Origin of the sequence: Kineosphaera limosa NBRC 100340 (assembly GCF_000298215.1) — a bacterium.
Classification (GTDB): Bacteria; Actinomycetota; Actinomycetes; order Actinomycetales; family Dermatophilaceae; genus Kineosphaera; species Kineosphaera limosa.
Genome location: NZ_BAHD01000019.1, coordinates 1 through 99,049 on the forward strand (window position 1 = coordinate 1; position 99,049 = coordinate 99,049).

Here is a 99,049-nt window from a genome sequence, read left to right on the forward strand (position 1 = left end):
GACGCCCAGATCGTCCCCGCCGTGCTCGGGACCCGCGGAGAGCTCCTCGACCTGGGGCACGCGCACCGGCTCGCCAAGCCCGGGCTGGTCACCGCCCTCGAGCTCCGCGACAAAACCTGCACCTACCCAGGCTGCCGAATACCGGCCGCCTGGACCGACAAACACCACCTCATCCACTGGGCCAACGGCGGACCGACCACCGAGTGGAACATGGCCTGCGTCTGCCGGCACCACCACACCGTCATCCACCGGCACGGTCACATCGGAAAGGTCACCCCCAACGGGGTCGAATGGACGCGCGCCGACGGCACCCCCATCGGCAACCACCCACGCCACAACGACACCTCACCAACCACGACACAGTGGACGACGACTGCCATGACGACGGCGACAACAGCAGCGACACCGACCACAGCAGCCGGGACAACCACAGCGGCGACGTCGACCAGAGCAGCGACAGTGCCAGCGACGACCACGGCAACGGCTGCGACGACAACGGCTGCGACGACAACGACGGACGGGCCGTCGCTCCTGCTTGGGGGCGAAGCCCGCACCCAGGCCCAGCCGCCCGAACTCAAGACACTGAACAGCGCCCGACCCACCATCACCACCAAGTAGCGAGCGCGGCGAACACCCAGGGCGCCCCGCGCCTCGCGAGCGCCTGCCGACGCCACCTCCTCAGCGACATCCCTCAGCGACGTCACTCAGCGGCGCCCCCTGGCCGAATCCTCATCGCGGCCGGCCCCACTTGCCAAGACTCCGGCAAGCATGAACCCGAGCCGTCGAAGGCGGCGTACCCGGTCAAGGAGACACGTACTAGCCAGGTGGGCTGCCGCGTCAGTCGTGGTGGTTGTGGTGGGGGTGCTCGCACTCCTCGCGGGAGTGGCCCTCCGGTCCGTGGTCGTGCTCCTCGAACGGGTGGTGCTTCTCGTCTTCTTCGTGGCGTCGGGCGTCTTGGGACTCGCCGTGCTGGTCGCTCATGTCGTCCTCCACTGTTCTCGCGTCACTGCGTGATCCTCCGATCCTCACCCATCCGCGGGTCCGCAGGCCCCGCAAGCGCGACAAGGAATGCGGCAGAGCATCCGGAGCACGCTCAGCCGGTGATCGTGAAGGGCGCCGCCAGCAGCGCCTCGTCCCGCGACGACGGACCGATGAGCAGCTCGAACCGGCCCGGCTCGACGACCCGCCGCCCGGCCGCGTCGACGATGCTGCACTCGGCCGCCGGCAACGACAGCTCCACGACGCGTCGCTCACCGGGGGCGAGCGCGACCTGCCGGAAAGCCTTGAGCTCCTTGTCGGCCCAGCTCACCGAGGTGACGTCGTCGCGCACGTACACCTGCACGGTCTCGACCGCGGGCCGTTCGCCGGTGTTGCGAACCGTCAGCTCCGCCCGAACCTCGCCCTCGGCTCCCACCGTCGGGGTCAGCACTCGCGCATCCGCGTACTCCACGCTCGTGTACGACAGGCCCTCGCCGAACGCGAACGCCGGCCGCTGCGTGAGGTCGGCGTAGCGGTCGCCGTGCTGGCCGCGGATCTGGTTGTAGTACGTCGGCTGCTGCCCGACGTGCACCGCGAAGGAGATGGGGAGCCGGCCGACCGGCTCGATGTCACCGAGGATCAGCTCGGCGATCGCCCGACCGCCTTCCATGCCGGGGTTGGCCACCCAGACGATCGCGGCCGCATCCCGCGCGGAGGCGGGGAGCACGAGCGGCTTGGAGGCCAGCAGCACGACGACCATCGGCGTCCCCGTGGCGGCCAGCGCGTCGAGCAGCGCGACCTGGCCGCCGACCAGTTCGAGGGTCGCCGTCGAACTGGCCTCGCCGACCAGCTCGATCCGGTCGCCGACGACCGCCACCACGACATCCGCGGACTGCGCCGCAGCGACCGCCTCGGCGATGAGCTCGGCATCCGGCGGCGCGGGCACGACGATCGGAGACCGAGGCTGGCCGTCGGGGAAGAACGCACCCGCGGGGTCCGGCTCGACCGTGAGGATGTCGGCGCCGCGCGCCGACGTGACGGCCCACTGCTCGGGCACCGCGTCGCGCAATCCGTCGAGCACCGTCGTGATCATCGACCGCGGGTGGCCATCGGGCAGCCAGTCGGCCTGCCCGGAGTTGCCCGCCCAGTCACCGAGCTGGGTCTGCGCGTCGTCGGCCAACGGCCCCACGACGGCCACCGTCCGCGCCCCCGACTCCCGCGACAACGGCAACGTGCCGTCGTTCGCCAGCAGCACCAACGACTTTCGCGCCGCCTCGAGGTTGAGCTCGCGGTGCGCGGCGTTGCCGACGACCAGCTCGATCCGCTCCCGCGAGGGGCGCCGCGGGTCCTCGAAGAGCCCCAGCTCGAACTTCAGCGTGAGGATGCGGGCGACCGCGGCGTCGAAGTCGGTCGGCGCCAACAGCCCGGTCTCGACGGCCTCCAGGGCCCCCTCGAAGAAGCGGGGCGTCGTCATGATCATGTCGTTGCCGGCCTTGACCGCGGCGGCGGCGGCGTGGGCGTAGTCGGGCTGGATCCGCTGCTCCCACACCATCCGGCCGACGTTGTCCCAGTCGGTGACGAGCGTGCCGGTGTAGCCCCATTCGCCGCGGAGCACCTCGTTGAGCAGCCAGTCGTTCGTCGTGATCGGCACGCCGTCGGTGCTCTGGTAACCGAGCATGAAGGTGCGGCAGCCCTCCTTGGCGACCCGCTCGAACGGCGGCAGGAACCACGAGCGCAGCTTGCGCCGCGAGATGTCCGCCTCGCTGGCATCCCGGCCGCCCTGGGTCTCGGAGTAGCCCGCAAAGTGCTTGGCCGTCGCCAGGATCGCCGTCGGGTCGCTCAGTCCCTCGCCCTGATAGCCGCGGACCATCGCCGCGGACAGCTCCCCGATGAGGTGCGGGTCCTCGCCGAACGTCTCGTCGACCCGGCCCCAGCGCAGGTCGCGGGCGATGCACAGCACGGGCGAGAAGGTCCAGTGCACCCCGGTCGCCGCGACCTCCACCGCCGTGGCCCGGGCGACCCGTTCGAGCAGGTCGGCGTCCCAGGAGGCCGCCATGCCGAGTTGGGTCGGAAAGATCGTGGCGCCCTCGAAGAAGGAGTGGCCGTGGATGCAGTCCTCACCGATGAGCAGCGGGATCTGCAGCCGGGTCTGCTCGCGCAGGTCGTGCGCGCGCAGCACCCGCTCCGGGGAGGTGTGCAGCACCGATCCGACGTGCTTTCGCAGGATCTGATCTTCGAGATCTTCGCGGGCGTCGAGCTGCATCATCTGCCCGACCTTCTCCGCCACGGTCATGCGGGCGAGCAGGTCGGCGACGCGCTGCGCGACGGTGCGGTGGGTGTCGGTCAGGGGCAGCACAGCGCTCACGGCGGGTCTCCTGCGGTGATGGGGGTGATGGAGTCGGCTCGGGTGAGCGGGGCTCAGGAGGCGCCGGGGCGCCGGACGGCGGTGACGCCCTGGTTGGCCTTGACGCCGCGTTTGCGCAGCTGCCGGGCGCGTTCGCCGGCGGAACGCAGCCGCGGGTTGACGTACTCGTCGATGCCGAAGTTGATGAGCGAGAGCGCCATGCCCAGGAGGGCGATGCACAGGCCAGCGGGGATGTACCACCACCAGAAGTCGGGGAAGGCGCCGTTCTGCTGGGCCCAGAAGAGGATCGTGCCCCAGTTGAGGTTGGTGATCGGGATGACCCCGATGAACGCCAGGGTGGTCAGGCCGAGGATCGCGGCGGTCACGGTGCCGACGAAGCTGGAGGCGATGATCGCGAGCAGGTTCGGCAGCATCTCGCGGGTGATGATGCGGTGGATCGGCTCGCCGTTGGCGCGCGCGGCCTGCACGAAGTCGCGGTTGCGCAGCGACATCGTCTGAGCGCGCAGCACGCGCGCGCCCCACGCCCAGCCGGTGATCGCCAGGACCGCGGAGATGAGGAAGAGGCTGGGGTTGTCGTACTGCGAGGCGATGATGATCATGAGCGGCAGCCCGGGCAGCACGAGGAAGACGTTCGTCAGCGCCGACAGCGACTCGCTGCGCCAGCCGGTGACGTAGCCGGCACAGACGCCGACGATCACCGCGATGACGGTGGCGATGATGCCGGAGAGGAAGCCGACGAGCAGCACGCCGCGGGTGCCGTAGATGAGCTGGCTCAGTACGTCCTCTCCCATGTGGGTCGTGCCGAGCAGGTGCGCGGCCGACGGCGCCTGGCGCAGGGCGCTGAAGTCCTTGTCGAGCGGTCCGTAGGGCGCGAGGACGTCGGCGAAGAGCCCGACGAGCACAAAGAAGCCGAGGATCGCCAGGCCGGTCAGCGACTTGCCGTTGCGGAACATCGCGAACGACGCGGCGAGCCCGGAGGTGCTCGCAGACCTGCCCGCCGCCTTCTGAGGCGGGGTCGACTCGAGCGCGGCGTCCGTCTCGGCGGCCGCGAGCTCGCTGGTCGTGGGGGTGCTCATGGCTCAGGCCTCCATCTGGCGAGCGCGCGGGTCGAGGGCGGCGTAGGCGAGGTCGGCGAGGATATTGGCGACCAGCACGGTGAGGGTGATGACGAGGAAGAGCCCCTGCATGAGCGGGTAGTCCTTGGCGTTCGTCGCGTCGAGCAGCAGCTTGCCGACGCCGGGGTAGGAGAAGACGAGCTACATGACGAGCGTCCCCGAGACGATGAAGCCGAGGGAGAGCGCGAAGCTCGACAACTGCGGCAGGAGCGCGTTGCGGGCCGCGTAGTGCCACAGCACGCGCCGGGGGGTGAGGCCCTTGGCCTGCGCGACGGTGATGTAGTCCTCGTCGAGCACGGTGAGCATCATGTTGCGCATCCCCAGGATCCAGCCGCCGAGGGAGGCGACGACGATCGTCAGGGCCGGCAGGGCGCCGTGCTTGATGACCTGCCCGATGAAGTCGAGGCTGAGGTTCGGGACGGTGCCTTTGCCGTACGCGTGCGAGGCGGGGAACCAGCCGAGGGTGGTCGAGAGCACCGCGATCGCGATGAGCCCCATCCAGAAGTACGGGACGGTCGAGAAGAACGTCGCGACGGGCACCGCGAAGTCGGCCTTGCTGCCGCGGCGCCACCCGATGAGGGCGCCGAGCGAGGTGCCGATGAGGAACGACATGACGGTCGCCAGGCCGACGAGACCGATGGTCCACGGCAGCGCCGAGTCGATGACCTCGGTGACGGGCGCGAGCCCGCGGGAGAACGAGCGGCCGAGGTCGCCGCTGAACAGCAGCGCCCAGTAATCGAGGTACTGCTGGAGGATCGTCTTGCTGCTGTCCAGGCCGAAGAGCGTCTTGAGCGACTCGGCCGCCTCCGGGCTGATGCGACCCTGGTTCTTCAGCAGGTACGCGCTGACCGGGTCGCCCTTCATCATCCGGGGCAGGAGGAAGTTGATGGTGATGGCGGCCCAGGCGGTGAAGAGATAGAACACCGAACGCCGCAGGAAGAACTTCACGACCGCGCTCCTTCCGTGCTCGTCGAGGGGGTGGATGCGGGCGCGCCGAGCGCCGCGAAGTGTTTGTCCGGGTCGGGAGAGGCGTCGCGCAGGGTCCGCGTGTACTCGTGCTGCGGATCGAGGATGACGTCGTCCGCGGGACCTCGTTCGACGACGACGCCGTGGTGCAGCACCATGAGTTCGTCGCTGAAGTGGCGGGCCGTGGCGAGGTCGTGGGTGATGTAAAGGACGCCGAGGTTCGACTCGCGCTGCAGGTCGGCCAGCAGGTTGAGCACCCCGAGCCGGATCGAGACGTCGAGCATCGAGACGGGCTCGTCGGCGATGAGCAGCGCGGGCCGGGAGGCGAGCGCCCGGGCGATGGCGACGCGCTGCCGCTGCCCGCCGGACAGCTCGTGCGGGCGGCGGTCGATGACCGCGTCGGCGTCGAGACGCACCCGCTCGAGCAGCCGGCGCACCTCGGTCTCCACCTCGTCGCGCGGCACGACCTTGTCGAGGCGCAGCGGCCGCTCGACGTGATAGCGGATCGTGTGGGCCGGGTTGAGCGAGGCGAACGGGTCCTGGAACACCATCCGCACCGCCTGGCGATAGCGGCGCAGGGCCCGACCGGAGCGCGGGATCGGCACCCCGTCGAGCAGGATCTGCCCGCTGGTCGGGGTCTCGAGCTGGGTGAGGATCTTGGCGATCGTCGACTTGCCGCTGCCGCTCTGGCCGACGAGGGCGATCGTCTGCCCGGAGCGCAGGGTGAAGCTCACGTCGTTCAGGGCGAGAAACTCACCGGAGCCGCGCACGTGGTAGCGCTTGGTGACATTGCGGAACTCCAGAACACTCATCGCTGCGCTCCTGCGGGCGTGGGCTCGCCGTGGCCGCGGACGAAGTCGCCGCGCTCGCCGGTGAGGCTGGGGAAGGAGGCGAGCAGCTGCCGGGTGTAGGGGTGCTGAGCGCCGCGGTAGAGGTTGGCCGCTGTGTCGAGTTCGACGATCCGGCCCGCGCGCATGACGGCGATGCGGTCGGAGATCTCCAGCAGCAGCGGCAGGTCGTGGGTGATGAAGATGACCGAGAAGCCGAACTCGGTGCGCAGGTCAGAGATCTGCTGGAGGATCTCGCGCTGCATCAGCACGTCGAGCGCCGTGGTCGGCTCGTCCATGATCATCAGCTGCGGCCGCAGGGCCAGGGCCATCGCGATCATGACCCGCTGGCGCATGCCGCCGGACAGTTCGTGGGGAAAGGAGCGAAACCGGTCGCGGCCGACGCCGACCATGTCGAGCAGCTGCCCGCACTCCTCGCGGCGCTGGGCCCGCGACAACTTCGGGCGGTGCGTCGTGTAGACGTCCTCGAGCTGCCGACCGACGGCGACGACGGGGTTGAGGGCGTTCATCGCACCTTGGAAGACCATCGACACCTTGTCCCAGCGGAACCGGCGCATCGCGCGCTCGTCGAGGCCAAAGAGGTCGACATCCGTGCCGTCGGCATCGTGGAAGCTCGCCGAGCCGCCGGTGATGACCGCCGGGTCCTTGAGGAGGCGCTGCACGCCGTACGCGAGCGTCGTCTTGCCGCAGCCGGATTCACCGGCGAGGCCGAGGATCTCGCCGCGCCGCAGCTCGAGGCGGACGTCGGTGACGGCCTCGACCGGCGGGTCGACGTCGTAGACGACGCTGAAGTCGCTAACGGTCAGCAGGTTGTCGTGCGGCATGGGGTTCCTCTTCGAACTCGGGGCGCAACTAGGGGATGTTCTCCCGCCCGGCGGCAGGCTGGCAGCGCCTGCCGCCGACGGCGGGAGCGGCGGCTCAGCTGGCGGGCTTGAGCTTGGTGAGGATCAGGACGGCGCTCGGCTGGGTCGGGTCGGCCGGAGCGTACGGGTCCTGCTCGCCGGGCCAGCCGACGTAGTTGCGCGTGTTGTACGAGCCGATGAACGGGCGGGTGCCGACGGGCATCGCGGGGACCTGCTCGACGAAGACCTTCTGGACCGTGTCGAGCGCGGTCTTGCGGGCGTCGTCACTCGTGGCGTTGGCGTAGGCGTTCAGCGCGGCCGTCGCCTCCGGGCTATCGAAGCGGCCGAAGTTGAAGTCGGCCTCCTTGCCGGCGGGCTTGAGGAAGCGGCCGTCCATGATGTCGCTGTACAGGTCGTAGGGGGTGGCGCCGGTGTCGGTCCAGTGCAGGATCGCCTGGAAGTCGCCCTTGCCCTTGGCCGCCCACCACGTGTCGGCGTCCGGGGTCTTGACGGCCGCCTCGACGCCGAGGGCCTTGACCTCGTCGGCGATGAGGCTGATGCCGGTGACGTAGTCGTTCCAGCCCTGCGGCACCTGCAGCGTGAAGGTGACGGGCGCTCCCTCCTTGTCCAGTAGCTTGTCGCCGCTGTAGGTGTACCCGGCGTCGGTCAGCACCTTCTTGGCGCCCTCGACATCCACGGAGTAGTTCTGGCCCTGGTAGGCCGAGGCGATGTAGGAGTCACCGACGGGCGTGGGCAAGCCGGTCACGGAGGTGAGCGCGGGAACGCCACCCTCACGGGCGATCGCCATGTGCTTCTCGCGGTCAACCACCATGTTGATGGCCTTGCGGAAGGCGACGTCGTTGAAGGGCTTGGTCGTCGTGTTGACGAACATCGCGTCGATGCCCAGCCCGTTGGCGGCCCAGTAGACGTTGTGCTCGGCGTCCTTGTCGACGTAGGCCGACTTGACGTTGGGGATGAACGCCTGGGCCCAGTCGGCGTCGCCGTTGGCCAGCGCGGTCGTCAGCGCGGTGTTGTCGTTGTAGGAGACGTAGTAGAGCTTCGGCACGGCGGGCGTGCCGCCCCAGTAGTCGTTGCGCGCGGTGAGTTCGACGCTCTGGGTGCTGAACTGGCTCAGCGTGTACGGGCCGGTGCCGACCGGCTTGAGGTTGACCTCCTTGGCCGGGTCGGCCACCTTCTCCCAGACGTGCTTGGGCACGATCTGCTTGTGCAGGACCTTGTCCTGCTTGACGTACATCGAGTTCGCGAACGTGAGGGTGACCTTGTTGCCCTCGACCTTGACCGCCTTCAGGCCCAGGGCCGCGGTGTCGAGCTCCTTGTGCTTCATGAACAGGTCGAAGGTGAAGCCGATGTCGGCGGCGGAGAACGCCTGACCGTCGTTCCACTTCACCCCGTCACGGGCGGTCAGGACGACGGACTTGTAGTCGTCGGCCCACGCAATGTCGGAGGCGAGCCAGGGCTGCGTCGGCTTCGTCGGGTCGATGAGGTTGACGACGCCCAGCGGCTCGAGGATCGCGTTGATGTAGCCGAGCTTGAGGCCCGAGGAGTCACCCACCCAGGGGTTGTTCGACTCGGTGGCCAGGGCGCCGTCCGGTTTGGCGATCGTCAGGGCGGCCGTGCCCTGCGTCGCCGCGGCAGCGTCGCCGGTCGGAGTGGAGGCGGTGTTCGAGTCGCCCGATCCGCAGCCGGCCAACATCACGGCGCCGACGACGGCACCGGCGACGAGCGAGGTCTTGAGCCTCATTGCTTCTCCTTCTCGTGGTGGAACCACCGGGCCCAGCGGCACGCAGCGGACGAAACGACTCCGGCCGATCCAAGGACGTCGGCGTCTCGAGAAAAGGTTACCCACTTGTCAGTAAGTGGCGCAAGAGGGTGGTTACTAACCAGAAAGTCAGCTACCTTCGCCGTATGACCACCCCCAAGCGCCGCCCGCGATCGCGCCCCGAGACCCTGCGCAAGCGCGCGGAGATCCTGCGGGCCGCCGTCGAGATCTTCGGCAGCAAGGGGTACGCCAACGGCACGCTCGCCGAGATCGCCGAGCACGTGGGCCTGACCCACGCGGGGGTGCTGCATCACTTCGGCTCGAAGGACCAGCTGCTGCTGGAGGTGCTGCAGTACCGGGACGAGAGCGACGTCGCCGAGCTCGACACCAAGCACATCCCCGACGGCCCGGAGTTCTTCGCCCACCTCGTGGCCACCGCGTTCCTCAACGCCCAGCGGGCCGGCCTCGTGCAGGCCTACACCGTGCTGTCCAGCGAGTCGGTGACCGACGACCACCCGGCGCGGGACTACTTCGTCGAGCGTTACCGCGCACTGCGTTCGGAGGCGGAGCACGCCTTCGAGGTCATGTGCGCGCAGCGGGGCGTGACGTCACCCGAGGCGATCACGCAGGGTTCGGCGGGCGTCCTCGCCGTCATGGACGGCCTGCAGGTGCAGTGGCTGCTGGATCCGCGCAATGTCGACCTCGGCAAGGCGAGTGAGTTCGCCATCGAGGCCATCGTCGCCGCCGTACTCGGGGCCGGCGACGGAGCCGGCCGAGTCGACTAACTCCTCTGGCCGGTCGCCGACGTGGCGCCGGGGGCGCCCGCGCTCAGCAGCGCGTCGAGGAGGTCGTGGCCGAGGGCGGTGCCGGTGCGCCCTTCGTCGGGCAGACCGTGGGCCGAATACCAGTCGTGCGGCGCCTCCGGGTGTGGCCCGCAGACTCCCACCCAGCCGCGCCCGAACGGGCAGACCAGGGCCGCGATGTCACCGGTGGCGGCGTACCGCGCCACGACGCTCGTTCCGGGGGGGACCGCAGCGGGTAGCCGGAACAAGGGTCCGTCCTGAAAGAAGATGCGGGACGGAGTCGGTGAGCCGCGGTGGGTGATTGCGACGAGCGTGTCGGCGCGGGTCGTCACGTCCGCCCCCGGAGCGCCGACGTAGGGGTCGGCCTCGGCTCCCGGCGGCAAGAGGGCGAACCCCCGCCAGCTGTCCGCCAGGTACCCGCCCATGCAGATGCCGAGGTAGCGCCCGCCGCTGCGAACGAACTCCCGGATCAGCGGACCATGGCCCTTGACTGCCCGGTAGGCACGCTCCAAGCTCCGGCCGCCGCCCGGCTGCACGTACAGCGCCGCCCCGGCCAGCGTCGCGCGGCCGAACCCTTCGCGCTCACCGACGAAGCGCACCTCGAAACCGACGTCCGCGCTGGTCAGCAGTTCGGCTGCCGCTTGCGGACATTCGGCGCAGGCGGCCGCGCCGCGGTAGATCAGCGCGATCGGGCGGACTCGCGTCATACCGCCATCCTCTCCGGGCCGTCGCGGCATTAACACGCGGGGCTGAGTTAACGCAAAGACCAAGCTGTGAAAACTCTCAGACAAGCGCTACGGTTTGTCCCGGCGAAACAGTTGGACGGTCGACTTGGACAGTCGCCCGATCCGCCGAAGCATCAGAGATCACAGGGGATTTCCATGGCCAGTGTCACGACGATCGGCGTGCCCACGCAACGCCGCAACGGACACCGCAGCGAGACCAACGTCACGGAGCTGGACGGCACGGAGCTGAGCAGCGCAGAGCTGCCGGGCATCGAACTGAACGGCACCGCACTGAACGGCACCGCACTGAACGGCACCGAGCGCGCCGCACCGCGGTCGCCCGCCTACAACTACGCGTTCACCGAGTTGGTGGAGCCCGACTGGCGGCGCCTGCCCGGATGGCGCGACGTCAACTCCGCCGACTGGCGTTCGGCGCAGTGGCAGCGGGCGCACTGCGTGAAGAACGCCGCCCAGTTGCGCGCGGTCATGGGGGACCTGCTGCCCGAGTTCGTCTACGCCGATCTGGCCCGCGACCAGGCGCAGTACTCCTCGATGCAGATGCTGCTCACGCCGCAGATCGTCAACACGATGGTGCCGCACGAGGCGCCCGACGCCGACTCGTTCTACGCCGACCCGGTGCGCCGCTACATGCTGCCGCTCGCCTCCGATCGGGCCGCGCAGTGGTCGAGCCACCCGCTGGCCTCCCGCGATTCGCTGCACGAGCACGAGATGTGGCAGGTGGAGGGGCTGACCCACCGCTATCCGACGAAGGTGCTCGCCGAGTTGACCTCGACGTGCCCGCAATACTGCGGGCACTGCACCCGCATGGACCTCGTCGGCACGTGGACGCCGCAGGTCACCAAGCTGAGGTTCATCGGCAAGCCCGTCGACCGGTACGCCGCGATGATGGAGTACCTGCAGGCCACCCCGGGGGTGCGCGATGTCGTGGTGTCCGGTGGCGACGTGGCCAACGTGCCGTGGCCCACCCTGGAGCACTTCGTCGACCGGCTGCTGACCATCGACTCGATCCGCGACATCCGGCTGGCCAGCAAGGGGCTGGTCGGGCTACCCCAGCATTGGCTGCAGCCGGCCGTCGTGGCCGGCATGGAGCGCCTGGCCCGCACGGCCCGGGAGCGTGGGGTGCAGATCGCGATCCACACCCACACGAACTCGGCACAGTCCGTGACGCCGCTCGTGGCGGAGGCGGCGCGCACGATGCTGCACACCGGCATCCGCGACGTGCGCAACCAGGGGGTGTTGCTCGCCGGCGTCAACGACACCCAGGAGCAGCTGCTCGACCTGTGCTTCGCGCTCCTGGACGGCGCCGGGATCATGCCCTACTACTTCTACCTGTGCGACATGATCCCGCACGCCGAGCACTGGCGGCTGCCGGTGTCGAAGGCGCAGGATCTGCAGTTGTCGATCATGGGCTTCCTGCCCGGCTTCGCGACGCCGCGGATCGTCTGCGACGTGCCGTACCTGGGCAAACAGTGGGTGCACCAGCTCGTTGACTACGACCGCGAGCGCGGCATCACCTCGTGGCAGAAGCGCTACCTGACGAGCATCGAGGCCGACAACGGCGCCGAGCGCACGTACCGCTACTTCGACCCGGTGCAGTCGCTGCCCGAGTCGGGCCAGGGGTGGTGGCGCACTCAGTCCGCCGACCCCACCGGCGCAGTGTTGGAGTCCCTGACGTCGTGAACAGCGTGCAGCACCTCCTCGCGGGCAGCCCCGCAACCGCAACCGATGAGCTCGGGGCTCCGGCGCTCACGCTGTCGGAGTTGTTCGCGGCCCAGGTGGCGGCGACCCCCGACCAGGTCGCCCTCGCGTGCGGTGAACGACGTTGGACCTATCGCGAAGTCGACGAGCTCAGCGCCCGACTGGCGGAGCGCTTGCGCGCCGCCGGAGCCACGCCCGGCACCTTCGTGGCGCTGCACTTCGAGCGCTCCGAGCGGCCGATCATCGCGATCCTGGCGTGCCTGAAGGCCGGGGCGGCCTATGTGCCGATCGATCCCAGCTACCCGGGCGAGCGCATCGAACACATCGTCACCGAGCTGACTCCGGTCGCGCGGCTCACCGAGTCGAGTCTCATCGAGCGGGCGGGCGGCGCCTACGGGCAGACACCGACGATCCTGCTCGACGACGGCTGGGAGCGGGACGGGACCCTCTGCCCACCGGGCCAGGCCGGGACGAACGAGGGGCCGGCCCCCGACGACTTGGCCTACGTCATCTACACCTCGGGCACGACGGGCCGACCCAAGGGCGTCATGGCCGAGCACGCGCACGTCAGCCGCTACGTGGCGGCCTTCAACGAGGCGTGCGGCACGGGGCCCGACGACCGTGTGTACCAAGGGTTCTCGCTGAGCTTCGACGGCTCGGTCGAGGAGATCTGGATGGCGTTCTCCAACGGCTCGACGCTGGTCGTGCCGACCGCCGACGCCCCCCGGTTCGGCGCCGATCTGGGCACCTACCTCACCGAGTTGGGCGTCACGTACTTCTCGACGGTGCCGACGATGCTGGCCACCATCGACGCGGTGCCGAGCCTGCGCACGATCGTGCTGTCGGGAGAGGTGTGCCCGCCCGAACTCGTCAAACGGTGGGCGCGCGACGACCTGGCACTGCTCAACGTGTACGGCCCGACGGAGGCGACGGTCAACACGACGATCGCCCGGTGCCGGCCCGACCGGCCGGTGACGATCGGGCGCCCGCTGCGCGGCTACGACCTGCACATCGTCGACGAGAACTTGCGCATCGTGCCGCCCGGCACCAAGGGCGAATTGCTGGTCAGCGGCCCCACCCTGGCTCGCGGCTATCTCAACCAACCGGAGTTGACCGCCAAGCAGTTCGTCGACGACCCGCCGATCGAGGGGGTGGCCCGCGCCTACCGCACGGGCGACCTCGTGCGCCTCGGCGAGGACGGCGACCTGGAGTTCTTCGGGCGCATCGACACGCAGGTCAAGATCCGCGGCTACCGTGTCGAGCTCGCCGAGATCGAGTCGGTGCTGCGCGAGGATCCGCAGGTCAAGGAGGCCGTGGTCCGCCTCGTCGGGCGCGACGGGCTGCAGCAGTTGGCCGCCTGCGTGACCCTGGTCGACGCGCTGACCGATGGGTCGCTGGACCGCGACCGGGTGCTGTCGCTGCTCGAGGGCCGCATGCCCGCCTACATGATTCCGGCCTACCTCGACGTGATCGAGGTGCTGCCGCGCACGACGAGCGGCAAGGTCGACCGCAACGCCCTGCCGACGCCGCAGCACCCGCTCGTGCGGGTCGACCGCGAGGTCGTGGCCCCGCGCACCGCGTTGGAACAGCAGGTCGCCGGCGTGTGGCGCGAGGTGCTCGGAGTGCCCGACGTGTCGGTCACCGACGACTTCTTCCTCGACCTCGGCGGCCACTCGCTGCTGGCGGCACGCGTGGCCACGGCGCTGCGCCCGCTCGTCGGTCGCGCGGTGGCGGTCCGCGACGTCTACGAGTCGCCCACCCTGGAGGCGCTTGCCGAGCGCATCGAGAAGATGCCGCCGGTCGACACCGCGGCCGACACGGCCTCCGGTCTGGGGTCGCCCCCGCGCCGGTTCACGCGGATCGCCTGGCCCCGACGAGCGCTGACGTACGTGTTGCAGGGCCTGTCGATGTACCTGCTCGCCGCGATGACCGTCACGCCGCTGGCCATCATCATCGTTGTATTGCGTGACTGGTACATCGGGGTCAACTCGCCGCTGCGGGCCGTGCTGCTCGTGCTGGCGGTGCTGCTGCTGACGTGGCCGGTCAACCTGACGATCGCGCTGAGCGCGAAGTGGCTGCTGATCGGCCGGTACAAACCGGGCGACTATCCGCTGTGGGGCTTCTTCTACTGGCGGTGGTGGCTCGTCAACCGGTTGCAGGCGTTCAGCGGCCTGAACGGCCTGACCGGCACCCCGCTGCAGGGCTTCGTCTTTCGACTCATGGGCGCCAAGGTCGGGCGCAACTGCACGATCGACACCGCCCAGTGCTCGGCGTGGGACCTGCTGCGGATCGGCGACGAGGTGAGCATCGGTGCCGACAGCCAGTTTCTCTGCTACCGCATCGAGGACGGCATGCTGCGCCTGGGCACCGTCGAGATCGGCGACCGGTGCTTCGTCGGGCTGCACTCCGCCCTCGGCCTCGGGGTGCGGATGGAGGACGACGCCCGGCTGGAGGACCAGTCGTTGCTGCCCGACGGCGCAGTCGTGCCCGCCGGTCAGGGGTGGGCCGGTTCGCCTGCGGCACCGGCGTCGGTGCCCCTGCCCGCGATCATCGGTGGACGGCACCGCATGGCGCCGCGCCGCACGCGCAGCGGGCGTCCCCGTCGCACCGCGCGTCGCCTCTGGTTCGCACTGGTGCATCTGGTCGCCGCCTCGCTGCTGGCGAGCGTCACGGGGCTGCCCGGGCTGGGCTTCCTCGCGGCGCTGGTCATCGCGGCGATCCTGGGCGGCTGGGGCGGGCTGGGCGTCGCGCTGGTGCTGTCGGTGCCGCTCAGCGTGATCGTCTCGTGCCTGGTCGTGGCGGCCGCGCGCCGGCTCGTGCTGTGGCACATCGAGCCGGGCCGGTACCCGGTCGAGAGCTGGATCTACGTGCGCAAGTGGCTTTCCGACGGCATCATGGCGGCGAGCCGCGCGATGCTCCTACCGGTGTATACGACGCTCTACCTGCCGCCGTGGCTGCGGCTCATGGGCGCCAAGATCGGCCCCCGGGCCGAACTGTCGACGGTCTGGAAGTTCGCGCCCGAGCTCATCGAGGTCGGCGCGGAGAGCTTCTTCGCCGACGGGTCGATCGTCGGCGGTCGCCGCGTGAACCGGGGCACGTTCCAGGTGTCGCGCAACCGCATCGGAGCCCGCAGCTTCGTCGGCAACGGCGCGGTGCTCCCCGTCGGCTCCAGCCTCGGTGACAACAGTTTGCTGGGGGTGCAGTCGATCCCGCCGCGCGAGCCCGCCACCACACCGGACGGCTCGGACTGGCTCGGCGCACCCTCGTTCCGGCTCACGCACCGGCCCAAGGTCGGCAACTTCGACGACTCGGTGATGTTCCGCCCGACCCGGGGGCTCTACGCGCAGCGGGCCTTCATCGACGCCCTGCGCATCCTCATCCCGGGCTACATCGGGCTCACCTCGTTCGTCGCGTGGGTGGCGCTGATGTACCTGTCGTTCACGCGGCTGGGCATGTGGACGACGTTCGCGCTGGCGCCGGTCATCTCGCTCGCCCTCTCGCTCTGCGCGATCTTCGTCGTCGCGCTGCTCAAGCTCGTGGTGATGCGCACGTTCCGGCCGGTCATCAAGCCGCTGTGGTGCCGGTACGTGTGGCTCAACGAGATGGTCAACGGCGCGTTCGAGTCGGTCGTGGCGCCGGCGCTGACGCCGTTCTTCGGCACGCCGTTCGTGGCGCCGCTGCTGCGGCTCATGGGCTGCCGGATCGGGCGCCGCGCCTACATCGCCACCGCGCTGTTCTCGGAGTGGGACCTCGTGCGGCTCGGCGACGACGTGGCCCTCAACCACGGCGTCGTCGTGCAGAACCACCTCTTCGAGGATCGGGTGTTCAAGAGTTCGTACCTGGAGGTCGGGTCGCGGGTCTCCGTGGGCAACATGACGGTGCTGCTCTACGACTCGGTGATCGAGGACGACGTGAGCGTCGGGCCGCTGTCCCTGGTGATGAAGGGGGAGACGCTGGCCGCCGGCACCCGCTGGCACGGCATCCCCATCGCGCGCGACGACACCCCGGTGAGCGTGAGCGTGGACCGCCGTTGAGCAGTTCGCGCATCGCGGCCCTCGACCTGGCCCGGGGGCTGGCGCTGATCGGCATGCTGGCGGTGCATGTCTTTCCGACGTTCGACGCCGACGGGTCGGCCTCGCTGGCGACGCAGGTCGCCGCGGGCCGCTCGTCGGCGACGTTCGCGATGATGGCGGGCGTCGGGCTGGCGCTGGTCACGGGCGGCTCGACCCCGGTGCGTGGTGCGGAGTTGGCGCGGTCGTGGGCGTCAATCCTCGTGCGGGCGGCGCTGATCGCCCTGATCGGCCTGATGCTGGGGTACGTGACGGCCTGGGGTGGGCTGGAGGTCTACGTCATCCTGCCGTTCTACGCGGTGATGTTCGTGCTGGTGCTGCCCTGGCTGCGGGTGCCGCCGGCGGGGCTCTTCGTGGCCGCGGGGGTCGTGGCGTTAACATCCACGTTCGCCATCGAATGGGTGACCGGCGGGGTGCCGCTGCTCGATCCGGCTCCGGACCCGGACCCCACGCTCGGTGACGCCCTCGCGCACCCGATCGGGCTGCCGCTCTACCTGCTGACCGGAGGGTCGTATCCGGCGTTGGTGTGGGTGTGTTTCCTGCTCGCCGGCCTGGGTCTGGGGCGCCTGGACCTGCGCTCGCCGCGGCTGGCCGCGTGGTGCGTCGGGGTCGGGAGCGTCGTGGCGGTCGGCGCCTGGACGATCTCGCAGATTCTGCTCTACCCGCTCGGGGGGCTGCGGCACCTGCGCCGTGCGGCCCCGGAGGACTGGTCGGACGAGCGGCTGTTGTGGGCGCCCCATCCGGGGGAGTTCGACACCTGGTGGTGGTACGCGCTGCGGGCGCCACACTCGGACGCGCCGCTGGCGCTGTGCATCGCGATGGGTTCGGCGGTGGCGATCTTCGGTGTCACGCTGCTGGCCGCCCGGTCGGCGGCGGTGCTGCGGGTGCTCTCGCCCTTGTCGGCCGCAGGCAGCATGGTTCTCACGCTCTACTGCGCGCACATCGTCGTGCTCGCGACCGGCCTGTTCGACGACAGCCCCGGACTGCAGTTCGTCATGCTGCTCGCCGCGATGCTCGCGTTCGCGGCCTGGTGGCGCCCACGGCATCGTCGCGGTCCGCTGGAGGCGCTCATCGCCATCCCGGTCGCCGCGGTCCGCCGCCGGGGTACTCCCTGATTCACGGGCTGCCGACCCTGACTTTCACCCTCCTCGGGGCGATTGCGCCTGGTCGAGTCGTTCTACGCCGTAGAGTTCTCTACATCGTAGAGAGGAAAGACCATGGCCCGTCACTCAGACGCCGGCGAGCACCTCGCCCACCCGATCGGGACGCAGCACACCCCAGTCATCGAGCCGATCACGTACCGATACAACCGGCCGGTTGCCTTCTACACGCTGGCCACGGCGATCCCGTGGGCCTTGTGGTTGGGCGCCGCCTACCTGAGTCACCTCCCCGACCAGAGCACGGCGGTGCGCCTCGGGACGGTCGTACTGGGGTTGACGGGCCTGGCGGCGCCCGTGGGGGTCGTGTGGTGGTTGGTGCGCGACAAGCCGGAGCTGCGCGCGGACCTGCGGCGGCGGCTGTTTGTGCGCCGGGGGGTGCCGGGGTTCTATCTGCTCTGCGCGGTCGGTTTGTTGCCGGCGAGCCTGCTGGTGGCGCAGGCGATCTCGCTGCTGTTCGGGTACAGCCCGGAGCAGTTCGAGCTGCGTGGCGGCTTCAGCTTTACGTCCGGGCTGCTGCCGGTGTGGCTGATTCTGGTGCTGGCGCCGATCCTCGAAGAGATCGCCTGGCACGGCTACGGCACCGACTCGCTGGTGACGCGGATGCGGCTGATCACGGCGTCGCTGGTGTTCACGGTGATCTGGACCGTGTGGCACCTGCCGCTGGCCCTCATCGAGGGCTACTACCACAGCGAGGTCGTGCAGGAAGGGTGGCTGCACGCGCTGAACTTCCCGCTGAGCATGATCCCGTTCGTGCTGCTCATGAACTGGCTCTATTTCCGCACGGGGCGCAGCATCTCGGTGACGATCGTCTTTCACCTGGTCGCCAATTTCGTCAACGAGATCTTCTTGACCCATCCCGATTCCAAGCTCATCCAGACGGTCTTGCTGCTGGTGCTGACGGCGGTGATCGTGATGCGGGAGCGGGAGTTGTTCTTCACCCCACCGCCGCGCCGCGTCTCGACCCGGGCCGGAGCCGGGGCGGCGAGCGCGTGACACAGTGAGGCCATGACGACGGGGCGCGAGCGGCCGGTGTTGAGCCGGGAGCGGATCGTCGCGGCGGCGTTGGCGATGGTCGACGAGCAGGGCGTCGAGGCGCTGTCAATGCGCAAGCTGGGACAGCGGCTCGGGGTCGACCCGATGGCGGTCTACCACTACGTGCCGAACAAGGCGGCGCTGTTCGACGGCATCGTGGAGCACGTGTGGCAGGGTGTGCGGCTGCCGGCGCCGACCGAGGGCGAGACGTGGCAGGGCGTGCTGCAGGCGGTGTTCACCACGTTCCGCGCGCGCCTCTTGGAACATCCGCACGCGGTGGCCCTCATCGGCACTCGCCCGACGACGACCCCGGCGATGCTCACCCTCATCGACGCCAGCTTGGGCCGCCTGGCCGCCGCGGGACTGCCCGGGCAACGGGCGATGCCGCTCATCGACTGCCTGTCGGCCTTCACGATCGGCAAGGTGCTGGCCGAGGTCAGCGACCCCTCCACCTCCGGGGAGAGCGTGCCGCAGGCCGTCGAATCAGCCGTGGCCGGCATGACGCACCAGACCCACCCCCACCTGCTGGCCACCCTCATGGCGGGGTACGCCTTCACCCCCGAGGAGCAGTTCGAAACCGGCCTGCGCGCCCTCATCCAGGGCTGGCCCACCGCCTGACCTCGCCACCGGCGGCACCCGACCCCGATATCTCTCATACGGAATCGTTTGCTTCGTGACGCGCGCACCGTGAAACACGTCAGCGACACCGTCCTCGTCGAAGCCCTGGCACCGTACGCGCGACGCTACGGCGCACCTCCCGGCGATGGAGAGGCGCTCCTGTCGCGCCTCCTTCAGGAATCGGGAGTGCCCACCTCCGTGTCCCGGGCGGTAGCCCTCGCTGAACCCGGCTACCCGGTGCGTCAACCGCTTACCGACTGGCCAGCCAGCACCAGGAAGGCAGTGCGATGACGATCAACGCCTCGCCGGGGGCCGTGGCCGCGCGCCTGGTCCCCATCCTGTCCGGTGAGCGCGCCACCGGCAGGTGACATCCCGTCGAAGGCTGGCGCGACTGACCCCTTCGGCCCCCTTGGCACGCGCGGTAGCACGAGCCAGATCGCGTGACCAGCTAACCGTTCGAGGGTGGGGGGACTCAGGGGGCGACTTGGCCCACACGCGGGTAAGGCTAGCCTTACCCGTATGGCCAAGACTCGTCGTGTCCCGAAATCCGCCACCGTCGTGCGCACGGAGCAGGTGGCCCCCGACTACGTCCGGGTCATCCTGGGGGGCGAGGACATCGCGGCGATGGCGCCGCTGGAGTTCACCGATCACTACGTCAAGCTGCTGTTCGCTCCGGCCGGCGCGGACTATCGCTGGCCGTTCGACCCCGACGCGATCCAAGGGACGCACCCGCGGGAGGCATGGCCGGTAACGCGGACGTACACGATCCGCTGGCTCGACCGGGAGGCCGGTGAGCTGGCCCTCGACTTCGTCGTCCACGGCGATTCCGGGCTCGCTGCCCCGTGGGCGGCCACCGCCCAGCCCGGTGACACGATCGGCTTCTTCGGCCCCGGCGGCGCGTGGGCGCCCTCACCATCGGCCGACGTGCACCTCTTCGCCGGCGACGAGTCGGCCGCGCCGGCGATCGCGGCCTCCCTCGAGGCAATGCCGCCGGGCGCCCGGGCCATGGTCCTTGTCGAGACCGCGGACGCTGCCGGCCACATCCCGCTCCCGGAACGCGCCGGCATCGAGGTGACCTGGGTGCACCGCGACGAGGAGGGGCTCGGCTACGGGCACAGCCTCGCCCGCGTCGTGCGCGCCACCCCCTGGCCGCACGGGCGGGTCGAGGCGTTCGTTCACGGCAACGCCGACATGATCAAAGACCTGCGCCGCTACCTCTTCGTCGAGCGCGGCCTCCCGCGCAACCAGGTGTCGATCTCCGGCTACTGGCGCACGGACCACACCGAGGACCGGTGGCAGTCGAGCAAGGGCGAGTTCGTCGCCCAGATGGAGGCCGAGGAGAAGGCCCTCACCCGCAGGCGCCGCTGACGACGCCCGCATCAGGCCGGTGGGCTCCAGGGGCGCGCGTCCGTGCCGAGCACAGCCATGTAGTGCACGTCGACCCACCCGTCGTCGAAGCGCAGCGCCTGCCGCCCGATCCCTTCGTGGACGAAGCCGACCTTTTCATAGACGTGTCGGGCGCGAGGGTTGAAGTCGTACACCTCGAGGGTGATGCGGTGCAGTCCCATCGTGGTGAGTCCGTGCTCGACGATGAGACGGGTGGCTTCGGTGCCGAGGCCTCGCCCACGACCGGCCGCACCGAGAAGGGTGCGGAACCCGCACGCACGGTTGCCGTGGTCCCAGTCGTTGAGCACGACCTCGCCGACGAGGGTGCCGGATGAGTTGTCGATGACAGCCAGCACGAGCCGGTCGTCGGCGACGGCCCATTCGCCGTAGATCTGCCGGAGCCGTTCGATCGGAACCTCGTCGGGCTTCTCCGCGCTGGAATGGACCGACCCGGTCAGCCGGGCGATCTCGTCATCCGCACGAATGAGTGCGTCGATGGCGTCGGCGTCCGCAGCCTGAATCGGACGAAGGGTTACCAGGGTGCCGCACAGAGTCGGCTTCTCGCTGAACGGTGTCGATCCCACGCAGCCCAGCATGTGCTCAGTCCTTTCGGAAACGCACCTTTGGGGCTAACCAGTCTCCAACCTCCCCCGCGGCGTCGGCGCCGTCGTAGCCGTAGGTCACTAATTCATCACATCACGGCGACACGAGCTCGAATTGAATATTTGACTCGTTATCCGAGAGTACCACTTCGAACGGATATTTGTAGACATTCGCAGAGCAGTCGATGATGACCGATCCATACTTATCCTTAACAGGATCACTACAGCCACGCTGCCCTAGATCCAAGATCAGACTACTCCGCTTGGCCTCCGGCACAAAAGCGTAGACAACCAGACCACCTCCGCTATCACAATCGGATACGAAGTGCTGGCTCCGGATGTCCGTAAAGCTCCTAGTTAGCCAGTCCCCAAACTCCCCCGAATCCTCTAACGAGTATTGCGCACAACTGGCTCTTTCGGACCGTGAAGAGCAGCCAGACAAAGAGAACGTCATAACGACACACGCCAAACAGCTGACGACCATCAGCAATCGATGAATGTTCTCATCGCGATGCTCGATCCGTCGGCCCCCGGGGGGCCGACGGCTACAGCCGCACCCCACGTCGCCGCGCCTCCCGGGCCCCTTGAGCGCAGCACCGCTCCCATCGATGTGCCCCGCACACGGCGCCACACCCGCGTGGCGGCCAACCCTCGAGACAGCCTGCGGGCCAACGGCACCGCACTGCGAGGGGGTGCCTGTTCGGTGCTCACGGCTCCTACCTGCCGGGGCCGCGGCGCGCCATCGACCGCAGCAGCGGCCGGCGCGGTCGGCGGCGACGGTGGCGACGGCGGCGGCGGTGGCGGGACCCACGCCACGACCGGGCGATCAGTAGGCCGGTCGTTCCATTCATCAAGGTGATCCTCGAACGCCCCGCGCCACACGACCGCCCTCAACACACGCTCCTGGCGTGCGTCCGTACGCCCCGCCACCGAGGCCGCCCACAGCGAATCCACCAGCGCCGGGTCGAAAGCCGCCGCCCAGGCCTGACGATCGTGGATCAGACTGTTCACCGCGTCTCGGTCCGCCGCATCGCCCACCCGAATCACCCGAGGCGCCGCAGGACGAGCCGCAGCCGGCATACGCTCGTACTCGGCCGGATAGTACGGCGGATCAGCCCACTGCGGCACGAGCCGGCGCGTCAACTCACGATGCAGCACATTCGCAGACCGCTCCTGCGGCGTCAGACTCAAAGCCGCCCGCAAGAACCCCGGCGCCAGCAACGGAGAAATCACACCCGTCCGCTCACCCGTCGACCCCCACCGCCGGATCCGCTCCCGCAGATAGAAGACGTCCAGAACCGTGGCATCCCGATAACCGCGATCAGCGATGCTCCGCAACGTACCCAGAATCTGCTCCCGCACCAGTGCGCGAGCCTGCGGATCAGCGCCCGCGACCGGCGCGTACCGAGCGACAATGCTGTCTGCGAAGCGGCCCAGCATTTCCTCCAGCGGCAGGCGCTCCAATTCCTCCCGGGCAGCTGGGTAGAAATAGCCGTGAGCCACCTCACCCCCCGCTCCGCCGATCGCCAAAGGGTGGGCAACGTCGAGAGATCTCGGCGCCGGGTAATGCAGGTAACTGAACGGGCGCATCCCCTCAGCAAAGCGATGCCAGGCTCGCGCGTTGGCCATAGCCTCCCAGGGCGGCGGCTCGCCGGCCCCACCGGTGGCCACATGCTCCACACGATGCTCCGGAGGACTCGTGAGCAAGCCCACCAGCTCGCGCGCCACCTGCAAATCACCCGGAAGCGCATCGTGCGTATGCAGACACACGTCCGCATCAGCCGCCAGAAAAGCCGCTGCGACCAACCGAGAGTCCCGCCCACCCGTCAGATCCACCACCGGACGCTGATCGAACAAGCGGGCCACCGACGCCGCCACCCCAGCAAGATCCTGTGCAGCAGCCTCGATCAGCTCCCCAGAACGCGCTGCCCGATCCGGAACCGCCCACGAGGACACGGTGTCGACCGCCGACACGCTCAGCCGCCCCGCGCGCCCATCCCACTCCAGGCACGTCGCGGCATCAATGACGCGCACCCCCTCGTACGCGCTGACCTGACCGAACAGTTCGTCGGCCACCCCGATATGAGCCCACCCCACCTCATCCGCCCGCGCCGGCAGCCCCGCGAACGACAGCGCAGCCTCAGGCCGGTTACTCCACACCCAACCCCACGCAGTCCGCACCTCGAACAGTCGCCCGACCCCCACCGAATCCGTCAGCAGCGTGAGCCGATCCGCACCCTCGTCCAGACTCGCGCACACAAACGGCGGCGAGATGAGTTCCATCGCGCTCGGACGCCGCCGCAACGCCCGAGCCAGACGCAGCGGCGCCGACTCCAAGGGCTGCGCCTCAACCACCCGCTCGAAACCCAACGGCGCGTACAACGACGCCACAGTCTCAGCACCGTCACCCACCCAGGCCGGCCACCGCGACCCTGCCCCGCCCTGCCACAAGGCGATGGCACAGGAGGCTGACGACGCGGTGCGGCGCGCCGGCGCCTTCGCCCACCTGGAGGCATACCTGCGCTCGACGCGCTCGATCCCCTCCAGGAGCCGCCCCCGCGACTCGCTGCCGCTCCCCGCGCACGCCACGAAAATCTGCACCCAGCAACCCTTCCCACGCCGCAGCTAGCGATCACCGTGGGCGGGCAATGGCCTCGACTGGCGCAGGCTCGCCTCCCTCGGGGCGAGTACGCCATGGGCCCGGTGTTTCTGTGTCGCCACCGTTTCGGCTCCCCGAAACTCCCCGCGGGACATGATCCGGCCGCGCTACCCCTTCGTCTGCGTGACTCCCGTTTGATCACTGCTCTTGCCGGCTACGAGCTCGGCGGCGCTGACTCCAAGGGACGGACCCTAGCGCGGCGTCTAACGAGGTTCGGCGGGCGCGAAGTACCGCGCCCGCCGAAAAACCGCAGGTCAGCCCACGTCAGAGTTTGTGAGCTGAACCGGGCGAGTTTGTTGAACTCGCCGTGGTGCGCGAGGGGGGAGTTGAACCCCCACGCCCTTTCGGGCACACGGACCTGAACCGTGCGCGTCTGCCTATTCCGCCACTCGCGCGCGCCGTCCTAGCCTGCCAGAGGGGGGCGAGAACTCCAAACCGGGGCGTTGACGCAGGCTGGAAGCCCCTGCGGGGGGCGCCCGGAGTCGCGCCGCCGGTACGGTCCGAGCCTGCCGTCGGAGCCGCGCGCCGAGTTGTCACTTTCGCGCTCGAGGTGCCACTTCCACCCAGACGAGTCGTCACTTTCGCACCCGAGTCGTCAGAAAAGGCTGACAACTGGGCCCCAAAAGTGACGACCCGAGGCGGGCTGACCTGGGGGTCGACGAGTGAGGGCTACTGCGGGCGGCCCGCGAGGTGGGCGAAAAGCGCGAACGTCACGAGCCAGTGGGTCAACATGAAGTCGCCGTCGGTGACGACCGGGGCCACCGCCTCGAACAACGCCTCCGCCGCCGCCAGCACCGCAGCTCGGGCCGGCTCTGGCAGGTAGGGCGCGAGCTCACGCAACTGCCACGCCCGGGAGAGGGAGAGCCCCAGCAGGTGCGCGAGCTGGCCGTCGCTCGTGTCCTGCGTCAGCGGCGGCGTCAACAGGTGCCCGTGGGCCCCTTCGCCCAGGCCGGGCAGGTAGCCGGCCAGCCACCCCGACCGGCCGGCCTGTGGGAGCACCCGCATCATGAGCGCCGCCTGCGTCAGCGCGGGGGACAGGAAGTCGTGGCCGCTCGGCTCGGCCGAGGTATCCGCTGGGCCGTCCGCGCCGAACCAGTCAATAGCCCGCGCCCGCGCCAACTGCGTCAGCTCCGGGCGGTCCAGTGCGGCGACGGCCCGCAGCACCAAGGTCAACGCGAACGCCGAGTTGGAGTGCACCCCGTGGCGCACCGGCAGCGGCTGCGCCAACCACGCCGGCACCAACTCCACGATCTGCTCCGCCAACGGGGCCACCGGCCCCTCCCAGCGCGTGCCGCGGGCTTGCGCCGCGAGCATCAGCGCCCACCCCCAGCCGTACGGGCGCTCGAACGACGGGCGCCCCCGCAGGTACTCCACCTCCACCTCGATCGCCGCCCACGTCAGGCGCGCATCCAGCAGCTCCCGGCAACGTGCGGCCACCGGCTCGCTCAACGGTCCGTCCGCCAGCAACACCAGCAGGCTCGCCTGCATGTGCACGCTGCTGTGCCAATCCAGGCATCCCCAGAACGCCGGATGCAGCGTTTGCGGCCGCACGTCGACATCCTCCGGCCCCGTGACGACATGGCCGGGCGCGTAGGGGTACACCGTCGCCAGCGCCTCGCAGGCCACCCGCGCCCACGCATCGGCCGGATACGTCGGGCCGCCGGGGGAGCCGACACCACTCGTCGCAGTCATGCGCTCAGTGTGCCGGGCCCCCGGCACGGGCTCACCGCTACGAACAGCGCCGGCGCCGCTCAGGCGGCCTTGATCGCCGAGACCTCGAACTCCAGCGCGATCTTCTCGCTGACGAGCACGCCGCCGGTCTCCAGGGCCGCGTTCCAGGTGATGCCGAAGTCGCTGCGGTTGATGACGACCGAGCCCTCGAAGCCGATGCGCTCGTTGCCGAACGGGTCGACGGCCCCGCCCTCGAACTCGAACGGGACAGTGACCGACTTCGTCACGCCCTTGATCGTCAGGTCACCGGTGATCTCGAGCTGGGTGTCACCGGTCGCCTGCACCCGCGTCGAGGTGAAGGTGATCTGCGGGAAGTCGGGCGCGCCCAAGAAGTCGCCGCTGCGCAGGTGGTCGTCCCTTTGCGCGTTGCGCGTGTCGATGCTGGCGACCTCGATCGAGACCGCGACCTGCGCGTTGGCCAGGCCCGCCTCGGGCACGAGCACCTGACCGGTGAACTCGTTGAAGCTGCCGCGCACCTTGGTGACCATCGCGTGGCGGGCGATGAAGCCGATCCGCGTGTGGCTCGGGTCGAGGGTGTAGGTGCCCTGCAGCGCCGCGAGCGTGGTGGGGGCGGAGACGGTCGTGGTCATGACTGAACTTCCCTTCGTCGTTAACGATGCCAACACCACAAGTAGGTGATGCGTCATGTACATAGTGCGGCAGCATCGGTGATGTGTCAACTACATGCTCTCAGCTCACTCTCACAAGACCCCGGGTTGACCCGGAGTCAGGCCCCAGCGGCCACGTCCGGCCTGTATGTCAGTCCTGGCCGATACCCTGACGAGAAGACACCGCGGATCCACATCGGGGACCAAGCGAAGGGAGGGGATGCTCGTGGGGTTGTTCGACCGTCTGGAAGGCAAGCTCGACCGGGTGATCAACGGAGCCTTTGCGCGCGCCTTCCGGGCCGAGGTCCAGCCCGTAGAGATCGCCTCAGCGATGCGCCGCGCGATGGACGAACGGGCCGCCGTCGTCGGCAAGGGCCGCACGATGGTGCCCAACGCCTTCACCATCGAGCTCGACCCCAGCGACTACGAGCGCCTCACCATGTACGAAGACGTGCTGGTCGATGAGTTGCTGGCCGCCGTCGACGAGCACGTCGAGTCGCAGCGCTACCTCACCGAAGGACCCCTGCACGTCGACTTCGTGCAGCAGGACGACCTCAACACCGGGGTCTTTCGGGTGCGGCCCCGCGCGCAGCGCGAGGTCCCTGCGCAGCCGCGCCACTCCAGCCGCGCCCAACGGCGCTTCGAGGAGGAGCGCCGCGCCAAGCGCGCCAAGCAGCCCACCGAGCCCAAGCACAAGCCCCGCAATCTGCCCCACCCGCCGGAGGCGACCGCCGCCGCCGAGGGACCTGCCGGGCTCGCCGGCCACGCCGCCACCGCCGCTACTGGAGCAGCCGCCGGCACGGCCGCCGCCGGACGCTCCGGCTCCTACATCGCCCGGCACGAGTCCGCCGAAGAGCACGAGGCCCGGGAGGCCCAACGGCAACGGGACCGCGACGCCTGGGGCGACGACGAGAGCGAGCAGACGCCGGGTGATGAGCGACAGGGGGCGCCAGGGGCCCGCTCCCGCTCTCCGGAGCGCCCGCCCATGCGCATCTACGGCGACGAGCGGCGCGACGAAGGCTGGGACGAGCCCTGGCAGAGCGAGCCCGCTCCCGAGAGCCAAGGCTCCGCCGAGCGTGGCGACCGCGACCCGAGCCGTGACTCGAGTCCCGACTCCCGGCGCGACTCCCGCACCGGCGACGACCGCGACGAGCCGTACCGCCGCAGCGAGAGCTTCCAGCCCGTCGAGCGACCCGCCGCGCCGGCGCCGCGAGCTCCCGAGCCGGAGCCCACCGTGGCCCAGCAGGCCGCCCCACCACTGCCCGACCCGGCCCACCGCCCGTGGCTCGAGCTCGACGGCGACACCTACCCGCTGCTGGCGGCCATCACGATCCTGGGCCGCGACTCCGGCGCCGACATCACCCTCGACGACCCCGGCGTCAGCCGCCGCCACGCCGAGTTGCGCGTCACCCACGACGGCCCGCACCTCATCGTCGGGCTGCGCGACCTCGGGTCCACCAACGGCACCTACGTCAACGGCGAACGCATCACCTCACAACGACTCAACGACGGCGACCGGGTCACCGTCGGGCGGGTCTCCTTCAACGTGCGGACCCGGAGGCGCTGAAACCCATGGGCGAACTCACCCTCACCGTCGTCCGCCTCGGGCTGCTGGTCATGCTGTGGCTGTTCATCTTCAGCATCGTCGGGGTGCTTCGCTCCGACCTGTACGGCACCCGCATCGTCACCCGCGCCCCCGGCGGTGGCGGCCGCGGCCGGGTGCGGCCGACCGCCAGTACCCCGGCCCGTTCGAAGAAGTCGTTCACCAACCTGGCCGTCATGGAGGGCCCCATGCGGGGCACCACCGTGCCGCTCAAGGAGTCCGGTGTGCTGCTCGGCCGTAACCCCGAGTGCACCCTCGTGCTCGACGACGACTACGCCTCCGGGCGGCACGCCCGCGTCTACCTCGACGACAAGACCTGGTACGTCGAAGACCTCGGCTCCACCAACGGCACCCACGTCAACGGTGAGAAGATCACCGCGCCCACACCCTTGCAGGCGGGGAGCCAGTTGCGGATCGGCACCACCGTCCTGGAGCTGAGGCGATAGGGCATGAGTGTTGCCGTGCGCTTCGCGGCGCGCACCGACGTCGGTCTGGTGCGCTCGCGCAACGAGGATTCCGGATATGCGGGGCCACACCTGCTCGCCGTCGCCGACGGCATGGGCGGGCACGCGGGCGGCAACGTCGCCAGCTCCCTGGTCCTGGCGCGCCTGGCACCTCTGGACGGCGACAGCCACGGCTCCGACGACGCCCTCGAGGTGCTCGCCGACACCGTCGCCGAGGCCAACCGCTCCCTGGCCCGAGCCATGGCCGCCGATCAGGGCCTGCACGGCATGGGCACCACGCTGACCGCGTTGCTGCGCAGCGGCCCCAACGGCCTGGCCCTCGTGCACATCGGCGACTCCCGCGCCTACCTGCTGCGCAACGGCATCTTCAGCCAGATCACCCGCGACCACTCGTTCGTGCAGTCCCTCGTCGACGCCGGCCGCATCAGCGATGAGGAGGCCGAGCACCACCCGCAGCGCAGCCTCGTCACGCGCGTGCTGACCGGCGCCCCCGAGGACGAGCCCGACCTGTCCATGCGCCAGGCCCACATCGGCGACCGCTACCTCATCTGCTCCGACGGCCTGTCCGACTACGTCGGCCGCGCCACCATCGAAGAGGTCGTGCGCGCCGGCTACGACCCCAGCGAGACCGCGCGCCGACTCGTCGACCTCGCGATGCGCGCCGGCGCCCCCGACAACGTGACGTGCGTGGTCGGCGACATCGTCGACTCCGCCGACGGCGCCACCCAGCCGATCGTCGTCGGCGCCGTGGCCGAACGCCGCCAAGACACGACGCAGCCGCTGGTGCTCAACCCCGCGCAGAAGGCCGCCGCCCTGCGCCGCAGCGTCGTCGCCGACCTGGACGCCGACGCCGACCCCGCCGACGAGCCCCGCCGCCGCGGGCGCATCGCCCGCATTGTGGCGCTCGTGCTGATCGTCCTGTTCGCCCTCTTCGGCGGGCTGTACGGGGCCTACGCCTGGAGCCAGCAGCAACTGTTCGTCGGTGAGTCCGGGGGCAAGGTCGCGGTCTTCCAAGGGCTGCCGCAGACCCTGGGGCCCTTCACGCTGTCCTCCGTACGCACCACCAGCGACGTCGACGTCGCCGACCTGCCCGACTTCTACCGGGAGCGGGTCGAACGCACCATCCGCGCCACCGACGAGGCAGCCGCCGAAGCCCAGATCAACGAGTTGCGGGCCCAGGCGACCGCGTGCGTCCAGCGCCGCAACGCCGGGGTGCCCTGCGGATCGGGGCAGTCATGACCACCGTCTCCAACTTCGTGCCGCGCACCCGCCGCAACGTCGAACTCGCCCTGTTGCTGCTCGCCGTCGGCATCGTGATGCTGGCCTACGTCAACGTCGGCTTCGCCGTGCAGGGCCAGCTGCCGATCGACCTCATCACCCAAGGCGCGTGGCTGCTCGGCTTCGCCGTCGCCTTCCACCTCGTGCTGCGCTGGCGCGCCAGCTACGCCGACCCGCTGCTGCTGCCCATCGCGACCCTGCTCAACGGGCTGGGGATCGTCATGATCCATCGGCTCGACCTGGCCAACGACCGCATCGGCTCGACGGCCATGGCCCCGCGGCAGATCATGTGGAGCGCCCTGGCGATGATCATCGCAGCCGGCGTGCTGGTGGTGCTGCGCGACCACCGCCGGTTGCGCCGTTACATGTTCACGCTCATGGTCGCCGGCCTCGTGCTGCTGCTGCTGCCGATGCTGCCCGGGCTCGGGCAGACCATCAACGGCGCCCGCATCTGGATCGCCATCGGGCCGTTCTCGTTCCAGCCGGGCGAGGTCGCCAAGATCATCCTGACGATCTTCTTCGCCGCCTACCTCGTGCAGACCCGCGACGCCCTGTCCCTCTCCGGTCGACGCGTCCTGGGCTTCCCCCTGCCGCGCGGCCGCGACTTCGGCCCCATCCTCATGGTCTGGGTCGTCTCGCTGCTCGTCCTGGTCTTCCAGAGCGACCTGGGTAGCTCGCTGCTGTACTTCGGCCTGTTCGTCGCGATGCTGTACGTCGCCACCGAGCGGATCAGCTGGATCACGATCGGGCTGCTGATGTTCTGCGGCGGTGCCTTCGTGGCCTACCTGCTGTTCGGGCACGTGCAGCAGCGGGTGCTCTTCTGGCTCGACCCCTGGTCGGCCGAGGCGCTGGCCCAGAGCGACCAGCTCGTCCGCGGCCTCATGGGCATGGCCGCCGGCGGCCTGCTCGGCACCGGGCTGGGGCGCGGCCACCCGCAGCTGACCTACTTCGCCGAGTCCGACTTCATCATCCCCAGCTTCGGCGAGGAGTTGGGCCTCGTCGGGCTGTTCGCGATCCTCATGCTCTACGTGCTGCTCGTCGAGCGCGGCCTGCGTACGGCGCTGGGCACCCGCGACGGATTCGGCAAGCTCATCGCCGCCGGGCTGAGCTTCTCGGTGGCCCTGCAGATCTTCGTCGTCGTCGGTGGCGTCACGAGGGTCATCCCGCTCACCGGTCTGACCAGCCCGTTCCTGTCCGCCGGCGGCTCGTCCCTGCTGGCCAACTGGACGATCATCGCGTTGCTGCTGCGCATCAGCGACCACGCCAGGCGTCCCGTCGAAGACGAGGTCGTCGTGCCTCTGTCCGAAACCGTCGGCCGCGGGCGACGCAACGGCGGCGGAAAGGGGGAGCCGCGATGAACGCACCGATCCGCAAGCTCGCCCTCGTGGTCACCGCCATGTTCTGCGCCCTGTTCGTGGCCTCGACGTGGATCGTGTACGTGCAGGCCGACGAGCTGCGCGACAAGCCGGGCAACCGGCGCACGCTGCTGGCCTCCTACAGTCAAGAGCGCGGGGCCATCCTCGTCGCCGGCGAGGCCATCGCCCGCTCCGAAGAGACCAGCGACGAGCTGAAGTACCAACGCACCTACCCCAAGGGCAAGCTGAACAGCCACCTCACCGGCTACTTCTCCTTCATCTACGGCGCCGGCGGGGGCCTGGAGTCCGCCGAGAACGGGCTCCTCGCCGGCGACGCCGACCAGCTCTTCTACCGCCGCCTCGGCGACCTGCTGACCGGCCGGCAACCCAGCGGCGTCAGCCTCGAACTGACCATCGACCCGCGCGCCCAAGAGGCAGCCCAGAACGCCCTGGGCAACCAGAAGGGCTCCGTCGTGGCCCTCGACCCCAAGACCGGGGCCATCCTCGCGCTGATCAGCCACCCGCAGTACGACCCCAACACGCTGTCCAGCCACAACCTGGACAGCGTGCAGCAGGCGTGGGCCGCCCTCAACGAAGACAGCGAGCGCCCGCTGGTCAACCGGGCCATCGGCGGCGACCTGTACCCGCCCGGGTCGGTCTTCAAAATCATCACCGCCGCCGCCGCGCTCTCCTCCGGCCGCTTCGACACCAACAGCCAGCTGCCCGGCCCCGCGGTGCTCGACCTGCCGCAGACCACCGCCGGCCTCGTCAACGACTGGCGCGGCCAATGCGGCGACGGCACCGTCAACCTGCTGCAGGCCATGGAGGACTCGTGCAACACGGCCTTCGGCTGGCTCGGCATGCAGCTGGGCGGCCAGGCCCTGCGCGACGAAGCCGCCAAGTTCGGCTTCGGCCAGCAGATCGGCATCCCCATGAGCGTGACTCCCAGCACGATGCCCGAACAGATGAACGCACCGCAGGAGGCGCAGTCGGCCATCGGCCAGTACGACGTGCGCGTCACTCCGCTGCAGGTCGCGATGATGTCCGCCGCCGTCGCCAACCAGGGGACCCTCATGCAGCCGTTCCTCGTCAAGCAGACCCGCGGCTCCGACCTCGAGGTCATCGACCAGACCGCGCCGCGGGAGCTGAGCAAGGCCACCACCCCCGAGGTGGCCGGCCAGCTCACGCAGATGATGGAGGCCGTCGTCACGTCGGGCACCGGAACTCGCGCCCGCATCTCGGGCGTTCGTGTCGCCGGTAAGACCGGTACGGCCCAACACGGGGAGGGTTTGGCGCCGCACGCGTGGTTCACCGGGTTCGCCCCGGCGGACGATCCCGCGATCGCCGTGGCGGTCGTGGTCGAAGACGGCGGGGATGCAGGTATGTCAGCGGGTGGGGGCAGCGTCGCCGCCCCGATCGCCCGTCAGGTCATGGAGGCAGTGATTTCGCGATGAAGTTCCACAAGGGCTCCGTCTTCGGCAACCGCTACACCCTCGGCGATCGCATCGCCGTCGGTGGCATGGGTGAGGTGTGGCGCGCGACCGACGGCGTGCTCGGGCGCACCGTCGCGATGAAACTGCTCTCGCCCTCGTTGGCCGAGCAACCCGGCTTCATCCGGCGCTTCCGGGAAGAGGCGCGCAACACCGCCATGCTGCAGCACCCCAATATCGCCGCGGTCTACGACTACGGCGAAGACGCCGGCGCCTCCTGGCTGGTCATGGAACTCGTCGAAGGCGAACCGCTGTCGACGATCATCCGCGAGGAGGGGCCCATCGAGCCCCGCCGCGCCGCCTCGATCGTCGCCCAGGCGGCCTCCGCACTGCAGGCCGCGCACGACGCCGGAGTCATCCACCGCGACGTCAAGCCCGCGAACATCCTCGTGCGCCCCGACGGGCAGGTGAAGCTCACCGACTTCGGCATCGCCCGCGCCGTCGACGCCGCCCCCATCACCCGCACCGGCGAGGTGATGGGCACCGCCCAGTACATCTCCCCGGAGCAGGCCACCGGCAAGCCCGCCGGCCCCGCCAGCGACATCTACAGCCTGGGCGTCGTCGCGCACGAGATGCTCAGCGGCACCAGGCCCTTCGACGAGGGCTCACCGGTGGCCACCGCCATGGCGCACATCCACAACGACCCGCCGCCGCTGCCCGATGGCGTCGGCCAGCCGCTGGCCGGGGTCGTCATGGCCTCCCTGGCCAAGGACCCCGGTAACCGGCCACCGAGCGCCGCCGTCGTCGCCTCCGCGCTGCGCGGTGGGCCCGAGGCCGCCGCCTTCGACTCCACCGAGGTCTTTCCGTCGGACGCCGGCCCCACCCAGGCGATGCACGGCCCGGCCCCCACGATGGTCCAGCCCCCGGCCCCAACCGGGCGAACCGGCTATCCCCCTCCGGGGTACCCCCCGCAGGGCGGCTACCCCGGCCAGTACGGCCAGGGCTACCCCGGGTACCCCACCGGGCCGATGCCGGAGCAGAAGAAGAAGTCCAACCCGTGGGTGTGGATCGTCCCGGTCCTACTGCTGCTCGTGCTCGGCGGCTTCTTCCTGGCGCAGTCCGGGCTACTCTCCGGCGGCACCAGCCAGGAGACGACACCCCCGGTCACCCCGACGACCGAGGTGACCACCCCGACGCCGACGACACCGACCACGCAAGACAGCGTGCGCCTCGACAACTCCCGCTTCGCGGGGATGACCGTCGAGCAGGCACAAAGCGAGTTGCGCTCCCTCGGTTTCTCCCAGACGACGATCAATCAGCAGTCGAACAACGACGTCGCCGCCGAACGCGTCATCTCCATCAACCCCTCCGGCGACGTCTCGCCGGGAGCGATCATCACCCTCAACGTCTCCACCGGTCCCGAGCAGACCACGCCCCCGCCCGCCGAGTCGCCCGAGACCACGCCGCCGCCGGACGAGGAGGAGGAGTCCCCGCCCACCGACGAGCAGTCGCCGGGCACGCAGGGGGCCGCCGACCCGGGCGAGCAGTCCGGCGCCGGCGACGCGCAGGCCGAGGGTGGCGCCAGGGGGTCGGACGCGGGCGGTGTCGCCGGCGCGAACGCGGGCGCAAACCCTGGTGGCGGCTCCGGGGACGACACCGGCCTATCCTCGAATCAGTCTCAAGGACAGGGCAATTCAGCCGATCAGAAGGCAGTGGACCGAGAAGCCGAAGGGCGGTGAGTCAGGAGTGACGGAGGCGATCCGACTGCTCGCCGGCCGCTACGAGGTCGGTGAGCTCATCGGCCGCGGCGGAATGGCGGAGGTGCACGGCGGCTACGACGCCCGCCTCGGCCGCGACGTCGCCGTCAAGATCCTGCGCTCCGAACTGGCCCGTGACTCGACCTTCCTCCTGCGGTTCCGCCGCGAGGCCAAGGCCGCGGCCAGCCTCAACCACCCCTCGATCGTCGCCGTCTTCGACTCCGGCGAAGACGTGATGCACGAGGCCGGCGGTGCCGAGATGCCCGTGCCGTTCATCGTCATGGAGTACGTGCGTGGCCGCACCCTGCGCGAGATCCTGCACGAGGACGGACCCGTGGAGCCGATGCGGGCCACCCGCATCATGGCGCAGGTGCTGCAGGCGCTGAACTACAGCCACCAGCACGGCATCATCCACCGCGACATCAAACCCGCGAACGTCATGCTCGATTCCGCGGACCGGGCCAAGGTCATGGACTTCGGCATCGCCCGCGCCATCGCCGACACCGCGGCGACCATGACCAACACCAGCATCGTCGTCGGCACCGCCCAGTACCTGTCCCCGGAGCAGGCCCAGGGCCGCGACATCGACGCCCGCTCCGACCTCTACTCCGCCGGCTGCCTGCTCTACGAGCTCGTCACGGGCCGCCCCCCGTTTGTCGGGGATTCTCCGGTGGCCATCGCCTACCAGCACGTCGGCGAGCCGCCGCAACCGCCGTCGGTGCACAACTCCGAGGTGCCGGCCAACCTCGACGTCGTCATCCTGCACGCCCTCAACAAGGACCCGGACCGGCGCTACCAGTCCGGAGACGAGTTCGCCGCCGACCTGGAGTCGGTGCTGCGTCGCGAGCCGACCATCGCCGCCGCGGCCGCGGTCGACGCCGGAGAGTTGGCGCCCGCACCGCTGCCGGAGAAGGTCTCGGCGCCCGTGGCCCCCGCGACCACGTCGATCACCACCCGACGCGCCGACCACGACAAGAGCCAGCGCAACCGCGCGCTGCCCTGGGTGGTCGGCGTGCTGGCCGCGCTGGCCGTCACCCTGGGGTTGTGGCTGGGCCGCGACCACCTCGGCGGCGATCCCGCGCCCGTGGCCGTCCCTTACGTCATCGGGCAGCCCGAGGCCAACGCCAATCAGCAGATCACCGATGCGGGCCTCATGCCGGTCTCCCAACCTGTGGCCAACGCCGCGGCGCCCGGCACGGTCGTCGAACAAGACCCGCGCGAGGGCGAACGCCCGCCGAACAGCACGATCCAGTTGCGGGTCTCCACCGGGCCGGGGCAGGTCGTCGTGCCCAACCTGCGCAACTTCCAGCAGGACACCGCCATCCAGAAGCTCTCGGACCTGGGCCTGGAGGTGCAGGGCATCGACCAGGTCGACAGCTACGAGGTGGCCCAGGGCAGCGTCGTGGCCACCGAGCCCAAGGCCGAAGAGAACGTGGCCGCCGGCAGCGCCGTGACGCTGAAGATCAGCAACGGGCAGACGGTCGTGCCCGAGGTCGTCGGCATGAGCGAAGCCAAGGCGCAGGAGGCGTTGAGCAAGGTGGGTCTGCGCTACCGCCGGGAGGATGTGACGAGCACCCGGTCCGTCGGCAGCGTCATCGCGCAGTCGTATCAGGCCAAGACGCGGGTACCCGTCGGCACGGAGGTCGTGCTCGACGTCGTGCGCTCCCGGCCGCAAACGCAGACGGTCACCCGCACCGAGACCGTCACCCCCACCGCCCCGGCACCGCCCGCGACGCCCACCGACCCCGACTCGCCGTCGCCGACACCCACCTCGACCGACGACCCGCCCGCCGACGGCGGTGGCCAGCAGTAGCGGCTCGCGCCGCGCGGCCGCGCCAGGGGTAGAGCCGGCGTGGAGCGGCGGCGTAGAGCCGGCACGACCTCTCAGGCGGTAACGCTGACCAGCGGCCCCAGGCCGGCCGACCGCTCGACGGCGTCGGTGTGCCCGCACAGCACGAGCCAGTTGGCCAGCAGCCGATGGCCGCCTTCGGTGAGCACGCTCTCGGGGTGAAACTGCACGCCGTGCAGGGGCAGGTGGGCGTGCCGGGCGGCCATGATGACCCCGGACGGGGTGTGGCCGTTGACGACGAGCGCAGGCCCGACCGTGTCGGCCTCGATCGCCAGCGAGTGATAGCGGGTCGCGGTGAACGGGCTGGGCAGCCCGGCCAGCACCCCCGTGCCGTCGTGCTCGACCAACGACGTCTTGCCGTGCAGCAACTCGGCGGCGCGGCCCACGACGGCCCCGGTGACCACGGCCAGCGCCTGGTGCCCGAGGCACACTCCGAGCATCGGGACGCGCAACTCGCCGCAGCGCCGGATCACCTCGATCGACGCGCCCGCCTCGGCGGGGGTGCCCGGCCCGGGGGAGATCAGCACCCCGTCGTAGTCGCCGACGGCCTCGAGGTCGACCTCGTCGTTGCGCACCACGGTGCACTCCGCGCCGAGCTGCTGCAGGTAGCCGACGATCGTGTAGACGAAGCTGTCGTAGTTGTCGACGACGAGGATGGCGGTCACGAGGGGTCCTTCTGCGCTGTGGGGCCCGGTCGGGCGAGGCTGCCTCCCAGGGTACGGCCCAGCGGCCCGGAGCCGACCGGCCCAGCGGCCCGGAGCCGACCGGCTCAGCCGTCGGCGCGGGCGAAGCGGGGGCTGACGCCGGCGGTGAAGCCCGGCATCGACACGGTGCCCGGCTGCGTGACCCGATAACCGAGGCCGACGAGATCGACGTATCGGCGGTAGTTCGCCACGGTCGGATCGGCCTCCAGCCCCGCCAGCAGCCGCTGCGGATCGCCGATCGCGGTGATGACGTACGGCGGGGAGTAGACCCGGCCCTGCAGGATCAGCGTGTTGCCCACGCACCGCACCGCGCTCGTGGCGACGACCCGCTGGTCCTGGATGGTCATCGCCTCCGCACCGGCGGCCCACAACGCGTTGACGACCGCCTGCACGTCCTGCTGATGCACGACGACGTCGTCGACCGTGTACCCCGGCGGGATGCGCCCGCCGGTGTTCGCATCGGTCAGGGCCACCGTGACCGCCGGGCCGGAGACCGGCTCGGTACCGGCAGCGGCCCCCCACGTAGCGGCCCGAGCGGTCTGTTGGGCGATCTGCGGGTCCGCCGACGCCAACGCTGCAGTCTGCGCCTCCACGTCGGCGCGCAGCTGCTCGGTGCGTAGTGCCTTGGTCTCCACGAGCCGGGTCTGGGTGCGGATGACGTCGGGCAGATCCTCCACGCCACTGCCGCGCAGATCCGAGCCGCGGGCGGCGCCGGCGCTGGTCGCGAACATCAAACCGGCGATGGCCGCCACGATCGGCACCCCGATCGACCAGCCAGACCTGCGGTCAGCCATGCCCCTGCACCCTCCCGTATCTGCCCGCTGCACGCCCGATACCGCCTGTGCCGCGAGCCTTTTCGTGTCGCCTGCGCGCCGCCACCCGCGGCCGCCTGGACGATGCGCCCAGTATGCCCACGTAAACTGGGAGTTCAACGGGCCCCGGAGCATCCGTGGGCGCACCCCGAGATCGACGCAGGAGATCCACCGTGGCACGTCCCGACTCTTCGCCCAACGGCGAGACCCCCGATGTCGAGCTGACGGACGGGAAGGTCACCAACGACAGCACCGAACTGGCCGGCGCTGCGGCCACCGGGGCCGAGCCTGCCGGGCCGGAGAAGGTCGCGGCCGTGCCGCCGAAGGCCCGCAAACACAAGGAGAAGAAGAAGAGGGTGCCGCGGTCGCAGCGCGGCGGCCTGCACGACGACATCGCTCGGGCGCCGGCGCCGAACCCCACGTGGTTCGTCCCCGTGATGTGCGGCCTGATGATCATCGGCCTCTTCTGGGTCGTCATCTACTACCTGTCCGCCGGCCAGTGGCCCGTGCGGGCCATGGGCAACTGGAACCTGCTGGCCGGGTTCGCATTCATCATCAGCGGCTTCATGATGACGACCCGCTGGCGCTAGTCACGCTCACGAGCAACGAAGCGGTGGTCCCCGACCGGGGGCCACCGCTTCGTCGTTGGGGACAGTCGACGGGGGTTATCCACAGGCTTATCCACGACTGGGGATGAATAACACTCGTGTAATCACAGGTGTGGAATACTCTGTGGATAACTAGATCTGTGTCCGCTAAAAGCCGTGTGAGCTGCGGATTTACGAGAAGCGGATGACCGCGTCGGCGAAGCTCGTGTCCACGATGGCGTACTTGACCACAGCCAGGGCGACGACGACGAGCAGTACCCCGGCCAGCGCCGGCCACTGCAGCCGGGCACGCTGGCGACCGCGGGTCGCCAGCAGCACACCCGCCAGCGCCAGACCGGTGACGAAGCCACCGAGGTGGGCCTGCCAGGCGATCTCGCGGTAGATGAACGGCAGGGCCGCATTGATCGCCAGCAGCACCCACAGGCCGCGCACCGACGAGCCGCTGTGGCGCAGAAACAGCATCGTGGCCCCGAAGAGCCCGAACACCGCGCCGGAGGCCCCGACCATCGGCGTGACCCAGGCGCCGCCCATCTCCGCCCAGTTCTGGGGCGGGGACGCCAGCAGCAGGTACCCGACGGAGCCGCCGAGGGCACTGACGAGATAGAGGGTAAGGAAGCGCGCCCAGCCGAGCATCGGCTCCAACCACTGACCGATGGACCACAGGCACAGCATGTTGAACAGGATGTGCGCGAACATCGTCGGGGAGTGCAAGAACGCGGACGTCAGGAAGCGCCACGGCTGTTCGTCACCGGTCAGGGGGGAGAACTGACCCAACAGGATGATCGAGCGGTCGGCCTGCTGCAGGAAGAACACCGCAACGCAGATCGCGATGAGCGTGTATGTGGCGGTCGGACGTTGCTGGCCGCCGCGACCGCCGAACGCCGTGCGGGGCGTCGGGGTCGCGGCGGCATCGGCGCGACGACAGTCGACACAGTGGAAGCCGACCGGTGCCGGGTGCTGACACTCCGGGCACGTGGGCCGGCCACACCGTTGGCAGCGCAGATGCGAGACCCGATCCGGATGGCGGGGGCACGTCGGCGGACCCGGTGGCTGTGCCTGCGGATCAGGCGGCGACGGTGGCTGCGGAGGTGATGTCATGCGCGCCGAAGGATCATTCGCTGATCGTCACGCTCTCGATGACGACCGGCTCCACGGGCTTGTCGTTGCGGCCGGTGGCGACGCCCGCGATGGCGTCGACAACGTCGCGGCTCTTCTGGTCGGCGACCTCGCCGAAGATCGTGTGCTTGCCCTGCAGCCACGTCGTCGGGGCGACGGTGATGAAGAACTGCGACCCGTTGGTGCCGCGGCCCATGCGCTTGCCGGCGTTGGCCATCGCCAGGATGTAGGGCTTGGTGAAGTCCTTGTCGGGGCTGATCTCGTCGTCGAACGTGAATCCCGGGCCCCCGATGCCCTCACCGAGCGGGCAGCCGCCCTGGATCATGAAGTTCGGGATGATGCGGTGAAAGCTCAGGCCGTCGAAGAACGGCTCCGGGTTGGTGCGCCCCGCGTCGTCGCGGTATTCCTTGGAGCCGGTGGCCAGTCCCGTGAAGTTCTCTACGGTCTTGGGAGCGTGCTCGGGGAAGAGCACGATCTCGATGTCGCCATGGTTGGTGTGCAGCGTGGCATTCATGGCCGCATCTTGTCATGACGACCTCAATCCTTCGCCGCCGACGGCACCGATAGCGCCACTCAACCGGGCGTCGGTTGGGCAGGGACGCATGCGGCAAGGCAGGATGGGGCAGGAGCGAAAGACATCCCCGTCTAGGAGGAGCACGTGTTCCAGCGCAAGACCAAGAAGGTCACCGTTCCCTCGGTGACCACCAAGCGGGTGAGCGTCCCGACGCTGGCCGGTCTGAAGAAGCAGGTGGCCGAGGTCGCCGCCGACGCCGCCAAGACCGTCGAGGTGGCCGCGCACAAGGCCGACGAACGGGCCCACGCCGCGGCCGATTCCGCCGCCAAGGAGGCCTCCGCCTCCGCCCAGGCCGTCCGCAAGGCGACCCACGACAAGGTCGACGAGACGGTCCCCAAGATCACCGACTCCGTCGAGCGGCTGCTGGCCGCCGGCAGCGCCGCGAGCCACGACGTGGCCGAGCGCGTCGCGAGCGAGGCCAGGAAGGGCCAGAAGCTCGTCGCGGACGAGGCCAAGAAGGGCAAGGAGATCGTCACCGGCGAGAAGAAGAAGAAGGAGCGCCGCAAGAAGGGCATTCTGCGGTCACTCTTCTCCGCCCTGGTCACCGCCGCCGCGGCCGCCGGTGTCGTCGCCTACCTGCGTAGCCGTCAGCAGGAGCCCAAGGACGACCCGTGGGCGCGCCCGCTGACCGACCCCTATATCGCCCCGGCGACCAAGACCGCCGACGTCTCCAGCGCTCCGGCCCCGTCGACGACCGCCAAGGGTGAGGAGGTCGCGCAGTCCGACCTTGCCGACACCCCGCCGGTCGACGCCGCCGAGGTCGAGGTCGTCGACCTCACCACCGAGCCGACGACCGCCGAAGGCGAGAGCCGCAACACCTGAGCGTTGCAGCCCGCACGCACCACGACGGCCCGCCCCGGACGATTCCGGAGGCGGGCCGTCGTGCGTCGGGTGCCTAGACCAGGCGGGTCGTGATGCTGCCCAGGCCCTTGATAGTGCTGACGATCGTTTCGCCGGGAGCCAGGTAGCGGCGCGGCTGCCGGACGGAGCCGACACCGGCCGGGGTACCGGTGAAGATGAGGTCACCGGGCAGCAGCCGCACCACCTGCGAGAGCCCCGAGACGACCGCGGCCACATCGAAGATGAAGTCCGCGGTTGTGCCGTCCTGCATGACCTCGCCGTCGATGGTGCAGCCGATCGCCAGCGCGTTCTTGTCGGGCAGCTCGTCGGCGGTGACGACGGCCGGCCCGGTGGGCCCGAAGCCCGGATAGGACTTGCCGAGGGAGAACTGCGGGGGTTTGACGGCGAACTGAACGCGCCGCTCCGAGAGGTCCTGGCCGATGGTCAGTCCGGCGACGTGCTCCCACGCCTGTTCCGGCGAGACCGCCAGGGCCTCGCGGCCGATGACGACAACGAGCTCGACCTCCCAGTCGACGCGATCGCTGGGCAGGCGGACCTGCGCGTCGGGACCCGTGAGGCAGGAGGGGAACTTGGTGAAGACCAGGAGCTCGGTGGGGATGTCGAGCCCCGCCTCCTGCGCATGGTCGCGGTAGTTCAGGCCGATGCCGAAGATCTGCCGCGGCGCGGGGACCGGCGGGCCGAGCCGGCTCACCTCGACCGGCGCGCCCTCGGGCAAGGTGGCCTGCGCGCCCCACTGCACGAACGCCTGCCACTGCTCGTACACCGCCTCGGGGTCTGGCCCGAACCGGCCGTCGCTGACCTCGGCGAGGTCGACGGCGTGGTCAGCGTGCTCTCCCACCAGGAGCACGGCCCGGCCGGCGGACGTGGCGATACGCATGAATCGGTCCCTTCGTCGCGAGCGTCTGTGGCCCCCACCTTAGGAGGCCGAACACTCGCGCGCCCTCAGGCCCGGTCGGAGAGGGTGGTCCGAATCTCCGCGGCGATCCAGCTGGGCTCGAGGTAGAGGCAGTGCGGCCCTCCCGCTCGTCGGGCGATACGCAGGGCCGGTCGGCCGGCGGCCAACTCGTGCAGGCCATCCCCGCCGGAGCCGTTGCGGCCTTCGCTGAGGGTCACCACGGTCACGGGCGCGTCGATGGCGGCGAGCAACTCCCGACCCGGCCGAAAGCGCGCGGCCTCCGGTTGCCTGGTCAGCGCGCGCAGGGTGTCGGGAGTGGGCCGGTAGACCCACGAGCCGTCCGGCGCGACGACGATGCAGCGGCGCAGCAGGGCGCGGATGCTGGCCGCGTCGGGGGCGGCGGCCAACCAGTCCTGCGCCGCCGGGCCGCTCTGTTCGTCGAGGAAGGTCTCCAGGGAGTCCTCGTCGGCGCCGGTGGCCCCGAGCCGGAACCGTTGGGTGAGCATGTCGACGATGACGTCGGCGCCGACGGCCTGCACCATCTCCAGCACGTCGGCCTGGCTCTCGACGACGGATGAGTCGATGACGACGACCCCGCCCACCAGCTCCGGATGTTCGGCCGCCACCGCGGCCGCGAAACCGCCGGCGACGTCGTGCCCGACCAGCACGGGACGCCCCAGCCCTAGCTCACCGATGAGGCTGACGATGTCGTCGGGAATCTGGTCGACGGACTGCGCCTCGGCGCTGCTCTGGCCGTGCCCCCGAAGGTCGAACGCCACGACATGGGCGCTCGGCGTCAGAGCGGCGGCGACCTGCTCCCAGACGACGCTGGCGTGCGACACGGAGTGGATGAGCAGCACGTCCGGCCCGTCGCCCCCGAAGTCCACGACCGCCAGATCCCCACCCGGCACCGCGACCCGCTGCTCCCGAACGTTCACAACAGAACCCTTTGCACCAGTTAAGTATGCGTGCCGGTTTCCAGCCGCCCGACCACATCCGAGGGAACGTTATTAACACAGGTCAGGCGTTTGCACGTCGCACTTGCGCGCTCACCGGGATGTCGCGGGTGGTGGACCTCCGTAGAGAGTTTGAGAACCCCTGCCCACACCTGAAAACCCTGTCTTTGCGCAGGTCACGGGGCTTCTACAACCACGACCAGCGCTCCTCCGAGCCTACCGTTTCCGACTCCAGGGGGCGAGTGGTGCGATCACTTGGGATGGCTCAAACCCTCCTTCGCCCGGAGCAGGTCGACGATCTGGTGGCGCAGTACCGCGAGGGCGCGACGCCCGTCGAGCTGGCGTCCCATCTTCGGAGTGAACCGCCGCACGGTGGCCACACACCTCACCCGCCGGGAGGTCACCATCCGCCGTGGACGGTTCGACTCTGCCCGCATCCATGAAGCAGCCGGCCGCTACCTCAGCGGACTATGCCGCGCCAGTGCAGCGACTGCGACGACCGTCGCAGCGGCCACGGCCGCCCCCGCACCCACCACCGGGGAGGACGGCGCGCCGGCCAAGCGGCCGGCAGCGATCCAGCCCAGCCCCCAGGCCATCGCGGCCGCCACGCCCCAGGGCGCCCGCAGGACCCGGGCGAACACGACCCCGAGCAGGGTTGCCACGACCAGCACTGCGACCGCAGCGGCCTGGTTCCCGGTCGCGCCCAGGTCGACGCCCTGCGCCACCGCGGCGGCGGTGATGTTCGCGCACGTCGCCACGGCAACCCAGCCGAGGTAGAGCCCGAACGTCCCATCGAGCATGATCGCCTCAGCGGGGCCGGACGCCGCCCGCCCGGCGAGCCGCTTCATCACCAGGCCCAGGACGACGGCGAGGAGGGCGATGTCGAGCACGCTCAGCCACAACCAGCCCGCCTGCGTGATGCCCAGCCAGGCGCCGTTGAGCAAGATGGACGCCGCGGGCAGCCACCCCAGCGAGCGTGCCCGCTCGGACGCCCCGCCGGCCGGCGTCCACAACCACACGACGTATGCCACCAGCAGCAGGTAGATCACCGACCAGATCGAGAAGGCGGGGGTGGCGGGGGCGAGCAGGGTCGCGTCGGCGGAAAAGGCGCCGCCCGCGGTCTGTTCGACGGGGTGCCCAGCAACCCGAATCCCCAGAGCGTGCCTAGACCCATGAGCAGGAGCGCGGCGGTGTCGAGGAGTCGCCTCATCCAGGTGTTCATGCGTTCGCCTTCCTTTCGATTCCTGGTGTCAGGGTGTGCCGCGGACGGGCGAGCGCGAGGGCCGACAGCGCGCCGGCCACGGCGACGGAAGCGAGCGCGGCGCCGACCAGGGCGGACCGTCGTCCCCACCGCTTCGGATCCGCGCCCGCGAGTGCGCGACGGACGGCCTCGTCGTACCCGAGCAGGCCGCCGGCGGGGTCGCCGAGCAGGGCGGCGGCGTCCGTCTCGCGCCGGACGGCGTCGTGGATCAGGCTCCCCACCAAGGGTTTGGCGATCGCGGCGGGCACGGGGGTGATCAGGCCGACCCAGTGGGAAGCCAGCCACGGCGTGAGCACCGGCACCGTCGCCACCAGGCGGGGCCGCAGGCCCGTGACCCGTGCGTAACGCCGCATCATGTCCGCGTAGGTGAGCACCTCGTCCATCCCGATGTCGATCGTGCGGTTCACCTCCGGTGGCAGGTCGGCTGCGCCCACGAGGTAGTGGACGACGTCGGCCAACGCGATCGGCTGACTGCGGTTGGTCAGCCACCGGGGCCCGATCATGACTGGGAGACGCTCGGTGAGGTGGCGCAGCATCGCGAACGACGCCGATCCCTCCCCCAGCACCACGCCCGCCTGCAGCACCGCGGTCGGGACGCCGGACGCCAGCAGGATGTCCCCCACCTCTACGCGGGAGGCCAAGTGCGGGGACAGGTCGCCGTCGGGGTGCAGCCCGCTGAGGTACACGATGCGCCTCGTTCCCGCCTCACCGGCCGCGTCGGCGAACCCCGTGGCCAGCGCCCGGTCACGCGCAACGAAGTCGCCTTCGTCGTCCATGGAGTGCAGGAGGTAGTACGCCACGTCGGCCCCGTGCAGCGCACGGCCCAGGACGGCGGCGTCGGCGGCATCCCCCTCGGCCACTTGGACGCGGTCGACCCAGGCGCGGTCCAGTGAGTCCGGGTGGCGGGTCAGCACGCGCACCTCCCAGCCGGCGTCGAGCAGGGCGGGCACCAAGGCTCCGCCGATGGTGCCGGTGGCGCCGGTCACGAGTGCTGTTCTGGCCATGATCAACCTCCCAGGGTGAGGACGGGGCCGAGCAGGAAGAGCATCCCGAGCGACCAGGTGAGGTGGGCGGCGATGGGTCCAGCGACGCCGCCGGTCACGCGGCGCTGCGCCGCGGTGAGCAGGCCAAGGCACGCCGCCGCGAACGTCAGCAGCGGCACCCCAGAGAACAGCGTGGACGCTGTGTAGAGCGCCGTGGAGCCCACCAGATCCCACCGCGGCCCGAACGCGGCGTAGACGGCGCCCCGGAAGAACAGCTCCTCGGCGATGCCGTTGACCACGGTGATCACGGCGACGACCCACACCGACCCCAACCGCGCGTGGTCCAGGATTTCGTCGACCGGAGCCCGCAGGACCGGGATCCGCGCGATGACGAACGCGCCCGCGAGGAACAGCGTCAACAGCATCGCGCCCAGGATCAACCCCTGTAGGACGCCCCGGCTCGCGGCTCCCGAACGGGTGCGCCCCCGACCCAGCCGCAGGGGTCCGGACGCCAGCGCCCCGGCCCCCCACAGCCCGGCGACGCCCGCGGCGGCCCCGTAGAACAGGGGGTCGCCCGGACGGATGGCCAGCGCCCCGCCCAGGGCGAGCGCCCCGACCAGGACAGTGAGGGCGACCACGACACGCCGGCGCAAACGCTGCCCGCAGGGCTCCGGCAAGGGAGAGCCCACCGGGCTGAGCAGGGACGCGCGGAAGAAGGCCCGCAGTTCGGCCACCGGACCGCGTCGGCCCACCGGCGCATCCGTCAGGTCAGGCACGCGACCCCACCGCCCCTCGCACCTCGGCGTAACGAGCCAGCGCCTCGCGGCGTTCGGCGCCGTGATCGACGATGCGCTCGGGGTAGCCGTGTGCGTAGCCCTCTTCAACCGCCCAGGGCTCGTGGGCGGTCGCCCCCGACAGGTGCGCCAACTCGGGGACCCAACGGCGGACGTAGTGACCATCAGGGTCGAAGCGCAGCCCCTGCAGGACGGGGTTGAACACCCGAAAATAGGGGGCGGCATCGGTGCCGGTGCCGGCGATCCACTGCCAGCCGTGGGTGTTCGAGGCGAGGTCGCCGTCGATGAGGTGGTCGAGGAACCACCGCGCACCGGCCGGCCACCACACGTGGAGGTCCTTGGTCAGGAAGCTGGCCGCGACCATGCGCACTCGGTTGTGCATCCAGCCGGTCGCCAGCAGCTGGCGCATGCCGGCGTCGACGAGCGGGAAGCCCGTGCGACCCTGCTGCCACGCCTCCACCAGGTCGGCGGAGTCCTCGTACCGGATGCCCGCCAGTGCGGGGCGCAGGTCGGCCTCCAGGCTCTCGGGGTGATGGTGCAGAACGTCGGCGTAGAACTCACGCCAGGCCAGTTCGGTGACGAAGCGCTCGGCGTCCGGCCCTCCGGACGCCTCGAGGTCGGCCAGCAGCGAGCGTGGGTGCAGGACGCCGAACTTGAGGTACGGGGAGAGCCGGGAGGTGGCGTCGAGGTCGGGGCGCTCGCGACGGGTCGCGTACCCCGCCAGACCGTCCGCGAGGAAGGCGCGCCACCGGTCTAGCGCCGCCCCCTCCCCTGCCGGGGGCAGGTCCGGGACGCCGGGGGCGTCCAACGCAGCCTCGAGGCGGGACCACGACTCGCCCGCAGGAGCGGCGGGAGCGAGGACGAGGCTGGGGGGCTCCTGTGCCGGGGCCCGCCAGCCGTGCTCGCGCCACGCCCTGGCGAACGGGGTGAAGACCTCGAACGGCTTGCCCTCCCGGGTGCGGACCCGTCCGGGCGTGACCATGTACGGACTGCCCGTCTCGACCCAGGCGACGCCGACCTCGGCGAGCGCGTCCCGGACGCGTGCGTCCCGGGCTGCGCCGGCGGGCTCTGTCTCGGTGGAGACATGGACCGACCCCGCCCCGCGCGCCCGGGCGAGAGCAGGCAGCACCTCGGCCGGCTCTCCCTGGAGCAGCGTGAGGTGTCCGTCATAGGCCTCCCGCAGCGCGAGCAGGGTCGCCGCCAGCCACGCTCGGCGGGCGGCCCCCGCAGTGTCGAAGAAGGCGGGGTCGAGGACGAAGCAGACCGTGACCTCGCCCCCGGCGGCGCGCTCGTGGGCTGCTGCCAGGGTGGGGAGATCAGCCCGACGCAGGTCGCGCCGGAGCCAGACGATCGCGCCCATGCAGCCAGCCTAGGGATTGGACAAACATTGCACAAGTGACCGATGCGCAAGCTAGGGTCGTGCTTGATTCACCGCGAAGGAGCCCCTGTGACCACGCCTGCACCCCGTCGCCGCTCGTCGCGGGCCGGCGAGCGCGAGGTCCCGCGGGTGGCCTTGGAGGACGGCCTATGGCGCATCCGATCTCTCCCGGTGGCCCGGCAGGTCTTGCGGGCGCGCCGGGAGACGACCCAGGCGGGGTTCACGGCCGAGTGGATCCCCAAGGGGTGGTTGCGGCACCACCCGATCCTGATCTCGGACGGCCCGCTGCATGATGCCCAACGCGTCAAGGTGGGCCGGTTCCTGGCCCCCGCGGTTGTCGCCGACCGTTACCTCAACTTGATGGAGCGCGGGGCTGACGCGCTGCTGGACGGCCAAGGCCGCGACGAGTTCGCCCTCGACGACCTCGCGCTGCTGTACTCGGTCGAGGTCACCGCTCACGTCGTGGGCCTGACCGAGTCACGGGTGCCGGCGATGGCCCGCCGGCTGGTCTCGTTCTTTCGGCAGCCACCGTTCGACCTGGCCAAGCCGCGCCTGGGTCGGACGCCCCGGCAGTGGGCCACGGCCGCGGCCAACGGGCTGTGGCCCCTCGTTCGGTTCCACCTGGCCGACGTGCGCCCGGCCATCCGGAAGCGGCGTCGGCTTCCGGCTGACGACATCATCAGCCACCTCATCGCCGAGGGCTACACCGACGCCGACATCCTCGTCGAGTGCCTCACCTACGGCACCGCGGGAATGGTGACCACCCGCGAGTTCATCACGATGGCTGCCTGGCACCTCCTGGACGACCAGGACCTGGCCGATCGCTACCGGGCGGCGCAACGCCCGGAGCGGTTGGCGATCTTCAACGAGATACTGCGCCTGGAGCCGGTGGTTGGCCACCTCTACCGGCGTGCCACGGCTCCCTTTACCCTGACCGAGGGTGACCGGACGTGGGCGGTGGCGTCCGGGGACCTGATCGACGTCGCCGTCCGCCAGGCCAACGCCGACCCGGACGCCGTGGGTGCCGACGCGCTCACCCTGTGCCCCGGCCGCCGGCTTCCGGCCGGGGTCAACCAGGCGGGGCTGAGCTTCGGCGACGGGGCGCACCGCTGCCCGGGCCAGCCGCTGGCCATCCTGGAGGCCGACGTGCTGCTCACCCGTCTCCTGGCGCGCGAACCGGTCGTGCTCGGCGAGCCGGCGCTGGGTTGGGACGACCTCATCGCCGGCTACACACTGCGCGGCCTCCGCCTCCGGCTTGAAGCACCGGCCACCACGGCGGGGAGACAGCCCTGATGGACGATCGCTACCAGTACCTGGCCCTAATGGCCGCCTGCGTGCTGGTCACCCTTCCCTTGGAGTTCCTGCTCCGGGCCCGGGTGTACCGGCGCCCGGTGCGTCTGGCCCTGGCGATGCTGCCGACGCTGGTCGTCTTCGTGGCCTGGGACATGCTCGGCATCGCGCGCGACCACTGGTCCTACAGTCCTCGGTTCACCACGGGCATCATGCTGGGCCCCATGCCCCTGGAGGAGCTGGTGTTCTTCCTCGTGATTCCGGTGTGCGGCCTGCTCACGTACGAGGCTGTCGGCAGCGTGCTCCGGCGCGTCCGCGGCGGGGAGGAGGACGCGCATGCCTGAGTACACCGTCCTCACGCTGGCGGCCATCCCCGCCGTCGCCGCGATGGAACTCCTGTGGCTCCGAACCGGCCTATTCCGCCGGGGACAGTACTGGCTCGCCATCGCGATCGTCTTCTTCTTTCAGGTCTGGGTGGACGGCTGGCTGACCAAGCTGAGCGACCCCATCGTCCTGTACAACCCCGCGCACCACAGCGGCGTCCGATTCCCCTGGGACATCCCGGTCGAGGACTTCGGGTTCGGTTGGGTGATGGTCACCCTTACCATCCTGGTGTGGGAGCACCTCGGTCGTCGCACGAGCACCCCGGAGGCATCATGAACCAGCCCGGCTCTCCACGCACCCTCCCCGGCCGCGACCGGCGAGCGGTGCGCCACCCCGCGCCGGGTGGAACCGCACGCACCGGCCACCCCGGGCACGTCCTCGTCGCCGGCGGCGGCATCGCAGGGCTGGCGGCAGCCACGGTCCTGGCCGAACGCGGCGTCCGGGTCACCCTGGCCGAGGCGTCCGATCGGCTCGGCGGGCGGGTTGCCGCGTGGCCGCTGGCCGACGGGCGGACGATGAGCCGGGGCTTCCACGCCTTCTTCCGGCAGTACTACAACCTGCGCGCCCTGCTACGTCGCGTCGACCCGGAACTGGCCGTCCTCACCCCCGTGGAGGACTACCCGCTCCAACGCCCCGACGGCCTGCGCGACTCTTTCACCGGCCTGCCCACCACCCCGCCGTGGTCGATGCTGGAGTTCGTGCGGCGCAGCCCCTCCTTCACCCTCGCGACGCTGGCCCGGGTCAACGTGCCCGCGGCCCTCGAGCTACTCAGGACCCGTTTTCCCGGCACCCACGCCGCCTACGACGGCGAGTCCGCGGCGGCGTTCCTGGATCGGTTGCGCTTCCCCCCTGAGGCGCGCGCCCTGGCCTTGGAGGTGTTCGCCCGCTCCTTCTTCGCCGACCCGCGGGAGTTCGGCGCCGGCGAACTCGTGGCGATGTTCCACACCTACTTCCTCGGGTCCGCCGAGGGCCTGCTCTTCGACGTGCCGGAGGACGACTACGACACCGCCCTGTGGGCGCCCCTCGGACGCCACCTGGCGGGTCTCGGTGTCACGGTGCGCGTGGGCGCCCCCGTCACCGACCTTGCGATCGGGGCGGACCGGGTGACCGCGCTGGTTTCCGGCTACCCGATCGAGGCGGACGCCTGCGTCCTCGCGGCCGACCCGCGCTCCGCCCGGGAGCTGATCGCGGCGCTGCCGGACGCCGACCCGGCCTGGCGGGACGCCGTCGCCGCGACGCGCAACTCGCCCCCGTTCGTGGTCGTCCGGCTCTGGCTCGAGCGCTCCGTGGACGCCGACCGCCTCGCCTTCCTCGGCACGACCGGCTACGGGCCCCTCGACAACGTGTCGGTGCTGGAGCGCTTTGAGGCCGGCGCCGCCACTTGGGCGCGGGACACTGGTGGCTCGGTGGTCGAGCTGCACGCCTACGCCTGCGCCCCAGCGGTGGCGTCCGACCGGTCCGCGGCGGACCAGGTGGCCGCCGCGCTCGAGGAAGAGCTGCACCGGGTGTTCCCCGAGACGCGCGGGATCGCCGTTCGCCACCGGGAGGTCCTGGTCCGCGACGACTGCGTCCTCATCACCCCGGAGCCGTGGGAGGCACGCCCCGGCGTCCAGACTCCCTCGCCCCGCCTGGTGCTGGCGGGCGACTGGGTGCGGTGCGACCACCCCGTCGCGCTGATGGAGCGTGCCGCGACGACGGGCTTCCTTGCCGCCAACGAGCTGCTCCGCGGCTGGGGCGTCCGGGGCGAGGACCTGTGGACCGTGCCCTTGCGGGGCCTCCTGGCCCTTCCCACTCGCTGAGGCGGTCGGTCAGCCGCCGGCACGCCGGGGGTCTCGTCGGCGTCCTGGTCGGCAACCGGAGGCTCGGGCGGGGCCGCCTGCCCGGTGTCGGGCGGCGTGAGGGGCAACAGGTGACAGTCCGCGGACAGCGCGGCGGTGCCCAGGTTCCTGCGTGCGCTGTGGGTGAGGTCGTCCAGACCGATCGCCCTCCAGAAGTCCCGGTGCTGTTCACAGTCCAGGACGGCGGTGTCCTGGCCGCACGGCGGGGCCCGGTTGCGCCCCGCGGTGACGTGCAGGTAGCGATGGCCGGAATCCCTGGACCGCCACGCGACCACCTCCGGGCGGCAGGATCGTCAGTTCGTGCGCATCTTCGACCGGGTACACGATTCCCCCTCCGCCGGTGTCCTGGACGGGTCCTCACCCGCCCTCCACGGTCTGCACCGGACCCGGCTGGCCCCCTCGGCTATCCGGGCCGGGCAACCAGTTGGATTTCCCTATCCCGGTGACCGTGTCAAGGGTCAGCGGCGCGGCACCCCAACCGTGACCGACCGCAGCGCCACGGCCAGCTTCTCGGCGTCCGGCACCCGGATGCGCCCGCCGAACACGTCGTAGCCGGCGGCCTCGATCCGGTCGAGGATCCGGCTGTACAGCACCAGGGCCGTCCCCACGCAACGCCGTGAGGCAGGGGGGAGCAGCGGGATGCCCTCCTCCGCCTGGACGTATAGGCTGCGGGCGCGCGCCACCTGCTCGGCCATCATCGACCGCCACGCCGGGGTGACTGTCCGCAACCAGGGGTCGGCGCCGTGGCGCTGCAGGTCCGCCTGCGGCAAGTAGACGCGACCCCGGTCGAGGTCCTCAGCGACGTCACGCAGGAAGTTGGTGAGCTGGAACGCGTTGCCCAGCGCCCGCGCGGACTCCTTCGCGTCGGGTGAGTACGGCTCGAGGACCGGCAGCATCATCTCGCCGATCACGGCCGCGGAACCCTCCATGTACCCGTCCCGCAGTTCCTCCCAGGTCGCCCACGTGTTGTGCTCCAGGTCGGACGCCATGGCAGCGAAGAACCGCTCGAAGCTTTCCGGGTCGGTTCCGCGACGTCGGATGCTGTCGACGATGGCGGCCATCACCGGCTCGTCCGAGCCCTTCTCCAGCGACCGGAAGAAGGCGGCGCGGAAGGCGGACAGCCGCTCCCGGGGCGTCCCCCCCGGCGGCACGACGGCGTCGACGCGGTCGGGTTCGTCGACGATGTCGTCGGCGAGCCGGCACAGGGCGTACACGGTGAACACGTCACGACGCTGGGCGGGCGGCAACAGGCGCGCCCCCCAGTAGTAGGTCGTGCCGTACTGCTTAGTGAGTTCCCCGCAGCGCCGGTAGCCGGCCTCGAGGTCGGTCATCGCCGCATCTCCTGGACGCGCTGGGCCGCGAGCTTGCCCGAGATGAGCACCATCGGGATGCCCACGCCCGGAGTGGTGCCGGAACCGGCGAAGATCAGGCCGGGCACCCGCCGGTCGACGTTGCGGGGCCGGAAGGGGCCCGACTGCATCAGCGTGTGGGCCAGGGCGAACGGCGTGCCGGCCGCCATGCCCTGGGCCTGCCAGTCGGCCGGGGTCACGAGCTCCTCGGTGACGATGTCGGTGGGGTACCCGAACGAATCGAGAAACGTGAGCATCCGGTCGCGCAGCCGGGGGCCCTCGCGGTTCCACTCGAGGCGTCCGACGTGGAGGTTCGGCACCGGCTCGAGCGCGTACAGCGTGTGCGCGCCCTCGGGGGCGACCGCCGGCGCGTTCACGGACGGCACGGCGACGTACCGGGAGGGGTCGCGCATGGGAATGCCGGTCTTCATCAGGTCGGTGAACGCCTGCGACCACTCCTTCCCGAAGTGGATGTTGTGGTGGCCGGTCGCCTCGGGAAGCTCGCCCTTGACGCCGAGGTGCCACACCAGTGCACTCGGCGAGTACTGGCCGCGGCGGGCGACCCGGGGCGGGGTCAAACCGGGCAGGAACCGCTCGTAGGCCACCGGCAGGTCGGCGGTCACCACGACCGCGTCCGCCGCCAGGCGCTCCCCGCTCTCCAGCACCACACCGGACACCGCACCGCCGGGTACCCGGGACACCTGGTCCACCGTCACCTCGTAGCGGATCTCCACCCCTGCGTCCTGCGCCGCCCGGGCCATCGCCGCGGGCACCGCGTGCATGCCGCCCTCGGGGAACCAGACGCCCTCGATCGAGTCCATGTAGGTGATTACCGCGTACAGCGCCAGCGCCTGGTCGGGCGCCAGACCTGCGTACATGGACTGGAAGGTGAACACCCGGTGCAGGCGCTCGTCGGAGAACCGGCGTGCGACCTCGGGCCCGAGACGCTTAAATCCCCCCAGCCGGAGCAACTCCGCTACTGCGCGGGGCGAGCGGAACAGGCCCAGCGGCGAGTTGAAGTTGGCGTCGATGAAGTGGGGCAGCTCCACGTCGTTCAGCCGACGCAGCCAGACCACGAAGTCGTCGAACGCGCGGGCGTCCTTGGCGCCACTCTCGGCCTCGATTACCTCGCGCATCTTCTCGTACCCGGGGCGGACGAGCAGGCGCGATCCGTCGGCGAAGAAGGCGTGGTAAGCCGGGTCGAGCAACTGCAGGGTGACGTAGTCGCTCACGCTGCGTCCCACGGCCCGGAACGCCTCCTCCAACAGCGGGACCATCGTGAACACGACGGGGCCGGTGTCGAAACGGAACCCGTCACGCTCGAGGATGCCATTACGCCCGCCCGGGAACGACTCGCGCTCCACGATCGTGACCCGGCACCCCCGGCCCGCGAGGTGCAGGGCGGCGGCCAGACCGGACAACCCCGCACCGACCACGACGATGTGCCCACGGGCCGCGCCCGTCCGCGCGGTCGAACCGTCCGGCGCCATCACGCCGACCGCCAGGCGATCATGCGCGCGGCCTCCGTGAGGCCGACCACGCCAGGCCTGGCGAGGGGCGCCCGATCCAGGCACGCGAGCCCCGCCTGGACCTCTTCGGCGATCAGGCGTTCCAGCATCACGTCGATGCCGGCCGCCCGCAGCGCGTCCGCCAGTGCGGGGACGTCCTCCCGGGTGAAGCCAGGTGCGCCCACCCGGTTCAGCAAGTCAGCCGCATCGCCGGCCAGGTGCTCACGGGCTAGCGACAGCAGCACGGTCGGCTTGCCCTCGTAGAGGTCGTCGCTTGCCGGCTTGCCGGTAAGCTCCGGGTCTCCCCACACGCCCAGGTGGTCGTCGCGCAGCGCGAAGGCCGAGCCCAGGTGGTCGCCGCAGGTCATCAGCGCGTCCAGAACCTCTTGGGATGCCCGTGCGGCCGTGGCCCCCAGCTGCAGCGGCCTGGTGACCGTGTAGCGGCCCGACTTCGTGCGGGCCACGTGCTCGGCGTGCCGACGGTCGCGACGTCCGGCCGCCGCGCCCGTCAGGTCGGCACGCTGGCCGGCGATCAGCTCCACCGACAGGTCGTACCAGACGGAACGCATCGCGGTGGGCAGCCCATCGACGATTCGGTCGGCCAGGGCGTGGGCAAGGTCCCCCAGCAGGATCGCCAGGTTGCGGCCGAACACCGAGCCGTTCCCCCGAGCCGAGGCGTCCTCATGCCAAGCCTTCGCCTCGACGTGGGCCGATGGACGCCCCCGGCGCCGGTCGGACCCGTCCATGACGTCGTCGTGGAGCAGAGCGAACACGTGGAGCAATTCCACGGCGGCAGCCGCCCGGACCATGTGCCGGTAGCCACTATCCCCGTGGACGCCGCCGGCGGAAATGAATCCCCAGTAGGCCATCGTGGTGCGGATGCGCTTGCCCCGTCCGATCAGCAAGCCGCGCAGCCACTCCGGCAGGTCCTGGCGCAACACGTCGACCCCCAGGCCTGCTGAGAACTCCTGCCAATCCTCGGCGAGGGCCAAGAGTTCCTCCTCCAGCAGGGAGTCCACGTCGCGACGGACGGCGTCCGGGTCGGGGCTCGGGTGGTGCCCGAACGAGGCTCCCGCCGCCATCGCGGCGACCATGAGCGGCACCTGACTGGCCGCCCACGGGCTGTACACGTGCGGCGTCGCGGTGATGGCGGCGGCGAGGCTCTCCCAGGTCACCCAGGCCCAATCGGCCACCTCGGCCGGGTCAGGGCGGGGATCCTCGTCGGCGACGAACCCGGCGTACACGGGGCACACCTCGTTCTCGACGATGCCCGAGGCGTCTGTGGCCCGATAGCGGAAGTCGGGCAGCACCGGCATGAGCGGGCCCACCATGAGACCCAACTCCTCACGGATCCGGCGCCGGGCGGCGTCCTCGATGTCCTCACCGGGGCGCGGGTGGCCGCACGCCGAGTTCGTCCACACGCCGGGCCACGTCGTCTTGCCGAGCGCGCGCCGGGTCACGAGCACCTCCCCCCGGGCGTTGAACAGGTAGGTGGAGAAGGCGAGGTGGAGCGGCGTGGCGTCCGTGTGAACGCGCAGGCGGTCTGCGCGGCCCACCGGGCGACCCGGCTCGTCGAGCAGGACGACGTCGTCGCCGTCCGGTGAAGCGGATACGTCGTAGCGAGGGGGGCTGGCATGGCTCGACATGAAATCCGTCCAACGTTTGTCTAAGGTCTGTGAGCAACGGTAGCCGGGACGAGCGATCCCGCGCAAGACAATGTGTCCAATGTTTGTATAAACTATCCCCACACCTCGTCCTAAAGGGGGGAGCGGTTGTACACGGTCAGCCAGGCGGAAGGCCTCACCGGTATCCCCAGCACCACACTGCGCGCCTGGGAGCGCAGGTACGGCATAATCGCGCCGCGGCGCACCGAGGGCGGCTACAGACTCTACGATGCCGCCCAGATCGCGATGCTCCGCGAGATGGCCGCCCGCGTCCAGGGCGGGATGCGGCCGGCCCAGGCCGCCGCGAGCCTGATGGACCAGCAGCCACCCACACGCACGCGCGCGACTTCGCTGGACGCCGGCACCCCCGACCTCGTCGCGGCCGCGGCGTCCCTCGACCCCACCGCGCTGCGCGAGACGATCGACGAGGCGTTCGGCGCAGAACGGTTCGAGGACGTCGTCACGACCTGGCTCCTCCCGCAACTGCGCCTGCTCGGGGAGGCGTGGCAATCCGGCCGGTTGACGGTGGCGCAGGAACACTTCGCCTCCGCAGGGCTGATGGCCGCCCTGGCGGCCGCCTACCGCAACGCGTCCGGGCAGTCCCGTGGACCGACCGTCCTTGTCGGGCTGCCGGCCGGGGCACGCCACCAACTGGCCATCTTGGCGTTCGCCACCTGCCTGCGCCGGCTCGGGTCGAACGCGCTCTACCTGGGTGCAGACCTCCCCACGGAGGATTGGGCGATGACGGCGCGCGGCCAGCGGGCGAGGGCGGTCGTGCTGGGGGTGTACTCCCCCGCGGACGCCGCGTCCGCCACCCTCGTCGTGAAGGCACTAGCCGACTCGGCGGTGCCGGTGTGGGTGGGCGGCGCCTCAGCGGCGGGCGTCCGAGGGGCGGCACCACTCCCGGACGACCTCCCCGAGGCGGCACACCAACTCAACCAGGTCCTGCTGCTGCGGGGTCTCCACCCACGGGCATCACAGGTGACGTGAGACAAGCTTCCCGCAGGGACTATGGCGCCAGATCTGGTCCAACCACCCCAACGAACGATTGAACAAGGAGATCCGCCGCCGCACCGACGTGGCGGGCATCTCCCCAGTGGGCGCGATCCGATGCCACAGCTGAGGTTCGGCGGTCGGGATGAGGTTCCCGGACGATGAGGCGAGGTGGTCTTGGCGATAGCCTCGCGATGTGACCGTCGGAGCTACCTCCTGGCCTGCCCGCGGCTCCGAGTCGCGGTTGCTGAGTTGATAGAAGGCGCGGACCACCCAGCCAGTCACCCGCCCTCCCCAGGTCGGGGGACAGGAACCGGCGGCCAGCAGCGGCGTCCCGGCTTGCCTTGACGATCACCCGGGTGCAGCCGTTCTTCAACAGACAACCGCGAAGCGCCGCCCATGGCAGCGCATGATGTCGCCATCGGTGTCGTAGGCGATGACGATGAGGACGGCCGGCCGTGGCCCGCCGCGCCGCGGGATGAACCTCCCCAAGGTCGGCGGAGGGCGTCGTCTGCCCAGGGGTTCCACGGAGTCGAATTCCTGGACTTTCGTTCAACGGTCGCCCGCCCGCCGAGCTGTTTCGGTGGACCCTCGACCCCAGCGCTGCGTCGGAGGCCGTCGCCATCCTCAACTCCCACCCGAATGCGGCGATGGGCTGGGACGACTCACTGGGCGCGATGATCGACGCCGACCCCAAGACCCGCGACAGCATCTGGCAAGGCGTCTCCCTCGCCCTCGCCGCCCTCGCAGACCCGCGCGTACTCGATGCCGTCACACCAGGCCCACACGAACACTTCGACCCCGAGACCTTCCTCACCGAACAAGGCACCCTCTACCTCCTCGCCACCGGTGCCGGAGCAGGAGCCTCCGCATCGCTGGTCGCGGCGTTCGTCGAAGACCTCATCGAAACCGCCCGCCGGCTCGCCGCCCGCTCACCCGGGGCACGGCTTGACCCCCCGTTGCTGCTCGCGCTCGACGAGATCGGCAACCTCGCACCGCTGCCGTCACTGCCGACGCTCATGGCCGAAGGCGGCGGCACCGGGATCACAACCATGCCGGTCTTGCAGTCCCTCGCCCAAGCTCGCGACAGGTGGAGCGAGCACCAGGCCGGCGCGATCTGGGACGCCAGCATCGTCAAGATCATCCTCGGCGGCGCATCCAACAGCCGCGACCTCCAAGACCTCTCCACGCTCATCGGCGAGCGAGACGAGTACACCGACAGCGTGACCCTCGGCGACCACGGAACCCGCTCCAACCAGCGCTCGATCCGCCGCGTCCCGATCCTGCCGCCAGACCGCATCCGAACTCTGCCATTCGGCACCGGCATCACGATGCTGCGCTCCGCGCCGCCCATCGTCACCGACCTCCGCGCTTGGCCGACCCGCGCCGACGCCGCACAACTCCGCAGCGATCGCGACGAACTCGAAGCACTGCTGCGCCGTCGCCCCGCCTCCTGAACTTGGGCGCTTGGGTGCCGTAGCGCACCTGCCTGACAGAGCGACCCACACGCAGTTGGTCGCCCGAGTTCAGGAGGAGGCCATCATGGCCATTCACACCCAGGAATCGCTGTCAGGCTTCATCGCCTCGGAGCCGTTACTCACCGAGACGACCAAGGGAGACGCCAGGTTCTTCGCCCGTATCGGCAAGGAGCACTTCCGCCGCGAGGACGACGGCTCGTTCACGCAGACCGAAACGACCTACCACCACCTGGTGATGTTCGGGCGTTCCGCTGAGCACGCGCACGCGAACTTCGCCCAGGGCGACAACTTCGTCGCCGAGGGCTACACCCGGCCGGTCAACTACGAGCGCAATGGTCAGGCGATCGAGGGCGAAGAGTTCGTCGCCAAGAAGATCGGCCACGACGCGGCCCGAACCCGCTACGAGGTCGACCGGACGCCGCGCAATGGAGTCGGTCGGGATGCAGCGGCGTACGACCCGACGCAGCGAGCAGCAACCGCGGCGCACGCCCCGGTCAGCATGTGAGATCGGGAGCCACGGCATCATGAGCGATCAGCATGAGATGGATGAGCCGGACGTCTTCGACTCACCGCCCCGCGTCACCAGCGCGGACATGCCCGAACCGCCTCACCCCGTGAACTGGAACCTGCTGACAGCGCACGAGCTGGAGCAGGAATGGCTCGCGCTGAACCGATGGGTTGACTGGCTGCGACGCACCTACGGCCTCACCGTCGCGGTGGTGCCGCCGTTCTGGCACCACCACCCAGAGATGGTCTGGGAGCTGTCGGCACTGCACCTGCACTGGCTGGGTGCCTACGACCCCGAGCAGAATGCCTCCGCGCCGCTCGGCTGGCACCGCGACTTCGCCGACGCGCGAGAGCGGCTTCGCTACTGGGTCACCGCCTGCGGCACTCGTGGCGACCGCGACCGCCCGACCCGGCAAGCTGCGTGGCCCGGTGAGGAGCCAGCGCCCACCATTCAGGACTTCACCTTCACTGACCGGGACACCGAGTTCGTCGAGTTCGTGATCGCGCAAGTCCGCAAGCGCCAGGAGGCCGAAGACGAGTTCTACGCCAACCTGGCCGAAGACGAGATGCCGTAGACCAATGAGCCGCTACACGAAGAAGACCGATCGTCGCCCGTACGAGGAGCGGTCGTACTCCGTCCGGGCCGTCCACCGCGAACGCGCAGACCTGCACAAGCTCGCCGAGGTTCTCATCCGGCTGACGTTGCAGGAGACCGGCGAGAGCCGCGCGGCCCGCGCGGCCGTGCGGGTGCCCGACACCTACCGGGCGGCACCGGATGGCCTGGCCGCTTCTGAAGCCGCCCGGTAGAATGAACCGTGCAAGCCTCGCGATGCGGGGTGTTGTGGCCTAAACCTCGCCGCTCGGCGGGCAACACGCACCGAGACCATCGGGTCTCGCCCTACAGCCTTCACCGGCTGCTCTCACGATCAACACCCCTCCCACGAACAGTTGGAAGCGCGAGGGTCGAACCGCGTGAGAGTGAGCCCCAGATGACCACCATCGCCGACGATCCGGCAGCCAGCCTCATCGACCCACCCAAGACAATGGCGGCCGCCGTGTCATACCTGCGGGTCTCCACTCGCGAGCAGGCCGAGAAGGGTGGGACCGACGAAGGCTTCTCGATCCCGGCTCAGCGCGAGGCGACCCGGCGCAAGGCCGAACAACTCGGCGCCGGCATCGTCGAGGAGTTCGTCGACGCGGGAGCATCAGCCAAGTCGTCCGACCGGCCCGAGCTGATGCGGATGATCCAGTACGTCAAGGCCAACAAGGTCGCGTACTGCATCGTTCACAAGGTCGACCGGCTCGCTCGCAACCGCGCCGACGACGTGAGCATCCATCTCGCACTCCAACAGTGCGGGGTCATGCTCGTGTCCGCGTCGGAGAACATCGACGAGACGCCCTCGGGGATGTTGCTGCACGGCATCATGTCCACCATCGCCGAGTTCTATTCCCGCAACCTCGCCACCGAGGTCTCCAAGGGCATGACCCAGAAGGCCATCGGTGGCGGCACGAACGGGCGCGCCCCCGTCGGGTATCTGAACGTCCGCAAGCGCGACGAACTCGGCCGCGAAGTCCGCACCATCGAGCTCGATCCTGAGCGAGCGCCGATGATCGAGTGGGCGTTCAAGGCGTACGCGTCGGGCAACTGGAGCGTCAGCCAACTGCACGATGAACTCACCTCGCGCGGGCTGCGGAGCCTGCCCACGCCGAAGAGGCCGGCGAAGCCGCTGGCGGTGTCCACCATCCATCGACTCCTGACCAACCCGTACTACAAGGGCGATGTCATCTATCGAGGCACCCGCTACAAGGGCAACCACCCGGCGCTCGTTCCTGCCGAGGTCTGGTACCAGGTCCAGTCCGTGCTCACCGCGCACCAGTGCGCCGTCGAGGCAACCCAAGTCCACGGCCACTACCTCAAAGGCGCCATCCACTGCGGCCAGTGCGGCTCCCGACTCATCGTCTCCAACGCGAAGAACCGCCACGGCAACGTCTACTGCTACTTCGTATGCTCTGGGCGGCACTCCAAGCGCACCGACTGCACGCGCCAGGCGATGCTCATCGAAGATGTCGAGAAGCTCGTCGAGGACTACTACACGCGCGTCCAGATCACGCCCGCCCAGCAGGATGCGCTCGCGGGCATGCTCCACCACGAGTTCGATCGGCTCATGGCTGCCGAGACCGAGGAGCTAGAACGCCTCACCACCAACCGCGACCGGCTCGAAAGCGAGCAGGACCGGCTCATGCAGGCGCACTACGCCGACGCGATCCCGCTCTCCGTGCTCAAGCGCGAACAAGACCGCATCGTCGCCGAACTCGACCAGGTGACCCGCCGCATCGACGCCCACTTCGGCGACTACGCCGAGGCCCGCGCCCACCTCGACGACGCCCTCGGCCTGCTCGCCAACTGCGCCGACATCTACACCCGCTGCGACGACACCAACCGGCGGCTGTGCAACCAGGCATTCTTCACGAAGGTCTTCATCGACGAGGACAACGAGCTGCGGGTCGAGCACAACCGGCCCTTCGAGATGCTCCTTGATCCGCAAGTCAACGCGAATGCCCTGACCTGGGCCGCAGACGCCAACAAGGCCCGAACCTCGGCCAGCGTTTCCGTTGGCAAGGGTTCGAGCCTTGTGCGTGGGGTGGAGCCAAGGGGACTCGAACCCCTAACCCCCTGCTTGCAAAGCAGGTGCGCTACCAATTGCGCCATGGCCCCGCGCGGCGCCCGCGAGCGGGCGTCGCCGATCTTCAGTGTGACTCAGCCGTGGCCGGTTCGAGAAACCGGCGTGCCGAGGGCCCGCTGCGAGGCGGACGGTTCGGTGACCGGGGCCTCGTCGGTGAGCTCGGCCCACAGGTCGGCCTCGGCCCGCTGGACCTGGATGCGCCGGCCGACGGCGACGGCGCCGGCCGCGGCCACGGCAAGCAGGAGGAGTCGCTTCATCGTGGTTCCCTTCGTCCGTGTGCTGGCTGTGCCGCGCGGGCACGGGGCCCGCGTCACACCCGAAATGAGCAATGGGGCGGTCTCTTTTGGAGAACCGCCCCGACTCACTCGATCCGGGTGGGCCTAACAGGACTTGAACCTGTGGCCTCTTCCTTATCAGGGAAGCGCTCTAACCGTCTGAGCTATAGGCCCGGATGTTCGCCGCGGGTGAGCGCGGCGCGGTGCCCTACGTTACCGCACGCGACGCTGGCGGATGAAATCGCCCCGGAGCCCCGTCGTCTCCTGCCGGATCGACGGGCGGCGCGGGGGTGCCTGCGCAGGTCAGCCCAGGTGCCGGACTTCGGGCGCGTTCTCCGGGATGATGCCGTGATAGGCCGTCAGAGCTGCCAGCACGACCGTCAGCGCCACGACCACGGCCAACGCGACGAGGGCCGAGGTGTCGATGGGATCGCGCGTGGGGCGCCCGGCGATCACCGGCCCGGAGCCGCGCAGAGTGTGCCGGGCGAAGATCGCGTAGACGTAACCCGCCAGCGCCAGATACAGCGACACTTCGGCCCATTCCTGGTAGCGCACCACCGGGCTGATCGGCGCCACGACGACGACGGCCCAGTAGCCGATCATCGTCAGCGACCCGACGATCGTGTAGCTGGGCACCGCCAGCCGTGACCAGAAGGCGCCCTGTAGCCGTGGTCGCGGACCCCGGGTCAGCAGCGCCAGCGTCACCCCCGCCACGGCCAGCACGAACGAGAACAGCTTGAAGATGCTCTGCAGCGGGACGCTGCCGGACTGGATGTTGTGGATGTTGAATTCGCTCTGCTGGTTGACCTCCGACAGCGTCGGCGGGGTGCCGAAGGCCAGCGCCCGCTGCGCCCAGGAGATCTCCTCCCCGGCCAAGGCCAACGCCCCGAGGGCCACCGTCAGCAGCAGCCCCACGATCAGGGCGCCGTGCTTGCGGATCCGGGCGGCGGTGATCGTCGCGAGCACCGCGATGAACAGCAACAACGCGAACTGGGCCCACTCCACCGGCCAGTCCTCGCGCAGCACGGCGTAGTACGCGTCGCGGCGCGTCAGGTAGAGGGCGCCGAGCAGCAGGGTCCCCACGATCGGTGTCACCCAGATGACGTCCGCCAACCACGTCGGCACGCCGTCGCGGCGTGCGTCGGCGTGGGTGAAGGCGCGCCAGCGCCGCCACATCGACGCGGTCGGCTCCGCGCCGACCACCCCTGCGGTCGACTCTCCCGAGAAGGTGCGGCTGGGGGCCGCCTCCTGCGTCCCGGTAGGCGCGGACGAGCGACGAAACAGAACGGGCATAGAGGGGGCCTCAACCGACGCCGGCCCTCGTCCCCCACGTCCGACTCGGTTCTGGACGACTGACCTAGTGCAGGGGCCCGCCCAAATTAACGACAGATGAACGCAAAGGCAATCCCGGGTTACCCCTGTGGTCCGCTCCGGAGTCTGCTCCGGTGAACTCAGTCGTCGGTGAGCGTCACCTGCATGCCGCCGACGAGGGCCGCGCAGATGTTGTAGATGAACGCGGTGATCGTGGCGATGGCCGTCATGAGGATGACGTCGACGACGGCGAACACGATGGACAGCGACAGCACGCGACCGAACCCGAGGATGTCGATGACGCTGAACCGGTCGTCCGGCGCGGTGGCCGACTGCAACTCGTTGAACGTGTCGTTGATCGTGGCGAAGACGCCCATCGAGTTGAGCATGAGCCACAGCGCGGCGACGACGACGACCATCGCGATACCCAGGGCCACCGACAGCAGGAAGCTGATCTTCATGACCGAGAACGGGTCGATCCGCGAGACGGTGAGCCGAGCCTTGCGCGGTTCACCGTCACCGGGCGCCGCAGTCGGGCTCATGCGACCCTGCGGTCGCGGCGCCGGGCGCGCCGGGCGACGCGACGCCTGACCCGGACCACCTTGGCCACCCTGACTAGGGCGACCCGCTCCCGGCGAGGTCGACGAGCCAGGCGAGACGCCCCCTCGGGGCACACCACCGGTGCGCGTACTACCGCCTGTCGTGCTCATTCACGGACCTCCGCCGCTCTCATTCGACCGGTGGCGACAAGGGATCGTCGCCGTCGGACATCGTCTCGTCCGCCTCCACCTGGGCCGATTGCTCCTTCGACGGTACGCCACCGGCCCCCGCCTCGTCAGTTTGCGAGTCCGTTTGCAGCTCCGAGTGCCTCGCCGCACCCTCCGACTCGGGCTGCTGCTGGTCGCCCGCGGCACCCTCGTCGCTCACGCCGAGCTCCGGCTCGCCCTGGCCCTCGGGGTCGTCCTCGCCCTCCTCGAGCTCCGGCGCGGTCTCGGCGTTGCGGGCCACCGCCACGATGGCGTCGCCGCGATCGGGCTTGGCGAACTGCACCCCCATCGTGTTGCGCCCGGTGCGCCGAATCTCATCGACGCGGGAGCGCACGACCTTGCCCTTCTCCATGACGACCATCACCTCGTCGTTCTCCCCGACGATGAGGGCACCGACGAGGTCGCCGCCGCGGTCGGAGAGCGCCGCGACCCGCACGCCCAGGCCGGCCCGCCCCTTGACGGGATAGTCCGAGGCGGGGGTGCGCTTGGCCAGGCCGTTCTCGAAGACGACGAAGACGTCCGGGTCGGTGTCCTGGGCGACCAGCCCCATCGCCAGGAGGTCGTCGCCGTCGCGGAACTTCATGCCGGTGACGCCGCTGGTGGCCCGGCCCATCGGGCGCAGCACGTCGTCGGAGGCGTGGAATCGGCTCGACTGGCCCTTGCGCGAGACCAACAGCAGGTCGTCCTCGGCCGCCGCCACTCGGGCTCCGACCAGTTCGTCGCCGTCGCGCAGGTTGACGGCGATGAGGCCGCCGCTGCGGGGGGAGTCGTACTCGGACAGCCGCGTCTTCTTGACCAGGCCCGCGCGGGTGGCCAGCACGAGGTATGGCTTGGCGTCGTAGTCCTTGAGCGCCAGGACCGCCGCGATGGACTCTCCGGGCTGGAACGCCAGGAGGTTGGCCACATGCTGACCTTTGCTGTCCCGGCTCCCCTCGGGCAGCTCGTAGGCCTTGGCTCGGTACACCCGGCCGAGGTTGGTGAAGAACAGCAGCCAGTGGTGCGTCGTCGTCGTGAAGAAGTGCTCGACGATGTCGTCGCCGCGCAGCTGCGCCCCGCGCACCCCCTTGCCGCCCCGCTTCTGGCTGCGGTACTCATCGACCCGGGTCCGCTTGGCGTAGCCGCCGCGGGTGATCGTCACAACGACCTGCTCGGTGGGGATGAGGTCTTCCATCGAGACGTCACCACCGAAGGGCACGATCTCGGTGCGGCGGTCGTCACCGTAGCGGGCGGTGACCTCCGTCAGCTCGTCGGAGACGATGGTCCGCTGCCGCTCGGGCTTGGCGAGGATGTCGTTGTAGTCGTCGATGAGGCGCTGCAGCTCGTCGTGGTCCTCGAGGATCTTCTGCCGCTCGAGGGCCGCCAGCCGGCGCAACTGCATGTCCAGGATCGCGCGGGCCTGGATCTCGTCGATGTCCAGCAGCTCGATGAGCCCGTCGCGGGCGACCTCCACGGTCGGCGAGCGCCTGATCAACGCGATGACCTCGTCGAGGGCGTCGAGCGCCTTGAGGTAGCCGCGCAGGATGTGGATGCGCTCCTCGGCCTGACGCAGCCGGAAGGCGGTGCGGCGGCCGATGACCTCGATCTGGTGGTTGACCCAGTGGCGGATGAATGCCGACACCGGCAGGGTGCGCGGCACCCCGTCGACGAGGGCGAGCATGTTGGCGCCGAAGCTGGTCTGCAGCGGGGTGTGCTTGTAGAGGTTGTTGAGCACGACCTTGGCCACGGCGTCGCGGCGCAGCACGATGACGAGCCGCTGCCCGGTGCGCCCGGAGGTCTCGTCGCGGATGTCGGCGATGCCCGCCAGCCGCCCGTCCTTGGCCAGCTCGGCGATCTTGAGGGCCAGTGCGTCGGGGTTGACCTGGTACGGCAGCTCGGTGACGACCAGGCAGGTGCGGCCCTGGATCTCCTCGACCTGCACGCGAGCGCGCATGACGATCGAGCCGCGGCCCGTGCGGTAGGCCTCCTCGATGCCCTTGTGGCCCATGATGAGCCCGCGGGTGGGAAAGTCGGGGCCCTTGATGCGCGCCAGGCACGCCTCGAGCAGCTCCTCCTTCGTGGCCTCCGGGTGCGCCAGCAGCCACAGCGCGGCGTCGGTGACCTCGCGCAGGTTGTGCGGCGGGATCTGCGTGGCCATCCCGACGGCGATCCCCGCCGAGCCGTTGACCAGCAGGTTCGGGAAGCGCGCCGGCAGGACCACCGGCTCCTTGGACTTGCCGTCGTAGTTGTCCTTGAAGTCGACGGTGTCCTCGTGGATGTCGCGCACGAGCTCCATGGCCAGCGGCATCATGCGGCACTCGGTGTACCGGCTGGCGGCGGCGCCGTCGTTGCCGGGCGAGCCGAAGTTGCCCTGGCCGTCGATCAGCGGGTACCGCATCGCCCACGGCTGCACGAGCCGCACGAGGGCGTCGTAGATCGCCGAGTCGCCGTGCGGGTGGTACTGCGCCATGACGTCGCCGACGACGCGCGCGCACTTGTTGTAACCCCGGTCGGGGCGGAAGCCGCCGTCGTACATCGCGTACACGATCCGGCGGTGCACCGGCTTCAGGCCGTCCCGAACATCCGGGAGCGCGCGGCTGACGATCACGCTCATCGCGTATTCGATGTAGCTGCGCTGCATCTCGGTGTTCAGATCGACCGGCTCGACCCGATCGACGGTGGGGGGCTGTTCGGTCACGAGTTGCACTCACTCTCGGACGAGGCGGAGGGGGACAAGCCGACAACGGACCTAGGCATCGAGGAACTGCACATCCCGGGCGTTGCGCTGGATGAACGAGCGCCGCGACTCCACGTCCTCGCCCATGAGCACCGCGAAGATCTCGTCCGCGGCGGCGGCGTCATCGAGGGTGACCTGCAGCAACACCCGCGTGTCGGGGTCCATCGTGGTCTCCCACAACTCCTGGTAGTTCATCTCACCCAGACCCTTGTACCGCTGGATCGGGGAGTCCTTGGGCAGACGCCAACCCTGCGCCAGACCGGCGGCCATCATCTCGTCGCGCTGCTTGTCGGAGAACGCGAACTCGTGTTCGTGGTTGGTCCACTTGAGCCGGTACAGGGGCGGCTGTGCCAGGTAGACGTAGCCGGCCTCGATGAGCGGGCGCATGAACCGGAACAGCAGCGTCAGCAGCAGTGTGCGGATGTGCATGCCGTCGACGTCGGCGTCGGCCATGAGCACGATCTTGTGATACCGCGCCTTGAGGATGTCGAAGTCCTCACCGACGCCGGTGCCGAACCCGGAGATGAGGGCCTGTACCTCCGTGTTGGCCATGACCTTGTCGATGCGGGCCTTCTCGACGTTGAGGATCTTGCCGCGGATCGGCAGGATCGCCTGGTTGAACGGATTGCGACCCTGGGTGGCCGAGCCGCCCGCCGAGTCGCCCTCCACGATGTAGACCTCGCTGACGGCCGGGTCCTTGCTCTGGCAGTCCTTGAGCTTGCCGGGCAGGCTGTTGGACTCCATGAGCCCCTTGCGCCGGGTGGCCTCGCGGGCCTTGCGAGCCGCCAACCGCGCCGCCGAGGCCTGCACGGCCTTGCGGACGATGTCGCGCCCGTCGCCGGGGTGCCGCTCGAGCCAGTCGCCGAACTGGTCGTACATCGCGGACTGCACGAAGCCGCGCACCTCGGAGTTGCCCAGCTTGGTCTTGGTCTGCCCCTCGAACTGCGGCTCGCCGAGCTTGACGGAGATGACAGCGGTCAGCCCCTCGCGGATGTCGTCGCCGGTGAGGTTGTCGTCCTTGTCCTTGAGCAGCTTCTGATCGCGGGCGAACCGGTTGACGAGGTTGGTCAGCGCGGTGCGAAAGCCCTCCTCGTGGGTGCCGCCCTCGTGCGTGTTGATCGTGTTGGCGTAGGTGCGCACCGACTCGCTGTACGAACTGGTCCACTGCATCGCGACCTCCAGGGAGAGGGCGCGCTCGGGGTCCTCCAGCTCGAAGTCGATGACGTCGGGGTGCACCGCCTCGGCCTTCTTGGAGGCGTTGATGTGGCGCACGTAGTCGATGAGGCCACCGTCGTAGCGGTAGGTGACCGTGCGTCCCCGCGGCCGGCCGGCGCGGTCCGTGGCCACCTCGCCAGCGCGCGCAGCGGCGGCCGAATCGCCCTCACCCTCGACCTCGACCTGCGCCGGACCCGCGGCCGGCTCATCCGCGGGCGGGCCGGAGGTCGTCTCCGCCTCCTCCTCCGCCAGGTCCTCGGCGACGGCGACGGCCTCTTCGCGCTCGTCCGTCAGCGTGATCGTCAGGCCCCGGTTGAGGAAGGCCATCTGCTGGAAGCGGGCCCGCAGCGTCTCGAAGGAGTAGTCGGTGCTCTCGAAGATGCCGGGGTTGGCCCAGAACGTGACGGTCGTGCCGGTCTCGTCGCTGGCCTCCAGCTGCGCCAGCGGGGCCCGCGGCACGCCCTGGTCGAAACCCATGCGGAAGACATGGCCCTTCTGGCGGACCTCGACCTCCAGCGCCGTCGAGAGGGCGTTGACGACCGACGATCCGACGCCGTGCAGGCCACCGGAGACCTTGTAACCGCCGCCGCCGAACTTGCCGCCGGCGTGCAGCTGGGTGAGCACGAGCTCGACGGCCGACACGCCCTCGACGGGGTGGATGTCGGTCGGAATGCCGCGGCCGTTGTCGCGCACCCGCACGCCGCCGTCGGCCAGCAGGGTCACATCGACGAGGTCGGCGTAGCCGGCGAGGGCCTCGTCGACGGCGTTGTCGACGATCTCGTAGACGAGGTGGTGCAGGCCGCGCTCGCCGGTGGAGCCGATGTACATGCCGGGCCGCTTACGGACGGCCTCCAGGCCCTCCAGGACCGTGATGGCGCTGGCGTCGTAGGTGGGGTCGGCATCGTCCGGAGCTGCGACCACCGGTACCGGTGGCAGGCTCTCGTCCGGAGCCGTCGATCCGTCTCCCGAGCTGTTCTCGGGCGGGCGCGAAGGCGTGTCGGACACGGTCCTCCCTCACTGTGGGCCGCGTCGCGGCCGGTCAACGTCGGCGCTGGCGCGTCGCCGCTACGGGCTGGTTCTGCAGCTGCTGGCTGGGTGACGTCGACACCGCCGGTCGCCGGCGTCGGCGGAGGCAGCGGTGCGAAGCGTCACGAGCGGCCGACGGGCGGCGCGCACTCTCCAAAGTCTACCTGCGGCCCCCGCAGACACCGCGCTCAGAGGGCCTGAAACGCCGATGAGAGGCGATTACGGGGTCCGTGATGTGCCCCCATACCTGCATGGGGCCCGCGAGCGCCACAGCGCCCGGCCGTTTAACTGCGGGTGTCCCGTGGCCGCCTCCCGCTCCCGACGGGTTCGACGGGGCCCGCGTTCAGCCGTAGGTGTCCCTCGGGCCGCGCCCGCTGACCCGCCGCGGACCCTTGCGCCAGGAGGGGGCACTGGGGCCGAGAATACGCAGCGAGGCCACCACGCCCGGCCCCGCCTCCTCCTCCAGGCGACCCAGCAGAGTCGCCGACTGGTAGCGCAGGGCCGTGGCCCACGCCGTGGAGTCGGCCCGAACGGTCAGCACCCCGTCCTCGAAGGTCACCGGCGCCGTGTGCGCGGCCAGCTCGGGCCCGACGATCGCGGGCCAGCGGCCCATCACCGCCCCGGCGCTGACATCGACCCGCCACCCCCGGTCCAGCAGCAGCTTGTCGATCTGCTCACCGAGCAGTTGCGGATCCCGCCCGTCCCGCCCGGAGGCCGAATAGGCCAGGTCACCGGGCCGCGACCGGCGTCGTCGCGGCGCCGACCCCGGCCGTAGTCCGCGTTGGGCGGCGCTCGCCCGGGCCCGCGCCAAGGCCGCGGCGGCCGCCACGTCCGGGTCCACCGCGTCGGGGTTCACCGCAGTTGGGGTGACCGGGTTGGTGACCGGGGGGTCGGTGCCGGCCGCCGCCGGTGGCAGGTCATCCATCGCGGGCATCCTCCGACGGTAGATCCCCGGGGGGCGCCCCGTCGCCCGGTGGTTCCGGCTCGGCGACCGCGGGGGCTGCGGGGCCTGCGGGTGCCGCGGGTTCGTCGTCGGGCCGGTCGTCGGGCTGCGGGGTGACGGTCCCGCGGCGCACGTGCAGCCGGGCGCCGCTCAGGCTCGGCGGCACATCGTGCGGCACGGCGGCGGTGATGAGTACCTGCTCGCAATCGGCGATATCGGCGGCCAGCCGCTCCCGGCGACCGGAGTCGAGCTCGGCGAAGACGTCATCGAGCACGAGGATCGGGTCGTCCTGCAGGTCGTTGCGCAGCAGCCGGAACGCCGCCAACCGCAACCCGAGCGCGAAGGACCACGATTCCCCGTGCGAGACATACCCCTTCGCCGGCATGTCACCTAGAGAGAGCACGAGGTCGTCGCGGTGCAGCCCGGCCTGCCCGACGCCCCGCTCGACGTCGGCGGTGCGCACCTCCTGCAGGCGCCGCGCCAGCGCCTGCGTCAGCTCCGCCGGTTCGGGCACCTCCCCGGCGGCCACCGCGGCCGCCTCCTGTTCACCCAGAGTGCTGCGGTAGACCGCTCGCGCATCGGCCGACGAATCGGAGACGGTGTCGTACGCCGCCGAAAGCAGCGGCCGCAGGTCCCGCAGCAGTCGCAGCCGGGCGTACAGCAGCTGCCCGCCCACCGTCGCCAACTGGGAGTCCCAGACGTCCAGGGTGTGCAGCACCGACGTGCCGTCCTGCGGCGGTGGCTGATCAGCGGCGGCAGCGGGCGCCCGGCGCCGCCCCCGGCGCGACCCGAGCGCGGCCGAGGCGGTGCGCAACAGGGCGTTGCGTTGCCGCACGATGCGGTCGTAGTCCGAGCGCACCCCGGCCCACCGCGGCTGCCGCTGCACCAGCAGGTCGTCGAGAAAGCGGCGCCGCTGCTCCGGCTCACCCTTGACCAGCGCCAGGTCCTCGGGGGCGAACAGCACAGTCCGCACGGTGCCCAACACGTCCCGCGGCCGGGCGACCGCCGCGCGCCCGAGCCGCGCCTTGTTCGCCCTGCCCGGCACGATCGACAACTCCACGAGGCTCTCGCGGCCCGCCCGCAGCACCGCGCCGCGCACGATCGCCTGATCGGCGCCGAAGCGCACGAGCGGGGCGTCCTGAGCCACCCGGTGCGAGCCGAGGGTCGCCAGGTATCCGACCGCCTCCACGAGGTTCGTCTTGCCCTCGCCGTTGCGACCCAGCAGCGTCGTCACCCCGGGGCTCAGCGCCACCTCGGCGCTGGCGTAGCTACGGAAGTCGGCCAGGCTCAGATGTCGCAGGTACACGCCACGCTCAAGAAGTCCCGGCAGCTCACGACGGCTCGGTGGACTGGCCGCGCTCGACCTTCGGCTGGGCGGCCGGGTTGACGTCCGCCTTGTCGTCCAGCATCTGCACCGCGTGCCCACCGAACTGACCGCGCAGTGCCGCGACGGCCTGCATCTGCGGGGAGTTCTCCTGCCGGGAGGTGAACCGCGCGAACAGGGCGGCGGCCAGCACCGGCATCGGCACCGCGTTGTCGATGCCCTCCATGAGCGTCCAGCGCCCCTCGCCGGAGTCGGTGGTGAACTCGCTGACCCCCTCCAGGTGGGGGGTCTCCTCCAGGGCCTTGACCATGAGGTCCAGCAGCCACGAGCGCACGACCGTGCCGCGGGTCCAGGCGCGGAAGGTGCCGTGCACGTCGGTGACGATGTCCTTGGCCTCCAGCAGCTCCCAGCCCTCGGCGTAGGCGTGCATGAGGCCGTACTCGATCCCGTTGTGCACCATTTTCGCGTAGTGCCCCGCGCCGACCTCGCCCGAATGCGCGAACCCGTCCTCGCGCGGCCCCTCCGGGCGCAGCGCGTCGAAGATCGGCATCGCGCGCTCGACGTCCTCCCGCGACCCGCCGGCCATGAGGCCGTAGCCCTCCTCCAGGCCCCACACGCCGCCGGAGACGCCGCAGTCGACGTAGTGGATGTCGCGTTCGGCCAACGAGTCGGCGTTCACCGCATCGTCCTTGTAGTACGAGTTGCCGCCGTCGATGACCAGGTCACCGGGGTCGAGCAGCTCCTTGAGCGCCGCGACGGTCTGGGTCGTCGGATCGCCGTGCGGCACCATGATCCACACGATGCGCGGCGCCGCCAGGGCCGCAACCAGATCCTCGAGCGAGGCCACGTCGCTGACGGCCGGATTGCGGTCGTAGCCGACGACCTCGATGCCGGCGCGGCGAATGCGCTCGCGCATGTTCTTGCCCATCTTGCCCAGGCCGATCAAACCGAGTTGCATCGCGAGCGCCTCCTACAGGCGGGGGGAGTGGTCGGTCAGAGAGAGGATCAGCGCCGGCTCAGCTGGCGAAACGCACCGGCATGAGCACGTAGCGGTAGGTGGTGTCGGCAGGCTCGTCGGCGCTGGGTTGGCCGCTGAGCACCGCGGGTCGACTCGGCTGAGTGAACGAGAGCCGTGCGAACTGGGTGCCCAGGGCGCCGAGTCCGTCGAGCAGGTAGTGCGGGTTGAACGCGATCTCGATCTCCGGACCGCTGAGGCGACACTCGACGGCCTCGCTGGCCTGCGCGTCATCGCCCGTGCCGGCATCGATGCTCACCTGACCGTCGCTGAAGCGCAGCCGCACCGGGGTGTTGCGCTCGGCGACGAGCGAGACCCGCTTGACGGCCTCCGTCAGCGCCGCCGTCTCCAGGCTCGCCTCGGTCTCCACGCTCGTTGGGAAGATCGAGGAGACCTTCGGGTAGTCGCCGTCGAGCAGCCGGGTCGTCGTGCGGCGTTGGCCGGCCTCGAAGCCCACCAGGCCCGCCCCGCCGGCCGCCGAGCCCAAGGCTAATTCGACCGTGCCTGTGGCCCCCAGCGAGCGGGCGGTGTCGGCCAGCGTGCGGGCGGGAACCAACACCGTGACGTCACTGTCGGAGCCGGCGGGGTCCCACGTCAGCTCGCGCATCGCCAGGCGGTAACGGTCGGTCGCGAGCATCGTCATCGTCGAGCCCTCGATCTCGATCCGCACCCCCGTCAGGATCGGCAGGGTGTCGGAGCGGTCGGCCGCGACGCTGACCTGCGCGACGGCCTGGGTGAAGACGTCGCCCGCGATGGTGCCGCTCGGTTCGGGGCTGGCCGGCAGGCTCGGGTACTCGTCGCTGGGCATTTGCAGCAGCGCAAACCGGGAGGCACCGCAGGTCACCGTGACCTTGTTGCCGTCGGTGGCGACCTCGACCGGTTTGCCCGGCAGATTGCGGGAGATGTCGGCCAGCAGCTTGCCGAGCACCAGCACCGTGCCGCTTTCGCTGACCTCCGCGGCCACCGTGATGCGTGCCGAAACCTCGTAGTCGAAGGCCGAGAGCGTCAAGGTCCCCTGCTCGTCCGCCTCGATCAGCACACCGGCGAGCACCGGCACCGGCGGCCGGTTGGGCAGGCCGCGGGCCGCCCAGGTCACCGCCTCGGCCAGGACGTCGCGCTCGACTCGAAACTTCACGTGTACTCCTTCTGTGGTCCCCGACGACCCCCGCACATGCAGTCACCGACTCTAACCCGCAGCGAAAGACTCAGGCGCTCCCGGCTGCGGTCGATAGGCGGATGTCAGCAGGCTGAGCTGGCGCGAGCCGCCGTCGAGTCACGCGGTCCGCACCTCTTGTGCGCGATGTGGATTCTCCAGGTAGAGATCTCTCATCGTTGTCATCGGTCGTGTGGACGGTGTGGAAGACGGGGATGCGCGCTGGTCGGCAGGCGTGTCGCGGGTGTGCACAGTCGTGTGCAGCGGCGGTGGATGAACGGCTCGGCCTGTGCACGAGCCCTGGCGGCCCACAGCGGTGCGCGCACGCGCCCACAGCTCATCAACAGAAGCTGCCCGACTCGTTCACCGGATGACACCGGATGTCCACGTCTCGTCCACAGGGGCGTCACCGCGCGTCGAGTTTTGGATATCCACAGGGTTTTCCCCATCTGTGGGTACATCGTCGCACGTCACAGGCTCGGCCCGGAGGATCGAGTGAGATTCAGGCCACAGACTCCACAGCTGTGGACGACCATTGTGGACAAGTGTCTTGAACGATGTCCCGGTGCCTTTGCTGGACGGCCGTCACGAACGTGTGACCTGGGTCTCTGCGGTTTGCCGGCTCGCGGAGTCGGCACCGGTCGCCGAGCTCGGCGGGCGTTGATATCAGTGGATAATCGGTGGATAACCGTTGCGGCACGCAGGAACTCGCGACCGAAGCGGGCGGCAGGGCGGCTCGCAGCGTCGTTCTGGGGCGCGGTTGTGGATTAGGTGGCCTGGGCCTGCGAGCGGATGCGCGTCGTCAGTTCGGTGACCTGGTTGTAGACCGAACGTCGCTCGGCCATGAGAGTCCGGATCTTGCGGTCGGCGTGAATCACCGTCGTGTGATCGCGCCCACCGAACTGCTGCCCGATCTTCGGCAACGACAATTCGGTCAATTCGCGGCAGAGGTACATGGCGATCTGCCGGGCGTTGACGAGCACCCGGGAGCGCGAGGCGCCGCACAGGTCGTCGATCGTCAGCCCGAAGTAGTCGGCCGTCTGCGCCATGATCGTCGCCGCGGTGATGGCGCTGGCCTTGTCGGGCATGAGGTCCTTGAGCACGACCTCGGCCAAGGCCAGATCGGTCTCCTGCCGGTTGAGGCTGGCGAAGGCCGTGACCCGGATCAGCGCGCCCTCCAGCTCGCGGATGTTGGTGCTGATCCGAGAGGCGATGAACTCCAAGACGTCGTCGGGGATGCTGAGCCGCTCTTGCACCGCCTTCTTGGACAAGATGGCGATGCGGGTCTCCAGGTCGGGCGGCTGAACGTCGGTCAGTAGGCCCCACTCGAACCGACTGCGCATGCGCTCTTCGAAGCCCGAGAGTTGCTTGGGCGGCACGTCGGAGGTGATGACGACCTGCTTGTCGGCGTTGTGCAGCGTATTGAACGTATGGAAGAACTCTTCCTGTGTCTGCATCTTGCCGGAGAGAAACTGGATGTCGTCGATGAGCAGCACGTCGATGTCGCGGTAGCGGCGCTGGAAGCCGGCCGCCTTGTCGTCGCGGATGCTGTTGATGAAGTCGTTGGTGAACTCTTCGGAGTTGACGTACTTCACCCGCACGTTCGGGTACAGGTTGCGCGCGTAGTCGCCGATGGCGTGCAACAGGTGCGTCTTGCCCAGGCCGGACTCGCCGTAGATGAACAGCGGGTTGTACGCCTTGGCGGGGGCCTCGGCGACAGCGACGGCCGCGGCGTGGGCGAAGCGGTTGCCGGCTCCGATGACGAAGGTGTCGAACGTGTACTTGGGGTTCAGCCGCGGCGGTTCGGCGGACTCGCGCGGGGCGCTGCCGCGGGCCGCGCGCCGGTCGCTGAACGCCAGCGCCGCCTCCGGATTGCCGCCGGTGCGCGGGCCCGATGCCGGGTCGTGGCCGTTGACCGGGGTCGGGGGCGCGGGGGCGGCTCCGGAAGAGGGTGCGGCAGGGGTGACGGGGTGGGCCGAATCGTCGGGCGCGGGATCACGGGGGTCGCCGGAGTCGGTGTAGCCGGCGAGCATCGGCTGCTCGCTGTCGGGTAGGGGGACCCGCAGGGACGGATCGACGGTGACGGCGAGGCGCACCCCGCGACCGATCGTGCTCGACAGCGCCGCGATGAGTGACTCGCGCGCCTTGGTCTCCACGATCTCCTTCGTGAAGTCGTCGGGCACGGCGACGAGCGCCGTGTCGCCGAGCATGCCCACGAGGGATGCCTGCGCCAGGAAAGCGCGTTGCGGCGCGGGCAGGCCGGCCTCGTTGAGGGCATGCAGCGTCGCTTGCCAGATCTGGGGAGCCTCATCCTGCACGTCGTCACTGTACGCGGCGAGCCACCGCGCGCATCCCCGCTCGCGGAGCACGGGCCGCGCAGGTTCGACCGGCGGGGGGACGATCGGGTACGTTCGCAGCACGCACACATGTCCACACTGTTATCCACAGCATGTGGATGACGTGAGGCGCTCGGCGACCCGCGAGTTTGCTCAGGTGCGGCGCGCTACCGTACCGTGGATCCCTGGTCTTCCAACCCGGTCGTTTTCGCGTGCCCGTCACCGATCCTGATCTCCTGTAGCCGCCCTCGTGGCGCTTTTCACAGGTGCCCAGGGGCGTGAGGCGGGCGTCCGATCACGATCGGTCCCACCCCGCAGCGCCAACTGCAGCACCAACGGAGAGCATCGTGAGCAAGCGCACCTTCCAGCCGAACAACCGTCGTCGCGCCCGCACGCACGGCTTCCGCCTGCGGATGTCGACGCGCGCCGGTCGCGCCATCCTCGCCGGCCGTCGCCGTAAGGGTCGCGAGAAGCTCTCCGCCTGAGCTCGGTGTCGCGTGCTTCCCGCACGCCACCGCATGCGCCGACCGCAGGACTTCACCGCAACGGTTCGCGCGGCGCGAGCAGGCAACCGCATCCTCGTCGTGCATGCAACGACGCCAGCGACGCGCGCCGGTCATCCGGTGCGCGTCGGTGTTGTTGCGTCCAAGGCCGTCGGTAACGCCGTCGTGCGCAACCGCGCCAAACGACGGCTGCGCGCTCTCCTGGCCGACCGTCTGCCCACGCTTCCGGCCGGTCTCGACCTCGTCGTGCGGGCCAACCCGGGCGCTGCAGGCACGACGCCCCAGGCTCTTGGAGAGGCTTTGGACAACGCGCTGAGCAGAGTGTTGCCCAAAGTCGGTTCGGCCGCGTCCCACGATGCGATACCACCGGCGCCACCATCTTCCGGACCAGCCCTCCCGGTGCCCTGAGGATGAGCAGCGAGGGGGGGCGGGAGTCGTCGGGCGGTACCGCGGCGGAGACGGCTCGCGAGACGCTGCGGCGCTGGGGTGCCCTGCCGCTGGTGGCGCTGGTTCGCGGCTATCAGCTGTTCCTGTCGCCACTGTTGCCCAGCACCTGCCGCTTCTACCCCAGTTGCTCGGCCTACTCGCTGACCGCGCTGCGCCGGTTCGGTCCGATCACCGGCACCTGGTTGACGATCCGGCGGCTGGGCAGATGTCATCCATGGAACCCCGGAGGCGTCGACCACGTTCCACGGCGCGGAGCCGACGGGCGACCTATCGGTCGCGCCCAATGGGTGGCGCCCGCAGTGGGCGGCGCGCCAACACGACAGAATGACCACCACGTAAGCGACCGGCACACTGGGCGCGACGACGATCCCGCCCCGGCGGATCGTCCACGCCACGCGACAGACGAACGAAGGACAGGCTGACACGTCATGGAGAGGTCCCTCTGGGAGCAACTGCTCTGGCCACTCGAGTGGTTCGTCGAGTGGGTGCTCGTCGCCTTCCACGCCGGCTTCACCGCCATCGGTATGCCCGCGGAGTCCGGCTGGACGTGGGTGCTGTCGATCGTGGGGCTCGTCGTCGTGATCCGCACGATCCTCATCCCGCTGTTCGTCAAGCAGATCCAATCGTCGCGGCGGATGCAGCTCATCCAGCCGGAGATGCAGAAGATCCAGAAGAAGTACAAGGGCCGCACCGATCCGGACTCCCGACAGGCCATGTCGCAGGAGACGATGGATCTGTACAAGCGCACGGGAACGAACCCGCTGAGTTCGTGCATGCCGATCCTGCTGCAGATGCCGATCTTCTTCGCGCTGTTCCGGGTGCTCAATGGCCTCAAGGGCGTCTCGGAGGGCACGCGGCAGGCCGCGGGTCCGCTGGGTCAGGAGTTGGCGGCCCAGGCCGAACACTCCGACATCTTCGGCGCGTCGCTCTCCTCGACCTTCCTGTACTCCGGCGACTTCTCCGCCAAGGTCATCACCGTCATCCTCATCATTCTGATGTCGCTGACGACGTTCATGACGCAGCACCAGCTGATGCGCAAGAACATGCCGCCGTCGGCGCTGGAAGGTCCGTTCGCCCAGCAGCAGAAGATGCTGCTGTACATCCTGCCTGCGGTGTTCGCGATCTCCGGCGTCAACTTCCCCATCGGTGTGCTGCTCTACTGGTTCACCACCAACCTGTGGTCGCTGGGTCAGCAGTTCTACGTCATTCGCCGCATGCCCGCCCCCGGATCGCCGGCCGAGCGGGCTCTGGAGGAGCGCCGCAAGCGGCGCGGCAAGGTGCACAAGAAGCTCACCGTGCCCGGTCTGAGCAACTCCGACGACGACGTGCAGGACGCCGTGGAGGGCACCGACGCGCAGGGTGGCGCGACCTCCGGCGAGGGTGGCCCGGCCAAACCCAGCGGCCAGCGCCAACAACCGAAACGCAAGAAGCGCAAACGCTGATCCACTTTCGCTGGGGGGCGATCGGATCCGCGCACATCAAGAGCTACACACCCGCAGCCGCGGGTGTCCGGGAGGAGAAGTCGTCATGAATGAGCACTCCGAGGCCGCAGAGAACGGCCCCGCCCCCAGCGCCTCGTCGGCCCCGGCCGAGGCTGCGCAGGTCGGCGAAGAATCGAGCACCGTGGTCTCGGCGGCTGAGGTCGAAGACGGCCTCGAGGCCGCGACCAGCGACGCGACCGATTCGGTGGACGTCGACGAGGAGTCCGAGGACGAGGATCCCGAAGACGAAGACGAAGACGAGGACTCGGACGACTCGGAGGATGACGAGTCGGACGACGAGGACGACTCGGCGGCCGGGTCCGGTGCCGGCGGGAGCCGGGGCCCCAGCGGGCGCCGGGCTCCGAGCGCAGAGCGCGCCGCTGAACTCGAGCGTGAGGGCGAGGTGGCCGCGGACTTTCTCGAGCGGCTGCTCGACATCGCCGACCTCGACGGCGACATCGACGTGGACATCGACGGTGACCGGGCTTCGGTGGCCATCGTCGACTCCGAAGAAGGTCGGGTGCCGCGCCGCCTTGTCGGCCCCGAGGGCAAGGTGCTCGAGGCGCTGCAGGAGTTGACGCGGATGGCCGTGCAGGCCGCCACCGGCGAACGCAGCCGCCTCATGCTCGACGTGGCCGACCACCGGGCACACCGCCGCGAGGAGGTGCTCGCCGTCACCCGCCGCGCCATCGAGGACGTGCGCGCCAGTGGTGAGCCCGCGCCGCTGGCGCCGATGAGCGCCTTCGAACGCAAGGTCGCCCACGACGAGGTGCTGGCCGCCGGTCTCATCTCGGAGTCCGAGGGGACCGAACCGAGCCGGCACGTCGTCGTCCTCCCAGCGTGACCTCCGCTCCCTTCGAATCGGCCGCCGACCCGCACCCTGGGTCGGCGGTCGACTCACGTGCCGCGTCGGCCACCGCGTCGAAGTCGGTGGCTGGCTCGGTGGTTCCGAGCGACTTGTCCGCGGCTCCGGCTGTCGTGGGCGAGCTCGTCGGGGAGCGCCTGGAGCTCATGGAGCACCTGGCGGGCATCCTGGCCACGACCGGTGTCGACCATGGGCTCGTCGGCCCGCGGGAGGTGCCGCGCCTGTGGGACCGGCACATCGTCAACTGCGCGCTACTCGCCGAAGCCATCCCGCAGGGCTCGCGGGTCGTCGACGTCGGCAGTGGGGCGGGACTGCCCGGCCTGGTGCTGGCGGTGGCCCGCCCCGACCTGCGGCTGGATCTCATCGAGCCGCTCGAGCGCCGGGTGCGCTGGTTGAACGCGGCTGTCGCGGAGCTGGGACTGGACACCGTGGCGATCCACCGGGGCAAGGCGCAGGCGCTGTGGGGCAGCGTCTCGGCAGACATCGTCACGGCCCGAGCAGTGGCGCGGCTGGGCCAGCTGGCGCAGTGGTGCCTGCCCCTCGTGCCGGTCGGCGGCGTGCTGCTCGCGATGAAGGGCGGCTCGGCGGCTCAGGAGTTGGCGGAGGATCGGGCCGTCGTCGAGGCCGCCGGCGGAGGTGGCCTCGAATTGCTGACGTTCGGCGAGGGGCTGGCCGAACAGCCGACCCGAGTGGTGCGGGTCGTTCGCGACCGGGAGGTCGCCGGTGACGCACGACCTGCCCGGTCCAATCGCCGCACCCGAGCGGCGAACACCGGTGGCGGGCACCGCCCACCCGGGCACGGGCGCCGCGGCTAGCCAGGCGCGGCCCTCTCCGGTGTGTCCTCGCCTAGGCGACGCACGGGCACTGACGAGTTCTGACGGATGCTGGTGACGGCGGAATTTCGTTACGAGACAAGGGTGACGGCATCGACGCCCGACACACCCGGGCGGCCGACCCCGGCGGGGGGCCAAGCCACTAGCGTGGACGCCGCGCATGCTCGGCGTCCGAACGGACCGGGCAGCTGAATGAAGGAGCGACGTGCAACACGACAGCGGTCTGGGTTGGCCTGGTACGAGTAGGACCGGAGACGGTTCGGTGGGTCGACCCACGGGCGTTTCGACTGGTGTCGGATGGCCAGACGAGCCTGCCGCTCCCGACGAGTCCCGTGTTTCACGTGAAACGGAGCGTCTTCCCGAGGCCACCGATTCCGAGGTACCCCTGATTTCCCCGGAGGCGCCGGACGTCACTGAAGCGCCGGAGGCCACCGAGGCGCCGGGCAGCAGCCTGCCGACCTCGGAGCCACCTCGCCGGACCGTCACGCCGAGCCGGGATCCGCTCGCCGGTGAGCAGTGGCGACGACCGGTACGCACCCGCATTCTGACGATCGCCAATCAGAAGGGCGGCGTCGGCAAGACGACGACGGCGGTCAACCTCGCGGCGGCACTGGCCCGCGGGGGGCTGTCGGTGCTCGTCATCGACACCGACCCGCAGGGCAACGCGAGCACCGCCCTCGGCATCGATCACCACGCCGAGGTCCGCAGCGTCTACGACGTGTTGGTCGACGAGGCCACCCTCGCCGAGGTCGTGCAACCCTGCCCTGACATCGACGGCCTGCTGTGCGCCCCCGCCACCATCGATCTCGCAGGTGCGGAGATCGAACTCGTCTCGTACGTCGCCCGCGAGACGCGACTCCAGCGGGCGCTGCACGCCTTCCTCGACGACCCGCAGGTGCTGAAGCCGGACTACGTGCTCATCGACTGCCCGCCGAGTCTGGGGCTGCTGACGATCAACGCGTTCGTCGCCGCTGACGAGGTGCTCATCCCCATCCAGTGCGAGTACTACGCGCTCGAGGGCCTGACGATGTTGCTGAAGAACATCGAGATGATCCGGCGCCACCTCAACCCCCGGCTGTTCATCTCCACGATCCTGCTGACGATGTACGACGCCCGCACACGCCTCTCCCAGCAGGTGGCCACCGAGGTCCGCGAGCACTTCCCGGAGCAGGTACTCGGCACGACGGTGCCGCGTTCGGTCCGCATCTCCGAGGCGCCGAGCCACGGTCAGACGGTGCTGACGTACGACCCGATGAGCACGGGCGCCCTGTCCTACCTCGAAGCCGCCCGAGAACTCGCCACCCGCGCCGTCTGACCACCGGGCCTTCGAGGTTCCGGCTCATCTCGCGCGCAGCCGATTAGCAGTAGCGGACCCCAGACGCCGGGGAGGACCATAGTTCTCCATGACCGAGATGAACCGTCGGAGCTTCGCCGCGCTGACCGAGGCAGCCACGGAGCTGGAGGCCGATGGCTTCTCCGGGATCCTGCGCGCCACGAGGGGCGGCGAGGTGGTGTACGAGAGCTGCCACGGCCTGGCCAACCGGGCCGACCGCAGCCCCATTCACCCAGGGACGCGGTTTGCGACCGCCTCACTCAGCAAGATGTTCACTGCCGTCGCGGTTCTCGTCGCGGCGTCACGAGGCGAGGTGAAGCTGTCGGATCGGGTGATCGACGTACTTCCGCGCCACCGACGACCGGCGACTCTCAGGGATGACGTGACCGTCGAGCACCTACTGACCCACACCTCGGGGATCGCGGACTACTTCGAAGAAGACGAGAATCTGCCGGGCTACCGCGAGAGTGCCGACTCGCTCTGGCAGGAGGTCGCGAACTACACCGTGCGCGACGACTATTCGGCTCTGCTGCCGGTGTTCGCGGACCTGCCGCCGGTCTGTCCTCCGGGGACGACCTACCACTACAGCAACGCCGGCTACGTGCTCCTCGGGATGATTCTGACCCAGGTGTCGGGGATGCCGTTCGCGCATGCCGTCACGTCTCGGGTGCTGCAACAGGCCGGGATGCACTCCAGCGGCTACTTCGCGTTCGACGAAGTGCATCCCGACGTCGCGATCGGGTACCTTCCTCCGCTGCGCGAGGGTGGGCCGTGGCGGTCCAACATCTACTCGGTGCACCCCGTGGGAGGTGGCGACGGCGGAGCCTATGTGACAGCGGGTGATGTCGAGCGATTCCTCCGAGCCGTGCACCACGGCGGGGTCTGGCCCGGAGTCACGCCGGACGATCTGTTGACCCCGCGGATCCACGTGAGTGGCCGATGGTCACAGGGATACGGGGTGGAGATCCGCGACGACGGGGCGTTCGGCAAGGACGGTGGCGACGCCGGCGTGACTGCAGAGTCCCTCTACCGGCCCGACACCGACACGACGGTCGTGCTACTCGCCAACATCGGCTCGGACGATCTCGACGGACTCGAGGAGTTGGCCCGCAGGTTCGTGGACGTAGCGCTGTCGTAGGGGCGTTGCAGTCCTTGCCGTGCGACGGATCGGAGGGGTGGCTCTGTCTCCCGCCAAACGAGCGGAGTGGTCTCGTTTCACGGGAAACAGCCACTGGCGCCGGCGGGTCGTGGTCCACGCGAGGCACCGAGGGCGTTTCACGTGAAACAACCGGTCCGTTGCCGCACGGTGCGCCGCCAACACCCCGCGCGCCCGCGTGCATAGGCTCACCGAGGTGCACCGGGTCTACCCGGGCGAGTTACACGGGCGAAGGGAGACGGACGATGTCGGAGCGGCGGCGCGGGTTGGGACGGGGTTTGGGTGCCCTGATCCCCACGGAGGGATCGACGAGCACGGTGAGTCGGCCGCGGGACGTGTTCTTCCGAGACCGCGACGAGGAGCCCAGCAGCGGCAGCATCTTCCGCCCTTCACTGGGGCAGTACCCCACCGACTCCGCTGGAGGCATCGTCTCTGCCCCCGCTGTCGAGTCGCCAGCCGCCCCGTCGCCAGCTGTCGAGTCGGCGGCTGCTGCTGAGCCCCCCACCCAAGAGCCTGCTGGGGAGGGCGACTCCACTGCGGACGCGGACATCGTTCCGGTTCCGGGGGCCACCTTCGCCCTGCTGCCCCTGGACGACATCCGCCCGAACCCGCGACAGCCGCGCGAGATCTTCGACGAGGACGAGCTGAAGGAGCTCGTGCACTCCATCACCGAGATCGGCGTGCTGCAGCCCGTTGTGGTGCGACCCGTCCCGCAGGCGGACCGGACCGCCGACGGCCCCGCCTACGAGCTCGTCATGGGCGAGCGCCGCTGGCGCGCCAGCCGAGAGGCCGGCCAGCCAACCATCCCGGCGATCATCCGCTCCACCGATGACGACGCGATGCTGCGCGACGCCCTCCTGGAGAACCTGCACCGCACTCAGCTCAACCCCCTCGAGGAGGCGGCCGCCTACCAGCAGTTGCTGGAGGACTTCGGCTGCACCCACGAGGAGTTGGCCGGCCGCATCGGTCGCTCCCGCCCGCAGATCAGCAACATCATCCGGCTGCTCAAGCTGCCTCCGCTCGTGCAGCGCCGAGTGGCCGCCGGGGTGCTTTCGGCCGGCCACGCCCGGGCGCTGCTGGCCCTCCCCGACGCCGGAGCCATGGAGCGCCTCGCCCAGCGCATCGTCGCCGAGGGTCTGTCCGTACGCAGTGTCGAGGAGATCGTCGCGCTTGGTGGTGAGCCGGAGCGTCCCAGCCGACGCCCGCGCAGTGACAACCGGCTGCCCGAGCTCGACGACCTCGCGGCCTTCCTCGCCGACCGCTGGGAGACGCGAGTCTCCATCGCGATGGGCCGCCGCAAGGGGCGCCTGACGGTCGAGTTCGCCTCCGTCGACGACCTCAACCGCATTCTGGAGGCCATCGGCGAGCAGCCGGTCGACAGTACCCACGAGGCCAACGCCCTCGCCGGTTAGCGTGCGAGCCCCGAGGGGGGACAAAGCGAAGGGGCGGGATCCGCGTGATGCGGGTCCCGCCCCTTGGCGTTGGTGCGCGGCTCAGCCGATGAAGGGCTCCAACTCGCGCAGCAGGCGCGGCTTGGGCTGGGCGCCGATGATCGTCTTGGCGACGTCACCGCCGACGTAGACGTTCATCGTCGGGATGCTCGTGATGCCGTACTTGGCGGCGGTGGCGGGGTTCTCGTCGGTGTTGAGCTTGACGATGGTCAGCTTGTCGCCGTGGGTGCCGGCGATCTCTTCCAGGATTGGGGCAACGGCGCGGCAGGGGCCGCACCACGGCGCCCAGAAGTCGACGAGTACGGGCTTGTCGCTCTTCAGCACGTCGGCCGCGAACGACGCGTCCGAGGTCTCCTTGATGTTTCCCATGAGGGTCCTCTCGCAGGTGATGGTTGGGATGTCGGGGGTTTGGGCGGGGAGCCAGAGTCCCGCGCGGGGTCGGTCAGGCGACGGGCGCCGGCAGCGCGGCCGCCTCGACCTCGTCCGCCGTGTGGGGCGCCGCAGCAGTATCTTCGCCGAGCTCGGCCAGATCCGCGAGGAAGCGCTCGGCGTCCAGAGCGGCCGCGCAGCCGGAGCCGGCGGCGGTGATGGCCTGGCGGTACGTGTGGTCGACGAGGTCGCCGCAGGCGAACACGCCCGGCACGTCGGTGCGGGAGGTGCGACCGTGCGTCAGCACGTAGCCCTCCTCGTCGAGAGGCACCTGGCCGCGGACGAGCTCGCTGCGCGGGTCGTGCCCGATGGCGACGAACAAGCCGGTGACGGGCAGGTCGCGGGTGGCCCCGGTCTCGGTGTCGGTCAGCGTGATGCCGGTGAGCTTGGCATCGCCGTGGATTTCGGTGACCGCGCTGTTCCAGGCCATGGTGATCTTGGGGTTGTCGAACGCGCGCTGGGCCATGATCTTGCTGGCGCGCAGCGAGTCGCGGCGGTGGATGAGCGTCACCGAGCGGGCGAACTTCGTGAGGAAGGTCGCCTCCTCGACGGCCGAGTCGCCACCGCCGACGACCGCGATGTCCTGGTCGCGGAAGAAGAACCCGTCGCAGGTGGCGCACCACGAGACTCCGTGGCCGGAGAGTCGCTTCTCGTCCGGCAGGCCCAGCTCGCGGTAGGCCGAGCCCATCGCCAGGATCACGGCGCGGGCGCGGTGCGTGGTGCCCTCGCCGTCGACGACCTCCTTGATCGAGCCGTTCAGCCGCAGCTCGACTGCGTCGTCGGCGACGAGCTCGGCGCCGAAGCGTTCGGCCTGCGCGCGCATGTTCTCCATGAGCTCGGGGCCCATGATGCCCTCGGGAAAGCCGGGGAAGTTCTCGACGTCGGTGGTGTTCATCAACGCCCCGCCGGCCGTGACGGACCCGGTCAGCACGAGCGGCGCGAGGTTCGCGCGGGCCGCGTAAACGGCTGCGGTGTACCCCGCCGGCCCCGACCCCACGATGATGAGGTCGCGCACCGGGGCATCCGAGGCAATCGTGGCTTGCTGGGCAGCGGCAGCGCTCACCGCGTTGGCCGCAGCCGCACTACTGGTCGGTGTTCCGGTGGTGATGAAGCCTGCCGTCGGCGCGAAGCCACCGATGGAGTCGCTCACGGAAAATCCCTTCGCTGTGGGTCTGATGCCGCCGCCGACCAGGGACGATCCGATCATCGTCACTGGACTGGGCGGGGCCGGTTCGCCCGGGTCAACCGATACCCCGTGGGGCATATTCCCCCGGTGCTGTCCCCGCTCACGATACCGGCGACCCGCGGGCGCGTCCGCAGCCGCGCAGTCGCGCTCAGCGAATCGAGAAGGGGCCGGCGAGCACCTGGTCGGAGGCCGAACCGCACTGGCGCGTGACGGCGCGCACCTGGGTGCCCTGGTCACCTTGGGTCACGATGACGGCGGCGGGGGCACCGTCGAGGAACGCCAGGTCGACGATGGCGCGAGACGTGCCGCTGTTGGCGCCGATGGCGGCCAGGCACTCGGCGACGCCGCCGGTGGTGCCGATCGGGCCGATCGACGGGGCTTCCGCGGCCATCGTGTGCAGGGGTGCACCGGGGGCCCGCCACAGGGTCGCGCCCTGCGTGGCCAGGTCGGCGGTCGTGTACTGCTGGGCGGAGACCGTGATGTGGGCGTCGACCGAGGCGCCGGGCGCGGTGCCGCCCCCGGGTGCGCCGTAGCTGCCGGTCTCGCCCTGATTGGCCGGCTCGCCCGCCCCGGGGGCGCCGGCATCGGGTGCCGCCGGTCCGGTGGGGGCCAGGGGTGCCATGGGGTCGTGGGGGTCGGCGGGGGCGTTGACGCCAGGCTCGCCGAGGCTGAGCTGGGCGTAGGTGCTGGGGTCGCTGGCCGCCCCGGCGGGGGTCAAGGCGTTGACGACCACGACGCCGCCCACGACGAACGCCGCCGCCGCGCCGCCCAATCCGAGCAGCAGTGACCTGGACGCCCCCGACACCGAGGCGACTTCGTCCTGCGGCGGTTGCCGACGCACGAACTGGTCGCGGGACTGCTGCCGCCGCACCAGCGGCGTCACCGACTCATCGGCCGGGCCGCGGCGCTCCTGCTCCGCCGCCAACGATGCGGCGATCCGCCCGACGAGCTCCGGCGGCATCGGGCCGGGGTCGGGCAGTGTCGCGAGCAGCCGCTGCACGCTCTCGTCGTCGTCCGACGAAGGGCGTAGGCGATAGATCGATCGCGTCACGGTGTACACCTCAGGGAAACCGCAGGGGAACTGGCAGGTCGCGGCGGTCAGGCCGGACATGAAGTTCAGACGTTCCGGGCAACCCGGAGGTTCCCTGAGTCGACCCTGACGTGTCCCGTAGGCCCACCGCCGCTCGGCGCCCTGTGGGAGTCGCTTACGTGTCCTGAGGGCGCAGCAGCGGGGCGAGGGCGGAGCGGCCGCGGGCGCAGCGGGACTTCACGGTGCCCTCGGCGACGCCGAGAATCTGGGCGGTCTCGGCGACCGACAGGCCGTGCATGTCGACCAGCGTCAACGCCAACCGCTGCCCCTCGGGCAGGGTCGCGAGCGCGGCCTGAACGTCGAGTGCGGTCTCGACCGAGGAGTGCCGATCGTGCCGGTCCGCTAGTACGGCGGTGTGGTCGGCGGGCAGTTCGGTCGTGGGTCGGCGGCGGCGCAGGCGGTCGAGGCAGGCGTTGACGACGATCCGGTGTAGCCACGTCGTCACGGCCGACTGTCCGCGAAAACTGTCGGCCCGCCGGAACGCCGAGATGAACGCGTCTTGCACCGCGTCGGCGGCCATCTCCCGGTCGCCGGTTGTGCGCAGCGCCACCGCCCACATGCGGTCGCGGTGTCGCCGAAAGAGCTCCCCGAAGGCGTCGGGGTCACCCGCGCAGTGCGCGGACAGCAGCTCGGCGTCGCTGTAGTCGGCCACCGGCCGCGGCGGCGCCGGCTGCTGCGTGGGCATCAACGCAGGACGATCTCGTTGATCTGCGCCCGGAACCGACCGTCGGACTCCGCCGCGGCCTTGGTCACCCACACGATGAGGCGGCTGCCGGCCGTGGGGTTACGGACCGGCACGCTGCGCTCGCCCTTGCCGTCGGTGAACCCGCCCACGCGCGTCGCCCCGTCGAGGGAGGCCGAGTCGTTGACGAAGAACTCGACATCCTGGCTGTCGTGGTCGGGCAGCCACACGCGGATCTCGTGCACGGTCGTACCCGCAGGCAGCTCCACGACCAGACCGACGCCGTCCTTCTGGTTGCCGAAGCTCGCGTTGCTGCGGTATCCCTCGGAGCGCCAGAACGTGCCCTGGTCGCCATCGATGGCGCGCGGGGCGGCCGACTCGTTCTCGGTGCCGTCGCCCTGGGGGTCGAAAGAGGTGATGCCGACCGGGGTGATCGGGTCGCCCAGGGTCGGGCTCGCCGCGGGACTCTGCCCCGGGGTGGTCGGCGCGGCGGTGCCGGGACCTGGTGAGGCCTGCGGCTCGGGCTGCTCGCCACCGCGGGAGAACATGCCGAGCATGGTGGGCACCGCGAACATCATGGCGGCAATGATGACCGCCACGACCACGGCGAGGATCAGCTTGGCGTGCCGCCCCTCGACCTCCGGAGTGCGCGGCAGCATCGGAGCAGGAGGCGGCAGCGGCGTATTGCGTTGCTCGTCGAGCGCCTCGGGCAGGTTGAGAAAGCTCGGGTCGGCCCGCCGCTCCTCCAAGCGACGCCGGGTGCTGGCCGCTCGGGCGGCCCGCTCTGCCTCTCGATGCTCGCGCACCCGCGCGATCGGACCGGCGGAGGCGGCGACCGCGGTAGCCCCACCCTCGGCACCGGAGCCGGAGGAGCCGGCCCCCACTGTGGCACCGACCGCGGCCCCTGCCCCGGCTCCCGCCGCGGCACCCGAACCGGCGCGCCGATCGCTGCGTCGGCCGCGCCCGCCGTTGCCGCCGGGACGGACCGCCGGAATCGCCTCCGTGGGCGCCGCGGGGGCCGGCGGCCGCGACACGGGCGTGACCTTGGGGGCCATGTGCTTGACCTGCGTGTGCGACCACGGGGCGATGCGGTCGACGAGCTCACGCGGGCTGCGCGGACCGGTGTCGTGGTTGAGGGTGGCGCGGCAGATCGCGTCGAGGTCCGGCGGTACGGCGACGGCGATCTCGGAAGGGGCGGCGACCCCCCCGACGATGCGCGGGGCGGCCTCCAACCCCGGGATGCGCTGTGGCAGCGGCCAGCGGGTGGTCATCGCGGCGTACATGAGCGCGACGGTGGCGACCGTGTCGATCCGCTCGGCGCGGTCGTCCTCGGCGTCGTCGTCGCCCTCCAGGGCCGACGCGGTGGCCAGCCCGGCGATCTTGATGAGGCCGCCGTCCGTGCGCCGCACCGAGTGGGGCGTCACGTGCAGGTGGTGCAGGCCGCGCGAGGCGGCGGCGGCCAGCCCGCTGGCGACCTCACCGGCGATCCGGCGCGCCTCCTCCGGGGGCAACGGGCCGGTGGAGATGAGGTCGGCGATGCTCGAGGAGTCCGACAGTGACTCCTCGACCAGCCAGCTCACGTCTTCGCCGGTGCCGACATCGAGCACGCGCACGAGACGCGGGTCGTTGAGGGCGGCACTGCGCCGCGCGGCGTCGACGATGGCATCGGCCCGCGACAGGTTGCTGGGGAACAGCGTGATCGACACCTCGCGACCCAACGTCGAATCGACGGCGGACCACACCTCGATGGAGCCCAGATGGGCCCGTCGCTCGCTGAGCGCATAGCGGTCGGCAATAACCCGGCCCGTCCCTACGCCATACACTCCTGCTCCTCACGTCGAAAGTCCCCGACGCTAGTTTAGGCGGGCGTAGCACCGTCCTTACGCACGCCTCGCAGACGGCGCATGATCGGGTCGAGCACGGCGTTCAGCTCCCGCACTCGCATGCGACGGGCCGCAGCGACGTAGAGCACCATGAACAGCCCGCCGCCGATCACCAGGGCCGCCAGGGAGACGGCCCACCCGGCGCCGGCCCATTCGGCCACCAGCAGCGCCGCGACCGCGACGATCATCCCCGGGATCGAGGCCACGAGAACGCGCACGGTCGTGCGCACGACGCCGTGCATCGGCAGCCCCTCGAGGCGCGCCGCGAACCACACGACGGCCAGCACCGCCGCCACGACATTGCTCAACGCCTGGCCCAACGCGACGCCGACCGCGCGGAACTCCGAGGAGATCCACAGGCAGCCGACGGCGACGACGGCGGCGACCAGCGTGTTGACCACCTGCAGATAGAACGGGGCCTTGGCGTCCTCCATCGCGTAGAAGCCGCGTTGCAGCACGTAATAAATGCCGAAGGCCGGCAGGCCCAGCATCATCGCCATCGCGACGTAGGCGATGGCATCGGTCGTCTGCACCGAGTTCAACGGGTACAGCACCCGGGTCAGCAGCGGCCCCAGCACGAGCGTCACGATCATGATCGGCACCGTCGCGATCGTCGTCAGGGTCATGCCCTGGGTGACGTTCGCCCGCAGCGCGGGCGTGTCCCCCGCGGACGCGGCCTGGCTCATCGTCGTGAACAGCGCCGTCACCAGCGAGACGGTGATGAGGCCGTGCGGGGTCATGAACAACAGGAAGGCCGTGTCGTAGGGCAGCTTGCCGGTGTCGCCCTCATCGACCGAGGTCAGCACCCGAGACTGCACGATGAGCCCCAGCTGGGTGACGACCAGCGCGGCGAAGGTCCACATCGCCACGCGCCCGGCGCTGCCCAACCCCACCCCGCGCCAGCCGAACCGGGGGGTGTAGCGAAATCCGCTCCGATACAACGGCACGATGAGCACGAGGGCCTGGGCGGCGACACCCAGCAGCAGCGAGCCGCCGAGCAGCCAGATCATCTGCGGGGAGTAGGCGCTCGGGGCGCCGACACCGCGCCCGTAGTGCACCAGGAACCAGCCGAGACCGGCGATCCAGACGATATTGCACAGCACCGGCGACCACATGTACCAGCCGAACCGCTCGCGGGCGTTGAGAACCTGTCCCAGGATCGTGTAGATGCCGTAGAAGAAGATCGCCGGCAGGGCGATATAGGAGAACGAGACGGCCAACGCGACCTGCTCGGGCACCGACGAGCCGTCCATGAATATGCGCACCAGCAGCGGGGCCGCGGCGACGCAGACCACGGTGACGACGAGCAACGCCAGCAGCGCCAACGTCAGCAGACGGTCGATGAAGTCGCGGCCGCCGTCCTCGTGGTGCTTCTCGGCCTTGGTGATCTGCGGGACGAGCACCGCGTTGAGCACACCGCCGGCCAGCAGCAGATAAATGGTGTTGGGCAGCATGTTGGCCACCGCCCAGGCATCACCGGCTAGGGACCGCCCGAAGATCGTCATGATCATGACGGAGCGGACCACCCCGAGCAGCCGGGAGACGAAGCTGCCGGCGGCCATCACCGCACTGTGCCGGGCGAGCCGGCCCGCCGAGGTCGTCATGTGGCTACTCCTGCCGCCTGCTGGTGCGCGGATGCGCTAGTTGATGTCCTTCAGGCTCTCCGAGGGGACCCGGGGCCGACCCATCCGCAGGGCACGGTACAGCCCGGCGACGAAGACGACTCCGATCAGTCCGCCGAGAGCGAGCATGATCCAACCGTTGGTCGGTTGAACCCGCACGCGGACCGTCGCATCCGTGCCGAGCCTAGTGTTGGTGGGCGTCGCCAGATGTGTCGACACGGGAACGATCCCCGCGGCGACCGCCTCCGCCTGCACGCGCACGGTGGTCCGGCTGCCCGCGCGGATCGTCATGGGGGCGGGCTCGGAGACGATGCGCAGCCGCGGCGGGCGGCCCTGCGGCTCCAGCACGACCCGCACGTCGTGCACGTCGACGTCGAGATCGTTGACGACCGTGACCTGCAGCGCACCGTGCTCGGCGAAGAAGTTGAAGGTGCTCGGAACGACCGAGACGCCGGTCGTCAACTCTTCGACCCGGGCGCTGACCTGCTGCTGCGTGGGCTTCCAGCCACCCGGGGCGAACCGCCAGCGCGTGGAGACCAGGCCGTCGAGGGAGTCCAGGTCGGGCACCATCGCCGAGGTCGGCGTCGCGGTGAGCACCCCGGCCAGGCCCGCCAGCGGCGCCCGCAACGCCGCGAAGCTCGACAGCGCCGAACTGGTCAGCGGCGAGTCGCCCGGGGAGAGGGGATCGGTGGCGTCCGCGCGCCGCTCACCGACGGGGGCACGGGTGGTCTGAGCGTCGAGCAGGGCGCTGGTGTCGGTCAGCCGCACCCACGGCGTGCCCTGCAGGGTCGTCAACAGGCCGCGGGCCACACCGACGTCGGGGTCGAAGTCGCGTCCGGCGGCGATGACGATGCTGCGCTGCCGGCCGGGCGCCTCCGAGAGCAGAGTCACGGTCTCGGCGAGGGTGCGCAGCGTCAGCTCGGTGGCCACCGCCGGGTCGGAGGCGGAGGTGAACAGGGCCGAGAGCTCGTCGTCGAAGGTCACGACCGGCAGCCCGCCACCCGTGACCCGGGCCGCGGAGCCGCTGACGTCGGGATTCTCGTCGTAGACCGAGCCGGGTGCCACGAGGGCGCTCGGGCCGTCGCCACCGAACCCGGCCCGCACGGCGGTGATGCCGGCGCTCGAGAGTCCCGGGCCCGCCGGCCAGGCCACGCGCGCCATGCCGGGCAGCCCGAGCAGCGCCGCCACCCGCGCGTCACCGGTGCTACCGAGCAGCCCCGACAGGTACTGCGGGGAGGCGCCCGCCGCTATGATCGCGCGCAGATCCGGGTCGTTGCGCGGCAGGGCCCACACGGGATGCCGCGTCGCCAACCCCGCGAGCCGCTCTCGCAGCGCGCCCTGCGCGGCCTCGGCCGGGTCGGTGGGTGTAGGCGTCGGCGACGGAGTCGCCGGTGGCGCGGTCTGGGGCTCTGGCGGCGTCGGAGTCTGCGCTGCCCCCGGCTCGGGAGCGGCCGCACCGGGGGTGGCCGCGGGACTCTGCGCCCCTGTGGCGGCGGGCGGCACGGCGCTGGTGCCGCCCGCACCTGCGGCGACGTGCCCGGGGGTGTCCAGCAACGCCGGATCCACCGCCCACGTCACGGGAAACCGGTCGGTGGCCGCAAGGATCGACTCGATGCGGCTGTCGGGGCCGATCGCCTCGGCCCAGGCCTCGGCGCGCTGTTGCCCGGTCGCGGTGATGAGCGCGGGGTCGGGGTCGAGGGTCAACGGCACGACCACCGAGACATCCAGCGGCTGATACTCCTTGCGGGACTGGTAGGGCAGGTAGGTGGCGCGCACGGCCCGGATCGACGAGTCGGCCCCCGACTCGGTCTCTTCGGTGGCGTCGAACTGCAGCGGCAGCACGCCGAAGGTCCGGTTGCTGGTGATCCGGTTGCCCGGGATCGTCACGTCGACCACGGTCTCGGTGTCCGGCGGCAGGGGTTGGTCGGTCACGGTCTGCGCCGCGAACGTCCCCGTCCGAAATCCGGGGCCGCCGAGGCCGGCGCGGGCGAACGCGCGCACCTGCGAGCGGGTGATCATCGCGCCGGGCGCGCCGAGGCGGGCGCTGACCAGCACGGGACCTGTCGTCGGGGAGGCGCCGGTGTTACGCACCCGAACTTGCGCGCGCACGTCCTGCCCGGGGGTTGCGATGACCGGCTCCAGAGCGGCGACGTGCACGCTGAGCACCGCCCGGGAGGCTTGCGCCGCCGCCGAGCCGATCGCGCTGGGGGCTGCGGCGGTCGCGGGCACGGTGACCAGCGCCGACAAGCACACGAGGAGGGCGCTCAGCGCGGAGCCGAGCGCCCGCGCGGGCCGGCGCCGGCTCATCCCTCGCCGGCCAGCCGCTCCCAGGCCAACTGCGCGATGCGCCGCTCGTTGGGAAACGTCAATCGCTCCTGCACCTGCCGAAGGGGAATCCACTCGACGTCGATGGCCTCCCGGTCGGGGTCCTTCTCGACGGTCAGGTAGCCGCCGGTCGCCTCGAGCAGGTAGTGATGCACGATCTTGTGCACCCGCCGATCATGGGTCGAGAACCAGTAGTCGATGGTGCCCAGGGTAGTCAGCACCCGGCCTTGGATGCCGGTCTCCTCCTCGACCTCTCGCTCGGCGGTCTCCACGAGCGTCTCGTCGTTCTCCTGGTGCCCCTTGGGCAGGCACCACTCGATGCGCCCCGCCCGATTGCGGCGCGCGATGACCGCGATGTGGGCGCGGCCCTCCTGCACGTCGACCACGATTCCGCCGGCCGACCGCTCCAACACCGCAGGCAGCCGCCGCAGCGGTCGCGTGGGGCGTGGAGAAGCGCTCATCTTGTCACCATAACGACCCAGACCGAACGGATGCCGTACGTGCGGCGGGCTCGGGGGCGGGTGTCGCCTACTCTTGGCACACGTGTCCGCCCGCAGTACGCATCCAGAGATGACCGCTTCGCAGCCACCCACAGAGTCCGCCGAGCCGAGTGCCGAGCCGAGCGCCGACGCGAGCGCCGACGCAGGGGCGGCGCTCCTGGCTCGCGCGGTGGCGCACCTGGAGCCGGTGATGCCCCTCCTGCGTGAGCTCGGAGAGCGATTCGCGACCGCCGGGCACGACCTCGCGCTCGTCGGCGGCCCGGTGCGCGACGCCTTCCTGGGCCGCTCGAGCCACGACCTGGACCTGACGACGAGCGCGCGCCCCGAGCAGATCGAGGCGGCCGTCGCCGGTTGGGCCGACGCCGTGTGGGACATGGGGCGGGCGTTCGGCACCATCGGACTGCGCAAGGGCGCGTACGTGGTGGAGATCACGACCTACCGGGCGGACGCCTACGACCGCACCACCCGCAAGCCGATCGTGGCCTTCGGCGACAACCTCGCCGACGACCTGGCGCGCCGCGACTTCACGGTCAACGCCATGGCGCTGCAACTGCCCGAGCTCGCGTTCGTCGACCCGCACGACGGCCTGGCCGACCTGTTCGCGCGGGAGTTGCGCACCCCCGGCGCCCCCGAGGTCTCCTTCGCCGACGACCCGCTGCGGATGATGCGCGCCGCCCGCTTCGTGGCTCAGCTCGACATGAGCCTGCACCCCGGCGTCGCGGAGGCGATCACCGCCGCCGTCGACTCCCTGCAGATCGTCTCGGCCGAACGGGTGCGCGACGAGCTGGTCAAGCTGCTGTTGACGCCCGCGCCGCGTCGCGGCCTGGAGGTGCTCGTCGACACGGGCCTGGCGCAGCGGATGCTGCCGGAGCTGCCCGGCATGCAGCTGACGATTGATGAGCACCACCGGCACAAGGACGTCTACGAGCACTCCCTCACCGTGCTCGACCAGGCCATCGACCTCGAGGGGCCGCCCGGGGCCGGCGAGCAGGAGGTGCCGGGACCCGACCTCATCCTGCGCCTGGCGGCCCTGCTGCACGACATCGGCAAGCCGGCCACCCGGCGCTTCGAGCCCGGCGGCGGAGTGAGTTTTCACCATCACGAGGTGGTCGGCGCGAAGCTGAGCACCAAACGGCTGCGCGAGCTGCGCTTCGACAAGGAGACGATCAAGTCGGTCTCCCGGCTCGTCGAGTTGCACCTGCGCTTTCACGGCTACGGCGCTGGGGAGTGGACCGACTCGGCCGTGCGCCGGTATGTCACCGACGCCGGTGACCTGCTGCCGCGACTGCACCGATTGACCCGCGCCGACTGCACGACCCGCAACCGTCGCAAGGCCGCCCGTCTCGCCGCCTCCTACGACTCCCTCGAGCGTCGCATCGAGGCGCTGATGGCGGCCGAGGAGCTCAAGGCGGTGCGCCCCGAACTCGACGGCAACGAGATCGGCCAGGTGCTCGGCATCCCGCCCGGCCGGGTTCTCGGGCGCGCCTACAAACACTTGTTGGCGATCCGGCTGGATCGCGGGCTGATCGGGCCGGAGGCCGCCCGCGAGGAGCTGCTCGCGTGGTGGGCCGACCAGCCCGAATCCTGAACGCTCAGGCCGCGGCGATATCGGCGCGGCGCCAACCCCACCAGCCGGCGGCCACGAGCGCCACGGCCAGCCCCGTCTCGATAAGCCACGGAGTCCAGTTCATCGGCTCCACGGGCAGCGCGGCCAGGGCCGCGAACGGCGTCGCGTCGAGCAGTACCTGCGGCAGGTTCAGCAACGCCCCGACCCAGGTGACGAACAGGGCCCAGCCCAACACCACCCAGATCAGCGGCGCGAACCGCGGTGCCAGACCCAACAGGGCGGCGCCCAGACCGAGGGTCAGCCAGATGCCGGGGGCCAGGCCGAGAGCCGCTCCGACGATGCGGGGCACCACGGCGACGTCGCCGGTCGAGATCGCCTGCGGCAGCGCGATGCAGGCGCCGGTGACGACGAGCACGAGGGTGGCCAGCAGGAACGCGGGCACGACCCGGGCCAGAAACAGTCGAGTGCGGGAGGTCGCGGTCGAGCCGAGTAACTCGATGTGCCCGGCCTCCTGCTCGGCCCGCAGCCGCAGCAGCACCGCGGCCCCGTAGAGCGCGATGAGGGCGACGACGATGCTCAGCATCGCGCCGTAGAAGGCGTCGCGTAGGACGTCACCGCCGCCACCCATGCGGCGGAACATCTGCGCGATCTGCTCGTTGTCGGTGATCACCTGGTCGATGGTCCCGGCCAGCGAGCCGATGGCCAGCGAGAAGAGCGCCATGCCCAGCAGCCAGCCGATCGCCGCGCCGCGCTCGAGGCGCCACACCAGCGCCTCGACGCCGCCCAGCCAAGCCGAGCCGTGGGCCGGGCCGGGCCGGGCCGCGCGGACCCCGCCGCCGTGATCGCGGCGCCCCTCGAGGGCGAACGCCAACCACGCCAGCAGCACCGTGCTCACCAGGGGCAGCAGCAGCACCCACCACCGTTCGTCGGCGTACGGGCGAGCCAGCGCCGCCCACTGCACGGGGGAGAGCCACCCCAACGGTGCCAGCAAGGAGTCGGTGGGGCCGCCGTCGGCCAGCGCCCGCACGACGTAGGCCAACCCGAGAGAGCCCACGGCGATGAACCGGGCGGTCCGGGCCGACTCGCTGAGCTGGGCGGCAACAGCCCCGACCGCGGCCCACACGGCTCCCGTCAGGCCGATGCCCAGGCCCGCGGCCAGCGCCCCGGTCAGCGGCGGCGCCGTGGTCGCAAGGCCCGCCGTCACGAGCAGCGCCAGCGCCAGGCACGCACCGAACGCCACGAGCAGGGCCCCGGCCAAGGGCGCGCGGCGACCGATGGCGCCGGCCCGCAGCAGTTCGAGCCGACCGGCCTCCTCCTCGGCGCGGGTGGCTCGAATGACCCCGAGCGCCGCCATCATGGCGGCGGCCGCGGCGACGAACGTGCCGACCCGCCACATCGCGAAACCGCCGGCGTTGCCCAGGTCGTAGGGCGGGCCGAGCATCGCCCGCATCGTCGGATTGGCGGCGAGCGCCTCCAAGGTGCCGCGGCCGAGCTGCGTGTCCGGCATCAGCTCGTGGTAGGCGGAGACGGTCGCGGGCATCATCAGGCCCAGGGCCAGCAGCCACAGCAGCCAGAACCACCGAGACCGACGCAGCGCCAGCCGCGCGACGAGCCCGGTGCCCGCCAGCGCGGACCGGTGGGCCGGCGGCGCCGCATGCCGACCGCGGCCGCGCGTGAGCAGGGTCATGACCGCTGCGGACCGGCCGCGTACGGGTCGCCGCTGTCCACGGGCTGGTCGCTCGAGAGGTCGGCCGACTCCGGGGGCGCCCCCGAGTCGGTGTCGTCGGGGTCGGCGTCGTAGTGGCGCAGGAAGAGCTCCTCCAGCGTCGGCGGCGAACTGGTCAGCGAGGCGATCCCGGCGGAGGTGAGGAGGGCCAGGGCGTCGGTCAGGGAGGCGGCGTCGACCTGAAAGGTCAGGCGGCGGTCGTCGATGAGCAGGTCGTGCACGCCCGGCAAGGTCGTCAACTCCGCTGGAGCCTCACCGAGCAACTCGGCGACGACCTGGGTGCGGGTCAGGTGGCGCAGCTGGGTCAAGGTGCCGGTCTCGACGATCCGGCCTGCGCGGATGATGCTCACGTGATCGCACAGCGCCTCGACCTCGGAGAGGATGTGGCTGCTGAGCAGCACCGTGCGGCCGCTGTCGCGTTCAGCGCGCAGGTAGTCGGTGAACACCCGCTCCATGAGCGGGTCCAGGCCGCTGGTGGGCTCGTCGAGCAGCAGTAGGTCGACGTCGCTGGCCAAGGCCGCCACGAGGGCGACCTTCTGCCGGTTGCCCTTGGAGTACGAGCGGCCCTTCTTGCGGGGGTCGAGGTCGAAGCGCTCGATGAGTTCGTCGCGGCGAGCGGGGTCGAGACCGCCGCGGGCCCGGCCGAGCAGGTCGATGGCCTCGCCACCGCTGAGATTGGGCCACAGGTTGACGTCGCCGGGCACGTACGCCAGGTGCCGGTGCAGCCGGGGCGCGTCGCTCCACGGATCACCACCCAGGAGCCGGACCCGGCCGGCGTCGATGCGCAGCAGCCCGAGCAGCACCCGGATCGTCGTGGACTTGCCCGAGCCGTTGGGGCCGAGGAAGCCGTGGATCTGACCGGTGGCCACAGTCATGGTCAGCTCGTCCAGAGCCCTGACGGGACCGAACCTCTTGGTAACGCCCTCGATGTCGATGGCCAGGGCGGCGGACGAGGAACCCATGCCGCGAGCCTAGGCTCGGTTGGCCACTCTCGCAGCTGTCCTCGCGGCGCAGACCCAGTTTTCGCTGAGTCTTCCTCGGACCACCGTCCAGGTGGACTGGTCATACTGACCCCTACTGCCCGTCGACCCGGGAGTCGATCCGGTGGCGCGGGGGCGTCGACCGGCGAGCAGTGCAGGCCGATGGCCGCCGGGCCTGCCTGCAGAAGTCTTCGCGCCGTGCCGATGAGGGTCTCGTCGGCGCAGCCCACCGCCGGTGGGCTGTTTCGAGTCAGGAAGGTACTGCCGCGTGAGTTCAGGGAGCCCCGTTCGGGCGCGACGCGCCTCCGCGCAACGAAGTCTGGGTCGTCGCCTGATGACCCCCAAAGGCATCTTGGCGATCATCGGGGCGCTCTTCGCGCTCGGGGTGTTGCTCGTGCTCGCGGCCTTCGCGTTGGTGCGCGTGCCCGACCCGAACGAGGCGGCGCGCGCGCAGACCTCGATCATCTACTTCGCCGACGGCCAGACCGAGATGCACCGGTTCGCCGAGGTCAACCGCGAGTCCATCCCGTTGTCGCAGGTGCCCAAGCACGTGCAGGAGGCGATGCTCGCCGCCGAAGACCGCTCCTTCTACGAGAATCCGGGCTTCTCGCCGACGGGCATCGCCCGCGCCGTGTGGGCGACGGTCACCGGCGGCCCGACCCAGGGCGGCTCGACGATCACCCAGCAGTACGTCAAGAACTACTTCCTGGACCAGGATCAGACGGTCACGCGTAAGGCGCGCGAGCTCATCATCTCCATCAAGATCGAGCAGCAGCAGTCCAAGGACCAGATCCTGGAGAACTACCTCAACACCATTTATTACGGTCGGGGCGCCTCAGGCATCGAGGCCGCGGCCCGCGCCTACTTCAACAAGGGCGCCGCCGATCTGACGGTCGGAGAGGGCGCGCTGCTGGCCTCCGTCATTCGGGGTCCATCCCTGTACGACCCGGCCCTGGGTGCCAAGCAGGAGCAGAACGCCCGCGACCGGGTCGACTACGTGCTGGCCGGGATGGTCGAGCAGGGTTGGCTGACCGCTGCAGAGCGCGCCCAGGTGGACTTCCCCGAAGTGGCCCCGCCGCGCCAGAACGCGGCCCCGTCGGGCCCCAACGGCTACCTCGTGGCGATGGTCAAGAACGAGCTGACGCAGAAGATCGGTCTGTCGGAGGCGGAGGTCGACCGCGGCGGTCTGCGGATCACGACGACGATCGCCAAGCAGGCCCAGACCGACGCGATCACCGCGGTGGAGAACAACCGGCCCTCCGGGGGCCGCGGCGACGACGTGCGGGTCGGGCTCGCCTCCATCAAGCCCGGCGACGGGGCGATCCTGGCGATCTACGGCGGCAGCGACTTCCGGTCCCAGCCCTACAACTCGGCCACGCAGGCGCAGCTGCAGGCCGGTTCGACGTTCAAGCCGTTCACGCTGGTGGCGGCCCTGGAGAAGGGCATCAGCACCCGCACGCAGCTCGACGGGTCGAGCCCGGCGTACTTTCCGGAGTTCCGCGGCGGCGGCAACGCCAACGGCCGAGTCACCAACTTCGGCAACGCCAGCTACGGGCAGGTCACGCTGCGGGAGGCGACGGCCAAGTCGATCAACACCGCGTACGCCGAACTGAACATCGACGTCGGGCCGCAGGCGACGAAGAACGTCGCCGTGCGGATGGGGCTGCCGGAGAACACCGCGGGGCTGGACGACAACTACGCCAACGTCTTCGGCACCGCCTCGCCGCGCGTCATCGACATGGCCAACGCCTACGCGACGCTCGCGGCGCAGGGCAAGCGCGCGGAGCCGTACATCGTGCAGTCGGTCACTTCGGTCGACGGTACCTACGCCGGCTGGACGGCCAGCCCGCAGCTGACCGACGCCATCAGCCCGCAGGTCGCGGCCGACGCGGTCGACGCGATGACCAGGGTCGTGCGCGAGGGCACCGCGGTCGGCGCGTCGCGGCTGGGGCGTCCGGCGGCCGGCAAGACCGGCACGACGACCGACAACCTGGCCGTGTGGTTCGACGGCTTCACCCCGCAGGCCGCCACGGCGGTCGCCCTGTACATGCCCGACGAGCAGGGCAATGCGCAGCCGCTGCGGGGCATCGGCGGACGCTCGGAGCTGACCGGCGGCACGTATCCGGTGCAGATCTGGACGGCGTTCATGCGCGAGTTGCTCTCGGGCCAGTCGGTCGAGGACTTCCCCGCCCGCGCCGGCGTCGGAGACAGCGAGGTGCGCTGGGTGCCGCCGCCCGCACCCTCGCCGACGGCAACCGCCACGCAGACCCCGACGCAGACGCAGACGCCCACGGACACGCCGACGCCCACCGACACGTGGTCGCCGACCGACGTCCCGACGACCCCCGAGCCGGGCGACGGCGACAACGGTTCCCCGCAGCCGCCCGGCGACGGTGGTGACAACGGCACCGGAGGCGGTGGCGGCGGTGGTGGCCGTGGCGGCGGCGGTGATGGTGGCGGCGGCGGAGGCGGCGACGACGGCGGTGGTGAGGCGGCCAACTCCGGCGGCCAGGGCGGCCAGGGCGGCACCGG

The 99,049-nt window shown here is 70.4% G+C and carries 82 protein-coding genes, 3 tRNA genes and 4 pseudogenes; 40 read left to right on the top strand and 49 right to left on the bottom strand.

All coding sequences use genetic code 11. The annotated features are described in order from the left end of the window. The coding region (locus KILIM_RS24470; protein ID WP_006591881.1) for an HNH endonuclease signature motif containing protein at positions 1-618 on the top strand (618 nt) is incomplete at its 5' end. Between the two features lie 219 nt (positions 619-837). Here KILIM_RS24470 and KILIM_RS23920 read toward each other — a convergent pair. The 7 genes and pseudogenes from KILIM_RS23920 to KILIM_RS06675 form a co-directional block, all read right to left on the bottom strand. After that, positions 838-981, bottom strand: a complete 144-nt coding sequence (locus tag KILIM_RS23920; RefSeq protein WP_157551532.1) for a hypothetical protein — start codon at positions 979-981, stop codon at positions 838-840. 112 nt (positions 982-1,093) lie between these two features. Further along, entirely contained in the window at positions 1,094-3,343 is a 2,250-nt protein-coding gene (locus tag KILIM_RS06650) for an exo-beta-d-1,3/1,6-glucosidase (RefSeq protein ID WP_006591883.1), read from the bottom strand. A 53-nt stretch (positions 3,344-3,396) separates the two neighbouring features. Next, complete coding sequence (locus tag KILIM_RS06655; RefSeq protein ID WP_006591884.1) at positions 3,397-4,419, bottom strand: ABC transporter permease; 1,023 nt, start codon at positions 4,417-4,419, stop codon at positions 3,397-3,399. 3 nt (positions 4,420-4,422) lie between these two features. Next, positions 4,423-5,406, bottom strand: a pseudogene (locus KILIM_RS06660) (ABC transporter permease). Then, positions 5,403-6,236, bottom strand: a complete 834-nt coding sequence (locus KILIM_RS06665) for an ABC transporter ATP-binding protein (protein WP_006591886.1) — start codon at positions 6,234-6,236, stop codon at positions 5,403-5,405. Before KILIM_RS06665 ends, KILIM_RS06660 begins: the two are co-directional and overlap by 4 nt. Continuing rightward, positions 6,233-7,096, bottom strand: coding sequence for an ABC transporter ATP-binding protein (locus tag KILIM_RS06670; RefSeq protein ID WP_006591887.1), 864 nt, complete (start codon positions 7,094-7,096; stop codon positions 6,233-6,235). The genes KILIM_RS06665 and KILIM_RS06670 overlap by 4 nt, the downstream gene beginning before the upstream one ends. Positions 7,097-7,190: 94 nt before the next feature. Then, positions 7,191-8,876, bottom strand: coding sequence for an ABC transporter substrate-binding protein (locus KILIM_RS06675; RefSeq protein ID WP_006591888.1), 1,686 nt, complete (start codon positions 8,874-8,876; stop codon positions 7,191-7,193). Between the two features lie 164 nt (positions 8,877-9,040). Here KILIM_RS06675 and KILIM_RS06680 point away from each other — a divergent pair, with 164 nt between their 5' ends. After that, the gene (locus KILIM_RS06680; protein ID WP_006591889.1) at positions 9,041-9,679 is read left to right on the top strand and encodes a TetR/AcrR family transcriptional regulator; all 639 of its coding nucleotides are present in this window, start codon (positions 9,041-9,043) and stop codon (positions 9,677-9,679) included. Here the strand turns inward: KILIM_RS06680 and KILIM_RS06685 are convergent. Then, positions 9,676-10,404: a BPL-N domain-containing protein gene (locus KILIM_RS06685; RefSeq protein ID WP_006591890.1), complete on the bottom strand. Its 729-nt coding sequence runs from the start codon at positions 10,402-10,404 to the stop codon at positions 9,676-9,678. The two genes, KILIM_RS06680 and KILIM_RS06685, sit on opposite strands and share 4 nt — an antisense overlap. A 174-nt stretch (positions 10,405-10,578) precedes the next feature. On the opposite strand from KILIM_RS06685, the gene KILIM_RS06690 reads away from it, so the two are divergent. From KILIM_RS06690 to KILIM_RS06715, 6 genes are all read left to right on the top strand, one after another. Further along, positions 10,579-12,123, top strand: coding sequence for a KamA family radical SAM protein (locus KILIM_RS06690; protein WP_006591891.1), 1,545 nt, complete (start codon positions 10,579-10,581; stop codon positions 12,121-12,123). Then, on the top strand, positions 12,120-16,175 hold the full coding sequence (locus KILIM_RS06695) for a Pls/PosA family non-ribosomal peptide synthetase (RefSeq protein WP_006591892.1): 4,056 nt from the start codon (positions 12,120-12,122) through the stop codon (positions 16,173-16,175). Before KILIM_RS06690 ends, KILIM_RS06695 begins: the two co-directional genes overlap by 4 nt. Continuing rightward, positions 16,172-17,326 carry a heparan-alpha-glucosaminide N-acetyltransferase domain-containing protein gene (locus tag KILIM_RS25280; RefSeq protein WP_006591893.1) on the top strand — a complete coding sequence of 385 codons (1,155 nt, stop codon included), beginning with the start codon at positions 16,172-16,174 and terminating at the stop codon, positions 17,324-17,326. The genes KILIM_RS06695 and KILIM_RS25280 overlap by 4 nt, the downstream gene beginning before the upstream one ends. Before the next feature lie 102 nt (positions 17,327-17,428). Then, the gene (locus tag KILIM_RS06705) at positions 17,429-18,364 is read left to right on the top strand and encodes a CPBP family intramembrane glutamic endopeptidase (RefSeq protein WP_006591894.1); all 936 of its coding nucleotides are present in this window, start codon (positions 17,429-17,431) and stop codon (positions 18,362-18,364) included. A 12-nt stretch (positions 18,365-18,376) separates the two neighbouring features. After that, the gene (locus KILIM_RS06710; RefSeq protein WP_006591895.1) at positions 18,377-19,021 is read left to right on the top strand and encodes a TetR/AcrR family transcriptional regulator; all 645 of its coding nucleotides are present in this window, start codon (positions 18,377-18,379) and stop codon (positions 19,019-19,021) included. Between the two features lie 519 nt (positions 19,022-19,540). Continuing rightward, positions 19,541-20,389, top strand: coding sequence for a siderophore-interacting protein (locus tag KILIM_RS06715; protein WP_006591897.1), 849 nt, complete (start codon positions 19,541-19,543; stop codon positions 20,387-20,389). An 11-nt stretch (positions 20,390-20,400) separates the two neighbouring features. Here KILIM_RS06715 and KILIM_RS06720 read toward each other — a convergent pair whose 3' ends face one another. After that, positions 20,401-20,991 (bottom strand): GNAT family N-acetyltransferase, encoded by a 591-nt coding sequence (locus KILIM_RS06720; RefSeq protein ID WP_255247615.1) that lies wholly within the window; start codon positions 20,989-20,991, stop codon positions 20,401-20,403. 501 nt (positions 20,992-21,492) lie between these two features. After that, complete coding sequence (locus tag KILIM_RS06725; RefSeq protein ID WP_157551534.1) at positions 21,493-23,400, bottom strand: hypothetical protein; 1,908 nt, start codon at positions 23,398-23,400, stop codon at positions 21,493-21,495. Positions 23,401-23,464: 64 nt separating this feature from the next. Between KILIM_RS06725 and KILIM_RS23925 the strand changes: the two genes are divergently transcribed. Further along, complete coding sequence (locus tag KILIM_RS23925) at positions 23,465-23,638, top strand: hypothetical protein (protein ID WP_157551536.1); 174 nt, start codon at positions 23,465-23,467, stop codon at positions 23,636-23,638. 338 nt (positions 23,639-23,976) lie between these two features. On the opposite strand, the gene KILIM_RS06730 is transcribed toward KILIM_RS23925, so the two are convergent. The 3 genes from KILIM_RS06730 to KILIM_RS06740 all read right to left on the bottom strand — a co-directional run bounded on the left by KILIM_RS06730 (position 23,977) and on the right by KILIM_RS06740 (position 25,989). Continuing rightward, positions 23,977-24,063: transfer RNA gene (locus KILIM_RS06730), tRNA-Leu, on the bottom strand. Positions 24,064-24,337: 274 nt separating this feature from the next. After that, a complete protein-coding gene (locus KILIM_RS06735) occupies positions 24,338-25,360 on the bottom strand; it encodes a DUF2891 family protein (protein WP_051988669.1) in 1,023 nt (340 codons plus the stop codon). A 59-nt stretch (positions 25,361-25,419) separates the two neighbouring features. Then, positions 25,420-25,989: a YceI family protein gene (locus KILIM_RS06740; RefSeq protein WP_006591903.1), complete on the bottom strand. Its 570-nt coding sequence runs from the start codon at positions 25,987-25,989 to the stop codon at positions 25,420-25,422. 244 nt (positions 25,990-26,233) lie between these two features. Here KILIM_RS06740 and KILIM_RS24930 point away from each other — a divergent pair, with 244 nt between their 5' ends. From KILIM_RS24930 to pknB, 7 genes are read left to right on the top strand one after another with little or no spacing between them, the layout of a single operon-like run. Continuing rightward, positions 26,234-27,574 (top strand): FhaA domain-containing protein, encoded by a 1,341-nt coding sequence (locus KILIM_RS24930; RefSeq protein WP_255247616.1) that lies wholly within the window; start codon positions 26,234-26,236, stop codon positions 27,572-27,574. A 5-nt stretch (positions 27,575-27,579) separates the two neighbouring features. After that, positions 27,580-28,056: an FHA domain-containing protein FhaB/FipA gene (locus tag KILIM_RS06755; RefSeq protein WP_006591905.1), complete on the top strand. Its 477-nt coding sequence runs from the start codon at positions 27,580-27,582 to the stop codon at positions 28,054-28,056. 3 nt (positions 28,057-28,059) lie between these two features. Then, complete coding sequence (locus KILIM_RS06760) at positions 28,060-29,313, top strand: PP2C family protein-serine/threonine phosphatase (protein ID WP_006591906.1); 1,254 nt, start codon at positions 28,060-28,062, stop codon at positions 29,311-29,313. Then, positions 29,310-30,710: an FtsW/RodA/SpoVE family cell cycle protein gene (locus KILIM_RS06765; RefSeq protein WP_006591907.1), complete on the top strand. Its 1,401-nt coding sequence runs from the start codon at positions 29,310-29,312 to the stop codon at positions 30,708-30,710. Before KILIM_RS06760 ends, KILIM_RS06765 begins: the two co-directional genes overlap by 4 nt. Then, a complete protein-coding gene (locus KILIM_RS06770) occupies positions 30,707-32,161 on the top strand; it encodes a peptidoglycan D,D-transpeptidase FtsI family protein (RefSeq protein ID WP_006591908.1) in 1,455 nt (484 codons plus the stop codon). The genes KILIM_RS06765 and KILIM_RS06770 overlap by 4 nt, the downstream gene beginning before the upstream one ends. Continuing rightward, entirely contained in the window at positions 32,158-33,876 is a 1,719-nt protein-coding gene (locus KILIM_RS06775; protein WP_006591909.1) for a protein kinase domain-containing protein, read from the top strand. Before KILIM_RS06770 ends, KILIM_RS06775 begins: the two co-directional genes overlap by 4 nt. Positions 33,877-33,883: 7 nt before the next feature. Further along, a complete protein-coding gene (pknB, locus tag KILIM_RS06780) occupies positions 33,884-35,707 on the top strand; it encodes a Stk1 family PASTA domain-containing Ser/Thr kinase (RefSeq protein ID WP_006591910.1) in 1,824 nt (607 codons plus the stop codon). A gap of 71 nt (positions 35,708-35,778) precedes the next feature. Here pknB and KILIM_RS06785 read toward each other — a convergent pair whose 3' ends face one another. Further along, on the bottom strand, positions 35,779-36,408 hold the full coding sequence (locus KILIM_RS06785; RefSeq protein WP_006591911.1) for an aminodeoxychorismate/anthranilate synthase component II: 630 nt from the start codon (positions 36,406-36,408) through the stop codon (positions 35,779-35,781). Positions 36,409-36,512: 104 nt separating this feature from the next. After that, positions 36,513-37,241 carry a DUF881 domain-containing protein gene (locus KILIM_RS06790; RefSeq protein WP_040562485.1) on the bottom strand — a complete coding sequence of 243 codons (729 nt, stop codon included), beginning with the start codon at positions 37,239-37,241 and terminating at the stop codon, positions 36,513-36,515. Between the two features lie 191 nt (positions 37,242-37,432). Here KILIM_RS06790 and KILIM_RS24610 point away from each other — a divergent pair, with 191 nt between their 5' ends. Beyond that, entirely contained in the window at positions 37,433-37,849 is a 417-nt protein-coding gene (locus KILIM_RS24610) for a cell division protein CrgA (RefSeq protein WP_006591913.1), read from the top strand. 189 nt (positions 37,850-38,038) lie between these two features. On the opposite strand, the gene KILIM_RS06800 is transcribed toward KILIM_RS24610, so the two are convergent. Together KILIM_RS06800 and KILIM_RS06805 are read right to left on the bottom strand one after the other, a co-directional pair. Further along, positions 38,039-38,680 carry a rhomboid family intramembrane serine protease gene (locus tag KILIM_RS06800; protein WP_006591914.1) on the bottom strand — a complete coding sequence of 214 codons (642 nt, stop codon included), beginning with the start codon at positions 38,678-38,680 and terminating at the stop codon, positions 38,039-38,041. A gap of 298 nt (positions 38,681-38,978) precedes the next feature. Further along, positions 38,979-39,497 (bottom strand): peptidylprolyl isomerase, encoded by a 519-nt coding sequence (locus tag KILIM_RS06805; protein ID WP_006591915.1) that lies wholly within the window; start codon positions 39,495-39,497, stop codon positions 38,979-38,981. 144 nt (positions 39,498-39,641) lie between these two features. On the opposite strand from KILIM_RS06805, the gene KILIM_RS06810 reads away from it, so the two are divergent. After that, the gene (locus KILIM_RS06810) at positions 39,642-40,379 is read left to right on the top strand and encodes a hypothetical protein (protein ID WP_006591916.1); all 738 of its coding nucleotides are present in this window, start codon (positions 39,642-39,644) and stop codon (positions 40,377-40,379) included. A 73-nt stretch (positions 40,380-40,452) separates the two neighbouring features. Here the strand turns inward: KILIM_RS06810 and KILIM_RS06815 are convergent, their stop codons facing one another. The 6 genes from KILIM_RS06815 to KILIM_RS06840 form a co-directional block, all read right to left on the bottom strand. After that, positions 40,453-41,295, bottom strand: coding sequence for a fumarylacetoacetate hydrolase family protein (locus KILIM_RS06815; RefSeq protein WP_006591917.1), 843 nt, complete (start codon positions 41,293-41,295; stop codon positions 40,453-40,455). A 65-nt stretch (positions 41,296-41,360) separates the two neighbouring features. Further along, positions 41,361-42,251, bottom strand: a complete 891-nt coding sequence (locus KILIM_RS22150) for an alpha/beta fold hydrolase (RefSeq protein ID WP_006591918.1) — start codon at positions 42,249-42,251, stop codon at positions 41,361-41,363. 473 nt (positions 42,252-42,724) lie between these two features. Further along, complete coding sequence (locus KILIM_RS06825) at positions 42,725-43,483, bottom strand: TspO/MBR family protein (protein WP_505712038.1); 759 nt, start codon at positions 43,481-43,483, stop codon at positions 42,725-42,727. Between the two features lie 4 nt (positions 43,484-43,487). Continuing rightward, a complete protein-coding gene (locus KILIM_RS06830) occupies positions 43,488-44,534 on the bottom strand; it encodes an NmrA family NAD(P)-binding protein (RefSeq protein ID WP_006591920.1) in 1,047 nt (348 codons plus the stop codon). Between the two features lie 2 nt (positions 44,535-44,536). Then, positions 44,537-45,289 carry a CPBP family glutamic-type intramembrane protease gene (locus KILIM_RS06835; protein WP_006591921.1) on the bottom strand — a complete coding sequence of 251 codons (753 nt, stop codon included), beginning with the start codon at positions 45,287-45,289 and terminating at the stop codon, positions 44,537-44,539. Beyond that, a complete protein-coding gene (locus KILIM_RS06840) occupies positions 45,282-46,667 on the bottom strand; it encodes a cryptochrome/photolyase family protein (RefSeq protein WP_006591922.1) in 1,386 nt (461 codons plus the stop codon). Before KILIM_RS06840 ends, KILIM_RS06835 begins: the two co-directional genes overlap by 8 nt. 87 nt (positions 46,668-46,754) lie before the next feature. Between KILIM_RS06840 and KILIM_RS06845 the strand changes: the two genes are divergently transcribed. The 4 genes from KILIM_RS06845 to KILIM_RS06860 are packed head-to-tail and all read left to right on the top strand — an operon-like array spanning position 46,755 to position 50,158. Continuing rightward, positions 46,755-47,978 carry a cytochrome P450 gene (locus tag KILIM_RS06845; RefSeq protein ID WP_006591923.1) on the top strand — a complete coding sequence of 408 codons (1,224 nt, stop codon included), beginning with the start codon at positions 46,755-46,757 and terminating at the stop codon, positions 47,976-47,978. Beyond that, on the top strand, positions 47,978-48,319 hold the full coding sequence (locus KILIM_RS06850) for a lycopene cyclase domain-containing protein (RefSeq protein ID WP_006591924.1): 342 nt from the start codon (positions 47,978-47,980) through the stop codon (positions 48,317-48,319). Before KILIM_RS06845 ends, KILIM_RS06850 begins: the two co-directional genes overlap by 1 nt. Then, complete coding sequence (locus KILIM_RS06855) at positions 48,312-48,635, top strand: lycopene cyclase domain-containing protein (protein ID WP_006591925.1); 324 nt, start codon at positions 48,312-48,314, stop codon at positions 48,633-48,635. The genes KILIM_RS06850 and KILIM_RS06855 overlap by 8 nt, the downstream gene beginning before the upstream one ends. Next, positions 48,632-50,158: an FAD-dependent oxidoreductase gene (locus KILIM_RS06860; protein ID WP_006591926.1), complete on the top strand. Its 1,527-nt coding sequence runs from the start codon at positions 48,632-48,634 to the stop codon at positions 50,156-50,158. Before KILIM_RS06855 ends, KILIM_RS06860 begins: the two co-directional genes overlap by 4 nt. 497 nt (positions 50,159-50,655) lie before the next feature. Here the strand turns inward: KILIM_RS06860 and KILIM_RS06865 are convergent, their stop codons facing one another. The 3 genes from KILIM_RS06865 to idi are packed head-to-tail and all read right to left on the bottom strand — an operon-like array spanning position 50,656 to position 54,700. Continuing rightward, positions 50,656-51,528: a phytoene/squalene synthase family protein gene (locus KILIM_RS06865; RefSeq protein ID WP_006591927.1), complete on the bottom strand. Its 873-nt coding sequence runs from the start codon at positions 51,526-51,528 to the stop codon at positions 50,656-50,658. Beyond that, positions 51,525-53,036 (bottom strand): phytoene desaturase family protein, encoded by a 1,512-nt coding sequence (crtI, locus tag KILIM_RS06870; RefSeq protein WP_006591928.1) that lies wholly within the window; start codon positions 53,034-53,036, stop codon positions 51,525-51,527. The genes KILIM_RS06865 and crtI overlap by 4 nt, the downstream gene beginning before the upstream one ends. Beyond that, the gene (gene idi, locus KILIM_RS06875) at positions 53,036-54,700 is read right to left on the bottom strand and encodes an isopentenyl-diphosphate Delta-isomerase (RefSeq protein WP_006591929.1); all 1,665 of its coding nucleotides are present in this window, start codon (positions 54,698-54,700) and stop codon (positions 53,036-53,038) included. Before idi ends, crtI begins: the two co-directional genes overlap by 1 nt. Positions 54,701-54,826: 126 nt before the next feature. Here idi and KILIM_RS06880 point away from each other — a divergent pair, with 126 nt between their 5' ends. From KILIM_RS06880 to KILIM_RS24940, 7 genes and pseudogenes are all read left to right on the top strand, one after another. Beyond that, positions 54,827-55,708 carry a MerR family transcriptional regulator gene (locus KILIM_RS06880; protein ID WP_006591930.1) on the top strand — a complete coding sequence of 294 codons (882 nt, stop codon included), beginning with the start codon at positions 54,827-54,829 and terminating at the stop codon, positions 55,706-55,708. 1 nt (position 55,709) lies between these two features. Next, a pseudogene (locus KILIM_RS23930) lies at positions 55,710-55,814 on the top strand (transposase); the annotation flags it as partial. 454 nt (positions 55,815-56,268) lie between these two features. Further along, positions 56,269-57,168, top strand: a pseudogene (locus KILIM_RS06885) (type IV secretory system conjugative DNA transfer family protein); the annotation flags it as partial. Between the two features lie 85 nt (positions 57,169-57,253). Next, positions 57,254-57,694: a single-stranded DNA-binding protein gene (locus KILIM_RS06890; protein WP_006591932.1), complete on the top strand. Its 441-nt coding sequence runs from the start codon at positions 57,254-57,256 to the stop codon at positions 57,692-57,694. A 37-nt stretch (positions 57,695-57,731) separates the two neighbouring features. Beyond that, positions 57,732-58,271: a hypothetical protein gene (locus KILIM_RS06895; protein WP_006591933.1), complete on the top strand. Its 540-nt coding sequence runs from the start codon at positions 57,732-57,734 to the stop codon at positions 58,269-58,271. 4 nt (positions 58,272-58,275) lie between these two features. Then, the gene (locus KILIM_RS06900; RefSeq protein ID WP_006591934.1) at positions 58,276-58,503 is read left to right on the top strand and encodes a hypothetical protein; all 228 of its coding nucleotides are present in this window, start codon (positions 58,276-58,278) and stop codon (positions 58,501-58,503) included. Positions 58,504-58,739: 236 nt separating this feature from the next. Continuing rightward, positions 58,740-59,726 (top strand): annotated as a pseudogene (locus KILIM_RS24940) (recombinase family protein); the annotation flags it as partial. 156 nt (positions 59,727-59,882) lie between these two features. Here KILIM_RS24940 and KILIM_RS24945 read toward each other — a convergent pair. From KILIM_RS24945 to dnaA, 13 genes are all read right to left on the bottom strand, one after another. Beyond that, the gene (locus tag KILIM_RS24945) at positions 59,883-60,242 is read right to left on the bottom strand and encodes a hypothetical protein (RefSeq protein ID WP_246308482.1); all 360 of its coding nucleotides are present in this window, start codon (positions 60,240-60,242) and stop codon (positions 59,883-59,885) included. 97 nt (positions 60,243-60,339) lie between these two features. Beyond that, positions 60,340-60,412 (bottom strand) — tRNA-Ala (locus tag KILIM_RS06910). Positions 60,413-60,454: 42 nt separating this feature from the next. Next, a complete protein-coding gene (locus KILIM_RS25430; RefSeq protein WP_040562489.1) occupies positions 60,455-60,637 on the bottom strand; it encodes a DLW-39 family protein in 183 nt (60 codons plus the stop codon). Between the two features lie 118 nt (positions 60,638-60,755). Next, a tRNA-Ile gene (locus KILIM_RS06920) sits at positions 60,756-60,829 on the bottom strand. 129 nt (positions 60,830-60,958) lie between these two features. Further along, positions 60,959-61,948 carry a hypothetical protein gene (locus KILIM_RS22160; protein WP_157551541.1) on the bottom strand — a complete coding sequence of 330 codons (990 nt, stop codon included), beginning with the start codon at positions 61,946-61,948 and terminating at the stop codon, positions 60,959-60,961. A 158-nt stretch (positions 61,949-62,106) separates the two neighbouring features. Then, positions 62,107-62,508 carry a DUF3566 domain-containing protein gene (locus tag KILIM_RS06930; RefSeq protein WP_006591936.1) on the bottom strand — a complete coding sequence of 134 codons (402 nt, stop codon included), beginning with the start codon at positions 62,506-62,508 and terminating at the stop codon, positions 62,107-62,109. Between the two features lie 187 nt (positions 62,509-62,695). Next, a complete protein-coding gene (gene gyrA / locus KILIM_RS06935; protein ID WP_157551555.1) occupies positions 62,696-65,350 on the bottom strand; it encodes a DNA gyrase subunit A in 2,655 nt (884 codons plus the stop codon). A 108-nt stretch (positions 65,351-65,458) separates the two neighbouring features. Continuing rightward, complete coding sequence (gyrB, locus tag KILIM_RS06940) at positions 65,459-67,666, bottom strand: DNA topoisomerase (ATP-hydrolyzing) subunit B (RefSeq protein ID WP_006591938.1); 2,208 nt, start codon at positions 67,664-67,666, stop codon at positions 65,459-65,461. A gap of 364 nt (positions 67,667-68,030) precedes the next feature. Continuing rightward, positions 68,031-68,612, bottom strand: coding sequence for a DciA family protein (locus KILIM_RS06945; RefSeq protein ID WP_006591939.1), 582 nt, complete (start codon positions 68,610-68,612; stop codon positions 68,031-68,033). Next, on the bottom strand, positions 68,605-69,936 hold the full coding sequence (gene recF / locus KILIM_RS06950; RefSeq protein WP_006591940.1) for a DNA replication/repair protein RecF: 1,332 nt from the start codon (positions 69,934-69,936) through the stop codon (positions 68,605-68,607). The genes KILIM_RS06945 and recF overlap by 8 nt, the downstream gene beginning before the upstream one ends. 25 nt (positions 69,937-69,961) lie before the next feature. Continuing rightward, complete coding sequence (gnd, locus tag KILIM_RS06955; RefSeq protein WP_006591941.1) at positions 69,962-70,912, bottom strand: phosphogluconate dehydrogenase (NAD(+)-dependent, decarboxylating); 951 nt, start codon at positions 70,910-70,912, stop codon at positions 69,962-69,964. A 58-nt stretch (positions 70,913-70,970) separates the two neighbouring features. Continuing rightward, positions 70,971-72,104: a DNA polymerase III subunit beta gene (gene dnaN / locus KILIM_RS06960; RefSeq protein WP_006591942.1), complete on the bottom strand. Its 1,134-nt coding sequence runs from the start codon at positions 72,102-72,104 to the stop codon at positions 70,971-70,973. 785 nt (positions 72,105-72,889) lie between these two features. Further along, positions 72,890-74,440 (bottom strand): chromosomal replication initiator protein DnaA, encoded by a 1,551-nt coding sequence (dnaA, locus tag KILIM_RS06965; RefSeq protein ID WP_040562529.1) that lies wholly within the window; start codon positions 74,438-74,440, stop codon positions 72,890-72,892. 365 nt (positions 74,441-74,805) lie between these two features. On the opposite strand from dnaA, the gene rpmH reads away from it, so the two are divergent. From rpmH to KILIM_RS07000, 9 genes are all read left to right on the top strand, one after another. Beyond that, entirely contained in the window at positions 74,806-74,943 is a 138-nt protein-coding gene (gene rpmH / locus KILIM_RS06970; protein ID WP_006591944.1) for a 50S ribosomal protein L34, read from the top strand. A 12-nt stretch (positions 74,944-74,955) separates the two neighbouring features. Continuing rightward, the gene (rnpA, locus tag KILIM_RS23205; protein WP_006591945.1) at positions 74,956-75,369 is read left to right on the top strand and encodes a ribonuclease P protein component; all 414 of its coding nucleotides are present in this window, start codon (positions 74,956-74,958) and stop codon (positions 75,367-75,369) included. Positions 75,370-75,371: 2 nt separating this feature from the next. After that, positions 75,372-75,830 carry a membrane protein insertion efficiency factor YidD gene (gene yidD, locus KILIM_RS23210; protein ID WP_006591946.1) on the top strand — a complete coding sequence of 153 codons (459 nt, stop codon included), beginning with the start codon at positions 75,372-75,374 and terminating at the stop codon, positions 75,828-75,830. A gap of 6 nt (positions 75,831-75,836) precedes the next feature. Beyond that, positions 75,837-76,850 carry a membrane protein insertase YidC gene (gene yidC / locus KILIM_RS06975; RefSeq protein WP_006591947.1) on the top strand — a complete coding sequence of 338 codons (1,014 nt, stop codon included), beginning with the start codon at positions 75,837-75,839 and terminating at the stop codon, positions 76,848-76,850. An 85-nt stretch (positions 76,851-76,935) separates the two neighbouring features. After that, positions 76,936-77,733, top strand: coding sequence for a Jag family protein (locus KILIM_RS22165; protein WP_006591948.1), 798 nt, complete (start codon positions 76,936-76,938; stop codon positions 77,731-77,733). Beyond that, positions 77,730-78,569 (top strand): 16S rRNA (guanine(527)-N(7))-methyltransferase RsmG, encoded by an 840-nt coding sequence (rsmG, locus tag KILIM_RS06985; RefSeq protein WP_006591949.1) that lies wholly within the window; start codon positions 77,730-77,732, stop codon positions 78,567-78,569. The genes KILIM_RS22165 and rsmG overlap by 4 nt, the downstream gene beginning before the upstream one ends. A 280-nt stretch (positions 78,570-78,849) precedes the next feature. Further along, positions 78,850-79,902 (top strand): ParA family protein, encoded by a 1,053-nt coding sequence (locus KILIM_RS06990; protein WP_006591950.1) that lies wholly within the window; start codon positions 78,850-78,852, stop codon positions 79,900-79,902. An 88-nt stretch (positions 79,903-79,990) separates the two neighbouring features. Then, positions 79,991-81,058 (top strand): serine hydrolase domain-containing protein, encoded by a 1,068-nt coding sequence (locus tag KILIM_RS06995; RefSeq protein WP_006591951.1) that lies wholly within the window; start codon positions 79,991-79,993, stop codon positions 81,056-81,058. Positions 81,059-81,321: 263 nt separating this feature from the next. Continuing rightward, complete coding sequence (locus tag KILIM_RS07000; RefSeq protein ID WP_006591952.1) at positions 81,322-82,488, top strand: ParB/RepB/Spo0J family partition protein; 1,167 nt, start codon at positions 81,322-81,324, stop codon at positions 82,486-82,488. A gap of 81 nt (positions 82,489-82,569) precedes the next feature. Here KILIM_RS07000 and trxA read toward each other — a convergent pair whose 3' ends face one another. The 8 genes from trxA to KILIM_RS07040 all read right to left on the bottom strand — a co-directional run bounded on the left by trxA (position 82,570) and on the right by KILIM_RS07040 (position 92,205). Next, positions 82,570-82,896 carry a thioredoxin gene (gene trxA, locus KILIM_RS07005; protein WP_006591953.1) on the bottom strand — a complete coding sequence of 109 codons (327 nt, stop codon included), beginning with the start codon at positions 82,894-82,896 and terminating at the stop codon, positions 82,570-82,572. Between the two features lie 73 nt (positions 82,897-82,969). Further along, positions 82,970-83,989 (bottom strand): thioredoxin-disulfide reductase, encoded by a 1,020-nt coding sequence (gene trxB / locus KILIM_RS07010; protein WP_217997070.1) that lies wholly within the window; start codon positions 83,987-83,989, stop codon positions 82,970-82,972. A 301-nt stretch (positions 83,990-84,290) separates the two neighbouring features. Continuing rightward, the gene (locus KILIM_RS23660; protein WP_157551547.1) at positions 84,291-85,193 is read right to left on the bottom strand and encodes an RsmA family anti-sigma factor; all 903 of its coding nucleotides are present in this window, start codon (positions 85,191-85,193) and stop codon (positions 84,291-84,293) included. 154 nt (positions 85,194-85,347) lie between these two features. Next, a complete protein-coding gene (sigM, locus tag KILIM_RS07020; protein ID WP_006591956.1) occupies positions 85,348-85,917 on the bottom strand; it encodes an RNA polymerase sigma factor SigM in 570 nt (189 codons plus the stop codon). Further along, a complete protein-coding gene (locus tag KILIM_RS23665) occupies positions 85,917-87,737 on the bottom strand; it encodes a protein kinase family protein (RefSeq protein ID WP_006591957.1) in 1,821 nt (606 codons plus the stop codon). The genes sigM and KILIM_RS23665 overlap by 1 nt, the downstream gene beginning before the upstream one ends. A gap of 35 nt (positions 87,738-87,772) precedes the next feature. Beyond that, positions 87,773-89,401 carry a murein biosynthesis integral membrane protein MurJ gene (gene murJ / locus KILIM_RS07030; RefSeq protein WP_006591958.1) on the bottom strand — a complete coding sequence of 543 codons (1,629 nt, stop codon included), beginning with the start codon at positions 89,399-89,401 and terminating at the stop codon, positions 87,773-87,775. A 36-nt stretch (positions 89,402-89,437) separates the two neighbouring features. After that, a complete protein-coding gene (locus tag KILIM_RS07035) occupies positions 89,438-91,726 on the bottom strand; it encodes a DUF6049 family protein (protein WP_006591959.1) in 2,289 nt (762 codons plus the stop codon). Continuing rightward, the gene (locus tag KILIM_RS07040) at positions 91,723-92,205 is read right to left on the bottom strand and encodes an NUDIX domain-containing protein (protein WP_040562491.1); all 483 of its coding nucleotides are present in this window, start codon (positions 92,203-92,205) and stop codon (positions 91,723-91,725) included. The genes KILIM_RS07035 and KILIM_RS07040 overlap by 4 nt, the downstream gene beginning before the upstream one ends. A gap of 109 nt (positions 92,206-92,314) precedes the next feature. On the opposite strand from KILIM_RS07040, the gene KILIM_RS07045 reads away from it, so the two are divergent. Next, positions 92,315-93,832: a CCA tRNA nucleotidyltransferase gene (locus tag KILIM_RS07045; protein ID WP_006591961.1), complete on the top strand. Its 1,518-nt coding sequence runs from the start codon at positions 92,315-92,317 to the stop codon at positions 93,830-93,832. A gap of 4 nt (positions 93,833-93,836) precedes the next feature. Here KILIM_RS07045 and KILIM_RS07050 read toward each other — a convergent pair whose 3' ends face one another. Beyond that, the gene (locus KILIM_RS07050; RefSeq protein ID WP_006591962.1) at positions 93,837-95,498 is read right to left on the bottom strand and encodes an ABC transporter permease; all 1,662 of its coding nucleotides are present in this window, start codon (positions 95,496-95,498) and stop codon (positions 93,837-93,839) included. Next, positions 95,495-96,499: an ABC transporter ATP-binding protein gene (locus KILIM_RS07055; RefSeq protein WP_006591963.1), complete on the bottom strand. Its 1,005-nt coding sequence runs from the start codon at positions 96,497-96,499 to the stop codon at positions 95,495-95,497. Before KILIM_RS07055 ends, KILIM_RS07050 begins: the two co-directional genes overlap by 4 nt. A 352-nt stretch (positions 96,500-96,851) precedes the next feature. On the opposite strand from KILIM_RS07055, the gene KILIM_RS07060 reads away from it, so the two are divergent. Next, the coding region (locus KILIM_RS07060; RefSeq protein ID WP_006591964.1) for a transglycosylase domain-containing protein at positions 96,852-99,049 on the top strand (2,198 nt) is incomplete at its 3' end.

What these genes read in the sequence shown, in the direction of transcription:
- KILIM_RS23920 (WP_157551532.1), bottom strand. Translation starts at nt 981, where the DNA reads ATGAGCGACCAGCACGGCGAGTCCCAAGACGCCCGACGCCACGAAGAA.
- KILIM_RS06655 (WP_006591884.1), bottom strand. Translation starts at nt 4,419, where the DNA reads ATGAGCACCCCCACGACCAGCGAGCTCGCGGCCGCCGAGACGGACGCC.
- KILIM_RS06665 (WP_006591886.1), bottom strand. Translation starts at nt 6,236, where the DNA reads ATGAGTGTTCTGGAGTTCCGCAATGTCACCAAGCGCTACCACGTGCGC.
- KILIM_RS06670 (WP_006591887.1), bottom strand. Translation starts at nt 7,096, where the DNA reads ATGCCGCACGACAACCTGCTGACCGTTAGCGACTTCAGCGTCGTCTAC.
- KILIM_RS06675 (WP_006591888.1), bottom strand. Translation starts at nt 8,876, where the DNA reads ATGAGGCTCAAGACCTCGCTCGTCGCCGGTGCCGTCGTCGGCGCCGTG.
- KILIM_RS06680 (WP_006591889.1), top strand. Translation starts at nt 9,041, where the DNA reads ATGACCACCCCCAAGCGCCGCCCGCGATCGCGCCCCGAGACCCTGCGC.
- KILIM_RS06685 (WP_006591890.1), bottom strand. Translation starts at nt 10,404, where the DNA reads ATGACGCGAGTCCGCCCGATCGCGCTGATCTACCGCGGCGCGGCCGCC.
- KILIM_RS06690 (WP_006591891.1), top strand. Translation starts at nt 10,579, where the DNA reads ATGGCCAGTGTCACGACGATCGGCGTGCCCACGCAACGCCGCAACGGA.
- KILIM_RS06705 (WP_006591894.1), top strand. Translation starts at nt 17,429, where the DNA reads ATGGCCCGTCACTCAGACGCCGGCGAGCACCTCGCCCACCCGATCGGG.
- KILIM_RS06710 (WP_006591895.1), top strand. Translation starts at nt 18,377, where the DNA reads ATGACGACGGGGCGCGAGCGGCCGGTGTTGAGCCGGGAGCGGATCGTC.
- KILIM_RS06715 (WP_006591897.1), top strand. Translation starts at nt 19,541, where the DNA reads ATGGCCAAGACTCGTCGTGTCCCGAAATCCGCCACCGTCGTGCGCACG.
- KILIM_RS23925 (WP_157551536.1), top strand. Translation starts at nt 23,465, where the DNA reads ATGGCACAGGAGGCTGACGACGCGGTGCGGCGCGCCGGCGCCTTCGCC.
- KILIM_RS06735 (WP_051988669.1), bottom strand. Translation starts at nt 25,360, where the DNA reads ATGACTGCGACGAGTGGTGTCGGCTCCCCCGGCGGCCCGACGTATCCG.
- KILIM_RS06740 (WP_006591903.1), bottom strand. Translation starts at nt 25,989, where the DNA reads ATGACCACGACCGTCTCCGCCCCCACCACGCTCGCGGCGCTGCAGGGC.
- KILIM_RS06755 (WP_006591905.1), top strand. Translation starts at nt 27,580, where the DNA reads ATGGGCGAACTCACCCTCACCGTCGTCCGCCTCGGGCTGCTGGTCATG.
- KILIM_RS06760 (WP_006591906.1), top strand. Translation starts at nt 28,060, where the DNA reads ATGAGTGTTGCCGTGCGCTTCGCGGCGCGCACCGACGTCGGTCTGGTG.
- KILIM_RS06765 (WP_006591907.1), top strand. Translation starts at nt 29,310, where the DNA reads ATGACCACCGTCTCCAACTTCGTGCCGCGCACCCGCCGCAACGTCGAA.
- KILIM_RS06770 (WP_006591908.1), top strand. Translation starts at nt 30,707, where the DNA reads ATGAACGCACCGATCCGCAAGCTCGCCCTCGTGGTCACCGCCATGTTC.
- KILIM_RS06775 (WP_006591909.1), top strand. Translation starts at nt 32,158, where the DNA reads ATGAAGTTCCACAAGGGCTCCGTCTTCGGCAACCGCTACACCCTCGGC.
- KILIM_RS06790 (WP_040562485.1), bottom strand. Translation starts at nt 37,241, where the DNA reads ATGGCTGACCGCAGGTCTGGCTGGTCGATCGGGGTGCCGATCGTGGCG.
- KILIM_RS06805 (WP_006591915.1), bottom strand. Translation starts at nt 39,497, where the DNA reads ATGAATGCCACGCTGCACACCAACCATGGCGACATCGAGATCGTGCTC.
- KILIM_RS06815 (WP_006591917.1), bottom strand. Translation starts at nt 41,295, where the DNA reads ATGCGTATCGCCACGTCCGCCGGCCGGGCCGTGCTCCTGGTGGGAGAG.
- KILIM_RS06830 (WP_006591920.1), bottom strand. Translation starts at nt 44,534, where the DNA reads ATGGCCAGAACAGCACTCGTGACCGGCGCCACCGGCACCATCGGCGGA.
- KILIM_RS06840 (WP_006591922.1), bottom strand. Translation starts at nt 46,667, where the DNA reads ATGGGCGCGATCGTCTGGCTCCGGCGCGACCTGCGTCGGGCTGATCTC.
- KILIM_RS06850 (WP_006591924.1), top strand. Translation starts at nt 47,978, where the DNA reads ATGGACGATCGCTACCAGTACCTGGCCCTAATGGCCGCCTGCGTGCTG.
- KILIM_RS06855 (WP_006591925.1), top strand. Translation starts at nt 48,312, where the DNA reads ATGCCTGAGTACACCGTCCTCACGCTGGCGGCCATCCCCGCCGTCGCC.
- KILIM_RS06860 (WP_006591926.1), top strand. Translation starts at nt 48,632, where the DNA reads ATGAACCAGCCCGGCTCTCCACGCACCCTCCCCGGCCGCGACCGGCGA.
- KILIM_RS06865 (WP_006591927.1), bottom strand. Translation starts at nt 51,528, where the DNA reads ATGACCGACCTCGAGGCCGGCTACCGGCGCTGCGGGGAACTCACTAAG.
- crtI (WP_006591928.1), bottom strand. Translation starts at nt 53,036, where the DNA reads ATGGCGCCGGACGGTTCGACCGCGCGGACGGGCGCGGCCCGTGGGCAC.
- idi (WP_006591929.1), bottom strand. Translation starts at nt 54,700, where the DNA reads ATGTCGAGCCATGCCAGCCCCCCTCGCTACGACGTATCCGCTTCACCG.
- KILIM_RS06890 (WP_006591932.1), top strand. Translation starts at nt 57,254, where the DNA reads ATGGCCATTCACACCCAGGAATCGCTGTCAGGCTTCATCGCCTCGGAG.
- KILIM_RS06895 (WP_006591933.1), top strand. Translation starts at nt 57,732, where the DNA reads ATGGATGAGCCGGACGTCTTCGACTCACCGCCCCGCGTCACCAGCGCG.
- KILIM_RS06900 (WP_006591934.1), top strand. Translation starts at nt 58,276, where the DNA reads ATGAGCCGCTACACGAAGAAGACCGATCGTCGCCCGTACGAGGAGCGG.
- KILIM_RS25430 (WP_040562489.1), bottom strand. Translation starts at nt 60,637, where the DNA reads ATGAAGCGACTCCTCCTGCTTGCCGTGGCCGCGGCCGGCGCCGTCGCC.
- KILIM_RS22160 (WP_157551541.1), bottom strand. Translation starts at nt 61,948, where the DNA reads ATGCCCGTTCTGTTTCGTCGCTCGTCCGCGCCTACCGGGACGCAGGAG.
- KILIM_RS06930 (WP_006591936.1), bottom strand. Translation starts at nt 62,508, where the DNA reads ATGAGCCCGACTGCGGCGCCCGGTGACGGTGAACCGCGCAAGGCTCGG.
- gyrA (WP_157551555.1), bottom strand. Translation starts at nt 65,350, where the DNA reads ATGCAGCGCAGCTACATCGAATACGCGATGAGCGTGATCGTCAGCCGC.
- KILIM_RS06945 (WP_006591939.1), bottom strand. Translation starts at nt 68,612, where the DNA reads ATGGATGACCTGCCACCGGCGGCGGCCGGCACCGACCCCCCGGTCACC.
- gnd (WP_006591941.1), bottom strand. Translation starts at nt 70,912, where the DNA reads ATGCAACTCGGTTTGATCGGCCTGGGCAAGATGGGCAAGAACATGCGC.
- yidD (WP_006591946.1), top strand. Translation starts at nt 75,372, where the DNA reads ATGAGCAGCGAGGGGGGGCGGGAGTCGTCGGGCGGTACCGCGGCGGAG.
- yidC (WP_006591947.1), top strand. Translation starts at nt 75,837, where the DNA reads ATGGAGAGGTCCCTCTGGGAGCAACTGCTCTGGCCACTCGAGTGGTTC.
- KILIM_RS22165 (WP_006591948.1), top strand. Translation starts at nt 76,936, where the DNA reads ATGAATGAGCACTCCGAGGCCGCAGAGAACGGCCCCGCCCCCAGCGCC.
- KILIM_RS06995 (WP_006591951.1), top strand. Translation starts at nt 79,991, where the DNA reads ATGACCGAGATGAACCGTCGGAGCTTCGCCGCGCTGACCGAGGCAGCC.
- KILIM_RS07000 (WP_006591952.1), top strand. Translation starts at nt 81,322, where the DNA reads ATGTCGGAGCGGCGGCGCGGGTTGGGACGGGGTTTGGGTGCCCTGATC.
- trxA (WP_006591953.1), bottom strand. Translation starts at nt 82,896, where the DNA reads ATGGGAAACATCAAGGAGACCTCGGACGCGTCGTTCGCGGCCGACGTG.
- sigM (WP_006591956.1), bottom strand. Translation starts at nt 85,917, where the DNA reads ATGCCCACGCAGCAGCCGGCGCCGCCGCGGCCGGTGGCCGACTACAGC.
- murJ (WP_006591958.1), bottom strand. Translation starts at nt 89,401, where the DNA reads ATGACGACCTCGGCGGGCCGGCTCGCCCGGCACAGTGCGGTGATGGCC.
- KILIM_RS07035 (WP_006591959.1), bottom strand. Translation starts at nt 91,726, where the DNA reads ATGAGCCGGCGCCGGCCCGCGCGGGCGCTCGGCTCCGCGCTGAGCGCC.
- KILIM_RS07040 (WP_040562491.1), bottom strand. Translation starts at nt 92,205, where the DNA reads ATGAGCGCTTCTCCACGCCCCACGCGACCGCTGCGGCGGCTGCCTGCG.
- KILIM_RS07045 (WP_006591961.1), top strand. Translation starts at nt 92,315, where the DNA reads ATGACCGCTTCGCAGCCACCCACAGAGTCCGCCGAGCCGAGTGCCGAG.
- KILIM_RS07050 (WP_006591962.1), bottom strand. Translation starts at nt 95,498, where the DNA reads ATGACCCTGCTCACGCGCGGCCGCGGTCGGCATGCGGCGCCGCCGGCC.
- KILIM_RS07055 (WP_006591963.1), bottom strand. Translation starts at nt 96,499, where the DNA reads ATGGGTTCCTCGTCCGCCGCCCTGGCCATCGACATCGAGGGCGTTACC.